Annotated in this window: 117 protein-coding genes and 1 pseudogene (1 of these 118 cut by a window edge); 56 read left to right on the top strand and 62 right to left on the bottom strand. The window is 74.5% G+C overall.

Features of this window, described 5'->3' with window-relative positions; genetic code table 11:
• The 7 genes in view from LN037_RS00580 to LN037_RS00550 are tightly spaced (at most 13 nt apart) and all read right to left on the bottom strand, a layout consistent with a single transcriptional unit that may run on beyond the window.
• Positions 1-1,438, bottom strand: partial view of a proton-conducting transporter transmembrane domain-containing protein gene (locus LN037_RS00580; protein ID WP_230748823.1) — the 5' portion only. 440 nt of this gene lie to the left of the window's left edge; the window shows 1,438 of its 1,878 coding nt (coding positions 1-1,438); its start codon is at positions 1,436-1,438; its stop codon lies beyond the left edge, outside the window.
• The gene (locus LN037_RS00575; RefSeq protein ID WP_230748821.1) at positions 1,435-1,752 is read right to left on the bottom strand and encodes an NADH-quinone oxidoreductase subunit NuoK; all 318 of its coding nucleotides are present in this window, start codon (positions 1,750-1,752) and stop codon (positions 1,435-1,437) included. The genes LN037_RS00580 and LN037_RS00575 overlap by 4 nt, the downstream gene beginning before the upstream one ends.
• Positions 1,749-2,243, bottom strand: a complete 495-nt coding sequence (locus tag LN037_RS00570) for an NADH-quinone oxidoreductase subunit J (protein ID WP_230748820.1) — start codon at positions 2,241-2,243, stop codon at positions 1,749-1,751. Before LN037_RS00570 ends, LN037_RS00575 begins: the two co-directional genes overlap by 4 nt.
• Positions 2,240-3,133, bottom strand: coding sequence for an NADH-quinone oxidoreductase subunit H (locus LN037_RS00565; RefSeq protein WP_230748818.1), 894 nt, complete (start codon positions 3,131-3,133; stop codon positions 2,240-2,242). The genes LN037_RS00570 and LN037_RS00565 overlap by 4 nt, the downstream gene beginning before the upstream one ends.
• Positions 3,134-3,146: 13 nt before the next feature.
• Positions 3,147-4,184: a hypothetical protein gene (locus tag LN037_RS00560; RefSeq protein WP_230748816.1), complete on the bottom strand. Its 1,038-nt coding sequence runs from the start codon at positions 4,182-4,184 to the stop codon at positions 3,147-3,149.
• Positions 4,175-4,534, bottom strand: a complete 360-nt coding sequence (locus LN037_RS00555; RefSeq protein WP_230748814.1) for an NADH-quinone oxidoreductase subunit A — start codon at positions 4,532-4,534, stop codon at positions 4,175-4,177. The genes LN037_RS00560 and LN037_RS00555 overlap by 10 nt, the downstream gene beginning before the upstream one ends.
• The gene (locus tag LN037_RS00550; RefSeq protein ID WP_230748813.1) at positions 4,531-6,750 is read right to left on the bottom strand and encodes a heavy metal translocating P-type ATPase; all 2,220 of its coding nucleotides are present in this window, start codon (positions 6,748-6,750) and stop codon (positions 4,531-4,533) included. The genes LN037_RS00555 and LN037_RS00550 overlap by 4 nt, the downstream gene beginning before the upstream one ends.
• A 73-nt stretch (positions 6,751-6,823) precedes the next feature.
• Here LN037_RS00550 and LN037_RS00545 point away from each other — a divergent pair, with 73 nt between their 5' ends.
• The 4 genes from LN037_RS00545 (at position 6,824) to LN037_RS00530 (ending at position 9,108) form a co-directional block, all read left to right on the top strand.
• Positions 6,824-7,117 (top strand): metal-sensitive transcriptional regulator, encoded by a 294-nt coding sequence (locus LN037_RS00545; RefSeq protein ID WP_230748811.1) that lies wholly within the window; start codon positions 6,824-6,826, stop codon positions 7,115-7,117.
• Positions 7,118-7,443: 326 nt separating this feature from the next.
• A complete protein-coding gene (locus LN037_RS00540; RefSeq protein WP_230748809.1) occupies positions 7,444-7,848 on the top strand; it encodes a DUF3099 domain-containing protein in 405 nt (134 codons plus the stop codon).
• A 67-nt stretch (positions 7,849-7,915) separates the two neighbouring features.
• Positions 7,916-8,377 (top strand): DUF4383 domain-containing protein, encoded by a 462-nt coding sequence (locus tag LN037_RS00535; protein ID WP_230748807.1) that lies wholly within the window; start codon positions 7,916-7,918, stop codon positions 8,375-8,377.
• On the top strand, positions 8,374-9,108 hold the full coding sequence (locus LN037_RS00530) for a GAF and ANTAR domain-containing protein (protein ID WP_230748805.1): 735 nt from the start codon (positions 8,374-8,376) through the stop codon (positions 9,106-9,108). Before LN037_RS00535 ends, LN037_RS00530 begins: the two co-directional genes overlap by 4 nt.
• A gap of 12 nt (positions 9,109-9,120) precedes the next feature.
• On the opposite strand, the gene LN037_RS00525 is transcribed toward LN037_RS00530, so the two are convergent.
• Positions 9,121-9,456 (bottom strand): hypothetical protein, encoded by a 336-nt coding sequence (locus tag LN037_RS00525; protein ID WP_230748803.1) that lies wholly within the window; start codon positions 9,454-9,456, stop codon positions 9,121-9,123.
• Positions 9,457-9,620: 164 nt separating this feature from the next.
• Between LN037_RS00525 and LN037_RS00520 the strand changes: the two genes are divergently transcribed.
• Positions 9,621-9,941, top strand: a complete 321-nt coding sequence (locus LN037_RS00520) for a hypothetical protein (protein ID WP_230748802.1) — start codon at positions 9,621-9,623, stop codon at positions 9,939-9,941.
• 1 nt (position 9,942) lies between these two features.
• On the opposite strand, the gene LN037_RS00515 is transcribed toward LN037_RS00520, so the two are convergent.
• A complete protein-coding gene (locus LN037_RS00515; protein WP_230748800.1) occupies positions 9,943-11,130 on the bottom strand; it encodes an acetyl-CoA hydrolase/transferase C-terminal domain-containing protein in 1,188 nt (395 codons plus the stop codon).
• 150 nt (positions 11,131-11,280) lie between these two features.
• Between LN037_RS00515 and LN037_RS00510 the strand changes: the two genes are divergently transcribed.
• The 3 genes from LN037_RS00510 (at position 11,281) to ypfJ (ending at position 14,033) form a co-directional block, all read left to right on the top strand.
• A complete protein-coding gene (locus LN037_RS00510) occupies positions 11,281-12,708 on the top strand; it encodes a glycoside hydrolase family 183 protein (RefSeq protein ID WP_230748799.1) in 1,428 nt (475 codons plus the stop codon).
• A gap of 120 nt (positions 12,709-12,828) precedes the next feature.
• Positions 12,829-12,951 (top strand): hypothetical protein, encoded by a 123-nt coding sequence (locus LN037_RS32110; RefSeq protein ID WP_255692638.1) that lies wholly within the window; start codon positions 12,829-12,831, stop codon positions 12,949-12,951.
• Between the two features lie 71 nt (positions 12,952-13,022).
• On the top strand, positions 13,023-14,033 hold the full coding sequence (gene ypfJ / locus LN037_RS00505; protein WP_230748797.1) for a KPN_02809 family neutral zinc metallopeptidase: 1,011 nt from the start codon (positions 13,023-13,025) through the stop codon (positions 14,031-14,033).
• Between the two features lie 54 nt (positions 14,034-14,087).
• On the opposite strand, the gene LN037_RS00500 is transcribed toward ypfJ, so the two are convergent.
• Positions 14,088-15,623: a peptide MFS transporter gene (locus LN037_RS00500; protein WP_308286084.1), complete on the bottom strand. Its 1,536-nt coding sequence runs from the start codon at positions 15,621-15,623 to the stop codon at positions 14,088-14,090.
• Positions 15,624-15,767: 144 nt separating this feature from the next.
• Between LN037_RS00500 and LN037_RS00495 the strand changes: the two genes are divergently transcribed.
• Positions 15,768-17,408 carry an L-lactate permease gene (locus LN037_RS00495; RefSeq protein ID WP_230748796.1) on the top strand — a complete coding sequence of 547 codons (1,641 nt, stop codon included), beginning with the start codon at positions 15,768-15,770 and terminating at the stop codon, positions 17,406-17,408.
• Between the two features lie 4 nt (positions 17,409-17,412).
• Here the strand turns inward: LN037_RS00495 and LN037_RS00490 are convergent, their stop codons facing one another.
• Positions 17,413-18,258: a hypothetical protein gene (locus LN037_RS00490; protein ID WP_230748794.1), complete on the bottom strand. Its 846-nt coding sequence runs from the start codon at positions 18,256-18,258 to the stop codon at positions 17,413-17,415.
• Positions 18,259-18,306: 48 nt separating this feature from the next.
• On the opposite strand from LN037_RS00490, the gene LN037_RS00485 reads away from it, so the two are divergent.
• The 6 genes from LN037_RS00485 to LN037_RS00460 all read left to right on the top strand — a co-directional run bounded on the left by LN037_RS00485 (position 18,307) and on the right by LN037_RS00460 (position 25,218).
• Complete coding sequence (locus LN037_RS00485; protein ID WP_230748792.1) at positions 18,307-19,098, top strand: TspO-related membrane protein; 792 nt, start codon at positions 18,307-18,309, stop codon at positions 19,096-19,098.
• Between the two features lie 349 nt (positions 19,099-19,447).
• Entirely contained in the window at positions 19,448-21,322 is a 1,875-nt protein-coding gene (locus tag LN037_RS00480; RefSeq protein ID WP_230748791.1) for an ArnT family glycosyltransferase, read from the top strand.
• A gap of 40 nt (positions 21,323-21,362) precedes the next feature.
• Entirely contained in the window at positions 21,363-22,511 is a 1,149-nt protein-coding gene (locus LN037_RS33230) for an alpha/beta hydrolase (RefSeq protein ID WP_230748789.1), read from the top strand.
• Positions 22,512-22,543: 32 nt separating this feature from the next.
• Entirely contained in the window at positions 22,544-23,338 is a 795-nt protein-coding gene (locus tag LN037_RS00470; RefSeq protein ID WP_230748787.1) for a methyltransferase domain-containing protein, read from the top strand.
• Positions 23,339-23,365: 27 nt separating this feature from the next.
• Positions 23,366-24,367: an endonuclease/exonuclease/phosphatase family protein gene (locus LN037_RS00465; RefSeq protein ID WP_230748785.1), complete on the top strand. Its 1,002-nt coding sequence runs from the start codon at positions 23,366-23,368 to the stop codon at positions 24,365-24,367.
• A gap of 26 nt (positions 24,368-24,393) precedes the next feature.
• A complete protein-coding gene (locus tag LN037_RS00460; protein WP_230748784.1) occupies positions 24,394-25,218 on the top strand; it encodes an NAD(P)H-binding protein in 825 nt (274 codons plus the stop codon).
• On the opposite strand, the gene LN037_RS00455 is transcribed toward LN037_RS00460, so the two are convergent.
• The 4 genes from LN037_RS00455 to LN037_RS00440 all read right to left on the bottom strand — a co-directional run bounded on the left by LN037_RS00455 (position 25,205) and on the right by LN037_RS00440 (position 30,104).
• Positions 25,205-26,254, bottom strand: coding sequence for a phenylacetaldoxime dehydratase family protein (locus LN037_RS00455; RefSeq protein ID WP_230748783.1), 1,050 nt, complete (start codon positions 26,252-26,254; stop codon positions 25,205-25,207). The genes LN037_RS00460 and LN037_RS00455 overlap by 14 nt on opposite strands.
• 561 nt (positions 26,255-26,815) lie before the next feature.
• The gene (locus LN037_RS00450) at positions 26,816-27,604 is read right to left on the bottom strand and encodes an SDR family NAD(P)-dependent oxidoreductase (RefSeq protein ID WP_230748781.1); all 789 of its coding nucleotides are present in this window, start codon (positions 27,602-27,604) and stop codon (positions 26,816-26,818) included.
• A 542-nt stretch (positions 27,605-28,146) separates the two neighbouring features.
• On the bottom strand, positions 28,147-29,430 hold the full coding sequence (locus LN037_RS00445; RefSeq protein WP_230748779.1) for a sensor histidine kinase: 1,284 nt from the start codon (positions 29,428-29,430) through the stop codon (positions 28,147-28,149).
• Positions 29,430-30,104 carry a response regulator transcription factor gene (locus LN037_RS00440; RefSeq protein ID WP_230748778.1) on the bottom strand — a complete coding sequence of 225 codons (675 nt, stop codon included), beginning with the start codon at positions 30,102-30,104 and terminating at the stop codon, positions 29,430-29,432. The genes LN037_RS00445 and LN037_RS00440 overlap by 1 nt, the downstream gene beginning before the upstream one ends.
• 89 nt (positions 30,105-30,193) lie before the next feature.
• Here LN037_RS00440 and LN037_RS00435 point away from each other — a divergent pair, with 89 nt between their 5' ends.
• Positions 30,194-31,429: a MurT ligase domain-containing protein gene (locus LN037_RS00435; protein ID WP_230748776.1), complete on the top strand. Its 1,236-nt coding sequence runs from the start codon at positions 30,194-30,196 to the stop codon at positions 31,427-31,429.
• Complete coding sequence (locus tag LN037_RS00430; protein ID WP_230748775.1) at positions 31,426-32,178, top strand: type 1 glutamine amidotransferase; 753 nt, start codon at positions 31,426-31,428, stop codon at positions 32,176-32,178. The genes LN037_RS00435 and LN037_RS00430 overlap by 4 nt, the downstream gene beginning before the upstream one ends.
• Here the strand turns inward: LN037_RS00430 and LN037_RS00425 are convergent.
• Positions 32,144-33,049: a LysR family transcriptional regulator gene (locus LN037_RS00425; protein WP_230748773.1), complete on the bottom strand. Its 906-nt coding sequence runs from the start codon at positions 33,047-33,049 to the stop codon at positions 32,144-32,146. The two genes, LN037_RS00430 and LN037_RS00425, sit on opposite strands and share 35 nt — an antisense overlap.
• A gap of 120 nt (positions 33,050-33,169) precedes the next feature.
• On the opposite strand from LN037_RS00425, the gene LN037_RS00420 reads away from it, so the two are divergent.
• Complete coding sequence (locus tag LN037_RS00420) at positions 33,170-34,381, top strand: MFS transporter (RefSeq protein WP_308286083.1); 1,212 nt, start codon at positions 33,170-33,172, stop codon at positions 34,379-34,381.
• 427 nt (positions 34,382-34,808) lie between these two features.
• Here the strand turns inward: LN037_RS00420 and LN037_RS00415 are convergent, their stop codons facing one another.
• Positions 34,809-35,222: a TIGR03668 family PPOX class F420-dependent oxidoreductase gene (locus tag LN037_RS00415; protein WP_230748772.1), complete on the bottom strand. Its 414-nt coding sequence runs from the start codon at positions 35,220-35,222 to the stop codon at positions 34,809-34,811.
• Positions 35,222-36,073, bottom strand: a complete 852-nt coding sequence (locus LN037_RS00410; RefSeq protein ID WP_230748770.1) for an LLM class F420-dependent oxidoreductase — start codon at positions 36,071-36,073, stop codon at positions 35,222-35,224. Before LN037_RS00410 ends, LN037_RS00415 begins: the two co-directional genes overlap by 1 nt.
• 40 nt (positions 36,074-36,113) lie before the next feature.
• Between LN037_RS00410 and glsA the strand changes: the two genes are divergently transcribed.
• From glsA to LN037_RS00395, 3 genes are read left to right on the top strand one after another with little or no spacing between them, the layout of a single operon-like run.
• Positions 36,114-37,223 (top strand): glutaminase A, encoded by a 1,110-nt coding sequence (gene glsA, locus LN037_RS00405; protein WP_230749480.1) that lies wholly within the window; start codon positions 36,114-36,116, stop codon positions 37,221-37,223.
• Between the two features lie 31 nt (positions 37,224-37,254).
• Positions 37,255-38,016 (top strand): SDR family NAD(P)-dependent oxidoreductase, encoded by a 762-nt coding sequence (locus tag LN037_RS00400; RefSeq protein WP_230748768.1) that lies wholly within the window; start codon positions 37,255-37,257, stop codon positions 38,014-38,016.
• A gap of 40 nt (positions 38,017-38,056) precedes the next feature.
• Entirely contained in the window at positions 38,057-38,974 is a 918-nt protein-coding gene (locus LN037_RS00395) for an alpha/beta hydrolase (protein ID WP_230748766.1), read from the top strand.
• A gap of 18 nt (positions 38,975-38,992) precedes the next feature.
• Here the strand turns inward: LN037_RS00395 and LN037_RS00390 are convergent, their stop codons facing one another.
• Positions 38,993-39,790 (bottom strand): helical backbone metal receptor, encoded by a 798-nt coding sequence (locus tag LN037_RS00390; RefSeq protein ID WP_230748764.1) that lies wholly within the window; start codon positions 39,788-39,790, stop codon positions 38,993-38,995.
• Between the two features lie 82 nt (positions 39,791-39,872).
• Here LN037_RS00390 and LN037_RS00385 point away from each other — a divergent pair, with 82 nt between their 5' ends.
• Positions 39,873-41,258, top strand: coding sequence for a WS/DGAT domain-containing protein (locus tag LN037_RS00385; RefSeq protein WP_230748762.1), 1,386 nt, complete (start codon positions 39,873-39,875; stop codon positions 41,256-41,258).
• Between the two features lie 91 nt (positions 41,259-41,349).
• Positions 41,350-42,879, top strand: a complete 1,530-nt coding sequence (locus LN037_RS00380; RefSeq protein ID WP_230748761.1) for an NHL repeat-containing protein — start codon at positions 41,350-41,352, stop codon at positions 42,877-42,879.
• Here the strand turns inward: LN037_RS00380 and LN037_RS00375 are convergent.
• Entirely contained in the window at positions 42,876-43,691 is an 816-nt protein-coding gene (locus tag LN037_RS00375; RefSeq protein WP_230749478.1) for a mycofactocin-coupled SDR family oxidoreductase, read from the bottom strand. The genes LN037_RS00380 and LN037_RS00375 overlap by 4 nt on opposite strands.
• 94 nt (positions 43,692-43,785) lie before the next feature.
• On the opposite strand from LN037_RS00375, the gene LN037_RS00370 reads away from it, so the two are divergent.
• Both LN037_RS00370 and LN037_RS00365 read left to right on the top strand, forming a co-directional pair.
• Entirely contained in the window at positions 43,786-45,555 is a 1,770-nt protein-coding gene (locus LN037_RS00370) for a flavin-containing monooxygenase (RefSeq protein ID WP_230748759.1), read from the top strand.
• A complete protein-coding gene (locus LN037_RS00365; protein ID WP_230748757.1) occupies positions 45,552-47,129 on the top strand; it encodes a hypothetical protein in 1,578 nt (525 codons plus the stop codon). The genes LN037_RS00370 and LN037_RS00365 overlap by 4 nt, the downstream gene beginning before the upstream one ends.
• Here LN037_RS00365 and LN037_RS00360 read toward each other — a convergent pair.
• From LN037_RS00360 to LN037_RS00350, 3 genes are all read right to left on the bottom strand, one after another.
• On the bottom strand, positions 47,126-47,590 hold the full coding sequence (locus LN037_RS00360) for a PPOX class F420-dependent oxidoreductase (RefSeq protein WP_230748755.1): 465 nt from the start codon (positions 47,588-47,590) through the stop codon (positions 47,126-47,128). The two genes, LN037_RS00365 and LN037_RS00360, sit on opposite strands and share 4 nt — an antisense overlap.
• A gap of 17 nt (positions 47,591-47,607) precedes the next feature.
• The gene (locus tag LN037_RS33225; RefSeq protein WP_230748753.1) at positions 47,608-48,537 is read right to left on the bottom strand and encodes a DUF389 domain-containing protein; all 930 of its coding nucleotides are present in this window, start codon (positions 48,535-48,537) and stop codon (positions 47,608-47,610) included.
• A 95-nt stretch (positions 48,538-48,632) separates the two neighbouring features.
• Positions 48,633-49,121, bottom strand: coding sequence for a MarR family winged helix-turn-helix transcriptional regulator (locus LN037_RS00350; RefSeq protein WP_230748751.1), 489 nt, complete (start codon positions 49,119-49,121; stop codon positions 48,633-48,635).
• Between the two features lie 89 nt (positions 49,122-49,210).
• Here LN037_RS00350 and LN037_RS00345 point away from each other — a divergent pair, with 89 nt between their 5' ends.
• Positions 49,211-49,849, top strand: coding sequence for an FMN-dependent NADH-azoreductase (locus LN037_RS00345; protein ID WP_230748750.1), 639 nt, complete (start codon positions 49,211-49,213; stop codon positions 49,847-49,849).
• Positions 49,850-49,896: 47 nt separating this feature from the next.
• Here LN037_RS00345 and icmF read toward each other — a convergent pair whose 3' ends face one another.
• Both icmF and LN037_RS00335 read right to left on the bottom strand, forming a co-directional pair.
• Positions 49,897-53,133, bottom strand: a complete 3,237-nt coding sequence (icmF, locus tag LN037_RS00340; RefSeq protein WP_230748748.1) for a fused isobutyryl-CoA mutase/GTPase IcmF — start codon at positions 53,131-53,133, stop codon at positions 49,897-49,899.
• 86 nt (positions 53,134-53,219) lie between these two features.
• On the bottom strand, positions 53,220-53,792 hold the full coding sequence (locus tag LN037_RS00335) for an NUDIX hydrolase (RefSeq protein ID WP_230748747.1): 573 nt from the start codon (positions 53,790-53,792) through the stop codon (positions 53,220-53,222).
• A 147-nt stretch (positions 53,793-53,939) separates the two neighbouring features.
• On the opposite strand from LN037_RS00335, the gene LN037_RS00330 reads away from it, so the two are divergent.
• Together LN037_RS00330 and LN037_RS00325 are read left to right on the top strand one after the other, a co-directional pair.
• Positions 53,940-54,095: a hypothetical protein gene (locus LN037_RS00330; RefSeq protein ID WP_230748745.1), complete on the top strand. Its 156-nt coding sequence runs from the start codon at positions 53,940-53,942 to the stop codon at positions 54,093-54,095.
• A 158-nt stretch (positions 54,096-54,253) separates the two neighbouring features.
• Positions 54,254-54,772, top strand: coding sequence for a hypothetical protein (locus LN037_RS00325; protein WP_230748743.1), 519 nt, complete (start codon positions 54,254-54,256; stop codon positions 54,770-54,772).
• Here LN037_RS00325 and LN037_RS00320 read toward each other — a convergent pair.
• The 8 genes from LN037_RS00320 to LN037_RS00285 all read right to left on the bottom strand — a co-directional run bounded on the left by LN037_RS00320 (position 54,735) and on the right by LN037_RS00285 (position 62,835).
• Positions 54,735-56,549: a glycoside hydrolase family 15 protein gene (locus LN037_RS00320; protein ID WP_230748741.1), complete on the bottom strand. Its 1,815-nt coding sequence runs from the start codon at positions 56,547-56,549 to the stop codon at positions 54,735-54,737. The genes LN037_RS00325 and LN037_RS00320 overlap by 38 nt on opposite strands.
• Before the next feature lie 55 nt (positions 56,550-56,604).
• Positions 56,605-57,225: a hypothetical protein gene (locus LN037_RS00315; RefSeq protein ID WP_230748739.1), complete on the bottom strand. Its 621-nt coding sequence runs from the start codon at positions 57,223-57,225 to the stop codon at positions 56,605-56,607.
• Complete coding sequence (locus LN037_RS00310) at positions 57,222-57,749, bottom strand: hypothetical protein (protein ID WP_230748737.1); 528 nt, start codon at positions 57,747-57,749, stop codon at positions 57,222-57,224. The genes LN037_RS00315 and LN037_RS00310 overlap by 4 nt, the downstream gene beginning before the upstream one ends.
• A gap of 60 nt (positions 57,750-57,809) precedes the next feature.
• Positions 57,810-58,823 (bottom strand): nitronate monooxygenase, encoded by a 1,014-nt coding sequence (locus LN037_RS00305; protein ID WP_230748735.1) that lies wholly within the window; start codon positions 58,821-58,823, stop codon positions 57,810-57,812.
• 22 nt (positions 58,824-58,845) lie between these two features.
• The gene (locus LN037_RS00300; protein WP_230748733.1) at positions 58,846-59,391 is read right to left on the bottom strand and encodes a 2'-5' RNA ligase family protein; all 546 of its coding nucleotides are present in this window, start codon (positions 59,389-59,391) and stop codon (positions 58,846-58,848) included.
• Positions 59,392-59,423: 32 nt separating this feature from the next.
• A complete protein-coding gene (locus LN037_RS00295) occupies positions 59,424-60,386 on the bottom strand; it encodes a pseudouridine synthase (protein WP_230748731.1) in 963 nt (320 codons plus the stop codon).
• A 117-nt stretch (positions 60,387-60,503) separates the two neighbouring features.
• Entirely contained in the window at positions 60,504-61,703 is a 1,200-nt protein-coding gene (locus LN037_RS00290; protein ID WP_230748729.1) for an acyl-CoA dehydrogenase family protein, read from the bottom strand.
• A 49-nt stretch (positions 61,704-61,752) separates the two neighbouring features.
• On the bottom strand, positions 61,753-62,835 hold the full coding sequence (locus LN037_RS00285) for an SDR family oxidoreductase (RefSeq protein ID WP_230748727.1): 1,083 nt from the start codon (positions 62,833-62,835) through the stop codon (positions 61,753-61,755).
• 59 nt (positions 62,836-62,894) lie between these two features.
• On the opposite strand from LN037_RS00285, the gene LN037_RS00280 reads away from it, so the two are divergent.
• A complete protein-coding gene (locus LN037_RS00280; protein WP_230748726.1) occupies positions 62,895-63,926 on the top strand; it encodes a maleylacetate reductase in 1,032 nt (343 codons plus the stop codon).
• Here the strand turns inward: LN037_RS00280 and LN037_RS00275 are convergent.
• The 5 genes from LN037_RS00275 to LN037_RS00255 form a co-directional block, all read right to left on the bottom strand.
• Complete coding sequence (locus LN037_RS00275; RefSeq protein ID WP_230748724.1) at positions 63,923-65,068, bottom strand: cobalamin-independent methionine synthase II family protein; 1,146 nt, start codon at positions 65,066-65,068, stop codon at positions 63,923-63,925. The genes LN037_RS00280 and LN037_RS00275 overlap by 4 nt on opposite strands.
• Before the next feature lie 10 nt (positions 65,069-65,078).
• Entirely contained in the window at positions 65,079-65,525 is a 447-nt protein-coding gene (locus LN037_RS00270; protein ID WP_230748722.1) for an NUDIX domain-containing protein, read from the bottom strand.
• 76 nt (positions 65,526-65,601) lie between these two features.
• Positions 65,602-66,507, bottom strand: a complete 906-nt coding sequence (locus tag LN037_RS00265; RefSeq protein WP_230748720.1) for a 3-hydroxyacyl-CoA dehydrogenase NAD-binding domain-containing protein — start codon at positions 66,505-66,507, stop codon at positions 65,602-65,604.
• The gene (locus LN037_RS00260) at positions 66,504-67,397 is read right to left on the bottom strand and encodes a beta-keto acid cleavage family enzyme (protein WP_230748718.1); all 894 of its coding nucleotides are present in this window, start codon (positions 67,395-67,397) and stop codon (positions 66,504-66,506) included. Before LN037_RS00260 ends, LN037_RS00265 begins: the two co-directional genes overlap by 4 nt.
• The gene (locus tag LN037_RS00255; protein ID WP_230748716.1) at positions 67,394-68,224 is read right to left on the bottom strand and encodes a TetR/AcrR family transcriptional regulator; all 831 of its coding nucleotides are present in this window, start codon (positions 68,222-68,224) and stop codon (positions 67,394-67,396) included. Before LN037_RS00255 ends, LN037_RS00260 begins: the two co-directional genes overlap by 4 nt.
• A gap of 132 nt (positions 68,225-68,356) precedes the next feature.
• Here LN037_RS00255 and LN037_RS32095 point away from each other — a divergent pair, with 132 nt between their 5' ends.
• From LN037_RS32095 to LN037_RS00245, 3 genes are read left to right on the top strand one after another with little or no spacing between them, the layout of a single operon-like run.
• Positions 68,357-68,596 (top strand): SH3-like domain-containing protein, encoded by a 240-nt coding sequence (locus LN037_RS32095; RefSeq protein ID WP_255692620.1) that lies wholly within the window; start codon positions 68,357-68,359, stop codon positions 68,594-68,596.
• Positions 68,593-68,898, top strand: coding sequence for an SH3-like domain-containing protein (locus tag LN037_RS00250; RefSeq protein ID WP_308286082.1), 306 nt, complete (start codon positions 68,593-68,595; stop codon positions 68,896-68,898). The genes LN037_RS32095 and LN037_RS00250 overlap by 4 nt, the downstream gene beginning before the upstream one ends.
• A complete protein-coding gene (locus LN037_RS00245) occupies positions 68,895-69,491 on the top strand; it encodes a nitrile hydratase subunit alpha (protein WP_230748714.1) in 597 nt (198 codons plus the stop codon). Before LN037_RS00250 ends, LN037_RS00245 begins: the two co-directional genes overlap by 4 nt.
• A gap of 123 nt (positions 69,492-69,614) precedes the next feature.
• On the opposite strand, the gene LN037_RS00240 is transcribed toward LN037_RS00245, so the two are convergent.
• From LN037_RS00240 to LN037_RS00225, 4 genes are read right to left on the bottom strand one after another with little or no spacing between them, the layout of a single operon-like run.
• Positions 69,615-70,421: an IclR family transcriptional regulator gene (locus tag LN037_RS00240; protein WP_230748712.1), complete on the bottom strand. Its 807-nt coding sequence runs from the start codon at positions 70,419-70,421 to the stop codon at positions 69,615-69,617.
• Positions 70,421-71,440 carry a histidine phosphatase family protein gene (locus tag LN037_RS00235; protein WP_230748710.1) on the bottom strand — a complete coding sequence of 340 codons (1,020 nt, stop codon included), beginning with the start codon at positions 71,438-71,440 and terminating at the stop codon, positions 70,421-70,423. Before LN037_RS00235 ends, LN037_RS00240 begins: the two co-directional genes overlap by 1 nt.
• Positions 71,440-72,384, bottom strand: coding sequence for a catechol 2,3-dioxygenase (locus tag LN037_RS00230; RefSeq protein WP_230748709.1), 945 nt, complete (start codon positions 72,382-72,384; stop codon positions 71,440-71,442). Before LN037_RS00230 ends, LN037_RS00235 begins: the two co-directional genes overlap by 1 nt.
• A gap of 8 nt (positions 72,385-72,392) precedes the next feature.
• Positions 72,393-73,307: a catechol 2,3-dioxygenase gene (locus tag LN037_RS00225; RefSeq protein ID WP_230748707.1), complete on the bottom strand. Its 915-nt coding sequence runs from the start codon at positions 73,305-73,307 to the stop codon at positions 72,393-72,395.
• A gap of 113 nt (positions 73,308-73,420) precedes the next feature.
• Here LN037_RS00225 and LN037_RS00220 point away from each other — a divergent pair, with 113 nt between their 5' ends.
• The 8 genes from LN037_RS00220 (at position 73,421) to LN037_RS00185 (ending at position 79,175) form a co-directional block, all read left to right on the top strand.
• The gene (locus tag LN037_RS00220) at positions 73,421-74,128 is read left to right on the top strand and encodes a hypothetical protein (RefSeq protein WP_230748705.1); all 708 of its coding nucleotides are present in this window, start codon (positions 73,421-73,423) and stop codon (positions 74,126-74,128) included.
• On the top strand, positions 74,129-74,932 hold the full coding sequence (locus LN037_RS00215; RefSeq protein WP_230748703.1) for an IclR family transcriptional regulator: 804 nt from the start codon (positions 74,129-74,131) through the stop codon (positions 74,930-74,932). It begins immediately after the preceding gene.
• Positions 74,919-75,743: a 2-keto-4-pentenoate hydratase gene (locus LN037_RS00210; protein ID WP_230748701.1), complete on the top strand. Its 825-nt coding sequence runs from the start codon at positions 74,919-74,921 to the stop codon at positions 75,741-75,743. The genes LN037_RS00215 and LN037_RS00210 overlap by 14 nt, the downstream gene beginning before the upstream one ends.
• On the top strand, positions 75,740-76,498 hold the full coding sequence (locus LN037_RS00205) for a 2-keto-4-pentenoate hydratase (protein ID WP_230748699.1): 759 nt from the start codon (positions 75,740-75,742) through the stop codon (positions 76,496-76,498). Before LN037_RS00210 ends, LN037_RS00205 begins: the two co-directional genes overlap by 4 nt.
• Positions 76,499-76,506: 8 nt before the next feature.
• Positions 76,507-76,710, top strand: coding sequence for a 2-hydroxymuconate tautomerase (gene thmT, locus LN037_RS00200; RefSeq protein WP_230748697.1), 204 nt, complete (start codon positions 76,507-76,509; stop codon positions 76,708-76,710).
• Positions 76,710-77,090, top strand: coding sequence for a Rieske (2Fe-2S) protein (locus LN037_RS00195; RefSeq protein ID WP_230748694.1), 381 nt, complete (start codon positions 76,710-76,712; stop codon positions 77,088-77,090). Before thmT ends, LN037_RS00195 begins: the two co-directional genes overlap by 1 nt.
• A gap of 76 nt (positions 77,091-77,166) precedes the next feature.
• Complete coding sequence (locus LN037_RS00190) at positions 77,167-78,354, top strand: cytochrome P450 (protein ID WP_230748692.1); 1,188 nt, start codon at positions 77,167-77,169, stop codon at positions 78,352-78,354.
• Between the two features lie 44 nt (positions 78,355-78,398).
• Positions 78,399-79,175: an endonuclease/exonuclease/phosphatase family protein gene (locus LN037_RS00185; RefSeq protein ID WP_230748690.1), complete on the top strand. Its 777-nt coding sequence runs from the start codon at positions 78,399-78,401 to the stop codon at positions 79,173-79,175.
• Here LN037_RS00185 and LN037_RS00180 read toward each other — a convergent pair.
• The 4 genes from LN037_RS00180 to LN037_RS00165 form a co-directional block, all read right to left on the bottom strand.
• A complete protein-coding gene (locus LN037_RS00180; RefSeq protein ID WP_230748688.1) occupies positions 79,159-79,602 on the bottom strand; it encodes a universal stress protein in 444 nt (147 codons plus the stop codon). The genes LN037_RS00185 and LN037_RS00180 overlap by 17 nt on opposite strands.
• Before the next feature lie 26 nt (positions 79,603-79,628).
• On the bottom strand, positions 79,629-79,844 hold the full coding sequence (locus tag LN037_RS00175) for a hypothetical protein (protein ID WP_230748686.1): 216 nt from the start codon (positions 79,842-79,844) through the stop codon (positions 79,629-79,631).
• On the bottom strand, positions 79,841-81,238 hold the full coding sequence (locus LN037_RS00170; RefSeq protein ID WP_230748684.1) for a Rieske 2Fe-2S domain-containing protein: 1,398 nt from the start codon (positions 81,236-81,238) through the stop codon (positions 79,841-79,843). The genes LN037_RS00175 and LN037_RS00170 overlap by 4 nt, the downstream gene beginning before the upstream one ends.
• A gap of 111 nt (positions 81,239-81,349) precedes the next feature.
• A complete protein-coding gene (locus LN037_RS00165) occupies positions 81,350-82,288 on the bottom strand; it encodes a cytochrome c oxidase assembly protein (protein WP_230749476.1) in 939 nt (312 codons plus the stop codon).
• A 52-nt stretch (positions 82,289-82,340) separates the two neighbouring features.
• Between LN037_RS00165 and LN037_RS00160 the strand changes: the two genes are divergently transcribed.
• On the top strand, positions 82,341-83,246 hold the full coding sequence (locus tag LN037_RS00160; RefSeq protein WP_230748682.1) for an NADP-dependent oxidoreductase: 906 nt from the start codon (positions 82,341-82,343) through the stop codon (positions 83,244-83,246).
• Positions 83,247-83,307: 61 nt separating this feature from the next.
• Here the strand turns inward: LN037_RS00160 and LN037_RS00155 are convergent, their stop codons facing one another.
• From LN037_RS00155 to LN037_RS00145, 3 genes are all read right to left on the bottom strand, one after another.
• Positions 83,308-84,501: a L,D-transpeptidase gene (locus LN037_RS00155; RefSeq protein ID WP_230748680.1), complete on the bottom strand. Its 1,194-nt coding sequence runs from the start codon at positions 84,499-84,501 to the stop codon at positions 83,308-83,310.
• A 153-nt stretch (positions 84,502-84,654) separates the two neighbouring features.
• A complete protein-coding gene (locus tag LN037_RS00150) occupies positions 84,655-85,794 on the bottom strand; it encodes a PEP/pyruvate-binding domain-containing protein (protein WP_230748678.1) in 1,140 nt (379 codons plus the stop codon).
• 32 nt (positions 85,795-85,826) lie between these two features.
• On the bottom strand, positions 85,827-87,611 hold the full coding sequence (locus LN037_RS00145; RefSeq protein ID WP_230748676.1) for a PEP-utilizing enzyme: 1,785 nt from the start codon (positions 87,609-87,611) through the stop codon (positions 85,827-85,829).
• A gap of 143 nt (positions 87,612-87,754) precedes the next feature.
• Between LN037_RS00145 and LN037_RS00140 the strand changes: the two genes are divergently transcribed.
• Complete coding sequence (locus LN037_RS00140) at positions 87,755-88,387, top strand: HAD family hydrolase (protein ID WP_230748674.1); 633 nt, start codon at positions 87,755-87,757, stop codon at positions 88,385-88,387.
• A complete protein-coding gene (locus LN037_RS00135; protein WP_230748672.1) occupies positions 88,384-89,142 on the top strand; it encodes an SDR family NAD(P)-dependent oxidoreductase in 759 nt (252 codons plus the stop codon). The genes LN037_RS00140 and LN037_RS00135 overlap by 4 nt, the downstream gene beginning before the upstream one ends.
• On the opposite strand, the gene LN037_RS00130 is transcribed toward LN037_RS00135, so the two are convergent.
• The 3 genes from LN037_RS00130 to LN037_RS00120 form a co-directional block, all read right to left on the bottom strand.
• Entirely contained in the window at positions 89,139-90,038 is a 900-nt protein-coding gene (locus LN037_RS00130) for a serine protein kinase RIO (RefSeq protein ID WP_255692745.1), read from the bottom strand. The two genes, LN037_RS00135 and LN037_RS00130, sit on opposite strands and share 4 nt — an antisense overlap.
• A 225-nt stretch (positions 90,039-90,263) precedes the next feature.
• A complete protein-coding gene (locus LN037_RS00125; RefSeq protein WP_230748669.1) occupies positions 90,264-90,779 on the bottom strand; it encodes an SRPBCC family protein in 516 nt (171 codons plus the stop codon).
• Positions 90,776-91,087 carry an ArsR/SmtB family transcription factor gene (locus LN037_RS00120; protein WP_230748667.1) on the bottom strand — a complete coding sequence of 104 codons (312 nt, stop codon included), beginning with the start codon at positions 91,085-91,087 and terminating at the stop codon, positions 90,776-90,778. Before LN037_RS00120 ends, LN037_RS00125 begins: the two co-directional genes overlap by 4 nt.
• Before the next feature lie 158 nt (positions 91,088-91,245).
• On the opposite strand from LN037_RS00120, the gene LN037_RS00115 reads away from it, so the two are divergent.
• Together LN037_RS00115 and LN037_RS00110 are read left to right on the top strand one after the other, a co-directional pair.
• Positions 91,246-92,103 carry a DUF1003 domain-containing protein gene (locus LN037_RS00115; RefSeq protein ID WP_230748666.1) on the top strand — a complete coding sequence of 286 codons (858 nt, stop codon included), beginning with the start codon at positions 91,246-91,248 and terminating at the stop codon, positions 92,101-92,103.
• A 10-nt stretch (positions 92,104-92,113) separates the two neighbouring features.
• Positions 92,114-92,815 (top strand): M24 family metallopeptidase, encoded by a 702-nt coding sequence (locus tag LN037_RS00110; RefSeq protein ID WP_230748664.1) that lies wholly within the window; start codon positions 92,114-92,116, stop codon positions 92,813-92,815.
• A 27-nt stretch (positions 92,816-92,842) separates the two neighbouring features.
• Here the strand turns inward: LN037_RS00110 and LN037_RS00105 are convergent, their stop codons facing one another.
• From LN037_RS00105 to LN037_RS00095, 3 genes are read right to left on the bottom strand one after another with little or no spacing between them, the layout of a single operon-like run.
• On the bottom strand, positions 92,843-93,259 hold the full coding sequence (locus LN037_RS00105; RefSeq protein ID WP_230748662.1) for a tautomerase family protein: 417 nt from the start codon (positions 93,257-93,259) through the stop codon (positions 92,843-92,845).
• Positions 93,259-94,293 (bottom strand): 4-hydroxy-2-oxovalerate aldolase, encoded by a 1,035-nt coding sequence (dmpG, locus tag LN037_RS00100; protein WP_230748660.1) that lies wholly within the window; start codon positions 94,291-94,293, stop codon positions 93,259-93,261. Before dmpG ends, LN037_RS00105 begins: the two co-directional genes overlap by 1 nt.
• Positions 94,290-95,207, bottom strand: a complete 918-nt coding sequence (locus LN037_RS00095; protein WP_230748658.1) for an acetaldehyde dehydrogenase (acetylating) — start codon at positions 95,205-95,207, stop codon at positions 94,290-94,292. Before LN037_RS00095 ends, dmpG begins: the two co-directional genes overlap by 4 nt.
• Positions 95,208-95,359: 152 nt before the next feature.
• Between LN037_RS00095 and LN037_RS00090 the strand changes: the two genes are divergently transcribed.
• The 3 genes from LN037_RS00090 to LN037_RS00080 all read left to right on the top strand — a co-directional run bounded on the left by LN037_RS00090 (position 95,360) and on the right by LN037_RS00080 (position 97,412).
• Positions 95,360-96,049 carry a DUF4383 domain-containing protein gene (locus LN037_RS00090; RefSeq protein WP_230748655.1) on the top strand — a complete coding sequence of 230 codons (690 nt, stop codon included), beginning with the start codon at positions 95,360-95,362 and terminating at the stop codon, positions 96,047-96,049.
• A gap of 123 nt (positions 96,050-96,172) precedes the next feature.
• Positions 96,173-96,967: an enoyl-CoA hydratase gene (locus LN037_RS00085; protein ID WP_230748654.1), complete on the top strand. Its 795-nt coding sequence runs from the start codon at positions 96,173-96,175 to the stop codon at positions 96,965-96,967.
• A 43-nt stretch (positions 96,968-97,010) separates the two neighbouring features.
• Positions 97,011-97,412 (top strand): VOC family protein, encoded by a 402-nt coding sequence (locus LN037_RS00080; RefSeq protein WP_230748653.1) that lies wholly within the window; start codon positions 97,011-97,013, stop codon positions 97,410-97,412.
• Positions 97,413-97,481: 69 nt separating this feature from the next.
• On the opposite strand, the gene LN037_RS00075 is transcribed toward LN037_RS00080, so the two are convergent.
• Complete coding sequence (locus LN037_RS00075; protein ID WP_230748651.1) at positions 97,482-98,168, bottom strand: hypothetical protein; 687 nt, start codon at positions 98,166-98,168, stop codon at positions 97,482-97,484.
• Between the two features lie 168 nt (positions 98,169-98,336).
• On the opposite strand from LN037_RS00075, the gene LN037_RS00070 reads away from it, so the two are divergent.
• Genes LN037_RS00070 through LN037_RS00060 form a run of 3 tightly spaced genes read left to right on the top strand, consistent with a single transcriptional unit; the run spans position 98,337 to position 100,896 of the window.
• On the top strand, positions 98,337-99,524 hold the full coding sequence (locus LN037_RS00070) for a sensor histidine kinase (RefSeq protein ID WP_230748650.1): 1,188 nt from the start codon (positions 98,337-98,339) through the stop codon (positions 99,522-99,524).
• Positions 99,521-100,171, top strand: coding sequence for a response regulator (locus LN037_RS00065; protein ID WP_230748648.1), 651 nt, complete (start codon positions 99,521-99,523; stop codon positions 100,169-100,171). The genes LN037_RS00070 and LN037_RS00065 overlap by 4 nt, the downstream gene beginning before the upstream one ends.
• Before the next feature lie 59 nt (positions 100,172-100,230).
• Positions 100,231-100,896 (top strand): winged helix-turn-helix transcriptional regulator, encoded by a 666-nt coding sequence (locus LN037_RS00060; protein WP_230748646.1) that lies wholly within the window; start codon positions 100,231-100,233, stop codon positions 100,894-100,896.
• Here LN037_RS00060 and LN037_RS00055 read toward each other — a convergent pair.
• Both LN037_RS00055 and LN037_RS00050 read right to left on the bottom strand, forming a co-directional pair.
• Positions 100,817-101,464, bottom strand: a complete 648-nt coding sequence (locus LN037_RS00055) for a hypothetical protein (protein WP_230748645.1) — start codon at positions 101,462-101,464, stop codon at positions 100,817-100,819. The genes LN037_RS00060 and LN037_RS00055 overlap by 80 nt on opposite strands.
• Positions 101,461-101,994: a peptidase associated/transthyretin-like domain-containing protein gene (locus LN037_RS00050; RefSeq protein WP_230748644.1), complete on the bottom strand. Its 534-nt coding sequence runs from the start codon at positions 101,992-101,994 to the stop codon at positions 101,461-101,463. Before LN037_RS00050 ends, LN037_RS00055 begins: the two co-directional genes overlap by 4 nt.
• A 33-nt stretch (positions 101,995-102,027) precedes the next feature.
• On the opposite strand from LN037_RS00050, the gene LN037_RS00045 reads away from it, so the two are divergent.
• Positions 102,028-102,852: an enoyl-CoA hydratase/isomerase family protein gene (locus tag LN037_RS00045; protein WP_230748642.1), complete on the top strand. Its 825-nt coding sequence runs from the start codon at positions 102,028-102,030 to the stop codon at positions 102,850-102,852.
• On the opposite strand, the gene LN037_RS00040 is transcribed toward LN037_RS00045, so the two are convergent.
• Positions 102,853-103,689, bottom strand: coding sequence for a helix-turn-helix transcriptional regulator (locus LN037_RS00040; protein WP_230748641.1), 837 nt, complete (start codon positions 103,687-103,689; stop codon positions 102,853-102,855).
• Positions 103,690-103,777: 88 nt separating this feature from the next.
• Here LN037_RS00040 and LN037_RS00035 point away from each other — a divergent pair, with 88 nt between their 5' ends.
• Entirely contained in the window at positions 103,778-104,458 is a 681-nt protein-coding gene (locus LN037_RS00035) for an SDR family NAD(P)-dependent oxidoreductase (RefSeq protein WP_230748639.1), read from the top strand.
• Here LN037_RS00035 and LN037_RS00030 read toward each other — a convergent pair.
• Positions 104,445-106,103 (bottom strand): class I adenylate-forming enzyme family protein, encoded by a 1,659-nt coding sequence (locus LN037_RS00030; protein ID WP_230748638.1) that lies wholly within the window; start codon positions 106,101-106,103, stop codon positions 104,445-104,447. The genes LN037_RS00035 and LN037_RS00030 overlap by 14 nt on opposite strands.
• A 229-nt stretch (positions 106,104-106,332) precedes the next feature.
• Between LN037_RS00030 and LN037_RS00025 the strand changes: the two genes are divergently transcribed.
• From LN037_RS00025 to LN037_RS00015, 3 genes are all read left to right on the top strand, one after another.
• Complete coding sequence (locus tag LN037_RS00025; protein WP_230748637.1) at positions 106,333-106,596, top strand: hypothetical protein; 264 nt, start codon at positions 106,333-106,335, stop codon at positions 106,594-106,596.
• Positions 106,597-106,884: 288 nt separating this feature from the next.
• Positions 106,885-107,412: a L,D-transpeptidase gene (locus LN037_RS00020; protein ID WP_230748636.1), complete on the top strand. Its 528-nt coding sequence runs from the start codon at positions 106,885-106,887 to the stop codon at positions 107,410-107,412.
• Positions 107,413-107,425: 13 nt separating this feature from the next.
• Positions 107,426-108,460, top strand: coding sequence for a PIN domain-containing protein (locus tag LN037_RS00015; RefSeq protein WP_230748635.1), 1,035 nt, complete (start codon positions 107,426-107,428; stop codon positions 108,458-108,460).
• 69 nt (positions 108,461-108,529) lie between these two features.
• Here the strand turns inward: LN037_RS00015 and LN037_RS00010 are convergent, their stop codons facing one another.
• Both LN037_RS00010 and LN037_RS00005 read right to left on the bottom strand, forming a co-directional pair.
• A complete protein-coding gene (locus LN037_RS00010; RefSeq protein WP_230748634.1) occupies positions 108,530-108,949 on the bottom strand; it encodes a GNAT family N-acetyltransferase in 420 nt (139 codons plus the stop codon).
• A 14-nt stretch (positions 108,950-108,963) separates the two neighbouring features.
• Positions 108,964-109,528: pseudogene (locus tag LN037_RS00005) on the bottom strand (hypothetical protein); the annotation flags it as partial.

Raw genomic sequence — 109,528 nt, 5'->3', positions numbered from 1 at the left:
TCAGGAGCTCGCCCGGGTCGGCGCCGGGCACGAGCCCGACGGCCACCCCGACGGCGCCGACCGCGGCGGCCGGCACGGCGAGCACCGCGAGCGCGGCGGTGATGGCCACCGGCACGTGCCGGCGGGCGCGGCCGGGCTGCTCCGCCCCGCGACGGATCGACGGCGAGCGCACCGGCCGCCACACGAACCAGGCGGCGCGGGTGGCCGAGACCGCGGAGAGCACCGTCGCGAGGAGCGCGGCGACGGCCAGCCCGCCCTCGCCGAACGGGATGCCGGTGAGCACGGCGTCCTTGGTCCACCAGAGCGACAGCGGCGGGACCCCGGCGAGCGCGACCGCGCCGACGGTGAAGGGCACCCCCACCGCCGGGTGGCGCCGGGCCGCGCCGCGCAGGGCGGGCAGGGCCCGGGTCCGCAGCACGGCGAGCCAGCCGCCGGCGGCGAGGAAGAGCAGCGCCTTGACGGCCGCGTGGGCCACGAGCAGCCCGGCCGCGCCGGCCGACGCGCCGACCCCGGCGCCCAGCACCATGAGCCCGACCTGCGAGCACGTCGACGCGGCGAGGAGCTGCTTGAGGTCCCGCTGGCAGCACGCGACCAGGCCCAGCACCACCGCGGTGAGCGCCCCGGCCCACGCGACGGTCGTGGCCGCCCAGCCCGTCGTGGCCAGCAGCGGCGCGGAGCGCAGGAGCAGCACGGCCCCGGCCGCGACCATGGTCGCCGAGTGCAGCAGGGCCGAGACCGGGCTCGGCCCGATCATGGCGCCGGAGAGCCAGCCGGAGAACGGGAGCTGCGCCGACTTGCCGAGGGCAGCGACGACGAGCCCGGCCGCGATCAGCGAGGTCCAGGCGGGGTCGGCCGCCGCGAGCTCGGCGAACGCCAGACCCGGCACGCCCGCGGCGAGCGCGGCGCCGGTGGCGACGTAGAGGCCGACGTCGGCCGACCTCGTCGTCAGGAAGGCCCGTCCGGCGGCGGGGCCGACCGCGGGGTCGCGGCGGTCGAAGGCGATCAGCGCCCAGCTCGCGGCCCCCATGACCTCCCACGGCGCGAGCAGGGCGGGCAGCGTTGCGGCGGTGACGGTGGCCAGCATGGCGCCGAGGAACACCAGTACGGCGCCGACGAAGCGGCCGCGCCGCAGGCGCTCCTCCCCGGCGGCCGCGAGCAGCACCAGCGCCCCGACGACGGCGACCGTCACCGCGAGCACGGCGCCGAGGCCGTCGACGGCGTAGGTGAAGGTGATCCCGGGGACGAGGGGGACGACGAACACCGGGACGCCGACGACCGGTCGGGCGGTCGCCAGCTCGACCGCCAGCACGGAGGTGACCACCGCGGCGACGCCCCCGGCCGCGACGACGGGTGCCCCGGTCGCGCGGGGGAACGCGGCGAGCAGCACGAGACCCGCGAGCACGGGGACGGCGAGGAGCAGCGCCAGCAGCAGCGTCATCCGGCGAGCTCCGCGGCGTCGTCGGTGAGGTCGACCTGGCGGGCCCGGTAGAGCGCGAGCGCCACCGCGAAGCCCATCGCCATCTCGACCGCCATGACGGTCACGAGCACGACGATCAGCACGCTTGCGACCACCGGGGCGCCGCCGGCCCACCAGAACGCCCCGGCGGCGAGGAGCAGGCCGTTCACCACGAGCTCCAGGCCCATCATGATCATCACGACCGACTGCTGGGAGAGCGCGCCGTACAGCCCGGTGGCGATCAGGGCGGCGGCCGCGGTGAGGGCGAGGCGCAGGACGAGCTCCGTCGTGCTCACCGTCGGCTCACCGCCACCGCGACCGTCCCGACGATCGTGGCCAGCAGCGCGAGCCCGAGCGTCATCATCGTCAGCATCTGCCCGCCCATGAGCGCGTCGCCGAGGGCGAGGGTCGGATCCCCGACCGCGGCAGGACCCGGCGTCGGGAACGGCACGAGCCAGACCCCCGTGGTGAGGAGGCCGAAGACGACGAGGGCGATCGCCCAGGAGCCCCGGCGGTTGTGGACCATCGTCATCGGCATCAGACCGGCCGGGTTCATCATCAGCATCACCATGAAGACGACCATGATCATCATCTCGATCGTCATCATCAGGATCACCACGGTCCCGAGGTAGCCCAGGCCGAACCCGATGAGCACCGCGCCGACGGCGACGAACGACGCGAGCAGCAGGAACGTCGCGCGGGCCATCGAGTTGACCGTGAAGACGAGCAGCCCGGTGACCACGGCGACGGCCCCGAGGGCGCCGACGACGGCGACCAGGGCGGTCACGCGAGCACCACGAGCGTGACGACGAGCGCCTGCGCGACCGCGAGGGGGACGAGGACGACCCACGCGAGGGTCGCGAACCGGGCCATCCGCAGCATCGGCACGGCGCGGCGCAGGGCCAGTAGGAGCCCGAGCACGACGGCGAGCTTCACCCCGAACCACAGCGCGGGCAGGCCGGGGAAGGGATCCGGACCGGTGATCGGCGGCGGGGCGCCCCCGCCCAGGAACAGCGGCACGGCCATCGCCGCGGCCGCCGTCAGGAGCATCCAGCGCCCGGCGAGCAGCAGCAGCCGGTCGAGCCCGGCGTGCTCGGCGGCGGCGCCCCCGGCGAGGTCGCGGCCCAGCGGCGCCGCGAACGGGCCCCAGAAGGCCATCGCGGCCACGGAGACGAGGTAGAGCACGAACGCGGCCGGCATCCACACGGCGTACCAGAGGTCCTGCTGGGCGGCGGCGATCGCCACGGGTGACAGCGAACCGGCCGCGATCGCCGGGGTGATGATCGCGAGCATGTGCGGGACCTCGTAGGCGAGGCCCAGCGGCAGGACGCGGTAGCCGCCGGCCAGGCTCGTCACCGCGTTCGGTCCCCAGCCCGCGACCCACACGGCGAACCAGGCCACCACCTCCATCGCGTTGAACCAGACGACCCCGACGTCGAGGTCGACCGGCGCCCGGTCGCCGAGCGGGACGACGGCGAGCGCGAGGACCGCGGCGACCGGCAGCAGGGCCAGCCCGACCCGCGCGAGCCCCGGGTCGTCGTCCGGGGTGCGTCGCCGTTGCTTGCCGAGCAGGCGGAGGGTCTCGACGGCGGGGGTGGCGGGCGACTCGCCCGCGGTCACGGCCTTCAGGCCCGCCGCGAGCCCGGCGACGAGGACGAGCCCGGGCGCGAGGACCACGAGGACGACCAGCTCAGTGGTGGTGATGGGTCACCTCCGGCGGCGCGAAGGCCGCGACCGGGCCAGCGCCCAGGGTGGTGTCGGGGTCGAGTGCGGCGAGGACGAGCCGGGCCGCCCCGAGCTCGAGGCCGACCATGGCCTGCACGGCCTTCTCCGCGGTCGGACGCACCGGGGGCGGGAGGCTGCCGCCGAGGGCACCGGCGAGGTGCGCGACGCGGTCGGCCAGCGTCCGTTCCTCCACCGCGCCGCCGACGAGCGGGACGTCCCGCACCGCCCACCGCACGGGGCGGTTCCGGTGCAGGCGGCGGCCGAAGGCGGTCAGTTCGCCGGGCTCGGGGTCGTGGTCGCGGAGGTGGCGGGCCCGGGCGGCGAGGTGGTCCGCGCCGAGGAGGCCGAGCACCCGGGTGAGGACGTCGAGGCGGGTGCGGTCGGGCCCGAGCGGCGACCGGCCGCGGCTGCCCGGGCCGACGCTCGCCGGCACGTCGAGCACCTCGGCGTGCGCGTCGGTCACGAGGTCGCCGGCCAGCGTCACGTGCGCCACGAGACCCGCCGGCCAGTGGGGGAGGACCGGCCCGAGCGCGACGTGCAGGGCGTCCAGGGCGAGGCCGTCGCGGTCGTAGAAGGCGAGGTCGGCCATCTGCGGCTCCGGAGGCACGTCCACCTCTCGGTGGTCGGCCCAATCCCCATCTGGCAGCAAAGCGTCGTTACTGGCGTCCAGTGACAGTGACGACGCTCTGCTGCCACGAGGCCGGGAAGACCGCAGCCCCGCCGCCGCGTCGTCGAGCGCCGACCGGAGCACGCCCGCCGTCGGGACCGCCACGAGCACCCGCGGCGCCGGCACCGTCGCCCACACCGACCGGACCACCGCCGCGAGGCGCGGGCCCGGCGTGCCGAGCACGAGCGCGACGTCGGCGTCGACGGGCGCCGACGCCTCCGGCCAGCGACGGCGGGCGAGCTCGGCCTCGACGGCGAGCCGGAGGCCGAGGTCCACGGTCGCAGGCGTGATCGTCAGGACGTGCGGGCGGCGGGCGAGCACGGACCTCAGGACCACCGGAAGGCGCCCTCCCGCCACGCGTAGCCGACGCCCACGAGCAGGATCCCGAGGAAGACGAACATCTCGACCGCGGCGCCCGTCCCGGACCGCGCCACGACGAGCGTCCACGGGTACATGAAGAGCATCTCCATGTCGAAGGCCAGGAAGACCAGCGCGAGGGTCGTCCACCGGACGTGCCACCGCGAGACCGCGTGCTCCACCACGGGCATCCCGCCGGCGTGCGGCGCGGCCACGAGCGGTCGGCGCGTCCCGGTCGCGGCCCGCGCCACCCACGACACGGCGACGACGAGGCCCACGCCCAGCAGGGCGACCCCGCCGACCACGGCGAGCGCCACGAACGGCGTCACCGGAACCGTCGCAGGCGCAGGCTGTTGCCCACCACGAACACGCTGGAGAAGGCCATCGCCGCGCCCGCGACCATCGGGTTGAGCAGGCCCAGCGCCGCCAGCGGGATCGCCGCCACGTTGTAGGCGAAGGCCCAGAACAGGTTGCCCCTGATGGTGGCGAGGGTGCGGCGGGCCAGACGCAGCGCCTCGGGCACCGCACGCAGGTCCTCGCGCACCAGGGTCACGTCGCCCGCCTCGATCGCGACGTCGGTGCCGGTGCCCATGGCGAGCCCGAGGTCGGCGCGGGCGAGGGCGGCGGCGTCGTTCACGCCGTCGCCGACCATCGCGACCGCGTGCCCCTGCGCCTGCAGCGCGGCCACCACGTCCGCCTTCTCCTCGGGCAGCACGCCGGCGTGGACCTCGTCGATGCCCACGCTCGCGGCGACCGCCCGCGCCGCGGCCTCGTGGTCCCCGGTCAGCAGCACGGGGCGCACCCCGAGGTCGCGCAGCGCGCGCACGGCGTCCGCGGAGGTCGCGCGCACGGTGTCGGCCACCGCGAGCACGGCGCGCGCCTCGCCGTCCCAGCCCACGACGACCGCGGTGGCCCCGTCGGCCTGCGCGGCCTCGAGGTCGGCGGTGAGCGCGGGGGAGAGCGGCATCCCGTGCTCGGCCAGCAGCGTGGGGCGGCCGACGAGCACCTCGACGCCGTCCACCGTCCCGCTCACCCCCAGCCCGTCGATCGTCCGTGCGTCGGTCGCGGCGGGCAGCGGACCGCGGGAGCGCCCCGCGTCCGCGATCGCCCGCGCGATCGGGTGGGTCGACCCGTCCTCGACCGCCGCGGCGTACCGCAGCGCGGTCGCCGGAGCGTCCCCCACCAGCCGCATCGCCCCGGTCGTCAGGGTGCCGGTCTTGTCGAGGACCACGGTGTCGACGCGCCGGGTGGACTCCAACACCTCCGGGCCACGCAGCAGGATCCCGAGCTGCGCGCCGCGGCCGGTGCCGACCATCAGCGCGGTCGGCGTGGCCAGTCCGAGGGCGCACGGGCAGGCGATGATGAGGACGGCGACGGCCGCGGTGAAGGCCCCGCCCAGGTCGCCCGCGAGCACGAGCCAGGCGACGAAGGTCGCGACGGCCACCAGCACGACCACGGGCACGAACACGCCCGAGACCCGGTCGGCCAGCCGCTGGACGTCGGCCTTGCCGTTCTGCGCCTCGGCGACCCGACGGGCGATCCGGGCGAGCTGGGTGTCCGCGCCCACCCTGGTCGCGCGCACCACCAGACGGGAGCCGACGGCGACGCAGCCGCCGACCACCTCGGCGCCCGGGGACACCTCGACCGGCACCGACTCCCCGGTCACCGTGCTCGCGTCGACCGCGCCGACGCCGGCGACGACGACGCCGTCGGTCGCGATCCGCTCGCCGGGCCGGACCACGAACTCGTCGCCGACGACGAGCCGCTCCACCGGGACGCGGGTCTCGGTCCCGTCCACGAGGAGGGCGACGTCCTTCGCGCCGAGGTCGAGCAGGGCCCGCAGGGCCGCGCCGGCCCGGCGCTTGGCGCGCGCCTCGAAGAACCGTCCGGCGAGCACGAACGTCGTCACCGCGGCCGCGGTCTCGAGGTAGATCGCGTCACCGGGGTCGGCGGTGAGGGAGAACGCGTGGGTCATGCCCGGCATGCCGGCGTCGCCGAACAGCAGGGCCCAGATCGACCACAGCAGCGCGGCGAGCGTCCCGAGCGAGATCAGCGTGTCCATGGTCGCCGTGCCGTGGCGCAGGTTGACCGCGGCGGCCCGGTGGAAGCGCCAGCCACCCCACACGACGACGGGGGCGGCGAGGACCAGGGAGATCCACTGCCAGTCGACGAACTGCCACGCGGGGACCATCGCGAGCGCGACGACGGGCACCGTGAGTGCCGCGCTGACGAGCACGCGGTGCCGCAGCTCGTCGACCTCGGGGTCCCCGCCGTCCCCGCCGCCGTCGTCGCCGCCCTCCGCGGATCCGTCGCGCGGGGCGGGCGGCGCCGCGCCGTAACCGAGCTTCTCGACCGTCTCGACCAGCGCGGCCGTCGACACCCCCGGGGGGTGTTCGACGTGCGCGTTCTCGGTCGCGTAGTTGACGCTGGCGGTGACGCCCTCGAGTCGGTTGAGCTTCTTCTCGATCCGCATCGCGCACGACGCGCAGGTCATGCCGGAGATGGCGAGCTCGGTGCTCGTGCGCGGGTCCGTCGTCGTCGCCATGGCCGTAGTGATACCCCCCAGGGGTATGAGCGTCAAACGGGGTGACATACCCCGCCCGGGTATCATCGCACCCGTGAGCGAGCACCAGCACGGCTACTCCCCGCACAAGGACGCACACCTGCGGCGCCTGAAGCGCGTCGAGGGCCAGGTCCGTGGCATCGCACGCATGGTCGAGGAGGACAAGTACTGCATCGACGTCCTCACCCAGGTCAGCGCGGTCACCGGGGCGCTGCAGAACCTGGCGCTCGCGCTGCTCGAGGAGCACATGGGCTCCTGCGTCGTCGACGCCGCGAAGGCGGGGGACGCAGAGGCCAGGGAGAAGGTGGCGGAGGCCTCGGCCGCGATCGCGCGGCTCGTGCGTTCCTGACGCCGGGCGGGGCCCTGGATGCGGTGACCCCGCCGCCCCGGGGGAGGGGCGACGGGGTCGGACCGGTCTCCTCGGGGGGCAAGGGGACCAGCGGGGAGACTGTCCCATCTTCATCTAGTTGTACGCAATGTGACCGAGCCCGCTCCGCTCCGTCCGATCCGTCCGACCGACCGCGGTGGACATGACCGGGGCCACGCCGCCGACGGGACCCGCCCCGGATGCTCCCCGGCTATCGCGACGTTGATCCTGATGCCGCTCCGACATCGTCCCGGGACCGGGACGCGAGGCGGCGGATCCGGGCAACGGCGCCCGGGGAGGAGGACGTCGTGGGACGTCGTCAGGCACCCGTACTCATCACCGACGCGGCGGTCTCGTTCGAGCAGCAGTTCGCCGCCCGCCGTCGTCGCTACTCGCTGATCATGGCCATGCGCATCCCGTGCCTCGTGCTCGCGGGCGTCTTCGGGATCGCGTTCGGCTGGACCTGGGTGGCCGTCGCGCTGATCGTGGCGTCGGTCCCGCTGCCGTGGATCGCGGTGCTCATCGCCAACGACGCCCCGCCGCGCCGGGCGGAGAAGCCCGCCCGCTTCCACACCGACCACCGGCAGCACCGGCTCGAGGCCGCGACCCACGAGGTCGTCGAGCCCGCCGAGGTCGTCGTGCCCGCCGAGGTGCTCGTGCCCACCGAGGTGCTCGGGGCACCCGAGGACGACGTGTACCACCGCGCGGCCTGACCGCGTCCCCGGTCCGGGGCCGCGTCGGACGTGGTTCGTCCGGCCCCGGACGGGTATCAGGCGGCCCATGAGTACCGCCACCGCCACCATCACCCGCAGTCCCGTCCAGTTCGCCGCGACCGTCGTCGGGGTGGTGTTCCTGCTGGTCGGGGTCCTGGGCTTCGTCCCCGGCGTCACCACGCAGCTCGACGCGCTCGCGGTCGCCGGGCACGGCTCGGGGGCGATGCTGCTCGGGCTGTTCCACGTCTCGGTGCTGCACAACCTCGTGCACCTGCTCTTCGGGGTCGCGGGTCTCGCGCTCGCCCGCACCTCCGGCGCCGCGTACGGCTACCTCGTCGGCGGCGGGGCGATCTACCTGCTGCTCGCGATCTACGGGGCGTTCCTGCCGGCGGACAGTGCGGCCAACGTCGTGCCCGTCAACACCGCCGACAACTGGCTGCACCTCGTCCTCGCGGCCGGCATGGTCGGCCTGGGGCTCGCCCTCGGTCGGAGCCGCACCGCGGACCGCCCGGCCGGTGAGCGGCGATGAGCGACGGGACGGACGACCGGCTCGTCATCGCCCTGCGCGGCGCCGCGACCGAGTTGCTCGGGCACCGGAGCATCCGGGACCTCGAGAACCTGCTCGGTCAGGTGGTCGCGTCCGCGGTGGAGACGATCCCCGCGGTGGACGCGGGCAGCATCTCGATGGTCGAGCAGGGCCGCGTCGAGACCCGCCACCCCACCAGCGAGCTGATCGGGCAGCTGGACGACACCCAGAGCGAGCTCGGTGAGGGCCCGTGCCTGAGTGCCATCCTCGACCCGCCCGAGAGCGGTGTCGTCGTGGCCCAGGACCTCGGGGGCGACGACGCGCCCCGCTGGCCGCGGTTCTCCGAGGCCGTCGTGCGCTCGGGCTTCCGCGGCCTGCTCTCGGTCCAGCTCACCACGCAGGGCGGCGTGCGCGGTGCCCTGAACCTCTACGCGGAGCGGCCGGACGCGTTCGACGAGCACTCCCGCACGCTCGCGGGCCTGTTCGGGGTGCAGGCGGCGGTCCTGCTCTACGGCGCGAACCAGGCCCACCACCTGCAGCGCGCGATCGACTCGCGCGACCTCATCGGCCGGGCGAAGGGCATCCTCGCCGAGCGCTTCTCGATCGACGACGAGACCGCGTTCCAGATGCTGGTGAAGTCCTCGCAGGACACCAACCTCAAGCTCACCGCGGTGGCGCAGTGGGTGGCCGAGAGCGCGTCCGCGCGCCGGGTGATGCCGAGCGGGCCCGCCTGACGCCGGGTCGGGTCAGCCGAGCGCGGTGACCCGCGCCCGGAGCTCGGCGGCGAGGTTCTCCACCCCGCCGAAGCGACGGTCGACGACGAGCTGGCCGAGGCACGACAGGAGCACGGCGGGCCACTCGACGAGCCCGAGGATCCCGGCGCCGAGGAAGAGCCCGTACATCAGCAGGCTCTCCGGCTCCGGGACGTGGGCCGCGATCCAGGCGCGGACGGCGGCGTCGTCGCCGCGGTCGAGCGCGGCCAACAGGTCGGGCGCGTGCAGCGGATCCCCGTGCTTCTCCGGCGGCAGCGCGGGCGCCGCCCCGGGACCCGTCGGGACGCTGGTCAGCACGCGGTCGGCCATGCGCCCCGACGCTACCCGCGGATCACCGCCCTGTCGCCGGATCACCGGAGGACGGTGCGGCCCGGCCGGTGACGGCGGGCGTCGGTCGGGTGACACCTCGTCGGGAACCCGCGTCGACGACCGGGGGTGGCGGACGGCGGAGCGTGATCAGTAAGACTGCCTATGTGAGCGGTGAAGCAACGGGTCCCGGCGAGGTGGGCGAGTCCGACGCGCTCCGGGCGGTCGCGTCGCAGGTCGTGGTCGAGGTGGAGACCTGGGCGGCCGACGGGCTGGGCCGCGACGTCGCGCTCGCCCTCGTGCAGAACGCCCTGCCCCTGCTCGAGGGCACCGTCGAGACCCTGCCGCGGCTCCAGCGCCGCGCGCACGCCCAGGTGCTCACGGCCCTGCTCCTGCTCCTCGACGACCCGGTGGCGGGAGCGCTCGCGACCGACCTGGTCGAGGTCCTCCGCGACGTGGCCCCGCGGCCCCGCGTGCTCGCCGGGTAGGTCACGGCCAGAGCGCGCGCAGCGCCGCGCGCCGCTCCCCGCGGTCGAGCCCGCGCAGGTCGGCGACGCCGTGCTCGGTGACGACCACGTCGACGTCGTGACTCGCGGTGGTCACGGGCCGGGCGAGGCGCTCGACCATCGTCGACCGCCCGCGGTGGGTGCTGGCGAGCGCGACGACCGACAGCCCGCGACGGGACCGCGTGGCCGCCGCCGCGTAGTCCGGGTGCCCGCCGATCCCACCGACGATCGCCGACGCCGGGCCCTCGACGTTCACCTGACCGTCCGGGTCGACCTCGACGGCGGTGTTCACCGCGACGAGCGGCGGGTCGGCGGCCAGGCGGTTCGGATCGTGCGTCACCTCGACGCCGTGCAGCACCGGCCGACCGGCCCGCCCGTGCGCGTCGGCCCAGGCGTAGAGGCGCGGCGTCCCGACGAGGTAGGTGGCCGTCGGGGTCGACGCGAGCAGCCCGGCCTCGTCGAGGTCGACGACCGGGTCGCCGAGCAGGCCGGAGTCGGCGTGCACCGGCCGCCCGCGCTCGAGGATCCCGCGCACCACCGCCTGGCCGAGCTGGCCCGGGGCCCACTGGACCCGGGCGTCGTCGGGAAGGAGCCCCGCGACGAGCTCGCCGATCCGCCGGTGCTCCGGGCTCGGCTCGGGGGCGACGGGCACGACCGCCGGCCCCGTCGAGACGTGCCCGACGACGAAGGTCCGGTCCTCGGGCAGGGGTGGACCCGCTGCGGCGCGGGGGAGCGCGTCGTCGAGGACCACCGCGATCGGCACCCCCGCGTCGATCACCGACCGGACCCACGACACCTCGCTGCCCAGCACCGGCCCGGTGGGCCCCGGTGCCGCCGCCACCACGAGCAGATCCGGACGCAGCGGCCCCGCGAGCAGCGCGGGCATCGCCGAGAGCCGGGCCGGGACCGCCCGCACGTGTCCGGCGGAGACTCCCGCGCGCAGGCCCCAGCCGGGCATCACGGTCCGCGCGTCGGCGAACGCGGCGAGGTCGAGCCCGTCCACCGGGGCGGGCATCCACCCGAGCACCAGGCGCACGTCACCGCGGTCGCGGGCGAGGTCGGAGAGCGCGGCGAAGGCCGCCCGCGGGGCGCCGCACCCGTCGGCGACGGCGATCCGCGCCCCCGGTCGGACGAGGGACGCGAGGGCTCGGGTGTCGATCTCCGCGCTCACGATCGGTACTCCTCGGACGGGTGGTCGGTGGACGGGTCGTGATCATGCCGGACGGTTCCGGCGACCCCCGGGTGGTGATCGGGACACCTGTGGGTGACCGGGTGTTTCGTGCCCCGGCCCGGCCGCGCCCGGTTCCTAGCGTGCGCCGCCATGGAGCACGTACGCCGGCGGCGGACCCTCGCCGCGCTGACCGCGGGACTGGTCGCCCTCGTCGGGTTCACCGTGGGGACCGCGGCGGTCGCCGCGCCGGCGGAGACCGGGGCCTGGGCGGTGCAGCGGGCGGCCACCGCGAAGGTCGCGGACCTGATCGGCGCCGGGTCGATGAACGACACGGGCGCACGCTACGGGGTCGAGGGCACCGACCTCGGCCACATGTTCATGGTCGGGCCGCGGATGGCCATGACCTTCGGCGACACCTTCGGCGCACCGGCGGCGAAGGACTTCTTCTCGGTCCCGCACACCGACTGGCGCTCCAACGTCATCGCCTCGATCGACCCGCCGGCGTCCCCGGCGCAGGGGCTCGCGTTCAAGGGGATGATCACCGACCGCGCCGGGCACGCCAAGGAGCTGATCCCCTCGCAGAAGAGGAAGGGGATCCAGGAGACGGTGATCCCGACCTACGGCATCGCGACCGGGGCGAGGAACACCACGATGAACCTGCAGTACATGTCGGTGCGCAGCTTCGACGAGCCCGGGCACTGGCGGCTGACCGGCTCGGGGATCGTCACCTCCACCGACGGCGGCACCACGTGGACCGACTCCGGGGCGCGCTGGCCCGCGGACTCGAAGTTCGGCCAGGTCGCCTACGTGCGCCCCGGAGGCCCGGACGACCCGACGTCCCCGGTCGCCGCGGGCGTCGCGCCCGGCTCCGAGATCTACGTCTACGGCATCCCCGGCGGCCGCTACGGCGACCTGTCGCTCGCGAAGGTCCCGGCGGACCGGCTGACCGACACGGCCGCCTACCGCTACTGGAACGGCACGACCTGGGTGGCGGGGGAGGCGAACGCGGTGCCCGTCGTCCGGGGACCGGTCGGCGAGCTCTCGGTGCGCTGGAACGCCTTCTACCAGCGCTGGATCATGATGTACCTGGTCGACGACACCGGCGAGATCGTGCTGCGGACCGCTCCCGCGCCGACCGGACCGTGGACGCCCGCGCAGGTCGTCACCACCACGAAGGACTTCCCCCGGGCCTACGCGCCCTACCTGACGCCGCGGTGGAACGACGGGCCCGACATCTGGTTCACGATGTCGCAGTTCACGACCTACCGCGTGGAGCTGATGAAGACCCGCCTCGCGACGCTCGCGGCGGGGGCCGCCCTGCCCGCCGCCGTGGTCCCGCAGTCCGCGTCCGCCCGGCAGGCGTCGCTCACCGCGCCGGCCTTCCGGACGCCGGGTCCTGCCGCGCCGGGGACCACCGCCCCGGCCCCCTCGAGCGCGCCTGCACCGACCACGACGAGTCCCACCACGACGACCGTCCCGTCCGCCGCTCCGGCGACGGCGCCGACCACGGCTCCCTCCACGATCGACACAGCGTCGCCGGAACCGGAGCCCGTGACCACCTCGTCGCCCTCCGGTTGAGCTGACCGGGCGAACCTCGACCACTGACCGTCGCAACTTCCTCCCGTCCGATCGAACACCCGTGCTAGTCCTCATAGGAGGGGTTACGGGGAACGGGGGGCAGCAGTGATCGAGTCGTGGATGCTGGTGTTGGGCGCCGGCGGTGTCGGAGGGTTCTTCGTCGGGCGCTGGAGCGCGGAGATCCGCCGCGCCCGGTACGACGGGCGGCGCCTGTGGGCGCAGCGCAAGAACTACCGGTTGTAGCCCCGACTTCCCGTCGGACCGGCGATCGCGACAGGATCGTCGGGTCCCGACACGGCCGGAGGAACCACGCGATGCGTTACGACGACGACGCCCAGCTCGACGCGTCCGAGGTCACCGACCAGCGGGGTTCCTCCCGGGGCTCCGGCGGGCTCGGCGGCTTCGGCGGGGGCGGCGGCGGAGGCGGGCTGATCGGCCTGGTCCTCGGCCTGCTGCTGCGCGGCCGGGGCGGGAAGGCGAGCCTCGGGGTGGTCGTCGTCGCGGTGATCGGCTTCCTCGCGGTGCAGTTCCTCGGCGGCGGGACCGGCACGACGACGGGGGTCGCCGGCGGGTTCGGCGAGCCCGGCGGCCCGGCGCAGGTCGGCACGAGCGACCTCGCGAGCGAGTGCCGCACCGGGGCCGACGCGAACGCCAAGCTGGACTGCGCGATCGTCGCCGACATCAACTCGATCCAGGGCTACTGGGCGGGCGGCGGCTACGCGCGGGCGGCCTCGGCCGTGCGCGGCGCGCAGCCGACCTACCAGCGCGTCGACACGGTCTTCTTCACCGGCGGGGTGCGCACGGCGTGCGGATCGGCCGACTCGAGCGCCGGGCCCTTCTACTGCCCGGGCGACAACCTCGTCTACATCGACCTGAGCTTCTACGACCAGCTGCAGCAGCAGTTCGGGGCGCAGGGCGGGCCGCTGGTCAACGCCTACGTGCTCGCCCACGAGTACGGCCACCACGTCCAGGCGCAGCTCGGTACCGAGGCGAAGGTCCGCTCCCGGCAGGGCGCCGCCTCGGACGCGGCGCGCCTCGAGCTGCAGGCCGACTGCTACGCGGGGGTGTGGATGAACCACGCGTCCCAGCCGGTGAACGGCCGGCCCGGGCTCATCCAGGACATCACCCCGGCCGACCTCGACTCCGCCGTCGACGCCGCGCAGCGCATCGGCGACGACTACATCCAGGGCGAGCTCGGCGGTGGGACGGTCGACCCGGACACCTTCACCCACGGCTCGTCCGACCAGCGCAAGCGCTGGCTGACCACCGGTTTCCGGACGGGCGACCCGACCCGGTGCGACACGTTCACGACGGGTGCGCTGTAGCGCAGGTGAGCACTGAGGGTCGCTAGAGCGACCCTCAGTGCTCACCTGACGCAGTCACCTCACCCCGCGCATGGCCCGCTTCACCCACGGGGCGAGGGCGAGCAGCACCCCGCCGAGCACGAGGGCCGCGATCCCGATGACGGAGAAGTACGTGCCCTCCGTCGCCGGGTCGTAGAAGCCCGCCATGGTGCCCGCGAGCGCCGAGCCGAGCGAGACCGACAGGTAGAACAGCGCCACGGACTGCGAGCGGAACGCCTCCGGGCCGATGCGGGTCGAGAGCGAGAGCCCGACCGGCGACAGGTTCATCTCGGCCAGCGCGAACACCAGCATGATCAGCACGATCGCCAGGACCGGCGTGGTGTTGCCCGTGCCGCCGGCCCAGGGCAGGAAGAGCAGGAACGCCACACCCATGCCGCCGGCACCGATCGCGAACTTGACCGGGGTCGACGGGGCGCGCTCGCCGAGCTTCGTCCACAGCACGGCGAACAGCGGCGCCAGGATGATCACGAAGAACGGCTCGAGGGAGTTGACCCACGCGATCGGCATCTCCCAGCCGCCGAGCATGCGGTCGAGGCGGACGTCCGTGTAGAGCGTGACCACCGTGAACTGCTGCTGGAACAGCGACCAGAACACGACGCTCGCGAGCCACATCGGGATGAACGACCGGACCCGCGACCGCTCGTCGGCGGTCACCTTCGGGCTCGAGAGCAGCAGCGCGAACAGCCCGATCGCGATGAGCGCGACCACGATCGCCACGGCCGTCGACAGGTTCTCGGCGGTCAGGACACCGGACACGAACAGCAGGACCACCACGACGGCGGCGGCCACCACGATCCCGGCCGGACGCTGCCACGCGCCGGCGGGCAGCGGGTTGGGCACCACGTTCGCGGTGGCCGGGAGGTTCTTCCGGCCGGTCACGTAGATGCCGAGGCCGAGGGCCATGCCGATCGCGGCCAGGCCGAAGGCCCAGTGGAAGCCGATCGTCGTCTGGGCGAGCCCCGTGAGCAGCGGCCCGACCAGCGCGCCGATGTTGACGCCCATGTAGAAGATCGAGAACCCGGCGTCGCAGCGCGGGTCGTCCCGGCGGTACAGCGAGCCGACCACGGTCGTCGCCGACGTCTTCACGCCGCCGGAGCCGAGCGCGACGAGGAGCAGGCCGACGACCACGCCGCCGAGCCCCGGGATCAGCGCGAGCGCGATGTGGCCGAGCATCACGGTGCAGGCGGAGAAGAAGAGCGTGCGCTCGGCGCCGAGCAGCCGGTCGGCGACCCAGGCGCCCCCGACGCACGCGAGGTACACCATGCCGCCGTAGGCGCCGATGATGCTGGTCGCGGCCTCCTCGGGCAGGCCCAGCCCGCCCTCGGCCAGCGAGTAGTAGAGGTAGTAGGCCATGACGGCCTGCATGCCGTAGAAGCTGAACCGCTCCCACAGCTCGACGGAGAACAGGTTCGCCAGCGCGAGGGGATGGCCGAAGAAGCGGCGGTCCGCCGAGAAGTCCTGGCCGGGGTCCGGGGTGTCGGCAGTGCGGACGCCCCCGTCGGCGGGGTCGACCGCCTTCGGGTCGTCGGGGTTACCGGGGGTGGTGGTCACGAACCGACACTGTGACAAAGCTGAGAGGTCCGCACCAGTAGGTGGCCCGGTTTCCGTCCCGTGAATTCTCGATGAGGTCTTCCGCCCCGAACGGGGTACTACGGACGGCAACTCGGAGACCGCGCTGACGAGGAGCAATCACCCATGTACGTGCAGCAGTACGCGCCGGTGCTCGGCTCCCTCGCCTGGAGCTCCCTGGTCGCCGCCCTCCCGCTCCTCGTCCTGTTCGTCCTGCTCGGCGGACTACGCGTCCGGGCGTGGCTCGCCTCGATCATCGCCCTGGTGGTCTCGCTGCTGGTCGCGGTGCTCGTCTACGCGATGCCGGTCGGCCAGGCCCTGCTCGCCGGGACCGAGGGGGCGGTGTTCGGGTTCTTCCCGATCCTCTGGATCGTCATCAACGCACTGTGGATCTACCGCATGACGGTGCGCACCGGGCACTTCGACGTGCTGCGGCGGTCGTTCTCGTCGGTGTCCGACGACCAGCGCGTCCAGGCGATCATCATCGCGTTCGCCTTCGGGGCGCTGCTCGAGGCGCTCGCCGGCTTCGGTGCCCCGGTCGCGATCTGCACCGTCATGCTCATGGCGGTCAACTTCCCGCCGCTCAAGGCCGCGGTCGTGGCCCTCGTCGCCAACACCGCCCCGGTCGCCTTCGGCGCGATCGCGGTGCCGATCACGACCCTCGCCCAGGTCACCGGCCTGCCCGAGGACGTCCTGGGCGCCGTCGTCGGCCGCCAGACCCCGGTGCTCGCGATCTTCGTGCCGTTCGTGCTGGTGGCCCTCGTCGACGGGATGCGCGGCCTGCGGGAGACGTGGGGCGTCGCGCTCGTGGGCGGTGTGGTCTTCGCCGTCGCGCAGTTCCTCACGTCGAACTACCTGTCGGTGCCGCTCACCGACATCGTCGCCTCGCTGCTCTGCGCCGGCGCCGTCGTCCTCGCCGTCCGCTCCCGCCGCGGCTCGGCGGACCGGGTGCCGGTCGCCGCCGGGGGAGGGGAGGGTCCCGACGCCGGGTCGGGTGCGGTCCCGGAGCGCGACACGACCCGCGACTCCACCCGCGACACCGTGCTCGCCTACCTGCCCTACGTGATCATCATCGCGCTCTTCTCGATCCAGCAGATCCCGCCGATCAAGGCCGCGCTGGACGCCACCACGGTGAAGTTCCGGTGGCCCGGACTGGACGTGCGCTCGCCGTCGGGCAGCCAGGTGTCCTCGACGAGCTTCACGCTCAACTGGCTGGCCTCGGCGGGGTCGATCCTGCTCATCGCGGGCCTGATCACCATGCTCGTGCTGCGGGTCGCGCCCCGGACGGCCGTGAGCTCCTACGGGCAGACGCTCACCGAGCTGCGCACCGCGATCGTCACGGTGATGGCGGTCCTCGCCCTCGCCTACGTCATGAACCTGTCCGGGCAGACCATCACGATCGGCCAGTGGCTCGCGGCCACCGGCGGGTTCTTCGCGGTCCTGTCGCCGGTGCTCGGCTGGCTCGGCGTCGCCGTGACCGGGTCGGACACGTCGTCGAACTCGCTGTTCGGCGCCCTCCAGGTGGCCGCGGCCGAACGCAGCGGCCTCGACCCCGTCCTGCTCGCCGCCGCCAACACCTCCGGCGGCGTCCTCGGCAAGATGATCTCCCCGCAGAACCTCGCCATCGCGGCGTCCGCGGTGGGCATGGCCGGACGGGAGGGCGAGATCTTCCGGCGCGTCCTGCCGTGGAGCCTGATCTTCCTCGTGGGCATGGCGGCGCTGGTCTACCTGCAGTCGACGCCGGTGCTGGGGTGGATGCTGCCGTAGGGGCTCAGGGCTCGCCGACGCGGTGCAGGGCGAGGACCCCGTCGGCGGCACCCGTCTGTTCCCAGGTGCCGGAGGCGGCCGTCCACGTCCGGCCGTCGTAGGTCACGCGGTCGACGGCGAGGCGCGTCGAGTGGCCCACCAGCCACGACGCGATCGCCCAGCCGTTCTCCGCGCTCTGCGGCCCCGACAGGCGCGCGTTGCCGAGCTCGGCGCGGGCGAGCCCGGCGACCGGATCCGCCGGGGGCTCGGACAGGTCGAGGTCGGTGCAGGTCAGGCCGCCCGGGTTCTGGCCGAGGAAGGAGACCGCGAGGGTGCGCGCCTCGGGCTCGTGGTCGGCGTAGGCCTCCGGGAACCCGCTGCGCTGCACCCGCTGGGCGGCCTCCGTGACGTCCATGCCCGCCCAGCCCGGGGTCGCGAGCAGCGCCTCGTAGAACTTGGTCGACGACGTCACGGTGTCGAGCAGTTCGGGCACGCTGCCCCAGCCCTGCGACGGTCGCTGCTGGAAGAGCCCCACCGAGTCCCGGTCGCCGCCCCGCAGGTTGGCGAGCGTCGACTCCTGGATCGCCGTCGCGAGCGCGATCGTGATCGCCCGGTCCGGGGCGCCGAGCTTGCGGCCGACCGCCGCGATCGTGGCGGCGTTGTCCATCTGCTCCGGGGACCCGCTCCAGCTCGACCGCAGCCCCGGGGAGTTCGGGGGCGCGGTGACGGTGCACGTCGGCCGCGCGGTGGGGCCGTTCTGCGCCACCACGATCACCAGCACCACGAGCGCGAGGAGCGCCGCGGTGCCGAAGGCCGCCGGCACGAGCCAGCGCGGCCGTTCCGTCGAGAACTGCGCCACATCGACCAGCATCCCATCCGCGTCGGTTTCGTCCGGGTGACGCCCGGGAAGAATGTCTTGGTGACCAAGACATCGGATGCCGTCCGCGCCGTCGCGGTGCTGGTGACGGCCATCGCCCAGTTCGTCCTCGGATCGATCGGCGGGTCGGGCGCCCTCGGGCGGCCGATAGGAGAAGTGTCCGCGCAGCTCTCGACCCCGATCGTCCCCGCGGGCGGGGCCTTCGCCATCTGGGGCCTCATCTACCTCGCCGTCCTCGTCCTGGCGATCCGCCAGGTGCTGCCCTCGCAGTGGGCCCGCCCCGTGCACCGCGCCACCGGCTGGTGGCTCGTCGGCGCCGCGATCGCCAACATGGCGTGGATCGTGCTCTTCTCCCAGCCGCTGCCCGGCTGGGCGGAGGTCGTGATCATCACGCTCCTCGTCTGCCTCGCCGTCGTCCTCGCCCGCCTCGCGACCTTCCCGACGACGGGTGCCGACCTCTGGCTCCTCGCGGTCCCGGTCGCCTTCTACGCGGGCTGGGTGAGCGTCGCGACCGTCGTCGGGACGGCCGCCACCGGCGTCTGGGCCGGGCTGCCCGGCACCGGCGGCGTCGCGATCACGCTGGGTGTGGTGATGCTGCTCGTCACCGGACTCATCGCGGCCGCGGTGGCGACGGCGGGTCCCGCCCCGGTCGCGTACGCGGCCTCGGTGCTGTGGGCGCTCGGCGGGATCGTCGTGGCGGGGCGCCCGGTCGCGGTGGTGATCGCCGCGCTCGTGGCGGCGGTGATCGTGGTCGCCGCCGTGGTGCGGCGCCTCGTGGCGGGCGGCACCTTCCGGGCCGGCGAGATCTTGCTGCGGGACCGGGGTCGCGGGTGACAATGGCGGTCTGCTCCCACCGGGTGCGTGCTACGGGACATCGTCGATCGGCGAGATCTCATCGGGCGGAGCGATGTGGTCGCTGAGCGATCACGTTGCTCCGCCGGTTCGGATCTTGGTGTGGGACCGGGGTCGGGAACGACGGTGGCGGTCTGCTCCCACTGGGTGCGTGCCACGGGACATCGTCGATCGGCGAGATCTCGTCGCGCGGAGCGATGTGGTCGCTGAGCGATCACCGTGCTCCGCCGGTCCGGATCTTGGTGCGGGACCGGGGCCCGAGGAGCGCGCACAGGCGGCCCACAGGGACCGCCCAGCCGACGGCGAGGAACCGGGGTGATCGTCAGCGCCCGTGACCGCCACCCTCGCGCGCCCGGCCGAGCCGATGAACCGTCGGGAACGGACCTGGTTCCGGCCCGCCTTCGCCGGCCTGCTCGTGCTCACCGCGCTGATCGACCTCTGGGACCTCGGTGCGCAGGGCGACGCCAACCCGTTCTACGCGGCGGCCGTGCAGGCCTCGACGCGCAACCCCGTCGCCTGGCTGTTCGCGGCGGTCGACGCCCCCGGGTTCATCACGGTCGACAAGCCGCCGGCCGACAACTGGTGGATGGGGCTCTGGGCGAACCTGTTCGGCTTCTCGCCCTGGTCGATGCTCATCCCGCAGGCGCTGCTCGGGATCGGGTCGGTGGCGCTGCTCGTGCTCGCCGTGCGCCGGTGGGGTGGGGACGTGGCGGCGATCGGAGCGGGGGCCGTGCTCGCGCTGACCCCGGTCGTGGTGATCATGTCGCGCTTCGACGACCCCGACCCGATGCTGACGTTCTTGCTGGTCGCCGCCGCGTACACCCTGGTGCGCGCGGTCGACGCCGCCGCCGTGCGGGCCGGCACGGCGTGGATGGTCGCGACGGGCCTGCTGGTGGGCCTCGGGTTCCTCGCGAAGATGGGTGTCGCGCTGCTGGTGCCGCCGGCCTTCACCACGGCGTTCCTCGTCGCGGCGTCCGGCTCGTGGGCGCGGCGCCTCGGGCAGCTCCTGCTCGGGGGCGTCGGGATCGTGGTGGGCGCCGGGTGGTTCCTCGCGGTGGTCGCGCTCTGGCCGGCCTCGGAGCGGCCCTGGATCGGCGGCTCGACCGACGACTCGCTGCTGCAGCTCGCGGTCGGCTACAACGGGCTGTCCCGGCTGCAGGGTCGTGGCGGCGGCCGTCCCGGCGGGTTCGCGGGCGGCGACGCCGCGGGACTCGGGCGGCTCTTCGGCGGCCAGTTCGCCGGGCAGATCGCGTGGCTGCTCCCGGCCGCGCTCGTCGCGCTCGTGGCCCTCGTCTGGGTGACCCGCCGCGCCCCGCGGACCGACCGGCTGCGCGCCGCGACCCTGCTCTGGGGCGGCTGGCTGATCGTCAGCGGCGCGGTGTTCTCGTTCATGGCCGGGACCGTGCACTCGTACTACACGATCGTCATGGCGCCGGCGGTCGCGGCGCTGGTCGCGATCGGGGCACGCGAGGGGTGGCGGCGCCGGGAGGCGACCGGCGCGCGGGTGCTGCTCGCGGTCGGGGTGGTGCTGACGGCGGCCTGGTCGTTCGTGCTGCTCGACCGGGCGCCGACCTTCGTGCCGTGGGTGCGCTGGCTCGTGCTCGCGGCGGGGCTGGTCACGGCGGTCGTGCTGCTCCTGCCGACCGGCCTCGCCCGCCGGGGTGGCGTGGTGGCCGCCGTGACGCTGGGCCTGGTGGGCGGCCTGGGCGGGACCACCGCGTGGGCCGTCGACACGGTCGTCACGCCCCACACCAGCGCCGACTCGCCCGGCCCGACCGTCCACGACGCGCGCAGCGACCGGTACGCCGCGATGCGGCACGGCGCGCCTAGCGGCTTCGGCGGCCGCACCGACCCGGCCGTGGCGGCCCTGCTGCGGACCGCGGGCACCGAGTGGTCCGCGGCGACCCCCACGACGATGGCCGCCTCCGCCCTGGAGCTCGCGAGCGGGACCTCGGTGATGGGCCTCGGCGGGTTCTCCGGGAACGACCCCACCCCGACTCCCGCGACGTTCGAGTCCGACGTCGACCAGGGCCGGCTCCGCTACTACGTCGTCCCGACGACGCTCGAGCACGGCGACGTGTCGCGGCAGGGCGGCTTCGGCCGGGGGAAGGCGATCGCACCGATCCAGCAGTGGGTGACCTCCCACTACGCCGGCCGGCAGGTGGGGTCGGAGACCGTCTACGACCTCGCGGGGCCGCGACGCTGATCACCCGCACCGGCCGGGGCCGACCGGCGAAGATCGGGGCGTGACGATCGCCCGTGTCGCCCTCGGCCTGGTCGGCGTCGCGGCCGCCGTGGCCCTCGCCGTCGTCGTGGTGGGCACGTTCCTGCCGCGGCTGCCGGTCATCGGGTTCCTCGGCTCCTTCGTCTCGGGCCAGTACCCGCTGCACGCGGCCCTGGGGGCGGCGACGACGACGGCGGCCGGGGTCGGGCTGCTCGCGCTCGGGGTGCCACGCCTGGGCGGGATCGTCACGACGGCGGGTGCGCTCGCGGTCGTCGGGACCCTCGTGGTCCTCGGGACCCAGGCGGCCACCGCCCGGGCGACGGGCGTGCGGATCGACTGGGGGCTGACGCTCACCGCGGTCGACCAGCGCGGCGCGCCGCCCGACCTCACCGTGGAGTACCGGCCCGGGCTGGAACTGGCCGTGCACCTGCCGTCGGGACCGGGCCCGCACCCGGTCCTGGTGTGGGTGCACGGCGGCAGCTGGGTGCGCGGCACCACGGCCGACCGCGCGCGGGCGAACCGCTGGTACGCCGACCACGGGCTCGCCGTCGTCGCCGTGCAGTACCGCCTGCCCGGCGACCCGCCGCTGCCCGGCGCGACCCTCGGCGAGGCGCAGCGCCAGGACGTCGCCGCCGCCCTGGACTGGGTCCGCGGACCCGGTGCGGCCCGCGGGCTCGACCCGGACGCGGTGGTCCTCGGCGGCCAGTCCGCCGGCGCCACGCTCGCCCTCTCGACGACGGCGGCGCTGGTCGGGGTGCCGCGCGCGTCGCTGCCCGGCGGCGCGGCGACCTCCCCGCCGCGCGCGACCGTCGCGTTCTACCCGGTGGTCGACATGACGCAGGTCGCCCCGGGCCTGCAGGACGCGGTGTTCGGCGGACCCGCCTCGGCCCGCCCTGCCCTGACCCGCGCCGCGTCGCCCGGCGACCTCGTCGACCCCCGCCTCCCGCCGACGCTGCTGGTGCTCGGGCGGGCCGACAACTTCATCCGCGCCGACCTCGTCCGCGCCTACGACGCCGAGCTGCGCGCCGCGGGCGTCCCCGGACGCCTGGTCCAGGTGCCCTACGCCGACCACGTCTTCGACCACCCGTTCGGCTCACCCGGCGCCCAGATCACCCGGCCGGCGGTCCTCGACTTCGTCCGGGACCGGATCTCCGACCCGTCCGGGCGGTGACGTCGGCGCCCGTGACGCGTTGCATGGGAGCCGTGACCGAGCGTGGACAGGACGTGCACCGGGTGTTCCACGACGTCGAGCGGGCCGCGTCGGCCCGCCCGGCGGTGGAGTTCCTCCGGTCGGTGGAGGCGGCGCCGTCGGTGCTCGCCTACCGGACGCAGCTGGCCGAGCACCTCGCGCCGGCCGCGGGGGAGACGGTGGTCGACGTCGGGTGCGGTGCGGGGCACCACGCCGCCGCCATCGCCGCCGCGCGGGCGGCGGCGGACGCGCCCGGACCCGTCGTCGGGATCGACCGTCCGCGCATGCTGGCCGAGGCGGCCGCCCGGCACGGCGACGCCGTCCGCTGGCTGCCCGGGGCGGGGGAGGCGCTGCCGCTGCCCGACGACAGCGTCGACGCGGTCTACGCCGAGCGCGTGCTGATGTACGTCGACGACGCCGCGGACGTGGTCGCCGAGATCGCCCGGGTGCGCCGGGCCGGCGGGCGGGTCGCGCTGTTCGAGCTGGACTACGCGTCGATGGTGCTCGGCGGGGACGCCAAGACGGCGGAGGCCGTGCTCGAGGTCGTGTGCGGCACGGTGCGCTGCGACCGCATGGGACGCACGCTGGGGCGGCTGCTCACCGAGGCGGGCGTACTCGTGGTGGACCAGACGCCGTACGCGCTGGCGATCCCGCCGCCGGTCTGGGCGTCGGCGGTGCGGGCCCCGGTCGAGGAGGCGGTCGCCGACGGGCGGCTCGACGGCGAGCGGGTCGCGGACTGGTTCGCCGAGCTCGAGGCGCCCGGCGCCTACCCGGGATCGGTCACCGGGGTGCTGGCCTGCGGGCGGTGACCCCCGGGCGACTGGGACGATGATCGGGTGCGCCGATCCCTGCCCGCCGTGCTCGGCGCCGTGGTGGGCCTCGCGCTCGCCCTCGCGGTGCTCCTCCCCGGCTACGTCGGGCTGGACCGCGTCACCCCGTTCGTGCAGCTCGCCGCCCTGACACCGCTGCTGCTCGTGGTGGTCATGGTCTCGGCCTTCGTCGGCCGGTTCGCCGGGGTGCTCGTCCGCCGGAAGGGACCGCCGCTCGACGAGCGCCGACCCCGCCTGTTCGCGGCCGGGTTCGCCGCGCTGGTCGCGGCCGCGCTGGTGGCGCTGACCACCGCGGGCATCGTCGGGAGCCGGCTGCTCGCCGACGACGCGCCCGTCGGGTCCCGCGGCCCCACCGTCCTCACCCTGAACACCGACCGGGGCCGCGCCGACGTCGACGCCCTGGCCGCGCTGGTGCGCGAGCGCGCCGCCGACGTCGTGGTCCTGCCCGAGGCCGGGAACCTGTACCGGGCGCGGCTCACCGCCCTGCTGCCCGACTACCGCGGGTGGAGCGCGGACGCCCCCTCGCCGGACGACGCCGCGTCGACGTCCCTGCTGCTCGGCCCCCGCGTGCCGGCCCCGCAGATCCGGTCGGTCCCGGGCCGGCTCTTCGGCACGCTGGACGCCACGGTCTCCGGGGTCCGGATCGTCGCCGTCCACGTGGCCGCCCCCGTCCCGCCGGGCCAGGTGGGGCTCTGGCGCGACGACCTGGCGCGGCTCGTCGCGCCCGCGTGCGGGTCCCGGCCCGCGAGCCCGACGATCGTCGCGGGGGACCTCAACGCCACCGCCGACCACAGCGTGCTGCGGGCCGCGACGGCCGGCTGCACCGACGCCCTGCCGTCCGTCGGGTCGGGCACGGTGGCGACCTACCCGACCGACCTGCCGCGGTGGTTCGGCCTCCAGATCGACCACGTGCTCGTCGGGGGAGGACTGGGGGTGGCCGACGCGGAGGTGCTCGACGTCCCCGGCAGCGACCACCGGGCGGTGCTGGCCCGGCTCGTGGTGGGCTGACCCGGGAGCAGGAGCAGAGTGGGCCCATGACCGTCCTCGTCACCGGCGCCCGCGGCGCCGTCGGGTCCCACGTCCGCGCCGGTCTGCTCGCCGCCGGCGTCGAGGTCCGCGCCGCCGGGCGCGATCCCCGGGTCCTTCCCGACGGCGGGGGGACGCGGGTCCGGCTCGACCTCGCCGACCCGTCGTCGTTCGGCCCCGCGCTCGAGGGCGTGGACCGCGTGTTCGTCTACGTCACCGGTGACCTGCACGCGTTCGCGGTCGCGGCGGTGGCCGCCGGGGTGCGGCACGCGGTCCTGCTGTCCTCCGAGGCGGTGTCGGTCGAGGCCGACCCCGAACCGGGCGGGATCGCCGCGCACCACGCCGAGGCCGAGGCCGCGCTGCGCGGGGCCGGGCTCCCGACGACGGCGCTGCGCCCGGGCGCGTTCGCCGGCAACACCGCGCAGTGGTCGCGCGGGATCGCGGCGGGGGTGGTGGAACTGCCCTTCCCGCAGGCCTCGACCACGCCGATCGACGAGCGCGACATCGCCGACGTCGCGGTGGCCGCGCTCCTCGGCGAGCCGGCCGACGACTCGCCGCGCCTGTCGGGGCCGGAGTCGCTGACGATGGCCGAGCAGGTCGGTCTCGTCGCCGAGCACCTCGGGCGGCCGATCGAGGTCCGTGCGGTCGACCCGGAGCAGGCGCGCGAGCAGATGGCGCGGTTCGCGCCGCCCGGGGTGGTCGACTCGCTGTTCCGCTACTGGCGCGAGGCCGACGGGGTGCGGGCGCCGACCACCGACGAGGTCGAGCGCCGGACCGGCCACCCGGCGCGGACGTACCGCACCTGGCTGCAGGAGTGCTTCACGGCACCGTGAGCAGCGTCGGGGCGAACGGGAGCAGACCCGTCGTCGGGACGCAGTTGACGTACTCGAAGCGGGCGCTGCGCGGCAGCACCACCACCTCGTGCCACGTGACCACCGAGCGTGCGTCGCCCCAGTGGCGCTTCGCCTCGATGGCGTGCTCGTAGATCGCGAGGTGCGTGTGGTGGCTCGCGGCCCACTCCTCGAGCTCGCCGAGGGAGTGGAAGTACCCGAGCACCGAGGTCTCGCGGCGCGGGGCGAGGGAGGCCTGGTCGAGCGAGGTGAGGATGCGCAGCGAGAGCGTGCCGGTGTCGGTGGGGTGCTCGCGCAGGTGGTCCATGCCGGTGAGCAGCTTCGACTGCAGGTTGTGCTCGTAGTCGACGAGCTGCTCGCCGTCCGCGGGCTCCCAGAACTGGCCGGAGCGGATCACCGTCGTGTGGTGCGAGGTCTCGACCCGCAGCCGCCGCCCGCGCGAGGGGACGTCGGTGCGCCGCACCTGCTTCCCGACCGCTTCCAACGGGTCGATCGCCGACACCGGGAACCGGTCGCGGGCGGCCCCGAAGTAGCCGTTCGTCGTCATGGGCTCCCGCGCGGTCCCGGCGCACGCCCCGAAGCCGAACGTCCAGCGCGGGTCGGAGTAGATCGTCTCGAAGCGGTCGGGGTGGACCTGGAGGACCTCGTGCCACGCGCCGACGGTGGCCGTGGCCGGGTCGAGCCGGTCGAACCACGCGGGCAGCGGGGCGTCGTGCAGCCAGCGCTCGTGGGCGGTCGGGTCGAGGAAGTAGGCGAGGTGGACCAGCTCGACCGTGCCCTCGGAACCGGTCGCCACGAGCAGCTCGGTCGAGGCCGGACCGTCCCCGCTCGCCCGGGCCAGCGCCAGGAACTCGTCCTCGGCGGGGCCGCCGCGGGCCGGCAGCTGGACGGCCAGGTAGTCCGCGGTGAGCAACGAGGTCGGGGCGTCCAGCACGAGGGTCCACCGCGGGGCGCGCGGCTCGTGGCCCGGCGGACGACGCTCGGGCAGGACACGGGGGTAGTCGACCGTCCAACTCACCCGACGACCTTCGCAATCTCCGGGTCCACCCGACAAGGTAGTCCTCGATCGGTCCCGACACCCGCGGTCGGCCTTCGGCGCCGCCCGCCACGTCCGCCGAGGCGCCGTCAAGCGCTCGGCCAGGGAGAACGTGCATGTGGGTGACCGACGGTGCGTGAACGACGCCCGAACGGCGGGCGAACGACGTCGTTGACAGGGCCCGGCGTCGGAGTACCTTCGGAGGGGTCGATGTGGTCCCGATCACAGGGTACAGAGCAACCGACGAGCGCCCCGTGGATCGACTCACAGCGGCACGACCGCAGTTCCGACGTGGAGGCAGGTGATCGTCTGATCGCAGGGACCATCCCGCACCGGACCGGCTCGTGCCGCTCAACGGACACCGGCCGCCCGTAGCCCGCGAGGCACGGCGCGGCGACGCCGAGAGAGCGCAGACCCACGAGCGGTGAGCCGCGAACCAGGACGTGAGTCCGAGGCGGGTCCCGATACCGAACGTTCCTCCGAAGCCCACGGCGGCGTCACTCCCGAACTCACGGGGGTGGCGCCGCCGCGGCACGTCCGGGCCTAGTAGTGCACGACCCCGGGCTGGCCGCCGCCGGCCCCGAGCGAGTCGCCGGTCACCGCCACCGCGCGCGGTGAGGCCAGGAACGTCACGACGTCCGCGACCTCCGCCGCCGTGATCACCCGCTTCAGGCTCGTCGTCGCCTCGAGGCCCTCCCGTGCCTGGTCCTCGGTGATCCCGCGCTTCTCCGCGATGTCCGCGAGCATCCCGGGCGTGCGTTCCGTGTCGGTGATCCCGGGGTGCACGCACGTGACGTTGACCCCGTGCGGCCCGAGCTCGTCGGCGAGGTTCGCGGTCAGGGCGGCGACGGCGACGTTGCGGATTGTCCCTGCGATCGAACCGGTCCGCCGGGCGTTCAGGCCGCTGATGTTGACGATGCGGCCCGAGCCCTGCGCGATCATCGACGGCGCCACGGCGCGGGCCGTGCGCAGGTAGCCCAGGACCTTGGTGTCGAACTCGGTTCGGACGGCGTCGTCGGTGAGGTCGGTGAGCCGCGGGATCGGAGCGCCGCCTGCGGGCCGGGCCGCGGCGTTGACGAGGACGTCCACCCCGCCCCAGGCGTCCACGACCTCCTGCACCGCCGACCGTACGGCGGCGTCGTCGGTCGTGTCGGCGGTCAGCCGGAGCGTCTCGCCGTCCACCTGGCGGGCGGCCGTCTCCAGGTCCGCCGTCGTCCGCGCCACGAGCGCCACCCGGGCGCCCTCCGCCGCCAGCGCCTGCGCGCACGCCAGCCCGATGCCGCGCGACGCCCCGGTGACGATCGCGCGTGCTCCACCCAGTCCGAGGTCCATGCGCGGTGCCTTCCCCGTGGGTCGCGCTCCCATCCCTTCCCGACGATCCGCGTGGCCGGGTCGCGCGCGTCGCGCACACGGTTCCGCGGTGGGCGTGCTGGGGTCGCGCGACTCCTGCGCGTCGCGCACACACTTCCGCGGCGGCAGCGCTCGGGTCGGGGGACTCCTGCGCGTCGCGCACACACTTCCGCGGCGGCAGCGCTCGGGTCGCGCGACTCCTGCGCGCCACACACACAACCGGCGGCCGACGTCGCGGCGCGGGCGGACCAGCGGGTGTCGCACCGACCATGATCACGAATTCGGTGGCGACACGCGCAAGATCTGATGCGACACGCCACCGAAGTGCTGATCATGGTCCGCGGCCACCGCGGTTGTGTGCGGGACGCGCAGGGATCGTCGGACCCGGTCGTCGCGGTCGCGGGAGTGTGTGCGGGACGCGCAGGGATCGTCGGACCCGGTCGCCGCGGGCGCGTCGGGCACCCCTCGTGAGGGGAGGATTCGAGCGCTCTTGTGGCACGAGGGTTCCCCTCACGCGGGGAGGCTCAGTCCGAGGCGGCCGGGAGCAGCAGCGTGATCGTCGTCGGGGACGCGGAGCGCAGCCGGAGCCGCCCACCCTGGTCCTCGGCGAGGCGCCGGGCGAGGCCGAGACCGATGCCGTGGCCCTCGGTGGGGGAGCGGGTCGCGAACAGGGCCGACTCGTCGACCGCCAACGAGCCCGCGTCCGCCACGTCCACGGCGACCGCCGGGCCGGCGTCGCGCACGGTCACCGTCACGGGCGGCTCCCCGTGCACGCGCGCGTTCTCCAGCAGCACGGCGAGCACCTGGCGGACCGCCGCCTCCGAGCCGGAGATGACCCCGCCGTCGTCGGGGAGCTCGAGCGCCACCGTCATCCCGTCGGCCCGCACCTCCTCGACGACGCTCCGGGTGAGGGCGGCCACGTCCACGCGCGAGCGTCGTGCCCCGGCCGGCTCGCGGGCGAGGGCGAGCAGTTCGGTCACCGTGCGGTCGAGCCGGTCGGCCGACTCCAGCGACCCCTCCACGGCCTCCGCGATCCCCGGTGCGCCCGGCGGCAGGGACGCCGCCTCCTCGAGGCGCAGCCGCAGCCCGGCGAGCGGGGTGCGCAGCTGGTGGGACGCCTCCGCGGAGAAGGCGCGCTCCCGGGCGAGCAGGTCGCCGAGGCGGGTCGCGGTGACCGCGAGCGAGCGGTGGACGGCGGCGACCTCGGGCACGGTGGCGTCGCCGGTGTCGGCCGAGACGGTGAAGTCGCCCTCGCCGAGGCGGCGGGCGTCGTCGGCGAGGACCTCGAGCGGCGCGGCGAGGCGGGTCGCGAGCCGCCCGGCCACCAGGCGCGTGCCCGCCACCGCGGCCACGCCGAGCACGAGCATCACCGCCCACGTGATCGCGGTGTGCTCCACCGCCTCGCCCTGCGGGCGCTCGGCGCGCAGGACACCGACCCGGCGGTCGCCGTCGAGGACCGGCACCGCCACGAGGAACGCCCCGTCGCGCGAGGCGCGCACGACCCGTCCGGAGAGCGCGCCGGTCAAGGGCGGCGAGAGCCGCTCGGGGCCGTCGCCGGTGATCCGTCGTCCGTCGAGCGCGTACACGGCGGCCGGGCTGTCGGCGGAGACGGGGGAGACGGCGGTCGGCACCGCGCCGGCGGCGAGGACGGGGCCGATCCCGTCCGCCGCGACCTCGGCGTCGCCCTCGAGGTCGGACTGCTCGTCGACGACGTAGTAGCGCGCCGCGCCCACGGCCAGCGGGAGCCCGAACACGGTGATCGCCACCATCGACACGATCACCGCGAAGCGCACGATGCGGGCGCGCATCAGGCCTTCTCGAGGCGGTACCCGTGGCCGCGGACGGTCGCGATCGCGGGCTCGGCGCCGAGCTTGCGGCGCAGCGCGGCGATGTGGACGTCCAGGGTCTTGGTGGAGCCCGACCAGTGCTCGTCCCACACGTCGCTCATCAGCGCCTCGCGGGTGACCACCACGCCGGGCTCGGCGGCGAGCCGCGCCAGCAGGTCGAACTCCTTGGCGCGCAGCGGGAGCTCCGCCCCGTCCCGGGTCACGCGCCGCGCCGCCAGGTCGATCGCGAGGGTCCCGACGACGAGCCGTGCCCCGCGGTCCTCGGGCAGCGCGGCGCCCGCGCGGCGCAGGTGGGCGCGCACCCGCGCGGCCAGCTCGGTGAAGCGCACCGGTTTGGTCAGGTAGTCGTCGGCGCCCGCCTCGAGGGCGACGACGACGTCCATCTCGTCGTCGCGCGCGGTGACCACGACGAGCACCGCGTCCGGGTACGTGACGCGCAGCCTGCGGCACACCTCGGTGCCCTCGAGGTCGGGCAGGCCGAGGTCGAGCAGCACGAGATCCGGCGCGGGCAGCGCCCGGACCAGCGCCGACCCGCCGTCGGGAAGGGCCCGGACCTGGTGTCCCTCCGCCTGCAGACGGGAGCCCAGCACCCCGCGAATCGTGTCGTCGTCCTCGACGACCCACAGCTGTGCCACAGCCGGTCACCGTACGGTCCGCGGCGTCGGGCCCCCGCCTGCGCGTCGTCTTGCCGACCGTTAACCCGACCGCGCGCACGATCATCTGCGTGACCGACAGGCTGCCGCCGCGTGCCCGACTGGCCGTCGTCGCCGCCCGGGGCGTGAGCGGGATGGCGCGCCGGACGGGGCGCCACGGCTCGGTGATCGGCGGCCGCGTGGCCACGGTGCTCGACCGCCGGGTGCTGGCGCGGCTCGCGGTGGGCCGGACGGTCGTCCTCGTCACCGGCACCAACGGCAAGACGACGACGACCTCGATGATCGCGCGGGCGCTGGGCGGGGACGGCGAGGTCGCGACGAACCACCTCGGCGCCAACATGCCCGACGGCATCACCACGGCCCTGCTCGACGCCCCGGACCGGCGCCTCGCGGTGATGGAGGTCGACGAGTCCTACCTCGGCGAGGTCGCCGCGGCCACCGACCCGGCCGCGATCGTGCTGCTCAACTTCAGCCGCGACCAGCTCGACCGGGTCGGCGAGGTCCGCACCGTCGCCCGCCGGGTCGGCGACGCCGTGGCCGCCCACCCGCGCGCCCGGGTGGTGGCCTTCGCCGACGACGTGCTGTGCGCGGGCGCGGGGCTGCGCTCCGCCGCGCCGCTGTGGGTGTCCTCGCCGTCGTCCTGGACCGGCGACGCCGGCGTCTGCCCGCGCTGCGACGGCCCGGTCACGCACGCGGGGCTGCGCTGGACCTGCGGGTCGTGCGGGTGCGAGCGGCCCCCGGGGAACTGGGCGCTCGTCCACGACGACGGGTGGTCGGCGCGGGGTCCCGACGGGGTCGAGGTGCCGCTCGAGATCGCGCTGCCGGGTCATGCGAACCGGCTGAACGCGACGTTCGCGATCGCGGTCGCCGCCGAGCTGGGGGTCGCGCCCGCCGTGGCCGCGGCGCGGTTGCGGGGTCTGGAACAGGTCGGGGGCCGCTACCGGACGGTGACCCGCCCCGGCGGCTCGACGCGCCTGCTGCTCGCGAAGAACCCGGCGGGCTGGGCGCAGGTGCTCGACCTGCTCGACGAGGGCCCGGGCCGGCCCGTCGTCGTCGCGGTGAACTCCCGCGAGGCGGACGGCCGCGACGTGTCGTGGCTCTGGGACGTGCCCTTCGAGCGGCTGGCCGGCCACCCCGTGGTCGTGGCGGGCGACCGGTCGGCCGAGCTCTCGGTGCGCCTCGCCTACGCCGGGCTCCCGCACCGCATCGCCGACGACGCCGTGGGCGCGACCCGCGACACCCTCGGCGCGGTCGACCTCGTCGGGAACTACACCGCCTTCCACGACGCGACGCGGGTGCTCGCGTGAGCGCGCGGATCGTCCTGCTGCTGCCCGAGGTGCTCGGGACCTACGGCGACGCCGGGAACGCGGCGGTCCTCGCGACCCGCCTGCGCTGGCGCGGGATCGACGCCGCCGTGCACACCGTGGGCTGGGACGACGCGGTGCCCGAGGGCGGCGACGTCTATGTCCTCGGCGGCGGGGAGGACGCCGCGCAGCTGCTCGCCGTCGACCGGCTGCGGGACTCGACGGGGCTGCGCCGCGCGCTGGACCGCGGGGCGCCGACCCTCGCCGTGTGCGCCGGGCTGCAGATCCTGGGCCGCTCGTTCACCGTCGCCGACGGCACCCGGGTCACGGGCCTGGAGGTTCTCGACGTCGAGACGGTGCCCGGCCGGGGCGCGCGGCGCATCGGCGACGTGACGGCGGACCCGCTGCTCCCGGGGCTCACCGATCCGCTCGTGGGCTTCGAGAACCACGGCGGCGTCACCACGCTCGGGGCCGACGCCGCGCCGCTGGCCCGCGTCCGCGGCAACGGCGCGGGGAACGGCACGGGCGACCGGCTCGAGGGCGCCGTGGGCGGGAGCGTCGTCGGGACCTACGTCCACGGTCCCGTGCTCGCGCGGAACCCGGCGCTGGCCGACCTCCTGCTCACCCGCGCGCTGGGGGCGCTGCCGCCGCTCGAGGTGCCGGAGGGCCTGCCGTCGTCGACCGCGCGGCGCCTCGGTGCCCGATTTCCCGGCGCGTTCACCGCAGCCGATCGGCGACGTGCGGGGGCATGAGGACCGCCCGCCGGGCGAGGACCGCGACGAAGCGTGAGGTCAGGGCGTCGGGTTCGGGACCCGTCGTCGCCGCCAGCTCCCGGGTGATCGCCGGGACGGGCCGGGCGATCCGTCCCGTGAACGACGCCGGGACGATGCCCGCCGGCACGAGGGCCGGCCCGAGTCCGGCCTCGACGAGCAGGGGCGCCATCGCCGTCTGCTCGGTGCGGACCGCGGCACGGGGCCGGAACCCGGCGTCGCGGGCGGCGCGGTCGAGCTCCTCGGCGAGTCCGTGGCTCGGCGCGTACTGCACCCACGCCGCGTCCGCGAGCCGTTCCAGCGCGATCTCGTGGTGCCGGAGATCCGGCGGACCCTCGGCCGGGAGCAGCACGACGAGCTCCTCGGCGCCCAGCACGCGGACCCGCCCCCGCCAGCCCGGTGGCGTCGGGCCGACCGCGACGTCGGCCTGCCCGGCCTGCATCGCCGTCGTCATCGCCTCGGTCGTGCGGTGCTCGAGGAGCCGGACCGTGACGTCGGGGTGCTCGGCGCGCCAACGCGTGAGCACGGCCGGGAGGACACCGAGCCCCGTCGAGTAGACCGTCGCGATCCGCAGCTCCCCGGCGCCCGTCCCGACGACCGCCCGCGCCGCGGTGGTGCCCCGCGCGGCGGCGTCGACCGCGGCGCGGGCGTGGGGGAGCAGGGCCCGCCCGGTGGGGGTCAGCGTGACCGTGCGCGGCAGCCGGCTGAACAGCGCGGAACCCAGTTCGCCCTCCAACGCGGCGATCTGCTGGGACAACCCGGGCTGCGAGACCCCCAGCAATCCGGCCGCGCGTGTGAACGAGCCCTCGTCGACGACCGTGAGGAAGGACTCCAGCTGGCGCAGCGTCGGCATGTGACCAGTATGGACAAGCTGAGCTTATCGATCGTCGCGTGTCGGTTCTTCGACTTATGACGCGCTGGTGCCAACCCTGGACCGCGTCGTTGCTGGATCGATCCCGTTGGAGAACCCGCCGTGATCCGTCGCCCCACCGCAGGGCTCGCGCTCCTCGCCCTCGCCGTCGGCACCTTCGGCATCGGCACCACCGAGTTCGTGATCATGGGCCTGCTGCCCGAGGTCGCGGCCGGGCTCGGGGTGTCCGTGTCGGAGGCCGGTCACCTGATCTCGGCCTACGCCCTCGGCGTGGTGGTCGGGGCCCCGCTGCTCGCCGGGGCAGGAGTGAGCTTCTGCCGACGGCAGGTGCTGATGGCGCTGATGGGCACCTTCGCCGTCGGCAACCTGCTCTCCGCGCTCGCCCCCGAGATGGGCTCGCTGCTGGTGATCCGGTTCCTCACCGGGCTGCCGCACGGTGCGTTCTTCGGGGCCGCCTCGGTGGCCGCGGCCTCCATGGTCGCCCGGGACCGCCGCGCCACCGCCGTCGCGCGGGTGTTCCTCGGCCTGACGATCGCCAACGTCGCCGGAGTCCCGCTGGGCACGCTGCTCGGGCAGGCACTCGGGTGGCGCGCGACCTTCGCCGCGGTCGGCGTGATCGGCGTGCTCGCGGTCGCCGCCGTGTGGGCGTTCGTGCCGGAGGCCGCGCCCACCGGTGGCGGCCGGGCGGCGTTGCGGACCGAGGTCTCGGCGCTGCGCCACCCGCAGGTGCTGCTCTCCCTCGGCGCCGTGGTGTTCGGCTTCGGCGCGATGTTCGCCTGCTACTCCTACGTGACCCCGATGCTGACCGACGTCGGCGGATTCGCCCCGACGACCGTGACCCTCCTGCTCGCCGTGGTGGGCCTCGGGATGACCGCGGGTTCGATCGTCGGCGGCCGGCTCGCCGACCGTGCCCCGCTGAAGACCCTCTGCGGCTGCCTCGTCGCCCTGGCCGTCGTGCTCGCGACCTTCCCGCTCACCGTCGGCACCCCGCTGCTGGCCGTCGTGTCGCTGTTCGGGGCCGGGATGTTCTCGCTCGCCCTGGGCCCGGCGATCCAGACCCGGATCATGGACATCGTCGGCGACGCCCCCACGATGGCCTCGGCCGCGATCCAGTCCGCCTCGAACGTGGCGAACTCCCTCGGCGCCTGGCTCGGCGGCATCGTCATCGCGGCCGGGTTCGGGCTGCTCGCCCCGGCCCTGGTCGGCGCGGCCCTGGCGGTGGCCGGCCTCGCCGTGCTGCTCGTGAGCGGTGGTCTGCAGGTGCAGGCGCGCCGGGAGGCCCGCCGGGACGAGGGGGCGTTGGTGCCGGCCTGAGGTCGGCTGTCTCCCCGCCCCCGTGTTGAGCGAAGGGCCCCTTCGGTCGGATAGGTCGACCGAGGGGGCCCTTCGCTCGCGCACTGGGCCTCCGGAGCGGCGACGCAGACTTGCTGGGCCGCCCCGTCTCGATCCCGCCGAGTCCTCTGTGGTCCGCCCGCACGTCGACCCGTGCGAATCCTGCGCGCCACGCACACATCGCGACGACCGACGTTCGTCGACGCGGGACGAGGACGAGCATGATCGGGACGTCGTGAGCGACACGCGCACGTGGTGCCGCGACGCGCTCACGACGTCGGCCCCGCACGAGGCCGCGGGCCGGCGGGTGTGCGCGACGCGGGCGTCGAGCCTGATCGACGATGGGGCGTTCCTGCCACTGGATGCAGGCAACGACGCTTTCCTGCCACCGAGAGGGGCCGCGGAACCCTCAGGAGGCGGACCACCCCGACCACCGCGACACCACGACCTCGATCACCGGTCCCTCCGGTGGGTCCGCCGCGTGCTGGGCATACCGCGCGGCCAGGGCGGAGCGCGCCTCGTCGAGCACGTCCCGGCGGACGGTGGCGATCCCGTCGGCGCGCGCCCACCAGAGGGTCGACCAGTCGTCGGAGTACTCGTCGGCGAGCAGGGACACCGCCGGGGTCGCCTCGATGTGGCGCAGACGAGCGAGGTCCCGGGTCCGCTTCGGTTTCTGGTCGATCGCGACGAGCACCCGGGTGTCGACCACCGCGAACACGACCGGCACCAGGTGCGGCGCGCCGGCGGGGGTCACCGTCCCGAGCCGGGCGACGCGCGCGGCGGCGAACCGGGCGCGCGCGTCGTCGGGCCCGAGCGTCGGCATCAGTGCTGCGCCACCAGCGGGGCGAGGTCGTCGAGCTCCTTGAGCACGGTGTCGCGGTCGGCGCTGGAGACGCCGTAGATCGCGCGGTCGAGCCCGGCGCGGTGGTAGCCGTCGAGGGCGGCCTGCGAGGTCTCGGCGCCGAACAGCGACATCGGGATCCGGCCGCGGCCCGCGTCGGCGGCGCGCTGCTGGAGCTTCTCGGCGCGCTCGACGAACTCCTCGAGGTTGTCGGGCCCGACGCGCTGCGGGAGCCACTCGTCGCCGAACTCCAGGATGCGGTCCTCGACGGTCGGGCCCATGCCGCCGACGATCACCGGCGGGTGCGGCGAGGTGACCGGCTTCGGCCAGGCCCAGGAGGTCTCGAAGCGGACGAACTCGCCGTCGTAGGAGGCCTCCTCCTGCGTCCACAGCGCCTTCATGGCGTTCACCTGCTCGCCGAGGCGGCGCATGCGGGTCTTCGGGTTCGTCCCGTGGTCGGCCATCTCCTCGCGGTTCCACCCGCCGCCGATGCCGAACAGGAAGCGTCCGCCGGAGAGCCGGTCGAGCGAGGCGACCTCCTTGGCGGTGTGGATGGGGTCGCGTTGGATGAGCAGGCAGATGCCGGTCGCGACCTTCAGCGTCGTCGTCGCGGCGGCGGCGAAGGACAGGGCGACGAACGGGTCGTACGTGTGGACGTACATCCGCGGCAGGTCCCCGCCGCCGGGGTAGGGCGACTGCCGGGAGACCGGGATGTGGGAGTGCTCCGGGAACCAGAGCGAGTCGAACCCGCGGTCCTCGACCTCCTTCGCCAGGGTCGCCGGGTCGATCGCGTAGTCCGTCGGGAACATCATGATGCCGTGCTGCACGTCCACGGGTTCCCCACCGTGCCGATCACCCATGCCGCACGTCATCATGCGCGTCGTGTCGTGGGAAGAGACGCTCACCGAGCAGGAGAAGCGGCGTGCCCGGGAGCAGCTCGAGCAGCTGTTGGAACGGCAGGCCCGGATGGGGCACGCCGACGTCGTCACGTACTACCCGCCCGAGGCGATCGCGCAGCGCGACCTCTTCGCCCTCGCGGGGACGCACGTCGACGGCACGCAGTGGGCGGTGGGGGACTGCGACCACCGCTTCCCGCTGCAGTCGATCTCGAAGGTGTTCACCTATGCGTTGGCGCTGGAGGACAACGGGCGGGAGACGACGCTGACCCGGGTCGGCGTCGAGCCCTCCGGTGACCCGTTCAACGCGCTCGAGTTCGACTGGAACAACCGCCGCCCGCACAACCCGATGGTCAACGCGGGTGCGTTGGTGGCCGCCGACATCCTGGGCGGGTCGGACGTCGACGAGAAGATCGGCCGGCTCCTCGAGCGGATGCGGATCTACGCCGGCAACCCGGACCTCGAGGTCGACGAGGACCTGCTCGAGTCGATGATGGCCGAGGCCGACCGCAACCTCGGCATCAGCTACTACATGCGCTCGCTGGGGATGCTCGTCGGCGAGGTCGAGGAGATCCTGCGGGTGTACCTCGCGGCGTGCTCGGTGCACGTCAGCACCGCGGAGCTCTCGGAGATGGGCTCGACCCTGGCCAACGGCGGCGTCAACCCGCGCACCGGCGAGCGGGCGATGCCGCGCACCTACGTGCGCGACGTCATCGGCGTGATGTTCACCTGCGGCATGTACGACGCCGCGGGCCAGTGGGCCAACGACGTCGGGATCCCGGCCAAGAGCGGGGTGTCCGGCGGGATCATGGCCGCGATCCCGAACCAGGTGGGCCTGTCGGTGTTCTCGCCCGGCCTGGACATGCACGGCAACTCGGTGCGCGGCATCAACGTGTTCCGCGAACTCTCCGACCGCTTCGGGCTGCACATCTTCGCCGATCCGGAGGAGACCCAGCTCGGGCGCCTCGGCGGCCGCGTCTGGCCCGAGCCCGCACCGGAGCCGGAGCCGGGGGCGCTCGACCCGGAGCCCCGGGAGGAACTCCCCGAGGACGGGGCGCCGGCGGCGATCGAGAACGCCCGGGTGTAGTCCGGTCCCGGAACTGGATACGGTGCCCGCCGTGGGCATCCTCGATCGTTTCCGTCTCGACGACCGCGTCGCCGTGGTCACCGGCGCCTCCTCCGGGCTCGGCGCCGTGTTCGCCCGGACCCTCGCCGAGGCGGGGGCCGACGTGGTGCTCGGCGCCCGCCGGGTCGACCGCCTCGACGAGACCCGGGCCGCCGTCGAGAAGGCCGGGCGGCGCGCCCTCGCGGTCCGCACCGACGTGGCGTCCCCGGAGGACTGCCAGGGCCTGATCGAGGCCGCGACGGGCGAGTTCGGGCGGGTCGACGTGCTCGTCAACAACGCCGGCATCGGCACCGCGGTGCCGGCGACGAAGGAGACCCCGGACCAGTTCCGGGAGGTCATCGACGTCAACCTCAACGGCTGCTACTGGATGGCCCAGGCCGCCGCGCGGGTGATGGGCGAGGGCAGCTCGATCGTCAACGTCTCGTCAGTCCTCGGCCTGACGACGGCGGGTCTGCCGCAGGCCGCGTACTCGGCCTCCAAGGCCGGTCTGATCGGCCTGACCCGGGACCTCGCCCAGCAGTGGACGCCCCGCAAGGGCATCCGCGTGAACGCCCTCGCCCCCGGGTTCTTCACCTCGGAGATGACCGACTCCTACCAGGACGGCTACCTCGAGTCGCAGCTGCCGCGGGTGCTCGCCCGCCGCATCGGCGACCCCGAGGAGCTCGCGGCGGCGCTGATCTTCCTGGTCTCCGACGCCGGGTCCTACTGCACCGGGATCACGCTGCCGGTCGAGGGCGGCCTGCTCACCAGCTGAGCCCTCGACGCGGGCCGGGCCGGGGGTGTGGGATCGGCGGGTGAGCTGGGACCCCGAGCTGGCCGCGGCCCTGCCCGCGCTGCCCGACCTGCACATCGCCGACCTCGACGTCGCCCGCGCCCGGGTGCGGGACCTGGCCGCCCGCGCCCCGGCCCCGCCGCCGGGGGCGGTCGTCGAGGACACGGTGCCGGGCCCCGGCGGCCCGGTCCGCGTGCTGGTCGCGCCGCCGCCCGGCCCGGTCACGACGACGGTCCCGGGACTGCTCGTGCTGCACGGCGGCGGCTTCGTCATGGGCTCCGCGGACATGTCCGCCGCGCTCGCCGCCGACCTCGCCGCGGCGCTCGGCGCCCTGGTCGTGGTGCCCGACTACCGGCTCGCGCCCGAGCACCCGTACCCGGCCGCGCTCGACGACTGCGCCGCCGCGCTCGACTGGCTCGCCGCCCGACCGGAGGTCGACCCCGCCCGCGTCGCCCTGCACGGCATGAGCGCGGGCGGCGGGCTGGCGGCCGCGCTGACCCTGCGCGTCCGCGACCACGGCGGTCCCGCCGTGTGCTTCCAGGTCCTCGACGCGCCGGAGGTCGACGACCGGCTGGACACCCCGTCGATGCGGGCGTTCACCGACACCCCGCTGTGGAGCCGGCCCGACGCCGAGCTGAGCTGGCGGCACTACCTGCGGGGACACGGCGGCGCGGTGCCGGTGTATGCCGCGCCCGCCCGGGCGACCGACCTCGCGGGCCTGCCCCCGGCCTACGTCGTGGTCTACGAGAACGACCCGCTGCGCGACGAGGGCCTCGCCTACGCGGGCGGGCTGCTGGCGGCCGGGGTGAGCGTGGAGCTGCACCTGTTCCCGGGCACCTTCCACCGCTCGGTGATCCTCGCCGGCGCGGCGGTGTCGCAGCGCCAGGCCGCCGAGACGGTGGCCGTGCTGCGAGGTGGCCTCCGGCCACGTGAGCAGTAGAGGTCGCTATGGCGACCGTTACTGCTCACCTGCGCGCAGCGCACCCGGCAGCGTCGTCGCCGCCTCGAGCAGGCTCGGCCCGTACCAGGTCAGCAGCCGGCCGCTGACCAGCGCGGCGGGCACCGCGAACGCCTCCGGCCCGTCGTCGGCGGTGAACCGGTAGGGCTCGTCGGGCAGGACGACGAGGTCGTGGGGCGGGAGGTCCGCCGGGTCGAAACGGGGGTAGCGCTCGGCGGACGGCCCGCCGTCGGCGAGGGCGTTGTCGACGCCGAGCCGGTCGAGCAGGGCGCCGGCGAAGGTGTCGCAGCCAACCGCCATCCAGGGCTTGCGCCAGATCGGGACGATCGCGGTGCGCCGCTCGTCGTCGGGGACCCGCTCGATCTCGCTCCACGCCTTCTCCGCGCCCTCGAGCCACGCCGGCCGCTCCAGGCCGCAGGCGGCGAGCATGCCGTCGAGGCTGGTGAACGCCCCGTCCACGGTGCGGATGTCGGTGACGTAGACCGCGAGGCCGCGGGCGCGCAGCTCCGCCACGTGCTCGGGCTTGTTCTCCTCGTCGTTCGCGACGACGAGGTCGGGCTCGAGGGCGACGATCGCGTCGAGGTCGGGGTTCTTGGTGCCGCGGATGCGGGCGGGCGGGGTGACGACGAGCTCGTCGAGGTCGGTCGGGTGGGTGCACCAGTCGGTGACGCCGACGAGCAGGTGCGGGTCGGAGACGCCGATCGCCTCGGTGAGCGAGGGGACCAGGCTGACCACGCGGCGGACCTTGTCGGGCACCGGGACGCTCGTCCCCTGGTCGTCGATCGGCGTGGCGTTCATGGTCACCAGTCTGCCGGGTGCCGCTGCACCGTGGTTCCGCTCACCCGGTACCGTCCGTACCTCACACTTCCGGAGGGGTGTCATGGACCGCTGGGCGTCCGGGATCGACACGGCGTGGCTGCAGCTCGAGCAGGAGACCAACCGGATGGTCGTGCACGGGGTGCTGTTCTGCGACGGGACGGTCGACCTCGAGGAACTGCGCACCCGGGTCCGCGAGCGCTGGGTCGACGTCTACCCCGGGTTCCGGCAGCGCCCGACCTGGCCGACCGGCCCGATCGGCCCCGCCCGCTGGGTGGACGCCCCGCCGGACCTCACCGTGCACGTCACGACGATGGCGCTCCCCGCCCCCGGGGACGCCGGGTCGGCGAGCGGAGCGACGGGAGCGGGGGACGAGGTGCTGGCCCGGCGGATCGGCGAGCTGATGTCGTCGCCGCTGCCCGCCGACCGCCCCTGGTGGCGGGTCGAGGCGATCACCGGCTACGACGGGACCGCGATCCACGTCGCGATCCACCACGGTCTGGCCGACGGCGTGGCGCTCAACCACCTGTTCCACGCCCTCGCCGACCCGGTGTCCGACCCCCGGACCCCGGCCGCGTACGTCGCGCCGCCGCGACGTGCCCGCCCGGTGCACGACGTCCGGCTCTTCCGCCGCGAGGTGCGGGACCGGGCCTCCGCGCTGTGGTCGACGGTGAAGCGGGCCCGCACGCCCGGGGGTGCGGCCGAGCTCGGCGCGACCGGGCGGGCGATCAAGAACTCGGCGTGGCTGCTGGCGAGCCCGCCGCGCGAGGCGCCCTCGCCGCTGCAGGGGCGGCCCGGCGTCGCGAAGGGGGCCCGCTGGACCCGGGACGTGGAGCTCGACGTCGTGAAGGCGGCGGGGAAGGCCGCGGGCGGCAGCGTCAACGACGTCCTGTGCGGGGCGATCGCCGGCGCCCTGCGCACCCACCTCGGGCCCGACGTGCCGCGGCTGCGCGCCGTGATGCCGACCAACCTCCGCCCGCTCGACCGGCCGATCTCCGACGACCTCGGCAACGAGTTCGGCCTCGTGCTGCCGCCGCTGCCCACCGACGAGCCCGACCGGTCCCGGCGCATCGAGCGGATGCACCGGTCGATGGCGACGATCAAGCGCACCAACCAGGCCCTGGCGAGCTTCACCGGGATCGCCGCGGCCGGGCTGGGGACGCCGGCGCACACGCAGGCGCTGGTCGCCCGCTACGCCCGCGCCGGATCGCTGATCATCTCGAACGTGCCGGGGCCGCTGGAGGAGCTGACGGTCGGTCCGGTGCGCGTCCGGGACGTCATGTTCTGGGTGCCGTGCTCGGCCCGGCTCGGCCTCGGGGTCTCGGTGCTGTCCTACGCGGGCCGCGTGCGCCTCGGCGTCGACGCGGACCTCGGACTGCTCGGCGGCCACGAGGGACTCGACCGGTTCACGGAGGCGCTGGACGACGAGCTGGCCGCACTCCGGACGTAGGCCACCCGATCGCGGACAACTCCCGCTATGCTGGCAGTCGCTGCCAGCAACAGGAGGCTGGTCGCTCTCGTCCGAGAGAGGAGCGATCTCCGTGTCCCGGGCCGCGTCGAGCCGCCCGTCCACCGTCATCGGCGGAGCCCCACGCCCGCTGCTGCCGGGAGTCGTCCCGACCGAGCTGGTCCCCGCGCGTCGCGCCTGGGCGACCGCCGGACTCGCCGTCGCCGCCGACGGCCGGCTGTGGGCCGCGCACCCCGTCGCCGGTGCCGTCTCGGCGCTGGACCCCGCGACCGGCGACGTCGAGGTCGTCCTCGGCCCGGACGGCCCGCTGACCGCGCCCGTCGCACTCACCCTCGCCGCCGACGGCGCCTGCCACGTCGTCGACGGTCCGCCCGGGCTGCTCTGGCGCCGCGGGCGCAGCGGCACGTCGTGCCTGGTCGCGGACGGGCTCGTCGGGCCCGGGGGGATCGTCGTGCGCGCCGGGCGGCTCGTCGTCGCCGAGACCGGGCCGGAGGGGCGGCTGCTCGAGCTCCTCGGGGACGGCGGGTGCCGGGAGATCGCGACCGGGCTCGACGTCGGCGGGACCCTGGGCGTCGCCCCCGACGGACGCCTGCTGGTCCCGGGCCCGGCCGGCGCGGTGTGGGCGGTCGACCCCGACGGCGCCGCGGAGCGTCTGCTCGACGGCCTCGGGCACCCGGTGGCGGTCCGCGTCGACCGCGCCGGCCGGGTGCTGGTGCTGACCGAGGACGGCACGGTGCTCGCCGACGACGAGGAGACCGCGACCGGGCTGCCCGCCGCAGACGACCTCGCCGTCGGCCCCGACGGCACCTGGTACGTGGCGGGCCGGGGGACCGGCGAGCTGGTCGCGCTCGCCCCCGACGGTGCCCGCCGACAGGTCCTCCCGCCCGGGCTCTCCGGCCCCGGCGGGCTCGCCGTGCTCGGCGGGCGCCTCCACGCCGCCGACCACCACACGCTCGTCGAGGTGGTCGACGGCGGGTTCCGGCTGCTCGGCGACGGCCCCTCGACGTGGCGGGGGCTCGCAGCCGCGGGGACCGAGCTGCTGGCCACGACCGTGGAGGGAGAGCTGCACGCGATGACCCCGGGCGTGGCGAGCCGGCGGCTCGTCGCCGGGCTGGACGGTCCGGCCGGGGTGGTGGTGGCGGCCGGGGAGGTGCTGGTCGCCGAGGCGGGGGCCGACCGGGTCGTGCGGGTCGGTCGGGCGGGCGAGGTCGACCCGGTCGCCTCGGGGTTCGGACGGCCGACGGATCTCGCCGTGGCCGACGGCGAGGTGTGGGTGTCCGACGCGGACCGCGGCCAGGTCGTCCGGCTCTCCGACGGGCTCGTGGTGGCCGCGGGCCTGGGTCGGCCCGAGGGGCTGGTCGCGCACGGGGCGGCGCTCTACGTGGTGGAGGCGGCGGTCGGCCGCCTCACGCGGGTGGACCCGCGCACCCGGACCGCCACACCCGTCGTCGGGAACCTGCCGCCGGCCGGGCTGCCGCCGCACGTCCCGCAGCGGGGGTACGAGGCCCGGCCCGCGCCCTACGCGGCGCTCGCCGTGCACGACGGCGGGCTGGTCGTCGGCCTCCCGGGGACGGGCGGCGTGCTGCGGGTGCGCACCTCCTAGAACTCGGTGACCCCCGCGTCCGGGGCGAGCTCGTGGGCGGTGACGTACCGGGACTCGTCGGAGGCCAGGAACAGCACGGTGTGCGCGACGTCCTCGGGCAGCGTCACGTCGACCGGCAGCAGGTTGGTGAACATCCCGCGCGGGCGCGGGTCCTCCGCCATCGCACGGCCGAGCGCGGACTGCATCGCCTCGCCGGTCATCCCGGTGGCGACGCCCGTCGGGTGCACGCTGTTGACGCGGATCGAGTGCTGCGCGAGCTCGGCGGCGAAGGCCTTCGCCATGCCGCGGACGGCCCACTTGCTCGTGGTGTACGGGACCATGTACGGCTGCACCTTCATGCCCGCGGCCGAGCTGATGACGATGATCGACCCGCCGCCCGCGGTGACCAGGTGCGGTGCCCCGACCATGATCGTGTTCCAGGTGCCGGTGACGTTGACGTCGAGGGTGTCGCGGAAGACCTCGGGCGTGACGCGGTGCCACGTCCGCGGGATGCAGATGCCCGCGTTGGCGACGACGACGTCGAGGCGCCCGAGCCGCGCGACCGCGTCGTCGACGACGGCGCGCAGGCCCTCGAGGTCGCGCACGTCGACTTGCCCGGCCACCGCCCGCCGACCGGTCCGCTCCACCAGGGCCACCGTCTCGTCCAGCTCCGCCGGGGTCGACGAGGCGTAGTCGACGCCCGGCAGCGGCCCGCAGACGTCGACGACGATCACGTCGGCGCCCTCCTCGGCCAGGCGGACCGCGTCGGCCCGCCCCTGCCCGCGTGCCGCGCCGGTGACGAGCGCGACCTTCCCCTCGACCCGTCCGGTCATGTGCGAACCCTCCACGGTGTGTGCGATCACGCAATTGATGGCGGTCAGTGCCATCAAAGTTATCCTGTCCGGGAGTCGACCGGAAGGAGCACCCGTGACGGTGCACCAGGAGCAGGCCGTCGACCTGCCGGCCCTGCGCGCCCGCTACCGCGCCGAGCGCGACCGCCGCCTGCGCCCCGACGGGGACGAGCAGTACACCCCGCTCGCCGCCGAGCGCGGCGCGGGCGACCCGTGGGTCGGTGGCGAGGACCCACGCGCCCCGGTGTGCGACGCCGTCGACGCGCTCGTCGTCGGCGGCGGGTTCGGCGGGCTCGTCGCGGCGGCCCGGCTGCGCGACGCCGGGCTCGAGCGCATCCGGATCGTCGACGCGGCCGGCGACCTCGGCGGCACCTGGTACTGGAACCGCTATCCGGGCGTGGCGTGCGACGTCGAGTCCTACATCTACCTGCCGCTGCTCGAGGAGGTCGGCATCATGCCGACCCGCAAGTACGCGCCCGGCGAGGAGATCCGCCGCCACGCGCAGGCGATCGGGCACCGTTTCGACCTCTACCGCGACGCCCTGTTCCGGACCGAGGTGACGGGCCTGTCCTGGGACGACGAGGCCCGGCGGTGGACCGTGCGCACCGACCGGGGCGACGTCGTCTCCGCCCGCTACGTCGTGATCTCGAGCGGCCCCTTCAACCGGCCGAAGCTGCCCGGCATCCCGGGCCTCGCCGACTTCCGCGGCCACACCTTCCACACCAGCCGCTGGGACTACGCGTACACGGGCGGGGGTCCCGACGGCGGGCTCGACCGGCTCGCCGACCGCCGCGTCGCGATCATCGGCACCGGTGCCACCGCGATCCAGGCCGTCCCGCACCTCGCCGAGGGGGCGCGCCACCTCTACGTCGTGCAGCGCACGCCGTCGTCGGTCGACGAGCGCGGCGACCGCCCGACCGACCCGGCGTGGTGGGACACCCTCGCCCCGGGCTGGCAGCGGACGCGCCGGGAGAACTTCCTCGCCCTCGTCGACGGCCGGCCCGCCGACGTCGACCTCGTCGGCGACCGCTGGACCGACACCGCCCCGGTGCGGGGGACCCGCCGTCGGGAGGCCGGGCGGGAGGACCCGGCGCTGGCGACGGAGCTGGCCGACGCCGAGAAGATGACGGAGATCCGGGCCCGCGTGGACGAGGTCGTCGCCGACCCGGCCGTCGCCGAGGCGCTGAAGCCCTGGTACCGGCAGATGTGCAAGCGCCCCACGTTCTCCGACCGCTACCTGCAGGCCTTCAACCGCCCCGACGTCACGCTGCTCGACACCCGTGGCGCGGGTGCGGAGCGGGTGACGGCCGACGGCATCGTCGTGGACGGCGTGGAGTACCCCGTCGACACGATCGTGCTGGCCACCGGCTTCGAGCTCGGCGTCGACCCCGCCACCCGCGCGGGCGCCGACATCCGCGGGCGCAACGGCCTGCCGCTCGCCGAGTACTGGGCCGACGGGCTGCGGACGCTGCACGGCTGGGTCAGCCGCGGCTTCCCCAACCTGTTCCACCTCGGCTCCACCCAGAACGCCGCCTCCCCGAACTTCGCGCACGTCCTCGAGGTGCAGGCCGAGCACGTCGCCGGCGTGGTCGGGGAGGCCGAGGCACGCGGCGGCGTGCTCGTGGAGCCGAGCGTCGAGGCCGAGGACCGGTGGGTCGCGACCATCCGGGAACGCGCCGTCGACCTGCAGGCCTTCCAGGCGGAGTGCACGCCGGGCTACTACAACGCCGAGGGACGGCCACGACGTCGCTCCGAGCAGTTCGGCGGCGGCCCCGTCGAGTTCCACGCGGTCCTCGCCGACTGGCGCGCCCACGGCGACCGCGCGGAGGTGTTCACGCCGCGATGACCGCCCGCCCCTTCGTCGGCGTCGGGGGGACGCCCGAGCCGCTCGCCCCCGGCGTCGTCCTGTCCGAGCTGGTGCCGCCGAACCCGCTGCACGCCTCCAACGGGCTCGCGTTCGGTCCCGACGGACGGCTGTGGATCGCGCAGTTCCTCGGCGGCACCGTGTCCGCGCTCGACCTCACGACCGGGGAGCTCGACCCCGTCCTGGGGCCCGGTGGTCCGCTGACCGCGCCCGACGACCTCGCGTTCGCCGACGACGGCTCCTGCTACGTGGTCGACCTCCCGCCCGGCCTGGTGTGGCGCCGGGCGCCCGACGGGGCGCTGTCGGTGGTCGCCGACGGCATCCTCGCGCCGGACGGGATCGCGACCTGGCGGGGGCGGTTGTTCGTCAACGAGCTCGCCCCGCGCGGCCGGCTGCTGGAGGTCCTCCCCGAGGGACGGTGGCGGGGGATGGCCGACGGGCTCGCCCTGGGCAACGCCATGGCCGTCGGGCCCGACGGACGGCTCGCGTACCCGCACCTCCTGGGCGGCGAGGTGTGGGCCGTCGACCTCGACGGCGGCGAGCCCGAGTGCCTGCTCGACGGGCTCGACCGGCCGGTCGCGGTCCGGTTCGACGACGCCGGCCGGATGCTGGTGCTCTCGAACGCGGACGGGTCGGTGCTGGTCGTGGGCGACGCGGCGGAGCGGACCTCGACCCGGCCGGACGGCCGGGAGCGCGTGGGCACCGGGGTGGTCGGTGCGGACAACCTCGCCGTGGGACCGGACGGCACCTGGTACGTGACGGGGGCCTTCACCGGCGGCCTGGTGGCGCTGTGCCCGGACGGTTCCCGACGGCAGGTCCTCCCGCCGGGGCTCTGCGGGCCGTTCGGCCTCGCCTCCTGCGGCGGCCGGGTGGTCGCCGCCGACCACCACACGCTGGCCGCGATCGACGACGGGGCGGTGGACGCGCACGAGGTCGGCGTCCACGGGCTGCGGGGAATCGCGGCCCTCGGGCCCGAGCTGGTGGCCACCACCGAGGGCGGCGAGGTGCGCTCCGGCCGGCTCGGCGCCCGGTGGGGACGGCGGGCGTCCGGACTGGACCGCCCGTGCGGGCCGGTGGCCGCCGGGGGAGAGGTGCTGGTCGCCGAGTCGGGATCGGGCCGCGTGGTGCGGGTGGGTCACGCGGGCGAGGTCGACCCCGTCGCGTCGGGCCTCGACCGGCCGGTGGACCTCGCGGTCGCGGACGGCGAGGTGTGGGTGTCCGACGCCGGGCGGGGGCAGGTGGTGCGGGTCTCCGACGGCCTCGTGGCGGCGGCCGGCCTGGCTCGTCCGGAGGGGCTGGTGGCCCACGGGGGCGACCTGTACGTCCTCGAGGCCGCGGCCGGGCGGCTCACGCGGGTGGACCCGCGCACCCGGAGCGCCCGACCCGTCGTCGGGAACCTGCCGCTCGCGACGCTCCCGGCGCACGTGCCCGCGCACGGGTCGGGGACGGGTTCGATCGCACAGCGCCCGGCCCCGTACGCGGCGCTGACCGTGCACGACGGCGCACTGGTCGTCGGCCTGACCGGGACCGGGGGCGTGCTGCGCGTCGGCTGCTAGCCCTTCCCGAGGCGCGCGGGGAAGCCGCCGGTGGCGATCGGGCCCCAGTGCTCGACCGTGAGTCGGATGAGGGTCTTGTCCTCGTCGGCCATGGCCTGCTTGTACTCGTCCCAGTCGGGGTGCTCGCCGGAGATGGAGCGGAAGTACTCGACGAGCGGGTCGAGGGCGTCGGGCATGTCGAGGATCTCCGCGGTGCCCTCGACGTGCACCCACGGGCCCTCGAAGTCGTCGGAGAGCATGCACATCACGACCCGCGGGTCGCGGCGGATGTTCGTCACCTTGGCGCGCTCGGGGTAGGTCGACACCAGCAGGCGCCCCTGCTCGTCGATCCCGACCGTCACCGGGCTGGTCTGGTCACCGCCGTCGGACCGCTTGGTCACGATCACGGCGTGGTGCCGGGTGCGGAGGAAGTCGACCAGCTGCTCGCGGTCGACGCTGTCGTTGGTCGCGATGTTCGCCACTTGTTGATCTTAGTGGCTCAGGCCAGCGGCCGCCGTCCGTGATGCTTCAGCCGGTCCTTGCCGAGCACGACGAGCCCGCCGAGCACGAGGACGAGGGCCACGTCCTCGGCGAGGCGCTGCAGCCCCTGCAGCGCGAGCCCGACGTCGAGGGCCGCGACCCCCATCCCGAGCACGCCGCCCGCCGGGACGAGCGCGAGGGCGATGAGGGCGCCGGCGAGGACGGCCTGGCGGAACGACGTGATGATCAGCAGCCCCGCGACCGCCCCGCCGGCGGCCACCAGCCAGTCGGCGGCGGTCGGGTCGATGACGAGGTGCAGGCCCTCGCTGCTCGCCAGGGTCTTCGGCGACGCGAGGCCGAGGGCCCGCAGCACGAGGAAGGCCAGCCCGCCGCCGACGGCGAGCAGCAGGTAGCCGACGAGCACCGAGACCAGGCCCCGGCGGATCGCGTAGCCGCTGCGACGCACGAGGGCCACGGCGAGCTCGCCGACCGGCTCGAACGCGGGGGTGAGCACCGCCGACGCCGCCAGCGCGAGGGCCTGGGGGACCGGCGGCGAGAGGAGGCCGGCGACGGCGATCGCGCCGCCGACCGTCATGAGGAGGACGTAGTTCAGCGAGAGCCGGCCGTGGTGGCGCAACCGCCGCTCGAACTCCTCCCAGGGCGACTCGTCGGCATCGTCGTCGATCGCGCCCTGGGCGCCGGTGGCGACGAGGCTCTCCACGCCGCCGGTCGCCACCGCGATCGGGCCGTGCCGCTCCGCCTCGGCGGCCGCGGCGAGGACGTCGTCGACCGAGCGGTTCAGCGTCTGCACGGTGATCACGTCGCCCTCGGGCCGGACGCCCGCGCCGCGCTCGACCTTGAGCGCGAGGACGCCGTCGATGGCGGCGAGCCGCGACAACGTCCCGTCGGTCGCCGCGCTCGGGACCGACATCTCGACGGAGTGGTGCACCGACGCCTCCTCACGGTGGACGCCGCCGACCGTCGGTCGGGGGCGGACCGCGATACCCGAGTCGGACGAAAGGCACACACCGACCTCACCGGACGTCAGGCGGTGCAGCCCCCGTCCTGCAGCTCCTGCGCGACCTGGCACGCCGAGGGCTGGTCGGGGTCGGCGGTGGCGAGGCGCGCGAGGAGCTCGCGCAGGGTGTCCTGCTCGCGGGGCTCCAGCGGGGCGAGCATGTGGTCCTCGGCGTCGCGGAGCTTGCGCTCGAGCTCGCACAGGCGGGCCCGGCCGGCGTCGGTGAGCTCCACGCGGCGCGCGCGACGATCGGCGGGATCGGGCCGCCGCTCGACCAGGCCGGCCGCCTGGATCTCGTCGAGCAGGTAGGTCATGACCGTCCGGTCGACCCCGAGCTTCCGCGCGAGGGCGAGCTGGGTGCTCGGCTCGCCCCGGGCGACCGCGGCCAGCACCTGGTAGCCGCGCGGCCCGCCGGGCAGGCCCTCGAGCACCGTCTGCGCGGTGCGCAGGTGGGCGCGCGCGACGCGGCCGAGGGCCCAGCCCAGATCGGACTCCACCTGCCGCGGCGTGCTCACCGTCTCAGGGTACGTGGTTGCGCAGGGAATCTGTGGAGCAGATAGTCTGTTCGACAGAACATCTCGGAAGACGCACACCGGAGGTCGTCATGAGCCTGCTCCGCATCGACAGCAGCATCCGCACGGAGGGCTCGGTGAGCCGTGAGGTGCTGGACAGCCTCGAGCGCTCGTACCTCGAGGCCGACCCGGGCGCCGCGGTCGTCCGCCGCGATCTCGGGCGCGACCCGATCTCGCCGGCGACCTGGGCGGCCGCCGTCGCCGCCGGGATGACGCCGGAGGACCGGCGCAGCGACGAGCAGCGGGCCGCGCTCGCCACGGCGGGCGAGCTCGCCGACGAGCTGGCGGCCGCGGACGCCGTCGTGATCGGCTCGCCGCTCTACAACTTCGGGATCGCCGCCCACCTCAAGAGCTGGGTGGATCTGCTCGTCACCGACCCGCGCTTCGCGCCCGGCACCTCGCCCCTGGCCGGCACGTCCGTGGTGCTCGTGGTCTCCCGCGGCGGCGGGTACGGCCCGGGCACCCCGCGGGAGGGCTGGGACCACGGCACCGGGTGGATCACGCGCATCCTCCGCGACGTGTGGGGCGCCGACGTCACGGTCGTCGAGGCCGAGCTGACCCTGGCCGAGGTCGTCCCGGCCATGGCCGAGCTCCGCCCGCTCGCCGCGCAGAAGCGGGCCGAGGCCCACGAGGCGGCGGCGAAGCTCGGTGTGGCGCTGCGCGCCTCGTGAGCACTCACGGTCGCCACAGCGACCGTGAGTGCTCACCTGAGCGCAGCTCACATGCTGCGCCGGTACTGCCCGCCCACCTCGAAGAACGCCTCGGTGAGCTGACCGAGCGAGCACACGCGGGCGGCCTTCATCAGCTCGTCGAACACGTTCTCCCCGGCGGTCGCCGCCGCCTGCAGTCGCGAGATCGCCTCGGCGGACTCGCTCTGGTGGCGGGCCTGGAAGTCGTCCAGGCGCTGGAGCTGCGAGCTCTTCTCCTCCTCGGTGGCGCGGGAGAGCTCGATCTCCTTCGGCTCCTCACCCTCGGCGTCCTCCGGGGGCAGGAACGTGTTGACGCCGATGATCGGCAGCGAGCCGTCGTGCTTGCGGCCCTCGTAGAGCATCGACTCGTCCTGGATCTTGCCGCGCTGGTAGCCGGTCTCCATGGCGCCCAGCACGCCTCCGCGCTCGGCGATCCGGTCGAACTCCGCGAGCACGGCCTCCTCGACGAGGTCGGTGAGCTCGTCGATGACGAACGAGCCCTGCAGCGGGTTCTCGTTGAGCGAGAGTCCCCACTCGCGGTTGATGATCATCTGGATCGCGAGGGCCCGGCGCACCGACTCCTGCGACGGGGTCGTCACGGCCTCGTCGTAGGCGTTGGTGTGCAGCGAGTTGGCGTTGTCGTAGAGCGCGCAGAGCGCCTGCAGCGTCGTCCGGATGTCGTTGAACTGCATCTCCTGCGCGTGCAGCGAACGACCCGACGTCTGGACGTGGTACTTGAGCTTCTGCGAGCGCTCGTTGGCGCCGTAGCGCTCGCGCATGGCCACCGCCCAGATGCGGCGGGCGACCCGGCCGATCACCGAGTACTCCGCGTCCATGCCGTTGGAGAAGAAGAACGACAGGTTGGGTGCGAAGTCGTCGATGTCCATCCCGCGGGCGAGGTAGGACTCGACGTAGGTGAAGCCGTTCGACAGCGTGAACGCCAGCTGCGAGATGGGGTTCGCCCCGGCCTCGGCGATGTGGTACCCGGAGATCGACACCGAGTAGAAGTTGCGCACCTTGTGCGCGATGAACCACTCCTGGATGTCGGCCATCATCCGCAGGGAGAACTCGGTCGAGAAGATGCAGGTGTTCTGGCCCTGGTCCTCCTTGAGGATGTCGGCCTGCACCGTGCCGCGGACGCTGGACACCGCGTGCGTGACGAGCTCGGCGCGCTTCTCCTCGGAGGGCTCCTCGCCGTGCTCCTCGCGGTACGCGTCCACCACCTGGTCGATCGCGGTGTTGAGGAAGAAGGCGAGTATCGTCGGGGCGGGGCCGTTGATCGTCATCGACACCGAGGTGCTCGGCGAGGTCAGGTCGAACCCGCCGTAGAGCACCTTCATGTCGTCGAGCGTCGCGATCGACACCCCGGACGTGCCGACCTTGCCGTAGACGTCCGGCGGCGTGGCCGGGTCGCGGCCGTAGAGGGTCACCGAGTCGAACGCCGTGGACAGGCGCTTGGCCGGCGAGTCCTCGGAGAGGTAGTGGAAGCGCCGGTTGGTGCGGAACGGGTCGCCCTCCCCGGCGAACATGCGCGCGGGGTCCTCGCCGTCGCGCTTGAACGCGAACACGCCGGCGGTGAAGGGGAAGGACCCGGGGAGGTTCTCCTTGCGCAGGAAGCGCACGACCTCCTCGTCCGCGGTGAACGGCGGCAGCGAGACGCGGTTGACCTTCGACCCGGACAGCGTCTCCTTCGTGAGCTGGACCCGGTTCTCCTTCTCGCGGACGGTGTAGACGAACTCGTCACCCGCGTAGTCCTCCTTGGTCTGCTCCCACCCGCTGAGCAGCGCGTCCGCCTCGCTCGGCAGGTCGCGCTCGGCCTCCTCCAGCACGGCCGGCAGCTCGCCCGCGTCGCGGTCGCCGAGCAGGTCGACCGCCTGCTTCAGCGCCGAGCGCCGCCGCGTCGCGGCGACCATGGTCTCGGTGTCCTCGTGGTAACGGCGCACGGTGGCGGCGATGTCGGCGAGGTAGCGCTCGCGCTCGGCGGGGATGGCCGAGCCGGCGAAGGTGGACACCGCGGTGTCGGGAATCTCGAGGTGCCCGGTGCCCTCGACGAGGCCCTTCTCGCCGAGCAGCGAGACGAGCTCGCCGTAGAGCGCGGTGACGCCCTCGTCGTGGAAGGTGGCGGCGCTGGTGCCGAAGACCGGCATGTCCTCCCAGCTCGCGCCCCACTCGTCGCGGTTGCGCAGCAGCTGGCGCGCGACGTCGCGTCGGGCGTCGTCGCCGCCGCGCCGCTCGAACTTGTTGATCGCGACGACGTCGGCGAAGTCCAGCATGTCGATCTTCTCGAGCTGGGAGGCCGCGCCGAACTCCGGCGTCATGACGTAGAGCGAGACGTCGGCGAACTCGACGATGCCGGCGTCGCCCTGTCCGATGCCCGGGGTCTCGACGATGACCAGGTCGGCCCCGGAGGCGCGCAGCACGGCGATGACGTCGGCGAGGCGCTCCGGCAGGGCGGTGCCCGAACCGCGGTTGGCCATGGAACGGAAGGCCACCGGCCCGCCGAGGGAGTTCATGCGGATGCGGTCGCCGAGCAGGGCGCCGCCGCCCCGACGGCGGGTCGGGTCGACCGCGAGCACGGCCACCTTGAGCTTGTCCTCGCGGTCCATCCGGGTGCGCCGCACCAGCTCGTCGGTGAGCGAGGACTTGCCGGATCCGCCCGTGCCGGTGATGCCGAGGACCGGGACGTGCCGCTCGGCGGTCACGCCGTCGACCCGCTCGCGGACGTCGTCGGGCAGCACCCCGGACTCGGCCATCGTCACCGCGCGGGCCACCACGGCCCGCTCGCCGGTGAACAGCCCGTCCCACGACGACGGGGCCTGCGCCGCGAGGTCCTCGTCGCACTCGCGGATGATCGTGTTGATCATGCCGGGGAGGCCGAGCTGCTGGCCGTCCTGCGGGGAGAAGATGCGGGCGACGCCGTGCGCGTGCAGCTGGTCGATCTCGCGCTGGACGATGACGCCGCCCCCGCCGCCGTAGACGCGGACGTGGCCCGCGCCGCGCTCGCGCAGCAGGTCGACGAGGTAGGTGAAGTACTCGACGTGGCCGCCCTGGTACGAGCTGATCGCGACGGCGTGCGCGTCCTCCTCGACCGCGGCCGAGACGACGTCGTCGACCGAGCGGTCGTGCCCGAGGTGGATCACCTCGGCGCCCTGGCGCTGCAGGATGCGCCGCATGATGTTGATCGCGGCGTCGTGTCCGTCGAACAGGCTGGCGGCGGTCACCACCCGGATCGGGTTGCTCGGCACGTACAGCTCTGATTCGGCCATGTCGCGTCGTCCTCGGTCGCCGGGTGTGGAGGGGAGTACCCCGGCGACGATAGTAGGACGTCCTAGTATTCGCGAGGACCGGTCTGTCACACCTGCCGTTCCGCGACGTACTGCAGGAGGCCGACGAGGGTCCCGGACCCGAGCAGCTCGCCGGCGGCGGCGAGGCGCACGACGTCGGCCACCGGGATCCACTGCGCCTGCCCGGGCTCGTGCCGGTCGAGGGGCGCGTCGCTGCGCTCGACCTCGGTCCAGAGGTGCACGTGGACGGTGGAGACGACGCCGCCGGGCAACGGCTGGAAGGTGATGAGCGGACGCCCGGGGCCGACGGGGGACCAGCCGGTCTCCTCCGCGGTCTCGCGGGCGGCCGCGACCGCCGGTTCCTCGCCGGGGTCGACGCCGCCGCCGGGCAGCTCGTAGCCGTAGCGGCCGACCGGGTAGCGGTAGGTGCGCAGGACGAGGACCTGCTCGTCGCGGACCACCACGGCGACCGCGACCGACGGCAGGTGCACCACCGGGTAGTCGAACCGGTCGCCCTCCGGCGCGGTGACGTCGTGCAGCTCGACGCGGACCGAGGCGTCGTCGTCGTCCGTGGTGACGGTGAGCGGTGCTCCCCACACGGTGGTCACCTCGTGGGTGGCCCAGGCGTCAGCCGGAGTCACACGCGTCCCTTCTGTCTCGACATGCGACGAACGGTCAGAAGAACGGTCACTCGGAGGAGTGATGTGTGGACCTTGTGTGTGTTCGCCGTGACGCTCGGGTACTTCGCTGACCCCGGCCGCCCGGCCGGTCCTACACGAGGGAGCGTCATGATCATCCTCGGCATCATCCTGCTGATCGTCGGGTACATCGTCCCGATCGCCGTGCTGACCTACATCGGGTGGATCCTGGTGGTCGTCGGCCTGATCCTCACCATCCTCGGCGCCGTCGGCCGGGGCGTGGGCGGGCGCAAGACGTTCTTCTAGAACCCCACGTGCCGGGAAGCGGGGGCTACCCGGCGCCGCGGTCGCGAACGCCCGTTCCCGGCGAGGGGAGCGGGCGAGCGCGTCACCGAACGTGATGATCCATGGCGATTTTCGCCAGCTGTCTTCTGTTCTGCTCTACGGAGCGTCACGATCGCTCCATGACTCTCCCCGCGTACTCCGGCCGCCACGCGACGTTCGACGCGACCACGGTCCTCCCCGCCCTACCCGCCGTCCCGCCCTCCGGTGCGCCGCCGGGCCCGCCGGCCCCGGTGACGGCCGCCGCGGTCGTGCTCGGGGTGCAGGGAGCGTTCGGCGTGCTCGGCGTCGGCTTCTTCGGCCTGCTGGCGGTCGCGTTCGGACTCGGCACCGGCGACTACCCGGGCCTGGCCGCCTGCCTGCTCGCCGTGCTGCTGGGGCTGGCCCTGGTGTCCCTGTGGTTCCTGCTCGCCCGACGCGTCCGGACCGGCAGCCGGGCCGCCCGCATCGTGGTGGCGCTGGTGAGCGCGGTCGGTCTCGCGGGCTCCGGGGCGAGCGCCGCCCTCGTCGGGCCGTCCCTGATCACCATCGGCGCGGCCGCGCTGCAGGTGTCGGTCCTCGTGCTGCTCTTCGTGCCGTCGTCGAACGCCTGGTTCCGCGCCGTCAGCCCAGCGCCCGGTCCAGGTTCACCGCCGCACTGATCAGCCCCAGGTGGGTCAGGGCCTGGGGGAAGTTGCCCAGCTGCTCGCCCGAGGCGGAGAGCTCCTCGGCGAACAGCCCGACGTGGTTGGCGTAGGTGAACGCCTTCTCCAGCACGTTGCGGGCCCGGTCGGCCCGGCCCGCCCGGGTGAGCGCCTCGACGTACCAGAACGAGCACAGGTTGAACGTGCCCTCCTCGCCGTCGAGCCCGTCGGACCCGTCCGGCGGGTAGCGCTGCACCAGCGAGTCGACGACCAGGTCGTCCTCGATGCGCGTGAGGGTCGAGAGGAAGCGCGGGTCGGTCGGCCCGGAGAACTTCACCAGCGGCAGGATCAGCAGCCCGGCCTCGACCTGGTCGGTGCCGGGGAACTGCGTGTACGAGCCCAGGTCGTCGTCCCAGCAGTCGCGCTGGACCTCCTCGTAGGCCTCGGCCGCGGCCTTCTCCCACGCCTCCACGGGGGCCGGCAGGCCGCGCTGGCGCGCCAGGCGCAGCGCGCGCTCGAACGCCACCCACACCATCACCCGCGAGTAGGTGTGGAACTGCGGCTCGCCCCGGGACTCCCAGAGCCCCTGGTCGGGCAGGTGCCGGTTGCGGTCCAACCAGTCGAGCGAGCCGCGGACCCGGGTCCACAGGTCGTAGGAGATCGGGGTCTCCTTGTTGGCGATGTAGACCGAGTCCATCACCTCGCCGTAGGTGTCGAGCTGGCGCTGCGCCCCCGCGGCGTTCCCGATCCGCACCGGCCGCGAGCCCCGGTACCCCGACAGGTGCGTCAGCTCGACCTCCTCCGGCGGCGGCGCCCCGTGCACGGTGTAGACCGGCAGCAGACCCGACGTGTCGTCCGCCTCGGCCATCCGCTGCTCGAGCCAGGACAGGAACGCCCGGCCCTCCTCGACGAAGCCCAGCCGCATCAGGGCGTAGGAGGTGAACGCGGCGTCGCGCAGCCAGGCGTACCGGTAGTCCCAGTTGCGCTCCCCGCCGATCTCCTCCGGCAGCCCGGCCGTCGGTGACGCGATCAGCGCTCCGGTCGGCCGGTGCACCATGAGCTTGAGCAGCAGCGCGGAGCGGTGGACCATCTCGCGCCAGCGCCCCGCGTAGGTCGAGCGGGCGAGCCACCGCTGCCAGTAGGCGAGCACCGCGTCCCGCCGCCGGTCCGCCTCGTGCTCGCCGAGCACCTCGACGTCGTTGCGGTGCGGCGCCTCGTCGTGCCAGCTCAGCAGGAAGTCCGCCGCCTCCCCGGCCCCGAGGTCGATCTCCGCGACGACGGCGGGTCCGGTCGCGTCGGGGTCGTCGGCCACCCGGAGAGCCGCCCCGGTGCGCAGCACCAACGCACCGGACCCGTCGTCCGGGAGGAAGACCGCGCCGACGCCGTCCAGGAGCTCCACGGTGTGCCGGGCCCGGGCCCAGTCGAACGCGGGCGCGCAGCGCACGGTGAACCGCTGCCGGCCCCGGACGACGCGCACCGTCCGCACCAGCGGGCGGGTGCCGTCGTCCTCGGGGTCCATGAGGTCGACGACCTCCGACACCGAGTCCGCGTCGAGGAAGCGGGTCATCAGGACGTTGGAGTCGGGCAGGTAGAGCTGCTTGGTGCGGGTGCAGGAGCCCGGGCGGACGGTGAACGCGCTGCGCTCGGCCTCGGCCCCGTCCTCGGTGAGCAGGGCGGAGAACACGGCCGGCGAGTCGAAGTCGGGCAGACACGCGAAGTCGATGCTCCCGTCGGTGCCCACCAGGGCGACCGTCCGCAGGTCGCCGATCACGCCGTGGTCCTCGATGGCCAGCATGATCGGGTGGTACCCCGTGGGGACGGTCCCGACCGGTCCGCCCCCACGGCGTGGGTCACCGCTTGCGGGCGTTCTTCGCCGACCGCTTCGCCTCGGCGACGTCGAGCGCCTCGGCCTTCGCGGCCGCGGCCTCCCGCTCGGCCTCGACGGCCTGCGACTCCGCCTCGACCCGGGTGCGACGGGCCTCCTGGGCGTGGTCGTCGGCGATCTCCTGCGCACGCTGCTCGTCGCGGCGGGCGGCCTGCTTGCGCTGCTGCTCGCGCTCGCGTTCCTGCTGCGCGCGCTGCTCCTTCTCCTGCTCGAGGCGACGATGCTGCTGCTGCTCGGCCTCGCGGGCCCTGCGGCGGGCCTCCTGGTCGCGCTCGCGGCGCTGCTCGAGCCGGTCGTCGGCCACCTCGCGCCGGGCCTGCGCCGCCTGGTCGCGTTCCGCGGCCTCGGTGCGCTGCTGCACCCGGGCGTCGGTGACGTCTCCCTGGCGCGCCAGGTCCGGGTCGCGCAGCAGCGACCCCAGCACCTGCCGCACGCCGCCCTCGACGGCGTCGACGGCCAGCGACGGGCCCCACTCCTTGTTGCCGCCGTTGCCGGTGACCTGGGCCAGGAGCCCCACCGGCAGGCGCACCACGCCGAACCCCAGCGAGATCACGGGTCCCGCCACCGCCGACACCGGGTTGCTCATCGGTCCTCCTCGACCTGTTCGACCGCCTCGAGCGTGCGCGCGGAGCGGCGGGCCTGCTCGGCCCGCTGCTCCTCGTCGCGCACGCGTGTCTCCGCCTCGCCGCGCTCGCGCACGGCCGCCGCCTCGTCGCGCTGCGCCGCCCGCTCCTGGGCCTGCGCGGTCTGCGAGACCACCTGCTCGCGCTGTGCGGTCTCGGCCTCGATGCGCTCCTCGCGGGCGCGGCGCTCGGCCTCGGCCCGCTCCTCGCGCTCGCCGCGGGCGTCCTCGGCGGCCAGGCGCTCGCGCTCCACGCGCAGTTCCTCCGCGCGGGCCTCGGCCTCGGCCTCCTCGCGCTTCTGCCGGGCCTGGGCCTCGGCGCGCTCGGCCTCCTTCTCGGCGTCGGCGCGCTCGGTCTGCAGCTCGCCCTCGGCGCGCAGCGTGTCGTTGCCCGTGACCGCTCCGGCCGCCTTCTTCACGGCGCCCGCGAGCCGGTGGCCCGCGCGGCCGGTCGTACTGGTGTCGGTGGGTTCGGCACCGTCGGACATGGGTCCTCCTCCCGTTCGGCGGGCCGTGGTACCCGAACGACCGAGGAGGGACGCGTCCGATCAGAGCAGGCCGCGCACCACCTCGGCGGCAGGTCCTGCGGTCGCGCGGCGGAAGTGCACGCCGGCCCACAGGTGCAGCCGCTCGGCGTCGCCCGCCTTCGCGGCGGCGACGCGGATCGGCCGCGTCAGGTGGTGCAGCTCCGGGTAGGCGGCCGGCGCGACCGGACCGTGCTCGACGGCGAAGCGGTTCGTCAGTGCCCGCGCGGCGCGGCCCGTGAAGGCCCGCGTGACCGTGGTGCCGGAGAAGGCGGGGTCCGCGAGGGCCTCGCGGTGGGTCGCGGAGGTCCCGGCCTCCTCGGTGCGCAGGAACGCGGTGCCGAGCTGGACCTGCTCCGCGCCGGCGTCGAGCGCCCGCCGGACCCCGGCGGCGTCCGCGATCCCGCCCGCGGCGACCAGCGGCAGGGCGGTCCGCGGCCGGATGGCGCGGACCAGGTCGAGGGTGTCGACGTCGTTCGGCTCGGCCGCGACCGCGTGCGTCCCGCGGTGCCCGCCCGCGTCGGTGCCCTGGACGACGAGGCCGTCGAACCCCGCGTCCGCGGCCGCCCGGGCCTCCTCGGGGCTCGTCACGGTGGCCAGCAGCCGCGCGCCGGTCGCCCGCAGCGCGGCGAGGCGGTCGGGGTCGGGGAGCGCGAAGGTGACGCTGATCGTGTCGGGCGGGTCCGCCGCGAGCACCCGAATCTTCGCGTCCAGGCCCGACCCGTCGTCGGGATCGGCCGCGGGGTGCGGGTCGCCGAGCTCGACGAGCACCGCGCGGGCCTCGGCGGCGATGCGCCGACCGTAGGACGCCACGGCCCGGTCCCGACGACGGGCGCGCGGGCTCGGGTCGGGCAGGAACAGGTTGACCCCGAACGGCCGGTCCGAGCGCTGGCGCAGCTCCGCGAGCTGGGCGGCGAGGGCGTCGGCGGTCAGGTAGCCCCCGGCGAGGTAGCCGAAGCCGCCGGCCCGCGCGACGGCCGCCACCAGCGCCGGCGTGGACGGCCCGCCGGCCATCGGGGCCGCGACGATCGGGTTCACCGGACCGGCCCGCCCCGCCTCGTCAGCCGGACCGGTCGAATGCGTAGTCCCCCGCCGCCTCCCACGGGCCGCCACGGTAGTGCCACAGGGCGAGGGCCTCGACCTCGGTGTCGTACGGGACGTGCGTTTCCCGGACGGTCTCGAGGGTGCGGCGGGCCTCCTCGGGCGTCACCTTGTTCTGGATCGTCACGTGCGGGCGCCAGCGGCGGGCGTCCTGGTCGGACAGGTCGTCCTCGAAGCGCTTCGCGATCGCCCCGCGGATGCCCTCGAGCTCCGAGGACTGCAGCCGCAGACCGACCCCGCGGCCCAGCTTGAACGGCTCGCCCACGTGGATCGCCGGCCGATCGCCGCGCGTGAGCCGGGCGAGCTGGGTCCGGACCTCGTCGAGACGCTCCCCGGGCAGGGCGTGGAACAGCGTGATGTGCGCGCCGACGTGCAGGCGGTCCGCCGGGAACCAGCGTCGGCGCTGGGCGTCCAGGTCGGCCTGGGCGTCGGGGACGAGGACGGCGGAGACGATCAGGGGGTCGGGCACCGGGGCGAGGTACCCGCTGCGGCTCCCGAGGTGCACATCGGGCACGTCCGGCCGCCGCGAACGCGGCGTCAGGGGGTGCCTGCGGGGCCGGCGAGCCAGCCGGCCGGGTCGTCCCACGCCTGCAGGGTCCGCCGCGAGTGCACCGTGACGGGCTCGCCCGACGTGGGGTCCGGCCAGCTCAGCGTCCGCGCCAGCAGCTGCAGGGGCGTGCGGAGGTCGTCCAGCGGGACGTCCCGGAGGTCGGGGTAGAACGGGTCGCCCAGGATCGGGATCCCGAGCGAGCAGAGGTGCAGGCGCAGCTGGTGGGTCCGCCCCGTGCGCGGGGTCAGCCGGTACCGCGCGACCGGCCCGAGCACCGGGTCGTCGCGGTGCCCGACCAGCTCCACGAGCGTCTCGGCGTTCGGTTCGCCGTCCACCTCGCGGGCCGTGACGGTCCCGCGCTCCTTGACGATCCGCGAGCGCACCACCTGCGTCGTCGGGAGCGCCGGGTCGTACCGCGTGACCGCCTCGTAGGTCTTGGCCACCCGCCGGTCGCGGAACAGGTTCTGGAACGTCCCGCGGTCCGCGCGCCGGATCACGAACAGCACGAGCCCCGCGGTGACCCGGTCGAGCCGGTGGGCGGGGGAGAGGTCGGGCAGGCCGAGCTCGTCGCGCAGCCGGACCAGCGCCGTCTCCCGCACGTGCTTCCCGCGGGGGATCGTCGCGAGGAAGTGCGGCTTGTCGGCGACGAGGACGCGGTCGTCGGAGAACGCGACGTCGATGCCGAACGGCACCGGGGCCTCGTCGGGAAGGTCCCGGTGGAACCAGATCGACCCGCCGCTGACGTACGGCGCGTCGGCCGGCAGCGGGCCCTCGGCGTCGTGGAAGCGCCCGGCGTCGAACATGGCGTCGACCTGCGCGGCCGGCAGCGGCACCCGCGTCACCACGTGGTCGCGGATCGTCGCCCACTCGTCCGACACCGGCAGCCGCATGCGCGCCGGGTCGAGCCCGAAGCGGGGCGGCAGAGACTCCGGCGGGCGCACGCTCCCCATTCTGAGCGAAGGGCACCTTCGGTCGATCTACCCGCCCGTGGGCGCCCACGGCCATGTGTGCCCGCGGCCGGCCAGGGGCGCCCATGGCCCGCCTATTCGCGCGAAGGTGCCCTTCGGTCAGTCGGCGAGCAGCGCGTCCGACACGATCTTGCGCTGGATCTCCGACGTGCCCTCGAAGATCGTCGTGAGGCGGGCGTCGCGCCAGTACCGCTCGGCGGAGTACTCGGTGGTGTAGCCGTTGCCGCCGAAGATCTGCAGGGCCCGCGAGGTCACGCGCTCCGCGGTCTCGGACGCGACGAGCTTGGCCTGCGAGGTCTCGACGTCCGCCGGCGCACCCGAGTCCACGAGCCACGCTGCGTGCAGGTAGAGCTGCCGGGCGGCCTCGACGTCGGCGGAGAGGTCCGCCAGCGCGTGCCGGATGACCTGCTGGTCGCCGATCGGGTGCCCGAACTGCACGCGCTGCTTCACGTAGGCGATCGCGTCCTCGACGGCGCCGCGCGCGAGCCCGACCGCCCGCGCGGCCGTCTGCACCCGGGCCGGCCCGAGCCAGCGCAGCGACTCCTTGAACCCCTGGCCCTCGTCCTGCCCGGTGTCCTGCAGCGCGTCGGCGGGGAGGCGGAGCCCGTCGAGCTGCAGCTCCCACGTCGTCAGGCCGTAGTAGCCGATCTTGTCGATCGGGGTGCCGGTGACGCCCTCCGGGAACTCCCCGCGCGCCTTCTCCACGAGGAACAGCTCCAGTCCGTCGGAGCGTCCACGGCCTTCGCGCGGCTCGCGGGTGCGCGCGAGCAGGTGCAGGAAGTCGGCCCGCTTCGCGTGCCCGACCCAACGCTTCGTCCCGCTGATCACCCACTCCTCGCCGTCGCGCTCGGCGTGGCACCCGACGTTCGCGAGGTCGGAGCCGGCCGACGGCTCGGAGAACGCGATCCCCCCGATCCACTCACCGCGGGCGGAACGCTCGAGCAGGTCCGGCCGTCCGGCGCAGCCGGTGCCGTTGCCGCGGGCGATGATGCTCGCGACGCTCATCCACGCCCGCGCGAGCTCCTCGCAGATCAGCGCGTACTCGAGCACGCCCAGCCCGAGCCCGCCGTGCTCGCGGTCGATCATCACGCCGAAGTAGCCGAGCTCGGCGAGCCGCGCCATCAGCTCGTCGGGGATCTCGGCGCGCTGCGGGTCGAGCTCGTCGGCGACCGGCAGCACCTCCTCCATCGCGAACGTGCGCGCGACCCGCTGCAGCTCCAGCCGCTCCGGGGTCAGGTACACGCTCGCCGCGGGTGCGAGCGTCTCGACACCCTCGAGGTTCTTCCGGCTCCAGCTCATGCCGCTCTGTTCCCGACGCCGGGTCCTCCCGCACCTGCGCGGGCGGAGGTCACGTCCGGACGTGCGGGACGATGCGGTCGGCGGCGAGCCGGTCGAACACGGCGGCGAAGGCGTCGAGGGTGCGGACGTAGCCGGGGAACCCGGCGAGGCGCGACCGGGACATGTCGGTGAGGCACTCGATGTCACGGCCCAGGTCGCCGTCGGTGTGCCAGAACGAGGCGACCCGGTCGAGGTCGGTCTCCACCAGGTGCTCGCGCTCGGCGATCCGCGCCCACACGTCCGCCGCGCCGGCCGTCTGCTCCTCGAGCGGGCGCACGGTGCCGTCGAACCCCTGCGCCTCCACCCCGAGCAGCTCGGCGAGCCGCGGCCACATCCAGCGCCAGCGGAAGACGTCGCCGTTCACCACGTTCAGTGCCTGGTCGTGCGCCGACGGCGACCCGGTCGCCCAGATCATGTGCTCGGCGGCCTGCCCGGCGTCGGTCATGTCGGTGAGCCCGTCCCACTGCTGCTGCGAGCCGGGGAAGGTGAACGGCCGCCCGGTCTCCCGGCACAGCGCGGCGTAGGCGGCGAGCGTGGACGCGATGTTCATGGCGTTGCCCACCGCGTAGCCGACCACCGTGTGCGCCCGGTGCACGCTCCACGAGAAGCGGTGCTCGCGCGCGGCGGCGAACAGCTCGTCCTCCTGGGCGTAGTAGAAGTTCGGCGCGTCGAGACGCGGCTCGGTCTCCACGAACGGCGTCTCCGGCAGCGTCCCCTGGCCGTACGCCTCGAACGGCCCGAGGTAGTGCTTGAGGCCCGTCATCAGCGCGACGTGCTGGACCGTGCCCTCGGCGCCCGCGGCCGCGAGCACGTCGCGCACCATCCCGCCGTTGACCCGGATGTTCTCCTCCTCGCTGTCCTGGCGCGCCCACGCGGTGAGGAACACCGAGGTCGGCCGGGTGCCGGCGATCACCTCCCGCAGGGCGGTGGGGTCGGTGAGGTCGGCGTGGAGGCCCTCGACCTCGGCGACCGTCGACGACGACCGCCGCGACAGCCCGAGCACGTGCCCCCCGCGGACGGTGAGGCGCTCGGCGAGGGCGTGGCCGACGATCCCGGTGACGCCGACGATCAGGGGGCGGGAGAGCGGATGCATGCGCGGCGGGTGCCCGTCCCGCCTCGGTTGAACCCTTGACCATTGCGGTAGAAGGAGACGTGTTCGTCTACACCGCCCAGCCCGCGCGCGTCGTGTTCGGCGCCGGCACGCTCGACCGGCTCGCCGACGAGGTCGACCGGCTCGGTCGGTCGCGGGTCCTGGTCCTGTCCGGCCGCCGGCACGCGGAGCGCGTGGAAGCGGTGCTCGGCCCGCGCGCCGTGGCGCGCTTCGAGGGCGCCGCGATGCACACGCCGGTGGAGGTGACCGAGCGCGCGCTCGCCGTGCTCCGCGACGCGGACGCCGACTGCGTCGTCGCCGTCGGCGGCGGCTCGGCGACGGGCCTGGCCAAGGCGCTGGCGTCCCGCACCGGGGCCGACCAGGTCATCGTGCCGACGACGTACTCCGGGTCCGAGGTCACGCCCGTCCTCGGGGAGACCGCCGACGGCCGCAAGACCACCCGCACGTCGCCGGACATCCTCCCGGAGACCGTGATCTACGACGTCGAGCTCTCCCGGTCGCTGCCCCACGACGTCACGGTCACCAGTGCCGTCAACGCCCTCGCCCACGCCGTCGAGGCGGTGTACTCGCCGCAGGCGAACCCCGTCGTCGACCTGCTGGCCCTCGACGCGACCCGGCGCCTGGCCGCCGGTCTGCGGGGTCTCGACGGCGGGGACTCCGCCCGCGACGACCTGCTGATGGGCGCCTGGCTGGCCGGTACGTGCCTCGGCTCGGTGGGCATGGCGCTGCACCACAAGCTCTGCCACACGCTCGGCGGCTCGTTCGACCTCCCGCACGCCCCGACGCACACCGTCGTCCTCCCGCACGCCATGGCCTACAACGCCGCGGCCGCGCCGGAGGCGATGCGCCGGCTCGCCGACGCCCTCGGGGTGGACGACGCGCCCCGCGGCGTGTTCGACCTCGTCACGACGGCGGGTGGCCCCACCTCCCTGCGCGAGCTCGGGATGGACGGGGCCGACCTCGACCGGGCGGCCGGGATCGCCGTCGGGACCCCGTACCCGAACCCCGCCGAGCTCACCTACGACGGGCTGCGGGCGCTGCTGGGCCGGGCGTGGGCGGGCGAGCGGCCCTAGACGAGGTCCGCGCCCGCCCGCAGCGCGCGGAACTTCTCCCACACGACGGTCGGGTGCACCTCGGGCTGGTAGCTCGCGCGCGAGGAGAACCCGCAGTCGGCGCCGGCGATGACCTGCTCGCGCCCGACGGCGTCGACGTAGTGGCGCAGCATCTCGGCGACGAGGTCGGGGTGCTCGACGTAGTTCTGCGCGTGTCCGAGGAGCCCCGGGACGAGGACCGCGTCCCCGAGCCGACGTTGCAGCCCGGCGTCCTGCCAGATCGTCCACTCGTGCATGTGCCGCGGGTTCGCGACCTCGAACGAGTACGCCCCGGCCCGGATCGCCAGCATCGGCCCGGCGACCTCGGCCATCGTGATGTCGTGGATCCGCGGCCCGTGGTTGAGGCCGTAGCAGGTGTGGAGGCGGATCCGCTCGGTCGGGATGTCGCGCAGGGCGTGGTTGACGATCTCGGCGTGCTCGGCCGCGGTGCGCTGCCGCTCCTCGGGCGTGAGCTGCGGGTCGGAGAGGATCTCGATCAGCCAGGGGTCGTCGATCTGGAGCAGGAACCCGGCGTCGACGATGGCCAGGTACTCCTCGCGCAGCGCCTCGGCGACGGCGGTGTAGTACTCGGTGTCGGTCGCGTAGTACTCGTTGCGCCCGAAGCCCCGCGGCGACGTCGACGGCATGAACGCCTCGGTGGCGTCGACCCCGACGAGCGCGGCCTTCAGGTTGTCGATGTCGGTCCGCAGCTGGTCGTGCCCGGAGTAGGAGACCGGCCCGACACAGGCGACCGTGACCATCGGCGCCACGGTCTTCGTGTACTTCCCCATGTACTGCTCGTAGTACTCGGGGAAGGCGTCGAGCTCGAGGCGCCACGACGGCGGGAGCAGCTTCTCCCCGGACGACGGGGAGAAGCCCTCGAGGCGGTCCTGGATGTAGGTCGCGAAGCTGACCTTGCCCATCTCGCCGTCGGTGACGACGTCGAGGCCCACCTCGGCCTGCTTCGCGACGACGTCGCGCACGGCCTCGGTGACCTGCTTGGCGAACCCGGCCTCGTCGTACGGGCGGCCGTGCTCCTTCTCCCGCATCGTGTCGAGCAGCGCCTCCGGGCGCGCGAGGCTGCCGACGTGGGTGGTGAGGATCCGCTCTCCGCTGCGCTGCATGGCCCCGACGCTAGGAACGGGACCGCCCGCGAGACACCGCGTCGTTCGCGTGTGCGGCACGGGGGACGTGGTGGAAGCCCACCTGGGCGGGCAGCGCGAGGAACCGGCACAGGTACACCAGGCCGCGGTCGTCGCCCTCGCCCTCGACGGTGTACGTCCAGTGGTCCCGGGGTTCGGTCGTCGTCGCGCGCACCAGGACGGTGTGCTGCGGGGTGCCCGCGGCGGTCGGACGGTGGTGCACGGAGATCGGAGCGCCGACCGTGACGGCGGTCAGCCCGGTCTCCTCGCGGACCTCCCGCCGCGCCGCCGCCTCGATCGTCTCGCCCGGATCGACCCCACCGCCCGGGAGCTGCACGCCGGCGTCCGGGTGGTCACGGTGGTCGAAGACGAGCACCTCGGGGCCCTGTCCGGTCTCGCGGACGAGGGCGACGGCGACACGGAGGCGGGTGGTGGACACCTCGTCGAGTCTGCCCGGTGCGCGCTGCTGCGCGTGGCGCACACATGCCGGCGTGGGCGGCGCCGGAGTCCGCGCGTCAGGACCGTGCGTCCTCCACGGCCCGGCGGATCGCGATGACCGCCCGGTCGCGCTCGGCGACCAACGATGCGAACGACCGGTCGGTCGCCGTCCCCGCCACCATCGCGTCGCGCAGCTCCGGTGTCAGCTCCGGGGCGTCCAACCGCGTCCAGGGGGCCTGCAGCGACGGCCCGAAGTGGTCGAGCATGTGCGCCATCCCGCCCTCGCCCCCGGCCAGGTGGAACGTCCGGCACGGCCCGTGCACCGGCCAGCGCAGGCCCGGGCCCTCGGTGATGGACGCGTCGATCTGCTCCACGGTGGCCTCCCCGTTCGCCACCATGTGCAGCGCCTCCCGCCAGAGCGCCTCCTGCAGCCGGTTCGCGACGAAGCCCGGCACCTCCCGGTCCATCTCGATCACCGACTTGCCGAGCCCGCGGTAGAACTCCGCGGCCCGCTGCACGACGGCCGGAGCGGTCGCCTCGCCGCCGACCACCTCGACCAGCGGGATCAGGTACGGCGGGTTGAACGGGTGCCCGACGACGAGCCGCGACGGGTCCGCGGCGCGAACCGCCATGTCGGTCATCGGGAACCCGGAGGTCGACGACGCGACGATCGTCTCCGGCCCGGTCGCCGCGGCGAGGTCGGCCAGCAGCGACCGCTTCAGCTCGAGGTCCTCGGGCGCCGACTCCTGCACGAACTCCGCGTCCCGCACGGCCTCGGCGAGCGAGCCCGCGACCGTCAACGTGCCCCACGCGTCGTCGGGAAGACCCACCGCGTTCAGCGCGGGGCGGGCCGCCTCGACGACCGTGCGCAGCCGCGCGTCGGCGTCGGGCGCCGGGTCCCAGGCGACGACGTCGTGGCCACGGGCGAGGAAGTAGGCCGCCCAGCCGCCGCCGATGACCCCGGCGCCGATGCAGGCGATCACCGCTGCAGCCCGAAGATCTCGCGGGCCTCGTCGGGCGTCGCGACGGCCGATCCGAGCGACTCGATGATGGTGACCGCTTGCTCCACGAGCTGGGCGTTCGTCGCCTTGACCCCGCGGGAGAGGTAGAGGTTGTCCTCCAGCCCGACGCGGGCGTGCCCGCCGAGCAGCACCGACTGCGCGACCCACGGCAGCTGGTCGCGTCCGAGGGCGAACGAGGTGAACTCGGCGTCGGCGGGCAGCTGGTTGACCATCGCCATCAGCAGGCCGGGGTCGGCCGGGGCGCCGTAGGGCACGCCCATGCAGAGCTGGAACAGCCCGGGCGCGTCGATCAGGCCCTCCTCGCGCAGGACCGTGGCGAACCAGAGCTGGCCCGAGTCGAACACCTCCAGCTCGGGCTTCACGCCGAGCTCCTGGAACCGCTTCGCGCCCTCGCGCAGCATGGCGGTCGTCGAGACGTAGAGGGCCTGGCCGTCGCCGAAGTTGTACGAGCCGCAGTCGAGGGTCGCGATGTCGGGGAGGAGCTCCTCGACGTGGGGCATCCGGTCGCGCTGGCTGACGAGGTCGGTGCCGTCGACGGGCTTGAGCGGGTCCTCGGCGTCGACGACGAGGTCGCCGCCCATGCCGGCGGTGAGGTTGAGGACGACGTCGACGTCGCTCGCCCGGATCAGCCCGGCGGCCTCGCGGTAGAGCGCGACGTCGCGGGAGCGGATGCCGGTCTCGGGGTGCCGGACGTGCACGTGGACGACCGCTGCACCCGCGCGGGCAGCGGCGATCGCGTCGTCGGCGATCTGCTGCGGGGTGACCGGGACGTGCGGGCTCTTGGCGGGCGAGTCGGCGGCGCCGGTGAGGGCGGCCGTGATCACCACGCGGCGGTTGACGGGGCGGCTCATGCGGGGTCCTTCCGGACGACGGACGTGGTGAAGTCGTGCAGCGCGGCCCGCATCTGCGCGGGGGTCGAGGCGCCGGTCATGACGCCGACGCCCAACCCGTCGACGAGCGCGGTGAGCTGGCGGGCCCGCAGCTCCTGGTCGCCGGGTGTGAACACGCCGGTCTCGGCGCCGGCCTCGAGGGTCAGGCGGACGGTGCGGAACCAGCGGTCCTGGGCGCGGGCGTACAGGTCGCGGTGGCGGGACGCCGTGACGGCCTCCACCCACACCTGCATCCAGATCGACCACTCCGGCTCGAGGACCGGGCCGTCGGGCATCTGGAGGTCGAGCAGCCTCTCCAGCCGCTCGACGGGGTCGTCGATCGCGGCGAGGGCGGCGGCCTGCCGGTCGTGGGCGAGCTCGACGTTGTGCCGCAGGGCCTCGTCGAGCAGGGCGTCCTTGTCCGCGTAGTGGTAGTGCACCGCGGCGCTGCTGGTGCCGGCCGCCCCGGCGACGTCGGCGATGCGCACGCGGTGGTACCCGCGGGTGGCGATGAGGGTCCAGGCGGCGTCGAGGATGCGCTTGCGCGCGTCGTCGGGCTCGCTGCGGACGGCGATGAGGTCGGACGCGGCGGTGACGGGGGAGGAGCCCGCACCGCGGAGCAGCCAGGTGAGGTCGACGCCGGTGTGCGCGGCGATCCGGTCGAGCTCGTCGGGGGTGAACCGGCGCCGGCCGGCGAGGGCCTTCGACAGCTTGGTCTCGTCGAGCCCGACCGCCGCTGCGACCCGTCGTCGGGAACCCGCGGCGTCGACGGCCGCGCGGACCCGGTGCCGGACCTCGTCGTCGCTCATCGGTCGGCACGCTACGGGTGTCCTTGCCGCTATCGCAAGTCCTGATTGGTGGATCAGCCCGCGGCTTGCGATCGTGAGGGGAGGATGCGAGCGCTCTTGTGGTGCGAGGGTTCCCCTCACGAGACTCGAGGGATGGCGTACGCGAACGACGTCGGTGGCATGCACGGGTTCGGGGACCTGCCCGAGGAAGGGCACGGCTTCGAGTCGGTGTGGGAGGCGCAGGTGTTCGCCCTGAACCAGGCGTGCGTGGCGGCGGGCGTCTACACGCTCGACGAGTTCCGGCACACCATGGAGCGGATCCCGCCCGCCGAGTACTACGCGATGCCCTACTACGAGCGCTGGCTGTACGCGGTGGAACGGCTGCTGCCGTGAGGGAGACGGAGCGCAGCGGAGCTCGACCCGCCGTCGGGGTCGGCGACCGCGTCCGGGTGCGCGTGCTGAACCCGCCGGGGCACAACCGGGCGCCGTCGTACGTGCGCGGGCGCACCGGGGTCGTGGTGCGGGCGGTGGGGGACGGGCGCTTCCCCGACGAGGCCGCGGCCGTCGGCGCGGACGCGCGGCGCGAGGAGAGCTGGACGGTGGCGTTCGCCGGGACCGAGCTGTGGGGCCCCGACGCCGGGCCGAACGACCGCGTGCACGTCGACCTGTTCGAGACCTACCTGGAGCGTGCATGAGCGGGTCCGGCCACCATCGCAACGGTGAGCTGCAGGCGCGGGTGAACGTGCTGCTGGCGCTCGCCGAGGAGCGCGGCATCGTCGACCGCGAGGAGATCGACCGGCGGATCGAGCTGCTCGGGTCGTCGGTGTCGCCGCTCAACGGGGCGCTCATGGTCGTCCGGGCCTGGAACGACGACGCCTACCGCGAGCGGCTGCTCGACGACGCCGGTGCGGCGGCCGCCGAGCTCGGGGTCTCCGGCGGCGGCTACTCCTCGGACATCCGGCTGCACGCGGTGGCGAACACCCCCGAGGTGCACAACGTCGTCGTCTGCACCCTGTGCTCCTGCTACCCGCTGGCGTGGCTGGGCCCGCCGCCCGCCTGGTACAAGTCCGAGGCCTACCGCTCCCGGGTGGTGCGCGACCCCCGGGGGGTGCTCGCGGAGTTCGGGACGACGCTGCCCGACGCGACCGAGGTGCGGGTGTGGGACGCCAGTGCCGAGGCCCGGTACATGGTCGTCCCGATGGCCCCGGCCGGGGCCGCGGACCTCTCGGAGGACCAGCAGCTGGACCTCGTCACCCGGGACTGCCTGATCGGTGTGGCGGTGCCCTGAGTGCCAGCAATGCGTCACTGCTTGCACCCGGTGACGGGAAAAGCCACATCGTCGGCCGCGACCTGACGATGTGGCTTCTCTGGCGTCCAGTGCAAGCGGTGACGCATTGCTTGCACTCGGGCCCTAGGACGTCGCCCGCTCCAGCGCGACCGTGATCCGCTCGGCCGCGCGGCGCACGCCCTGCACCAGGGCGGGCTTGCGCGGACCGAGCACCCGCGACGTCGAGCCCACGACCGACACCGCCGCGACGGCCCGGCGCCGGCCGGAGGCCCCGGTGAGGATCGGCGCCGCGATGGACGACCAGCCCTGGTCGTACTCGTCCCGACACGTCGCGTAGCCCTGCTCGCGGGTCTGGACGAGCGTCTGCCGCCAGCGGCGCGGGTCGACGACCGTGAACGGGGTCCGGCGCTCCAGGCCCCGCTCGAGGATCGCCATCGTCAGCGACGGGTCGGACGCCGCGAGGACCCGCCCGATCGACGACGAGTGCGCCGGGTTGCGGTGGTAGTCGGTGCGGAACCGCAGGCCGGCGCCCTCGGTCTCCAGCCGCTCGAGGTAGAGCACGTCGGTGCCCACCGCGACGCCGAGCTGCACGGTCTCGCGGACCGTCTCCCGCAGCTCACCGAGCACCGGCATCGCCACCTCGCGCAGCAGCAGCCGGTCGACCGCGAGCTGGCCGTACTCGAAGAGCCGCAGGCCGAGCCGGTAGCGCCCCGACCCGGCCTTCTCCAGCAGGCCGCCCGCCGCGAGCGCGGCGAGCATCCGGCAGGCGGTCGACTTCGCGATCCCGAGGCGGGCCGCGACCTTCGTGGCGCCGAGCTCGGGGGAGTCGGTGAAGCAGTCGAGGACCGCGACGGCGGTGGACACCGACCGCAGGGGCGAGTCCTCGGCCTCGTCGGGCAGCACGGGCGGCGTGAAGGGCAGGACGGTCATCACGCCTCCCAGTCCGGGAACTCGTCGGGCGGCGGCACGTTCACCTCGGTGACCCGGTTGCGGTAGGAGACGAACGCGGTGCGCCCGCCCTCCCGCATCTTGATCCGGATCTCCTCGGTGTTGAGGGGCTCGCCGGGGTCGTAGCCGTGCGCCCAGGTGGCGAAGGCCCGCATCGGGCCGGAGTGCGTGGCCGCGAGGATCCGCTGGTGGTCGGGCTGTTCGTGCATGAGGCGGTGGAAGCCCCGCCAGAACCGCCGCACGCACATGGCGGGCGGCTCGAAGTACATCATCGGGATCGTGAGCCACTCCTGGATCGGGTCGGCCCCGCCCAGCTGGGTCCGGTAGAACCGGTCGATCTCGACGAGCCAGCGCGGCCGGTCGCCGACCGCGAGCCGCTCCAGCGTCTCGTTCGTCGCCTGGTACTGCCGGAACGCCGAGGTCACGTCGCGGAGCCCGTCCGGGGTCCACACCCCGAAGTTGCGCAGCTCCGGGATCGGCTCCTTGTCGGTGATCTCCGCGTCGATGCCCCACATCGACAGGCCGTCCTTGGCGCCGCGGAAGAGCTGGTCGGCGGTCTGCCGGGCGCGGTTGGTGTCGGCGCAGACGAGGAGCACCCGGTCCCCGTCGGACCAGCGCCGCGCGAGCTCGTGGCCGCGGCGGTGCGCCTGCCACGCGCCCATCGGCGTGAGGCCGGCGTCGGTCGAGTACCCCTGGGTGATGCCGTGCCGGATGATCGAGATCTCGCAGACGATCTTCTCCGACGCCCGGCGCTCGACCGGCGCGGCGATCTCCTTGCCGCGACTGGCCTCGGCGAGGGCCGGGGTGAAGCGCTCGCCGTCGTGGGAGACGCTGGTCTCGGTGCCCGACGAGGCCGTGGTCCGTTCCCGGAAGCGGCGCAGGTAGAGCGGGACGCCCTCCTCCGCGGGTGCCTCGGTGTCCGGCGTCCGCCGCCGGGACCGGTACCGCGACAGGTAGTCCGGGGTCTCGTAACGGTCCACCGACCGCGGGTCGCGGGCCATCAGGAGTGCACCGTGAAGAAGCGCTCGTTGACCTGGCGGTGGTAGTAGAAGATCGCCCGCCCCATCTCCTCCTCGGTCCAGGTGATCGGCTCGAAGTCCGGGTCCACCCAGTAGCCGCCGGTGAACAGCTCGTTGCGGTTGCCGGCGGGGTCGAAGAAGTAGGTGGTGTAGCCGCGGGTCACGCCGTGGCGCGTGGGGGCCACGTCGATCGGGACCCCGTGGTAGGCGAGCGTGTCGGCGGCCTCGCGGATGCCGTTCCAGTCGTCCATCCAGAACGCGAAGTGGTGCAGCGCGCCGTTCGGGCCGGTGATCACCGCGATGTCGTGCGGGGTGTGCGAGTGCTCGAGGAACGTGGCGAGCTGGTGCCCGTCGTTGGCGAGGATCTGCTCGGTGAGGCGGAACTCGAGCAGCTCGGTGAAGAACGCGGTGAACGCCTCGACGTCCTCGGCCATGACGAAGACGTGGTCCAGCCGCGGCGGGGCGATGCCGACCAGGTCCTGCGGTCGGGGCGGCGGGTTCTGCATCGGGAGCATGTTCCCGATGCGCTCGGTGCCGTGGGTCAGCTCGACGAGGTGCCCGGACGGCGCCTCGAAGCGGATCGCCTCGCCCCAGCCGGGGCCGAGCTCCCGCGCGGCGAACCGCTTCACGGCCACGCCGGCCGCCTCGAGCCTCGTCGTGAAGTGGTCGAGGTCCTCCGGGGCGTGCAGCTTGAACGACATGTGGTCCAGGCCGTGCGTGGGTGCGGAGCGCAGGATCACCGAGTGGTGCTCGCGCTCGTCCCAGCACTTCAGGAAGACGCGCTCGGCGCCGTCGCGTTCGTCGCGCGCGGTCTCGATCAGCCCGAGCACCTCGGTGTAGTACGCCGCGGCGAGCTCGAGGTCCGGGACGCGGATCTCGACGTGCTGCAGCCGCAGGATGCGGTCGGACGTGGAGTTGTTCGGCATCGGACCCCTCACGTGTGCATGCGCAGGAAGCGCTGGCTGACGACGTTCTCGTAGTAGAAGAGGCCCTTGCCGAAGTTGTCCTCGGTCCACGTGAGGATCTCGGTGTCGGGGTCGACCCAGTAGCCGCCGGTGAAGACCTCGTTCCGGATCCCCAACGGGTCGAAGAAGTAGATGGTGTTGCCGCGGGTCACGCCGTGCCGCGTCGGGCCCTGGTCGATCTGCACGCCGTTGTAGGCGAGCGTGTCGGCGGCCTTGCGGATGTGGTCCCAGTCGTCGAGCCAGTAGGCCCAGTGGTGCAGGGCGCCGTTGGGACCGTTGACGATCGCGATGTCGTGCGGGGAGTTGGTGCGCCCGGCGAGCCAGACGCCGAGCTGGTGGCCGTTGCCGTCGAGCACCTGCTCGGTCATCCGCAGGCCGAGCACGTCGATGAAGAAGGTGGCGGCCTCGGCGACCTCCTCGGCGTTGACCAGCATGTGGTCCATGCGCGGGGGCGCGATGCCGGGCAGGTCGGGCGGCGGCGTCGGGGCCGGGTTGTGCTTCCCGAGCAGGTTGCCGGTCTTCTCGATGTCCCAGACCAGTTCCATGATCTGGCCGCTCGGGACCTCGAAGCGCAGCGACTCGCCCTGGCCGACCGCCTCGCCGCGGCTGACCCGCGAGGTCGGGCAGCCGTAGGCCTCGACCTTGTTCTCGAAGTCGGCGAGGTCGTCCTCGGCCTCCACGCGGAAGGTGAAGGAGTCGAGGCCGGTGCGCGGGTTGTAGCGCATCCGCAGGGAGTGGTGGTCCTCCTCGTCCCAGCACTTGAGGTACACCGCGTCCTCGGTGCGCATGACCTGCTGCAGGCCCATGACCTCGGTGTAGTAGGCCGTCGAGAGGTCGAGGTCGGGGGTCCGGACGTCGACGTGGGCGAGGCGAAGGATGCCCATGTACACCTCCTGGGTGTGCTTGACGTCACGACGCTAACCGCCCTAGCGTTCCGGGGAGAAGACCTGCCGTTCCGGAAGCCGGAACGATGCCCGGGACCCGACGAGGAGGCGACGTGGCCGACCCGATGGCGATGCGACGGGCCGTCGCGGGCTACGTCGAGGGCATCCACGCCGCGTACGCCCAGCAGGCGGCGACGTTCCCGCCCGCCGTGCGGGGACGGATGCCGCTGCTCGCCGCCGGACGCTTCACCGTCGTCGCCGCCGGCGCCCGGCACCTGCACGTCCTCGCGACCACCGAGCCGCTCGGCCCGCTGCGCGGCGAGGAGGTCGAGCTGCCCGGCTCGCTCGAGGGCCTCGACTGGGTCGTCCGGTTCTACGACCCGGTGGTGCTGCCCGCGCTCGGGCTCGTCGACGAGGGCGCCGGTCCCCGTCCCGCCGACGTCCGGGGCACGTTGGGCATCTCCACGGTGCTCTACCACCTCGTGACGCAGCCGGGCTCCGGGCTCTCCCCGCACCACGCCGGCCACGTCGGATCCGGACTCGCCGCCGGGCACTCCGCGGCGGCCCGCGACTTCGACGCCCTGCGCTCGCGCGCCCGGGGCCGGGAGATCCTCGTGGACGAGATGCAGGGCGCGGCGACGGCCGGGCTTGCCCGGGCGCAGGTGCTGCTGGCCCGGGCGATCGCGCCGTACGACGCCTCCGTCGGGGAGGCGGTGGACGCCGCCCTGCGCCCCGGCGCGGCGGTCGACCCGGACGCCGTGCGCCGCGTCCTCGTCACCGCCCTCGGCGGCACCCCGGCCGGCACCGCGGGGGCGGTGTGAATGGACGCGACGCTGCAGTCGGTCACCAACGCCGCGCGCCTGCTCAAGGCGTTCCTGTCCCGCGAGGAGACGCTCGGGGTCTCCGAGCTGTCGCGGCGGCTCGGCCTCGGCAAGTCCGCCGTGCACCGGCTGCTCGCCACCCTGGCCGCGGAGGGTCTCGTCACCCGCGTGGAGGGCGGCGGCTACCGCCTCGGCATCGTGATGTTCGAGCTCGGCGAGGTCGTGCGCTCGCACATGGACCTGCACGCCGCCGCGGGGCCGGTACTCGTCGAGCTGCGGGAGCAGACCGGGGAGTCCTCGCAGGTGGGCGTGCTCGACGGGGACGAGGTGGTCTACGTCGACCGCCTGGAGAGCACGCACTCGCTGCGGCTGTTCCACGAGACCGGGCGCCGCGTCCCGCTGCACTGCACGAGCTCGGGGAAGGTGCTGCTCGCGGCGATGTCCGCCGAGCGCCAGGAGGCGATCATCGCCCGCGGCTTCCCCGCCCTGACCCCGCACACGATCGTCGCCCCCGACGCCGTCCGCGCCGAGCTCGCCGCCGTCCGCCGGCGCGGTTGGGCCGACGCGATCGACGAGCGCGAGATCGGCGTCGCCTCGCTCGCCGCCCCCGTGCACGGGCCGGGCGGGGACGTCGTCGCCGCGATCAGCGTGGGGGCGCCGGCGCTGCGGTTCCGGGCCCTCCCGCGGGAGCACCTGGTCCGGTGCGTGGTCGAGGCCGGGGAGGCCGTCTCCCGCCGGCTCGGCTGGAGCCCGGAGAACCTGTCGTCGGGAAGGATCGAGGAGACCCTGCATGCCCGTGTCTGACCCGGAGGCCAAGGCCCGCGCGCTCTACGACGCGCGGCGCACGCGGACCCCGATCCCGCCCTTCACCGACGACGACCCGACGCTGGGGATGGCCGACGGCTACGCGATCCAGCGCGAGCTCGTGCCGCTGCTGCTCGCCGACGGCGACCGGGTCGTCGGGTACAAGGTCGGGCTGACCTCCACGGCGATGCAGCGGATGGTCGGGGTGGACACGCCCGACCACGGCCCCGTGCTGGCCTCGACGGTCTACCGCGACGGTGACGTGCTCTCGCTCGCCGACTTCATCGCGCCCAAGGTCGAGGCCGAGATCGTCTTCGTGATGGGGGAGCGGCTGGCGGGGCCCGGCGTCGGCCCGACGGACGCGGCCCGGGCGGTCGCCGGCGCGGCGGCGGCGATGGAGATCGTCGACTCCCGCATCGCCGACTGGCGCATCAAGCTCGCCGACACCGTGGCCGACCTCGCCTCCAACGGCGCGGTCGCCGTGTCCTCCCGGCTGGTGCCGCTCGAGGGGCTCGACACCCGGCTCGTCGGCATGACGTTGACGCGCAACGGCGAGCTGCTCGACACCGGCGCCGGGGCCGCGGCGCTGGGCGACCCGCTCGCGGTGGTGGCGTGGCTCGCGAACGTGCTCGGCGAGCACGGCGTGGCGCTGGAGCCCGGGCACCTGATCATGACCGGTGCGCTGCACGCGGCGGTCCCCCTGGCCGCGGGCGAGGTGTACCGGGCGGAGTTCGACCGGCTGGGTCCGATCAGCATCAGGGTGGCGGGAGACGCAGCGGAGCGGGGCTCGACCCAGGGAGGACCGGCGTGAACCACGAGGAACTCGCGGCGCGGCTGTCGAAGGCCGTCGCGGACCGCACGGCGATCGAGCCGCTGACCGACGAGCACCCCGACCTCGACCTGGAGACGGGGTACGCCGTGCAGCGTGTGCTGCGCGAGCAGGCCGGTCCGCTGGCCGGGTGGAAGCTCGGCGTGACCTCGCGGGCGAAGCAGGCGCAGGTCGGGGTGTCGGCCCCGGTCTGCGGCTTCCTCCCGGCCGCCGCGGCGCTCGACCTCGGCGAGCCGCTGGCGGCGGGCGAGCTGATCCAGCCGCGGGCCGAACCGGAGATCGTGTTCGTCCTGGGCCGCGACCTGCACGGCGCGCACTGCACCGCCGTGGACGTGCTCTCGGCGACCTCCGGGCTCGCGGTCGGCATCGAGGTGCTCGACTCCCGGTTCCGCGACTACCGCTTCACCATGGCCGACGTCGTCGCCGACAACACGTCCGCCGCCCGCTACGTGGTGGGCACGCCGGTGCCGCCCGCCGGGATCGACGTGCGCCTGGTGGGCGTGGTGCTGGAGCGCAACGGCGAGCTGGTCGCGACGGCGTCGGGTGCCGCGTCGCTCGGGCACCCGGCCGCGGCCGTCGCGTGGCTGGTGCGCCGGCTCGCACTGTCGGGGGAGGGGCTGCGCGCCGGGGAGGTCGTCCTCTCCGGGGGGCTCACCGCGGCGACCCCGGTCGCCCCCGGCGACGTGGTGACCGTGTCGATCGACCGGCTCGGCACCGTCGAGATGGCCGTCGTCTAGGAGGAACCGTGCCCCTCGTCCAGATCACCCTCGCCCGCGGGCGGACCCCCGAGCAGCTCGCCGCGCTGGGGGAGAAGGTCACCGCGGCGGTGTCGGAGGCCGTCGGCGCGCCCGCGGGCAACGTCCGCGTCGTGGTCACCGAGTGCGAGCCCGAGCACTGGTTCGTCGGCGGCGAGTCGCTGGCCGAGCTCCGGGCGTCCGGGAAGCGGTAGTGCTCCTCGCGCTGGGCGACCCGGCCGGGCGCACCGCCTGGACGGTCGCGAGCCCGGACGGCCGGGAGTTCGCGGTCTTCCTGGCTCCCGACGATGCGGCGGAGCACGCCGACCGGGGGTCGGTGCGGGTGACCGACGCCGGCTGCCCGCACCGGGGCGGGCCGATGGTCGAGGGCCGGGTCCGCGACGGCGAGGTCCGCTGCCCGTGGCACTGGTACCGGTTCGACCTCGACACCGGGCAGTGCCGCACCACCGACCAGCACCGGCTCGGGGTGTACCCCGTGGTCGAGCGGGACGGGGCGTGGTTCGCCGAGGTGGGCGAACCGCCGCCGGTGCTGTCCTGGGCGGAGCGCCTGCGGGCGCACGCGCAGGGGGAGTGAGGGCGGCGTAAGCGGGAGCGTGCTTCCGTTTGTGGTGTTACGGTCGGTGGTGCCGCCGTCGTGAGGAGTCACCACCGTGTCCGTCGAGGCCAGCGAACTGCCCCTGCACGTCCAGCGCGACCGGTTCGACCCGCCCGCCGCGATCAGCGCCCTGCGCGACCGGCCCGGCCTGGAGCGGGTGCACGACTCGCTCGGCCGCGAGGCGTGGCTCGTCACCCGCTACGACGAGGCCCGCGAGGTGCTGGGGGACGCGACCCGGTTCTCCAACGAGCGGGTGCCCGTGGTGCCGATGCCCGGGATCGACCCCGAGCAGATGCGCGCCGGTCAGCTGCTCGCCCTCGACCCGCCGGAGCACACCCGCCTGCGGCGGCTGCTGACCGGCGAGTTCACCGTCAAGCGGATCCGCCGGCTGCAGCCGCGCCTGCAGGAGATCGTCGACGAGCACCTGGACGCGATGGCCGCCGCCGGACCGCCCACCGACCTCGTCACCGACTTCGCGCTGCCGATCCCGAGCCTCGTCATCTGCGAGCTGCTCGGGGTGCCCTACGACGACCGGGACGACTTCCAGCGACGTGCGTCCCAGCAGATCGACCTGACGCTGCCGATGGCCGAGCGCGGGAAGGTCGCCCTCGAGTCGCGGGAGTACATGGGCGGGCTGGTCGACCGGGCGGTGGCGGACCCCGGCGACGACCTCCTGGGCATGCTGGTCCGCGAACACCGCGACGACGTGACCCGCGACGAGCTGATCGGCATCGCCTCCCTGCTGCTCATCGCCGGCCACGAGACCACGGCGAACATGCTGGCGCTGGGCACGCTCGCGCTGCTGCGCCACCCGGACCAGGCCGCGCTGCTGCGGGACGACCCGGAGGCCGCGGCCCCGGCCGTCGAGGAGCTGATGCGGTTCCTGACGATCGTGCACGCGGCGGTGCCCCGCGTCGCGATCACGGACACCGAGGTGGGCGGCCAGCGGATCGCCGCGGGCGACATGGTGCTCGTGCAGCTCGCCGCGGCCGACCGGGACCGGGCGCTCGCCGAGGACCCCGACCACCTCGACATCGGCCGTGCGGCCGCCCCGCACGTCGCCTTCGGGCACGGCGTGCACCACTGCCTGGGCGCGCCGCTGGCCCGGATGGAGATGGCGACGGCGTTCCCCGCGCTCCTGCGCCGCTTCCCGACGCTGGCCCCGGTGACCGACGTCGAGCGGGCCGACTTCCGCGAGGGCACGTTCATCTACGGCATGCGGAGCCTGCCGCTGACCTGGTGACCCCCGCACGGCGCGCGGCGTTGTGATCGGGGAGGGTGCGTGCCGTGCGCCTGGCGACGTTCAACCTGTTGCACGGCCGTTCCCCGGCCGACGGCGTCGTCGACCCGGACCGGCTGGTCGCCGCGGTCGCCTCGCTCGACGTCGACGTGCTGGCGATCCAGGAGGTCGACCGCGGGCAGGACCGGAGCGGCCGCGCGGACCAGACGTCGCTCGTGGCGGGCGCGCTCGGGGCCGGTGACGCCCGCTTCGTGCCGGCGCTCGTGGGCACGCCCGGGGAGTCGTGGCGTCCCGCGGAGGTGGGCGACGTCGACGCCGAGCCGACCTACGGGGTGGGCCTGGTCAGCCGGCTGCCGGTGGCCCGGTGGCGGCGCATCCCCCTCGGGTCGTCCCCGGCACGGCTGCCGCTGCTGATCGACGCCCGGCGTCCGGCCCTCGTGCGCGACGAGCCCCGGGTCGCGGTGGCGGCGGAGCTCGCCGGGCCCGGCCCGGTCGGCACGGTGGTCGCGACGCACCTGTCGTTCGCCCCGGGGGTGAACGTGGTGCAGCTCCTGCGCCTGGCGCGCGCGCTGCGGGACGCCCGACCGCCGATCGTCCTGCTCGGGGACCTCAACCTGCCGGGCCCGGTCCCGCCCGCGGTCCTGCCGGACTGGCGGTCGCTGGCGCGGGCCGCGACGTTCCCCACCGAGGACCCGCGGGTGCAGCTCGACCACGTGCTGGCGCGGGACGCGGACACCCTCGAGGTGACCCGCTCCGCCGCGCTGCCGCTGGCGGTCTCCGACCACCGGGCCCTCGCGGTCGAGGTGGTCACGGCACGACCGTGACCGGCCACTTCCCGGCCTTGATCAGCCGCCCGGCGAGCGAGCCGACGAACCGGTGCCCGGCCTTCATCGAGGCCCCGACCACGACGGCGTCGGCCCGCAGGTCGTCGGCCGCCCGGACGATCTCGAGGTAGGGGTCGCCGTGCACGGTGAGCAGGCGCGCCTCCATCTCCAGCAGCTCCAGGTACTCGCGGGCCTGCGCGTGCAGGTCGCTGGCGAGCTCGTGGGCGGACTGCGCGAGCACGGTGACGGCGTCCGCGGACATGCCCGACAGCGCCGGTGTCGTCGTCACCGTGATGACGGCGAGGTCGCTGTGCTGGCGTCGGGCGAGCCCGACGGCGTACGCACCCGCCCGCAGCGAGGTCACCGACCCGTCGACGGCGGCGAGGATGACCGACGGGCCGTCGGTGCCGAGCTCGAACTCACTCACGACCCCATCCTGCTCCCGGGACGGGCTCAGTGCTCGGGTTCGTGCCCCCGCGCGGTCGCACCCGTCGTCGTGACCTCCCCCGTCCAGCCGCAGCCCGCGCACCAGCAGTAGAAGCGGCGCTCGTCGCCCTCCCAGAACTCGCTGGCGAGGTCGAGGGCCGCCGCGCACGCGGGGCAGTACCGGGGCTGGTCGCGGCGGTGGGCCTCGGCGTCGGCGGTGAACCGGCGGTCGGGGACGGTCATCGCGGGACGAGGCCGGAGTCGACCTGCGCGTCGGTGCCCGGCTCGAGCGTCGCGGTGCCGATGCCGCCCACGGGCGTGAACGACTCGCGCCCGGCGGCCTTGTCCTTGCCCACCTGCTCGGCGGCCGAGAGGTGGACCTTGCGGATGGTGTCGAGCACCGGGGAGAAGCGGGTGGAGCCCATGTCGCAGAAGTCGAGCGCGAACTGCGCCCCGCCGGCGTGGAACTTGTCCTTCTCGCACGGCAGGTCGATGCGCTCGTGCGGCTCGCGGACCGTGCCGAGCGGGTCCTCGCCGTTCTCCACGGCCGCCATCTGCTGCTTGAACATCTTGCGCAGCATCGACACCCCGATGTCCGAGCGGCCCAGGTGCTCGGTGGTGCGATCGGCGATCGGGCCCTGCGTCGCCCAGGCCATGATGTCCTGGCCCTCGACGTAGTTGACGACGTGGCGGCCCTGGTCGTCGAACACCGGGATCTCGTAGTCCGGGATCGTCGGCTGCTCGAGGGGCTCGTAGCCCTCGGGCGCGTGGACGGTGTAGAGCATGAACCGCGTCGTGGTGCGGTTGATCGGCACCCGGATCTGCATCTGGTGGATGCCGCCGCCGCCGACGCGCATGTTGTACGGGAAGACGAGCGGGTGGCCGACCTTCCAGTCGTCGTTGTCCTCGCTCGCGCCGGACAGGATGCGGCGCTTGATGATCCCGTACTCGAAGGCGTCGAACCCGATCCGCTGGTGCTTCTTGCCGAACGACGCCGGGGCGGTGAACCCCTCGTGCGCCCCGATGAACTCGAAGTACCGGCCGTGCAGGTGCTCGACGTGGTGCGGGTCGACCGCGTTCTCCATGATCTGCACGTAGTTGCACGGGACGTCCGCCCAGCCGATGTCGCGGAACCCGTCCATCACGTAGACGTCGAAGCGGGGGAGCAGCGGCGCCGGGCCGGGCCCGACGTAGGCCCACACCAGCCCGCCCAGCTCCTCGACCCGGCCCGCGGTCGCGCGGACCCGACCCTGGAAGTTCGTGTTGTCCTTCTCGGCCGGCTGGTCGACGCACGCGCCCTCGGTGTCGAACTTCCACCCGTGGTACGGGCAGCGCAGGCCCTCGCCCTCGACGACACCGTAGGCCATCGACGCCTTCCGGTGCGGGCAGGGCTCGGGGATGATCCCGTACCGGCCCGACGGCGAGCGCCACAGCGCGAAGAACTCGCCCAGCAGCTCCACGCGCTTGACCGGGAACTCCGCCATCTCCCGCGCGAACGCCACCGGGTACCAGTAGCGGCGCAGGACCTCGCCCATGCGGGTCCCCGGTTCGACGGCGGTGAGTTCGTCGTTCTGCTCGGCGGTCAGCACGGCGGCCTCCAGGCGGTGTCGTGGCGGTGTCGTGGTGGTGCCCGTCACGGTAGGGAGCGCCCGGTGGCCGACGGAAGCGCGCTGTGCCGCGCTGCGGGACACGGCCCCGGTCCGCTCGCGCGAGGCACGCCGGGCAGGGAGCGGGTGGGAGCAGGTGCCTCAGTGCTCGCCGCGGTCGAGCCGGGCCAGCATCCGGTTGTAGGCGGCGAGGGCCTCGTCGTCGTCGTCGAGATCCGCGGCGCGGTCCGTGCGACCCGCCCCGGTCTGCTCCCGGAAGGCGTCCTGGCGGGCCGACTCCAGCCACGGCCCGAAGTCGACCTTCGCCGACGCGTCGGTGACCCACAGCCGCCCGAGCAGCACCATGATCACCATCATCAGGCCGTCCCCGACGACCCACATGAGCGCGCCGCCGAGGTGCACGCCCTCCAGGTCGTACGAGGGGAACATCGTCGCCGGCGCCTGCATGAGCACCACCCCGACGAGGGTGTCGACGCCCATCGCGAGCGCCATGAGCACGTAGCGCACGAAGTAGGCCGGGCGGTTCGGCAGCAGGTCCACACCGATCGCGACGTGGAAGAACAGGACGCCGGCGACCAGGTAGAGCCCCTGCTCCGCGTGGTGCAGGGCCATCGAGCCCGCCATCGCCTCCATGAACGACGTCAGGTGCGTCAGCACCACCACGAGCGCGTAGAACACGAGGACGGTGCCGGGGAAGAACAGGGCCCGCGACGCCCGCGAGTCGAGGGCCGCGTCGAACCGGGCGCCCGCCCGCTCCGGCAGCGCCGACCGCAGCAGCTCCAGCGGGTGGGCCGCGACCCAGAACGCCGGCAGCACCATGATCAGCATCAGGTGCATGACCATGTGCACCGCGAACGCCTGGTGCCCGAAGACGGCGATCCCCGAGTTCCAGGTCACCACGGCGGAGGCGATCGCGGCGAGGAAGGACAAGGTCCGCCGCACCGGCCACGCCCCGTGTCCCCGGGCGGCCGCCAGGTAGAGCGCCGTCAGCACGAGGAGCACCGCGTTCACGCCCCAGGCGGGCGACCCCGTCGTGAGCACGTCGGCCCACGCCGGACCCGGGGTCGGCCCCATTGGCATCTGCACGCAACCATTTTGCGCCCCTCCGGGGACCGGAGCAGGATGCGGCTCCGTGCGCGGGTACGGATTCGTCGCGGTCGGTGGTCCGGAGCAGCAGGCGTGGATCGAGGTCGACGAACCGACCCCGGGGCCGGGCGAGCTCCTCGTCGCAGTGCGGGCGGCCGGGGTGAACCCGGGGGACTGGAAGGTCCGCGACGGGTCCTACGGCATCAGCGGCCCGGCCGTGCTGGGGCGCGAGGTCGCGGGCCCCGTGCTGGCGGTCGGCCCGGACGTCGACGGCTTCGCGGTGGGCGACGAGGTCTTCGGCGGCTGCCCGGACATGCAGGGCGGCTGGGCGCCGCGGGCCCGCGTGACGGCGGGCTTCGCCGCGCAGCGCCCCACGGCCGTCAGCCCGGAGGACGCGGCCGCCCTGCCCGTGGCCGCGGGCACCGCCTGGGACGCGCTCGAGCAGCTCGACCTCGCGGCCGGGAGCACGCTGCTGGTCAACGGCGGCGGCGGGGGCGTCGGCATCCCCATGATCCAGCTCGCCGCCGCCCGCGGCCTGCGGGTGGTGACGACGGCCAGCCCCGGCAAGCACGCGATGCTGAGCGGCTTCGGCGCCACGCCCGTGGCGTACGGCGACGGCGTGGTCGACCGCCTCCGCGAGGTCGCCCCGGACGGCGTGGACGGCGTGTTCGACCTCGTCGGCGGGGACGCCCTGCGCACCGTCGCGCCCCTGCTGACCGCCCCGTCGGAGCTGATCTCGGTGGCCGACTACGGCCTGTCGACCGAGCTCGGCGGCCAGCAGATCGTGCGCGACCGCAGCACCGCCGTGCTCGAGCGGCTCGTCGGCCTCGTCGCCGACGGCACGCTCGACCCCCACGTCACCGACGTCCGCCCGCTCGAGGAGGTCGAAGCCGCCCTCGCCCTCGTCGAGAGCGGCCACGCGACCGGCAAGGTGATCGTGACCGTCGCGTGACGAGCCGGCGTTCCTGCCACGGGACGCCGGCCACGACGCCGTGCTGCCGCGAGGGGGACCCCTACACCGGCAGCGCCGACATCGACTGCCACTCCTGCCACGTGAGCGACCAGTCGTAGATGTCGGTACGCGGCATCGGCACGGGGCTGCCCGTCACCTCGACCGGGTCCCCGAACATCGCCGTGTCGAAGTACGCCTCCGCGTCCTTCGTCGACAGGTTCACGCAGCCGTGGGTGACGTTCTCGTTGCCCTGGGCGCTCGTCGAGAGCGGGTTCGCGTGGATGAACTCGCCGTTGTTCGAGATCCGGACCGCCCACTTCTCCGGCACGTTGAAGTAGCCGTACTCGGGGTTGGTCATGAGCTTGGTGGCCTCCTTGCTCATCACCACGTGGACCCCGTTGGTGGTGTTGCGGTTCGGGTCCGACCCGAGCCCGTAGCTCGCCGGCACCGTCATCACCGTCTGCCCGTCGCGCACCACGACCATCTGGAACGAGTTCACGTCGGCCTTGACGATCTGCGAGCGGCCGATCGTGAAGTGCGACGTCACGACCGGGCCGCCCCAGGCGCCGCCGCCCAGGTCGACCCCGGTGAGGTTCGCGGCGACGTCCACCACCGTGCCCGGCTTCCAGTACTCCTTCGGCCGCCAGTGCGCACGCGAGCCCTGCTCGGCGTCGGGCAGCCAGGCCCAGGAGCCCTCGGTGGGCACCGACGTCCGCACCTGCAGCGCCCGCTGGGCGGCGGCCTTGTCGGCGACCTCGCCGTTGAACTGCACGATGATCGGCGCACCCACGCCGACGGTCGCGTCGTCCGCGATGTTGATGTTCGCCGCGATCCTCCGCTGCGGCGTGACCGTGCTGAACGACCCCGAGACCGGAGTCGGGGTGCCCGCCGCGTCGACGGCGAGCCCCTTCCACGTGTAGGTGGTGCCGTAGGCGAGCGTCCCGGTCGAGGTCCACCCGTCGGGCGTCGGCCGCCCGGGCACCGCCTTGCCGTCCGCGCCCATCAGGGCCACGTCGGTCAGCCGCCCCTCGGCCACCGTCACCACGGCGGGCGAGGCCGGTGCCACGTCCGTCGCCCCGTTCGCCGGGCTCAGCGTGACCCGGGCCTCCGGCGCCGCCGGTGCCTCCGATCCCGCCTGCGCCGAGGCCCCGGGCGTCGAGCCCGAGGCCCGGTCCACCGTGCCCCACACCGTGATCGCGGCGAGTGCCACCGCGAACGTCACCATCAGCCCGAGCACCGCGCGCCCGAGTGCCATGCCACAACCCCCAGCCGTTCCGCGCGTACCCCCGCCGGCACGCCGTAGAGACGGACGCCCACGGGGGCGTCCGGTTCCACCATCGTGCACCGGGGGTCCGACGGTCACCGGGTGCCACCCCGGTGAGCGCGGCGACACGACGCGCCGGACGGGCTACCGCCCCGGGATCGGCTTCCCGGAGAACAGGTACTTCTGGGCGAGGGCCACCGGGTCGTAGGCCGGGGCCGCGGTGGCCTCGGGCTCGACGGTGGTCACCGGCCGGGTCTGCACGATGCAGACCGGGTCGCCGGCGCGGCGGTGGCGGCCGATCACCCACTCCACGTCGACCGGATGGCCGTAGTGGTCCTCGATCGACGTCACCGCCGCGGCGATGGCGGCGACCTGCTCGTCGTCGAGCACCCGGCGGTCCGCGAGCTTCGCGGGCATGTCGATCTCGGTGACCGCGCCGCAGGCGAAGTCGAACGCCGACACCACCTTCTTGTGCGCGACGTCGTAGCGCAGCAACCGGCCGTCGGCCTTGCCCACCTCGACGTGGTCGGGGTCGACCAGGCCCTGCACGATCGCCTCGCCCCAGCCCCAGCTGGTCTCGATCACGATCCGGTCCCGCTTGCCGGTCACCGGGTGCACCGAGAAGGCGACCCCGGAGGCGCGGGCGTGGATGAGCTCGATCACCCCGACCGCGATCGGCATCTCGTGGTGGCTGATGCCACGCCGCAGCCGGTAGGCGAGGGCCCGGGCCGTGAACAGCGAGCCCCAGCAGCGGCGCACCGAGTCGACGACCCGCTCGATCCCGGAGACCCCGAGGTAGGTGTCGAAGATCCCGGCGAAGGAGGCGTCCGCGGCGTCCTCCCCGGTGGCCGACGACCGGACGGCCACCGGCACGTTCACGTCGACGCAGCGCAGGCACAGCTCCTCGTAGGCCTCGGTGAGCCGCGCGGTGAGCGCCTCCGACACCGGGGTCGTCACGAAGAGCTCACGGATCGCCGCGGACGCGGCCTCCACCGCCCCGTCGTCCGGATCGGGCCCGAGGCCCGTCAGGACGGCGTCGATCCGGCCGTCGAGGCCCGAGTCGGCGCAGTGCCTGCGGTAGGCCTCGACGGTCACCGCGAACCCCTGGGGCACCTGCACGCCCGAGGCCAGCAGCTCCGCGAGCCGACCCATCTTCGCGCCGCCGCAGGCGATCGCCTCCGCCGGCGCGACCTCGTCGAGCCAGGCGATCGCCGCGCAGCTGTGCCGCTCGGTCCCCTGACCGTCCGGGCCGTCCGGGCCGTCCGTGCCGTCCGCGTCGCTCATGGCCACCACCTCCGCCGTCCCCGACACCACCGTCATGCGTTGGCCCCCTCCACCGCCGGCGTCGCGGGTGCCGCGACGTCGGCGGCCCGCGTCAGGACCGTGACGGTGCCCGTGGTCCCGTCCACCTCGACCTCGTCGCCGTCGTTGATCGACAGCGTCGCCACGCCGGTGGCGGTGACCGTGGGGACGCCGTACTCCCGGCCGACGATCGCGGCGTGCGAGAGCATCCCGCCGCCGTCGCACACCGCGGCCGCGATCTTGCCGAACGCCGGCGTCCAGTTCGGCGAGGTCGACTCGCACACCAGGACCGACCCCGGCTCGAGGCGGTGCAGCTCGTCGGAGGACTGCAGCACGCGGGCGATGCCGCGGGCGGTGCCCTTGGCCGCGGCGACGCCGGAGATCGTCGTCTGCTGGGCGGCGTCGGGGTTCTGCACGGCCCGGATCGAGTTCGGGTTCAGCCCGAAGATCTCGATGAGGATCGGGTCCTCGACCGCCTCGGGGATCGTCCCGAGCACCTTCGGCATCTCGCCGCGGCGGCCGTGCCAGTGGTCGAAGTACTGACGCCGGTCCTCGACCAGCGAGCGCAGCCCGGCGTCGTAGGGCCGTTCGCCGGTGGCGACGTCCATGAGCTCGGGCCAGAAGAGGTAGAGCATGTCGTCGTTCCGCTCGGCCTTGACGCGGTTCGCGAGCTCCTGGCAGCCCCAGCGCAGGGGCAGCATGACCTTGAGGTCGATGTAGTAGTTGTGGTCGTCCTGCCACCAGGGGAAGTTGGCCTCCTGGTTGGAGGCGAGCCCGGCGTCGAAGACGGCCTGCTCCTCACGGGTGAGCCCGGCCCGCGCGTTGTCGATGGCCTCGTCGCGCTCGGCGAGGGCGTTGCGGGCGGCCGCCTCGAAGTCGTGGGCGTCGCCGCGCTGCAGGAACGTCTTGACCAGGTCCAGCGGGATCGTGTTGTCCTCGATCCAGGCCGGGACCCCGACGTCGCAGGTCGCCTCGGCGCGCCAGCCGTAGACCTGCAGGAAGTCGTCGAACTCGGTGAGCCACTGCGACGCGGCCCCGCCGTGGCGGCCCAGCGCGTCACGCAGCTGCGAGCCGGCGTGCGCCTGGAAGACGCCCTCGAGCCCGGCCGCCCGGGCCTTCATGGCCAGCGCGTAGAGCGCGCGGTCGGTCTCCATGATCTTGGTGTCCTCGCCCTGGAGGAACTTGCCGATCTCGTTGGGGTCGATCCCCATGTCGGCGCACGCCCCGTAGAAGCCGAGGAAGTTGGCGAGCATCGGGTACATGACGCCGAAGTGGATCTCCATCGACCGCTTGTGGTAACGGCGGCCCTTGACCAGCAGCTCGGGGAGCTCGTCCCCGCGGGCCTGCGTGAAGTCCACCCCGCGGAAGTAGGACCAGGTGTTCTCGAGCTCGTCGCGGCCGCCCTCCCAGATGTGGCGGTAGTTCTGCAGGAAGTGGGGGAGGTTGGTGGCGATGCGTCCGGCCCGGGCCTCGATCTCGCGGGGATCGGTCTCGGGGAGGGCGCTGCCGTAGAGGTGGGTGCCGGCGAAGCGGGCGCTGACCCCCCGACCCGGCGGCAGGGGGAGGCTCTCGGCGGCGTGCTGGGTGCCCCAGCAGTAGCCGTCGCCGCTCCAGAGCGTGGCGCCGAGCGGCGTGAGGCCGCGCGACCAGTGGAAGTCGAGGAACCAGAACTGGTTCTCGTCGCCGGGCTTGAAGGGGCCGGCCGGGTCGACGATCCACGGCATGTCGAAGTACTCCGGCTTGTACCCGGGGTACCACTCGCCCGTGCTGTAGGCGTCCACCGGAACGATGTTGGACATCGGACCCTCCTCCGCGATGAGATCGAGCCGACCGTGATCCAACCGCAAGGGTGACGCAAGCAACACGTTCGCGGGACAGGAACGTTGCCGGGGCGCGAACGACGACCGGCACGGAGGGCGAGCGACCCCCTACCGTGCGGCGGATGAGAGCACTGCTGCTCGACATCGGGGGCGTCCTGCTCACCTCGGGCCACGAGCGCATGGCGTCCCTGGCGGCGCCGCCGGAGTTCACCGAGGTGCGCGGCGTGCTCGGTCCGCGCCCCGACCCGGCCTGGGACGACGTCCTCGCCGGCCGGGGCCGCGAACGGGCCTACTGGGCCGCCCGCGCCGCCGAGTACGGCGCGCTGTGCGGCGGCACGGGGACCGTCCCGGAGCTGATGGACGCCCTCTATGACGACGACGGGCCCTTCCGACCCGAGGTGATCGCCCTGATGGACGACGCCCACCGGGCCGGGCTCGCGGTCGCCGCGCTGACCAACGACCTCGCCGCCTTCCACGGCGACGCCGACCTCACCCGCCACCCGGTCCTCGGCCGGTTCGACACGATCGTCGACGGCTCGGTGACGGGGGTGCTCAAGCCCGACCCGCGGGCCTACGCGGGGGCGCTGCACGCCCTCGGGCTGCCCGCGGGGGAGGTCGTGTTCCTCGACGACATCCCGGGCAACTGTGCGGGGGCGCGGGACGCGGGGCTCGTCACCGTCGAGGTCGACCTGCGCGACCCCTCCGCGGCCGTCGGGCGCGCCCGCGACCTCCTCGCCCTGCGGGCCGCGGCATGACCCCCGACGACGCCGGCACCGCCGGCACCGCCGTCGTCGTCGGCGCCTCGGGTGCCCTCGGCTCGGCGATCGCGGAGCGGCTCCGGCGGGCCGGGCTCACGGTCGTGGCCGTCGCGCGGACGCCGCCCGACCCGGCGTCGGGCCTGGTCCCGTGCGGCGCGGACATCGGCGACGACGCGGCCGTCCCGGCGATCCGCGACGCGGTCGACGGGCTGGACCGCCCCGTGCGGATGGTGGTGCAGGCCGCCGGGCTCCCGGCGGCGGGACCGTTGCCGACGATCGAGCCGGCAGCCCTGGGTGCGGCCGTCGCGCTCAAGGTCGGCGGCATGCTGCGGCTGGTGCGCGCCGTGTCCCACCGGGTCCGGCCGGGTTCGCGGCTGGTCGCGCTCGGCGGGCACTACGGGAGCGAGCCGTCCCCGCACACCTGCGCGGCCGGGGTGACGAATGCGGCGCTCGCGAACCTGGTGCGCCAGCTCGCCGACCACCACGGACCGGACGGGGTCACCGCCCACCTGGTGGCCCCGGGACCCGCCGACACCGACCGGCTTCGGCGGCTCTCGCAGGCCCGGGCCGACGACCGCGGGGTCGACGTCTCGGTGATCCTCGACGAGCGCCGCGCGGAGTCCCCGCTCGGTGCGCTCGTGACGCCCGCCCAGGTCGCCTGGGCGGTCGCCACGCTGCTCGACCCCGAGGCCGACGCCCTCACCGGTTCCACGCTGGCTCTGGACGTCGGCGCCCGACGCGGTGTCTTCTAGGCGTCCCGGCCGGCCAGGCCCGCCTCCGCCACCAGGCGGTGGAACAGCGCCTCGGGGTCGATGCCGTCGTCCCGCGCGGTGGACCACCCGCCGATGCGGCGGACGTCGCGGACGAGGACGTCGGCCCCGTGCGGGTTCCCGACCAGGTCGACGACCTGGGGCAGGTCGATCAGCACGATCCGCCCCTCGTCGACGAGGACGTTGTAGGCGGACAGGTCGCCGTGCGTCCAGCCCAGCCGGGCGAGCCCGAGGAGGGCCTCGGTCAGCTGGTGCCACCAGTCCCGCAGCTCGGCGCCCGTTGGGCGGGTCGCCGCCAGCCGTGGCGCCGCCCTGCCCGCCGCGTCGCCGAGGAACTCCAGGATGAGCTCGGTGCCGTCCAGTGACACCGGGTAGGGCACGGCCACCCCCGCCGCGTGGAGCGTGCCGAGGGCGGCGAACTCCGCGCCGGCCCACTGCCCGGCCAGGAGCTCCCGGCCGAAGGCGGTGCGGTGGGCCATCGCCCGCGTCTCGCGGGACCGGCGGACCCGGCGGCCCTCCAGGTACGTGGCGTCGCGGTGGAAGGCCCGGTGCTCCGCGGAGCGGTAGCGCTTGGCCGCCAGCAGGCAGGCGGGCCCGTCCGGGACGGCGCGTTCGAGGAGGTGGACGTCGGCCTCCTTGCCCGTCTTGAGGACGCCGAGCTCGGTGTCGACCGCGCCCGCGGCGGTCACGAGCCAGCCGGGGGTGGGGCGGGGACCGTGGGTCGCGTCGGCCCAGGTGGACCAGCGGTCGCCGGTGGGCGGACCGCCGGTCCCGGTCCCGGGGTCGACCTCGGCCCGACGGCGGGTGGGGCGGTCGTCGTGGTCGTCGTCGTGGTCGTCATCGTGGTCGTCGTCGAACCGGCGACGACGGCGGGGCATGCGTTCGTGCACTCGAGGGCTCCTGGCGTGGGGTGGTCACCCCACGCGAGGGCGCCTCAGCGCGGGGTGCGGACGCGGCGGTATCGGGGCGCGCCGGAGCACGCCCGCGCACGGGCGACGGTCGACACGGGGCACTCCTCTCCTCGGTGCTCGGCGGCGTCCCCGGTCACGGGGCGCCTCGTCGGGCATTCACGCACGCGGCCGCGGCGCGCGCGAGCGATTTCCTCACTCCGGGACCGGCGCGCCCGCCGGCACGCCCGCCGCGACGTAGTCGTCGAAGTGCCGCCGCCAGGCGGGGGTCGCGCCGCCCGGTGCCTCCTGCGGGCGTCCCGTGAGCGCGGCGTCCAGCGCCTCGAGGCACACCTCCCAGCCGGCGGCGTTGCGCGCGGCGGTGTCCCGGCCGGCGAGGACCGTCGTGAAGGTCAGGCGGCTGCCGGTGCGCAGCGGGGTCACCTCGAAGCGCAGTTCGTCGCCGTCCCACGTGAACACCAGGAGCGACGGTGGGTCGTACGCCTGCACGGTCCCGGTCCCGCCGTCGCCGTCCTCGGCGAACGTGAAGGTGACCGTCCCGCCCGGCGTCGGCGACCCGCCGTCGGGGAAGGCGACGCGGGCCGGGAACCAGGCGGTGAGCTCGGCGGGGTCGCTGACCGCGGCCCAGATCCGCTCGACGGGGTCGGGGTACTCGCGCACGAACCGCAGGGCGGGCCGGGCGTCGATCTCGAGGTAGGTGCCGGTGGTCATCGGTCCTCCTGGTGGTCGTGGAGGTGGGCGTCGAGGCGGTCGAGGGCGTCCGACCAGAGCGCCCGGTAGGGCGCGAGCCAGGCCTCGAGCTCGACGAACGGGCGGGGGTCGAGCGCGTAGACGCGACGCTGCGCGTCCACGGTGGCGTGCACCAGCCCGGCGCGGCGCAGGGTGGCGAGGTGCTTCGATGCCGCGGGCTGGGCGAGGTCGAGGCGGTCGACGAGCTCGCCGACCGCGTGCGGCCGCTCCCGCAGCACGTCGAGGATGGCGCGCCGGGTCGGGTCGGCGAGCGCGGTCCAGGTGCTCACGACGGCGAATGTGCCAGTCTCGGCATATACCTGTCGAGGCATGCGCGATCGCCGCGCAACCCCGGCCCCGGACCCGCGTCTCTGGATCGAAACAGCACCGTGCGGGCGGGCCGGGCCCGGGCGGTGGGCGGGCGGGCCGGCGCGACGGGGGAGCTCGGGTGGCGGTGACGGACCCGGAGCGGGGCACGGTGGGCGACCGGGCGGCGACGTGGATGACGCGGCGGCTCAGCTCGATGGCCACGGTGTACGCGACCGTGGGGCTCTCGGCGCTGTGGATGGTGCTCGGCGCCCGCGGGGTCCTGGGCTTCGACCCCTACCCGTACCCGGTGCTGCTCTTCGTCGGGAACGTGGTGCAGCTGCTGCTGATCTTCGTGATCCTCGTCGGGCAGCGGACGCTGTCGGCGGCGGGGGAGCGGCGCTCGCAGCAGACCTACGACGACGCCCAGGCCATCCTGCGCGAGTGCCACCGGCTCCAGGAGCACATCGACGAGCAGGCCCGCGTGCTGAACCGGGCGGCCGCGCCCCCCGACCGGCTCGACCCCTGCGACACCGCGCCGATCCTCATCTCCCCGCCCGAGACCGTGGAGCCGGCCGCCGCCGGCCCGAACCGTCGTCTCGCCGCGTGGCTGATGCAGTGGCTCGGGTCGACCGCCGCCGTGGTGTGGACCGCGGTGATCGTCCTCGGCTGGATGGCCCTCGCGCTCGCCGGCGTGGTCCCGGACCCCTATCCGTTCCCGTTCCTGCTGTTCTGCTCGTCGCTGGCGCAGCTGGTGTTCATGTTCCTGATCATGGTGGGGCAGGACGTGCTCGGGGAGGCGTCCGACCGGCGGGTGATCCAGACGGCGAACCACACGGCGGTCGTGCTCCGGCAGTGCCGCCACCTGCGCCAGCACCTCGTGGCCCAGGACCGGCTGATCCTCTCGCTGGTGGGCGGTCCCGACGACGGGCCGCGGGCGCCGGCGCCGCGGTCGGCCGAGGGCCCCGTACAGGTGCGCCCGGGGCCGGAGGCCACCTAGGGTCGGGTGCGTGACGTCGCTCGACGAGGACACGAGGGCCGGGGAGCTCCTGCGGGCCGAGGAGCGGGCGGACGAGCTGTTCGCCGAGATCACCCGCCGGGGACTGGTCGCGCCCGGGGCGTGGGAGTCGGAGGTCAGCCGCGCCATCCGCGATCTCGGCGCGGACCTGTTCGGGACGTCCCGGTACTGGCACAAGCGGGTCGTCCGCTCCGGCGAGAACACCCTGCAGCCCTACAAGGAGAACCCGCCCGACCGCCGGATCGAGGCCGACGACATCGTCTTCGTCGACCTCGGCCCGGTGTTCGCGGAGTGGGAGGCCGACGTCGGGCGGACGTTCGTGCTGGGCGACGACCCGCACAAGCACCGGCTCACGGCCGACCTCGACGCCGTGTGGGAGGCGGGCCGGGCGTTCTACGAGGCCACGCCCGACGTCACGGCGGCCGGGCTCTACGAGCACGTGTGCGGGCTCGCCGCCGAGCGCGGCTGGACCTTCGGCGGCGTGCACAGCGGACACCTGGTCGGCGAGTTCCCGCACGACCACATCGACCCCGACCGCGTGCACAGCTACATCACCAGCGGCAACGACGTCGCCCTGCACGACGCGACCGACTCCGCCGGCCGCCGCTGCCACTGGATCCTCGAGGTGCACCTCGTCGACGCGGAGCGCCGGATCGGCGGGTTCACCGAGCAGCTGCTGTCGCTGCGCCGCTGACCCCGACAGCCGCGCCGACAGCCGCACCTACAGCCGCGAGGAGCGCGCCACGATCTCGTCCCGACGACGGGTCGCGGCGGGGACGCCGCCGATCGCCCAGTCGTCGGGCGGCACCTGGACGACCCGGCCGCGCACCCGGGACCGGGTGACGCCGAGGACGTCGCACAGCACGTCGGTCAGCTCGGCGAGCAGCCGGTGCCGCTGCTCGACCGGGCGCCCCTCGAGCACCGCCGCCGCGAAGTACGGCGCGGGGTCGCCGTCGACCGCCGCGGTCACGCCGCCGGTCATCCAGTGGTGCGGCGCGTGCATCGTCACGAAGGCCCGCACGCGGTCGACCGGGGACTCCAGCACGGCCGCGTAGCGCTCGCTGACGCGCCGGAGCAGGTCCTCGAGGCGGGCGTCGTCGTGGGCGCCCTCGACCAGGTGGATCTCGACGACGGGCATCAGCCCTCCTCGCGGGCCCGGGCCAGCTCGAGCGCCACGTCGATGATCATGTCCTCCTGGCCGCCGACGAGGCCGAGCTCGCCGCAGCGGCGGAGGATCTCGTGCGTGGGCACCTTGTAGCGCTCGGCCGCGTGCTCGGCGTGGAGCAGGAAGCTGGAGTACACGCCGGCCCAGCCCTGGACGATCGCGTTGCGGTCCATCTTGGGCCAGCGGTGCAGGTACGGGCGGACGACGTCCTCGGCGGCGTCGAGCAGGGCCATGACGTCGAGCCCGGTGCTGATCCCCAGCCGGTCGAACACCGCCGCGAGGACCTCGGTGGGGGAGTTGCCCGACCCGGCGCCCAGCGCGCAGAGCGACCCGTCGATCTCCTTCACGCCGACCTCGGCGGCGATCACGGAGTTCGCGACGCCGAAGGAGAGGTTCTGGTGCCCGTGGTACCCGACCCAGGCCTCGTCGCCGACCTCGGCCACGAGCGCCTCGAACCGGGCGCGGGCCTCGTGCATGAGCAGGGCGCCTGCGGAGTCGGTGACGTACGGGCACTGGCACCCGGCGTCGACCATGATCCGGGCCTGCTTCGCGAGGTCCTCCGGCGAGGTGCGGTGGGCCATCATGAGGAACCCGACGGTCTCCATGCCCAGGTCCCGGGCCACGCCGAAGTGCTGGGGGCTGACGTCGGCCTCGGTGCAGTGGGTGGCCACCCGCACCACCTCGGCGCCCGCGTCGTGGGCACGGCGCAGGTCGTCGACGGTGCCGATCCCGGGCACGAGCAGCACGGCGATCCGGGCGTTCCGCGCCTCCTCGCGGGCGGCGGCGATCAGGCGCAGCTCGTCGGTGTGGGAGAACCCGTAGTTGAAGCTCGAGCCGCCGAGGCCGTCGCCGTGGGTCACCTCGATGACCTCGACGCCCGCCCGGTCGAGCGCCCGCACGGTGTCGCGGACCTGCTGCTCGGTGAACTGGTGGGCCTGGGCGTGGGAGCCGTCGCGCAGCGTGGTGTCAGTGATCCGCACGTCGTGGCGGATCCCGGGCCGGCTCATGCCGCCACCCCCGCGCCCAGCTCGGCCGCGAGCAGCTCACCGACGCGCGTCGCGGCCGCCGTCATGATGTCGAGGTTGCCGGCGTACTCGGGGAGGAAGTCGCCCGCGCCGCGGACCTCGAGGAAGCTCGCGACGCGGCCCCGCCCGCCCCATTCGGGTCGTGGCGGGTCGAACTGCGGGTCGGCGCGCAGCGTGTAGCCGGGCACGTACTCCTGGACCCGCGCCACCATGGCCTGGATCGAGCCGGCGATCGCGGTGGTCGTCGCGTCGTCGTAGACCTCGCCGGGGATCGCGCAGTAGACGGTGTCGCGCATGATCATCGGCGGCTCGACGGGGTTGAGGATGATGATCGCCTTGCCCCGGGCGGCGCCCCCGACCTCCTCGACGGCGCGGGCGGTGGTCTGGGTGAACTCGTCGATGTTGGCCCGCGTGCCGGGTCCGGCCGAGCGGGACGCCGCCGACGCGACGATCTCGGCGTAGGGGACGTCGACCACCTGCGACACCGCGGCCACCACCGGGATCGTCGCCTGGCCGCCGCAGGTGATCATGTTGACGTTCGCCGCGTCGAGGTGGTCCGGCATGTTCACCGCCGGGCACACCATCGGCCCGAGGTGCGCGGGCGTCAGGTCCACCGCGCGGATGCCCGCCGCCTCGTAGCGCGGGGCGTTCGCCGCGTGCGCCCGCGCCGAGGTGGCCTCGAAGACGATGCGGGGGAGCGGGTCCTGCGCGAGCAGCCAGTCGACCCCCTCGGCCGACGCCGGGATGCCCGCCGCCCGGGCGCGGTCGAGCCCCGGGGACTCGACGACGCCGACCATCGCGGTCACCTCGATCGACGACGTGCGGGCCAGCTTCGCCAGCAGGTCGGTGCCGATGTTGCCCGGGCCGACGATGGCCGCGGGGACCTTGTCGCTCATGCGCCGACCGTGGCACGCGGCGGGCCCGCCGGGAACGGCTGCGTTCGCGAGACGGCAAAGCCCGGATCGTCCGGTCCGGGCGTGGTTGACATCACGCGGGGCGGTAACCCCCGGGTACTGGCCCGCCACGATCTCGGCTTCCGGGAGCCCCCATGAACACCCCCAGCCTCACCGCCGACCACAAGGTCGTCGTCGTCCACCGGGTCGGCGCCGTGATCGTCGCGCTCGTCATCGCCACCTTCGGGGTCCTCGGCTTCGTCGGCGGCCTCGGGTTCTTCGACACCAGCGGCACTCCGGTCCTCGGGCTGTCCTCCAACGGTCTGCTCTCGACGATCTCCATCGTCACGGCGCTCGTGCTGGTGGCGGCCGCGTTCCGCGGGGGACGGCTGTCCTCGACCGTGATGATCGTGGTGGGCACGCTGTTCCTCGTCTCCGCGTTCGCCAACCTCGCGGTGATGGCCACGCCGTACAACCTGCTGGCCTTCCGGCTGCCGAACGTCTTCTTCTCGATCGGCGCCGGTCTGGTCCTGCTCATCCTCGGCAGCTACGGCCGCGTCAGCGCGAAGCTCCCTGCCGACAACCCCTACCGTGCCTCCGGCGACGAGGACGGTGAGCGCTCGGCCGACCCCGAGGCCACGCTGCCCTCGCGCCCGCACACCCGGGCCGAGATGCGGGCCGACCGGGAGATGGCCGAGGCCTCGCGGGCCGCGGTGAGCGGGACCGCCAGCGCCGACCAGCGCCGGCGCCTCGCCGAGATCGACGCCCTGCGCACCCACGAGGACCGCCGCGAGCGCTGGATGGCCACCGAGGAGGGCCACGAGCGCGGGTCCGCCATGGCCTGAGACGCACCGCCCCGCCCGGACGGAGGGGGGCGCCCTCTCGGAACGGGCCGCGTCCGGGCCGCGGCCGGGCCCCGGCCCGCGCCGACCTGTCGTCGGGAACGCATGGCTGATAGACCATGAGCCATGGCCGCCCCGGTGACGCAGGAGCAGGACACCGTGCGCGTGGAGGTGGACGGGGCGACCGCGCGGGTCGTCCTCACCGCCGCCCGCCGCCGCAACCCCCTCTCGGTCGCGACGATGCGCGCCGTGACCGCGGGTCTGCGGGAGGTGTCGGCCACCGAGGGCGTGCGGGTCATCGTGATCGCCGCCGAGGGCCCCGCCTTCTCCGCCGGCCACGACCTCTCCGAGATGGTCGACCGCACGCTCGCCGAGGAGCGCGAGGTGTTCGCGGTGTGCACCGAGATGATGACGGCGGTGCACGACGTCCCCCAGCCGGTCATCGCCGCCGTCCAGGGCATGGCGGTCGCGGCCGGGTGCCAGCTCGTGGCCACCGCCGACCTCGCCGTGGCCGCCGACCACGCCGTGTTCGGGACGCCGGGCGTGAAGATCGGGTTGTTCTGCTCGACCCCGATGGTCGCGGTCAGCCGCGCGATCGGTCGCAAGCGCGCGATGCAGCTGCTGCTGACCGGGCAGACGATCGACGCCGCGACCGCCGTCGAGTGGGGCCTGGTCAACGAGGCCGTCCCGGCCGACGCGCTCGAGGCCCGGGTGGCCGAGCTCGCGGGGCAGGTCGCCGACGCCAGCGGCGTGACGCTGCGGATCGGCAAGGAGGCGTTCTACCGGCAGATCGACCTCTCCGAGGAGGAGGCGTACGCCGAGATGAGCGAGGTCATGGCCACCAACGCCATGACCTGTGATGCGCAGGAGGGCATGTCGGCCTTCCTGCAGAAGCGCCGGCCCGTCTGGCAGCACCGCTAGTCGGGTCCGTCGACGCACGATCGAGGCAAAGGAGCCTGCCCTCATGTCGTTCCCCGGTCTGCAGCACGTCGCCATCACGGTGTCGGACCTGCAGCGCTCGACCGACTGGTACTCGAAGCTCTTGGGCGCCGACCCCGTCCTGGACGAGGACGAGGAGGGCGGCGAGTTCCACCACACGGTCTTCGCCCTCGATGGCGGGATGCTGCTCGGTCTGCACACCCACCACGGCCGGGAGTCCAAGGACGCGTTCGACGAGCGCCGCACGGGCCTCGACCACATCGGCTTCGCACTGCCGGACTCGGCGTCACTGGAGCAGTGGGGGAAGAAGCTCGACGAGCTGGGCATCGCCCACGGCGGGATCAAGAAGGCCGGGTACGGCTCGGGCATCTCGTTCCGTGACCCCGACGGCATCGCGCTCGAGTTCTTCATCGCGCCGGGCACCTGAGACGCCGCGACCGGGCCGTCCGTCACGGGAGATCGTGACGAACGGCCCGTCCGTGCCTGCCGGGGGCGGTCAGCGCCGCCGCACCAGCCGCGCGCCGATCACCAGCAGCGGGACGAACGAGATCAGGGTCCCGAGCGCGACGCCGGGCGTCCCGAGCAGGCCGGGCAGCACCACCATCGCGGCGGTCCCGAGCACCGGCAGGGCGAGCAGCCACCAGCTCGTGGCGCGGGCGTGGGCGAGGGCGCCGGCCAGGAGCGCGACCCCGAGGAAGCCGACGAGCTTCCCCGACCACAGCCACGTCGTCATCCAGAGGTCGGACCCGGCCGCCTCGAAGATCGTGGCCGCCTGGTCCCGGGGCACCGAGCGCCCGATCGCCATCGCGTACCAGTCGCCCGCCAGCAGGCCCGAGAGTTGGATCGCGCAGAACGACGACAGGACGGCGACCGCGCCGACCACGCTCCGTCCCCGCCCGCCCCGCACCAGGGCCGGCACGGCGAGCACGCCGAGCGCGAAGAGCACCCAGGAGTAGTGCAGCAGTCCGGCGGACAGCGCCGTCAGCCACGGCGTGGCGGCCAGCGAGGCGACGTAGCCGGCGGTGGTGCCGTCCTCGCCGGGCGGGATGGTGAGCATGCCGCCCGTGAGCAGCAGCGGGGACGCGAGGAGCGCGATGCCCCCGGCACTGGTCAGGAGATTCCGGCGGATGGGGTCGGCCGGGGTGGCGGCGAGCGAGGTGGTGGGGGCGTCCAGCGTGGTCATGGCTTCTCCTCGTGACGATCGCTGCGCTGTTCGAGCGATGGGAGAACCGTAGGTCGCGGCGTAATGTCACGGATCGTGTTCGCGGACCGAACGTGTCGCCTCGAAGGCCACCCCGGGTCCTCCCGGAGGAGGACCCCGGCGGGCCCGGCACGGCCTAGCCTGCGCCGCATGCACCCGGTGTGGCTCCGGCTCGGTGCCGGCGTCCTCGCCGGGGCCGCGGTCGCGCTCGGGTCGGCGGCGGAGGCCACCGTCTACCGGGACACCGACGCGGCCCTGTACCTCGTCCCGACCCTGGCCCTCGCCCTCGGCGCCCTGCTCGCGCCGCTGCTGCCCTGGGCGGGCCTGGTGGCCGCGGCCGCGACGTTCCCGCTCCAGGCGCTCGCCGCGCCGGCGAGCCCGGGCGTGGGCGGGATCGCGCTGATCACGATGCTGGTCCTCGTCGCCTCCGGCGCCCGCCGGCTACCCCTGCGCGCGAGTGCCCCCGGGGCCGCGCTGGTCGCGGTCGGTGGGGCGGCCGGGTCGATGCTGCACGGCGCACCCTGGTTCGAGCTCGTCTTCTTCGGCGCCACGATGGGCGGCGCATGGACGCTGGGCTGGCTGCTGCGCCGCGAGCGCACCCGCAGCAGCGAGCTCGCCCGCCTCGCCGACGAGCTCGCCGACGAGCGCGAGCGGACCACCCGGCTGGCTCTCGTCGAGGAGCGGGCCCGGATCTCGCGCGAGCTGCACGACGCGGTGGCGCACTCGGTGTCGGTGATGACGCTGCAGGCCGGCGTCGTCCGGCGGCGCCTCGAGCGCCGCGACGACGCGGACGCGGAGGTCGCGGCGCTGCGCTCGGTCGAGGACCTCGGGCGGCGCTCCGTCGACGAGCTGCGCCGCGTGGTGGGGGTGCTGCGCTCGGCCGACGACGCCGGCGCCGACGATCCCGACGACGGGCCGCTGACGCCCGCCCCGTCGCTGCACCAGCTCGACGACCTGGTCGGACGGCTCGCGGGTGCCGGGCTCGCGGTCACCGTCGCGGTGCACGGCGAGCCGGGCCGGCTGGCCCCCGCCACCGACACCTCCGCCCACCGGATCGTCGCCGAGGCGCTCACCAACGTGCTCCGCCACGCGGGCACCGACCGCGCCGAGGTGGTCGTGCGCTGGGAGGGCCCGCGGGTGAGCGTCGAGGTCCTCGACGAGGGCGCCGGGCCGCCGGGGCCGGGCGGCGGCGACCCCGGACACGGGCTGCTCAACCTGCGCGAACGGGCCCTGCTCGCCGGCGGCACGCTGGAGGCCGGTCCCCGTCCCGACGGCGGGTTCCGGGTCCGGGTGGTCCTCCCGGTCCTGGCGGCGCCGGAACCGGCGGTGGTGCGGTGACGACCGGGGTGGTGGTCGCCGACGACGAGGCGCTCGTGCGGATGGGCCTGCGGATGCTGCTCGACGGCGAGGACGACCTCGCCGTGCTCGCGGAGGCCGCCGACGGCCGGGCGGCGGTGGAGGCCGCGCGCCGGACCGGGGCCGACGTCGTCGTGATGGACGTCCGGATGCCGGGGCTCGACGGGATCGCGGCCACCCGGGCCCTCGCCGCGGCCGGCAGCCGGGCGCGGGTCCTCGTGCTCACGACCTTCGACGACCACGCCACCGTCGACGCCGCGCTGCGGGCCGGGGTGGCCGGGTTCCTGCTCAAGACGGCCCCGCCCGAGGAGCTGCTCGAGGCGGTGCGCCGGGTCGCGGCGGGACGGGGTGCGCTCGACCCCGACGTGGTCCCGGGCGTCGTCGCGGCCTACGGTCGCACCGCCGCCGCGCCGACCCGCCCGGCGGTGCTCGACGCGCTGACGCCGCGGGAGTCCGAGGTGCTCGCCCTCGTGGCCCGCGGGCTCGCCAACGCCGAGGTCGCGGCGCGGCTGCACCTGGGGGAGACGACGGTGAAGACGCACCTCGGGCGGATCCTCGACAAGCTCGGGATGCCCGACCGGCCGCGGCTGATCGCCTGGGCGTGGGAGCACGGCGTCGTCACGTCCTGATGTGGCGACTCACAGTCCTAGAAAGTGACTGTCGGATGGTTGCGCGGTACGGTCCGGTCATGGCTCCACGGCGCGACTACTTCGACGGCTGCGCGGCCGCCCACGCCCTCGACCTCGTCGGGGAACGCTGGGCCCTGCTCGTCGTCCGGGAACTGATGCTCGGACCCAAGCGCTTCACCGACCTGCGCACCGGCCTGCCGCACGCGAGCCCGAACGTCCTGTCGCAGCGCCTGCGGGAGCTGGAGGACGCCGGGGTGCTGCGTCGGCGGCGGCTGCCCCCGCCCGCGGCGTCGGCCGTCTACGAGCTCACCGACTGGGGCTACGAGCTCGAGCCGGTGCTGCAGACCCTCGGACGGTGGGCGGCCCGCTCGCTGCCGCAGGCCGAGTCCATCGGGGTCGACTCGCTCGTCATGTCGATGCGCACGATGTTCGCTCCGGAGCGGGCCGCGGGCGTCGAGGAGACCGTGCAGTTCGTCTTCGCCGACCAGCCCTTCGTGGCGACCCTGCACGACGGGGACTTCACGATCGTCCGCGGGGACGCCCCGGCGCCGGCCGCCACCGTCTCGGGTGCGCCGGAGGCCTGGGCGGCGGTGCTCTACATGGGGCACCCGCTCGCGTCCGCGGTGTCCGACGGGATGCTCACGGTCAGCGGCGACCGGGCGGCGGTGGAGCGGCTGCTGGACCTGTTCCCGATGCCCGAGCCGCTGGTGCCGGCCGCCGGCTGAGGCGTCGGCCGGGTCGCCGCCCGAGCACCGCGACCACACCGCCCGCCACCGACAGCACGCCGGAGGCCAGGAGGACGACCGTTCCCCACGCCTCCAGCGCGCCGTCGGTGAGCACGGCGTGCCCCACGCCGAGCACCGTCGCGAGCAGGGCGAACCCGCCGTGCAGGAGCCGGAAGGTCGGCCCCGACCAGCCCAGTCGGCGACGCAGCACACCGAGGCACGCGACCACCACGAGCAGCACCAGCGAGATCAGCGCCATCCGGGCCCGCGTCGGGCCGTCCGGCGACATCGCGAACAGGGCGTCGTCGGGCGAGAGCACGAGCAGCGCCGCGACGTGCACCACGACGAGGACCAGCACGGCCGATCCCACCGCGACGTGCGCCCCGACCCGCCCGCGCGCCAGCCACGGCTGGGCCGCGAGGCCCGCGACCGCGAGGGTCGCGGTCAGCGTCGAGACCACCAGCACCGGCTCGGCCCCGGCCAGGTGCGGCGAGGTCGACGCGACCACGAGGCCCGCCAGGCCGAGCACACCCGCCGTCAGGACGGCCGCGCCCCGGACGCCGTTCACGGCGACAGCACCAGGTCGACCTGCGCGCCCGTGTCGCCGTCGCGGGTGACGTTGCGCAGGAACACCCGGCGCCACGGGCCGGGGTCGTCGTAGCCGACGTGCACGTTGGGTTCGCCGAACTGTGCGACGAGCGGGTCGGTGTCGACCCGGTAGCGCCCCTGGTCGTCGGTGCGTACGGAGGTGCGGTTGCGCTGCTCGCTCGCCGTCGCCGTCTGCGCCCAGACCTGCACGCGGACGCCGGGCAGCGGGCGGCAGGCCTCGTCGCGCACGGTCCCCGCGACGGTGAACCCGGCGCCGAGCGGGTTCGTGTACGGGGCCCTCGGGACGTAGTTGTTCGTGCCGCCCGGGTTGGTGATCGTCGGGGCGCAGCGGCCCGACGCGAGCTCGGCGACCGACGGGCCCTCCGGGCCGGACCCGCGGACCCCGACGTCGCGCGCGCCGGTGCCGTGCAGCGAGCTGGTCGCGAGGAGGACGCCGACCGTCCAGAGCACGGCGACGAAGACCGTGATCGCGACGGGATGGGGCCTCACGGAACCACTGAATCACGTGCCACGATCATCGACATGAGCAGCGTCGAGAACCCGCCCGTGCTCGTCGAGACCGACGACCGGGAGGCGGTGACCACCGTCCGCCTCAACCGGCCGGACAACCGCAACGCGCTGACGGTCGAGCTGAAGGTCGCGCTGCGGGACGCGCTGGAGGCGGTGGCCGACGACCCGTCGGTACGCGCGGTCGTGCTCGCCTCCACCGGCAAGGCGTTCTGCGTCGGGCAGGACCTGCGCGAGCACGCCGAGGCCCTGCGGGCGGGGGAGGACGGCGGGATCGGCGCGGACGCGCTCTCGACCGTCCCGGAGCACTACAACCGGATCGCGATGGCCCTGGGCAGCATGCGCAAGCCGGTCGTCTGCGCGATCAACGGCACCGCCGTCGGTGCAGGGCTCGGGTTCGCCCTCGCCTGCGACCTGCGGGTGGCGACGGCGGGCACGAAGTTCGCGACCGCGTTCGCGGGGATCGGCTTCGGTGGGGACTCCGGGCTCTCCGGCACCCTCGCGCACTGCGTCGGCTCCTCGCGGGCGACCGAACTGCTCATGCTCGGCGACACCTTCACCGCCGAGCAGGCGCGGGACTGGGGGATCGTCCGGGAGGTCGCGGACACGCCCGAGGCCACCGACGAGGCCGCCCTCGCCCTCGCGCGGCGGCTCGCCGCGGGGCCCACGCTGGCGTTCGCCGAGATCAAGGCGGCCGTCGCGATGGGCACGGTGTCGTCGCTGCGCGACGTCCTGGAGCACGAGGCCGCGGCCCAGGCCCGGCTGGGGGCCACCGAGGACCACCGCAACGCGGTCGACGCCTTCGTCGCGAAGGAGAAGCCGGTCTTCCGGGGCGCCTGATCAGACGCTCTGCAGGCCGACCACCCGCAGCAGGTCGAGCTTCTCGGCGTCCTCGGTCCCCGGGGCCGCCGAGTAGACGATCAGGCGCTGGTCGTCCTGGGGGACCTCGAGCACGTCGCAGTCCAGGACGATCGGCCCGATCCCCGGGACGTCGTAGCGCTTGCGGTCGACGCGGGCGTGCTCGACGGGCCGCGCGTCCCAGAGCTCGGCGAACCGCGGGTGGGTGCGGTACAGCTCGTCGACGAGCCCGCGCAGCCGGTGGTCGTGCGGGTAGCGGGCGAGGGCGGCCCGGGCCCGCGCCACGGTCGAGCGCTCCAGCCGGGAGGCGTCGCCCTGCTCGTCGGTGGCGAGCCGGATGTGTCCCGCGAACTGCAGCCACAACAGGTTGCGCCGCTCCCGCGGCACCGCGGACACGTCGCCCCACAGGGCCGCGAGCAGCGCGTTCCACGCCAGGACGTCCTCGCCGGCGCCGATGAGCATGGCCGGCAGGTCGTGCATCCGGTCGAGCAGACGCAGGACCGAGGGCCGGACGGTGTCGCGCACGCGGTCCGGCCCGGGCACCGCGACGCCGGCCAGCGTGAACAGGTGGGTGGTCTCGGCCGGCGCGAGCCGCAGGGCACGGGCGAGCGCCCCGAGCACGGACTCCGACGGGTGCGGCCCGCGCGCCTGCTCGAGCCGGACCACGTAGTCCACCGACACCCCGGCGAGCTGCGCCACCTCCTCGCGGCGCAGGCCCGGGGTGCGGCGTCGGGGCCCAGCGGGCACGCCGACCTCGGCGGGGGAGAGGCGCTCACGCCACTGGCGCAGCGCCGCGGCGAGTTCTCCGGCGTCGTTCACGGGCCCCAGCCTGCCGTCCCGGGGCCGCCGGTGCCTGGGACCGGCGATCCCTGGCTGCGCACCGACCACCCGGCGCACGGTGATCGACATGACCACAGCATTCATCACCGGCGCCTCCCGCGGGATCGGTGCCCACGCCGCCCGCCGTCTCGCCGCGCAGGGCGTCACCGTCCTCGCCGGCTGCCGCACCCCTGCGGCCGCGGACGTCTCCGAGGAGAACGTCCACCCGATCGCCCTCGACGTCACCGACGACGCATCCGTCGCCGCCGCGGTGAAGGAGGTCGAGGCGTCGTTCGGCGCGCTCGACGTCCTCGTGAACAACGCCGGGGTCGCCGGCACCCGGGCGAGGCCCGCCGACACCGGGCCGGACGAGGTGCGCGAGGTCCTCGAGACCAACGTCGTCGGCCCGGTCCGCGTCACCCACGCCTTCCTCCCGCTGCTGCGCGCCTCGGCCACACCGCGCCTGGTGCTCGTGTCCTCGCAGCTCGGCTCGCTGCAGCTCATGGACGCGGGCCGGTGGGAGAACTGGCCCCACCTCGCCTACCCGTCGTCGAAGGCGGCCCTGAACATGGCCGGGCTGATGTACGCGCGGACGCTGCCGGACGTGCTCGTCACGATCGTCAACCCGGGCTTCACCGCGACCGAGTTCAACGACTACCGCGGCCACCAGACCCTGGACGAGGGCACCGACGCCCTCGTCGCCGCGGTGCTCGACACCGAGGGCCCGTCCGGTCGCTCGCTCTCCCGCGAGGGCCTCACGCCCTGGTGACCGTCTCCCGCAGCTCACGCTTGAGGACCTTCCCGACGGCGTTGCGCGGCAGCGGGTCCGTCGTCGTCCGGATGGCCGTCGGGGCGGCGAAGGCCGCGATCCGTGTCGCCACCCGCTCGCGCAGCGCGGCCTCGTCGGGCACGTGGCCCGGGGCATGCACGACGACCGCGGCCACCTCCTCGCCGTACGTCGGGTGCGGGATCCCGACGACCGCGGCGTCCAGCACGCCGTCGACCTCGAGCAGCTCGGCCTCGACCGCGGCGCAGTAGACGTTCTCCCCGCCGCGGATCACCACGTCCTTGAGCCGGTCGACCACGCGGATCACGCCGTCGTCGACCCGCCCCAGGTCGCCGGTGCGGAACCAGCCGTCGACGAACGCGGCCGCCGTGGCCTCGGGGGCGTTCCAGTAGCCGCGGACCACGTTCGGCCCGCGGAACCACAGCTCGCCGATCTCGCCCTCGCCGAGGTCCGTTCCCGACGACGGGTCCACCACCCGGACGTCCGCGCTCGGCACCGGGCGGCCGACCGCGTCGGGCGCGGCGACGTACTCGTCGCCGGAGTTGAACGCGATCCCGGCGGTCGTCTCGGTCAGCCCGTACCCGTTGCCGGGTGTGGCCACGGGGGCCGCGCGACGCACGAGCTCGGGCGGGATCGGGGCGCCGCCCATGCCGATGTTCGCGAGGGTGGCGAGGTCGCCACGCCGGCCCGTGGTCTCCGCGACGCGGAGCAGGTCGCCGGCGATTGTCGGGACCCCGGCGATGCCGGTGAGGCCCTCCGCCGCGATGAGGTCCAGGGCCTCGGCGGCGTCCCAGCGGTACTGGGTGGCGAGGACCGATCCGGCGAGGGTCATGTTCACCATCGCGCAGAGTCCGGCGACGTGGAACATCGGGAAGGCGAGGAGCATCCCCGGCCGCTCGGGCGGAGCCGCGCCGGTCACCCGTGCGCCGGCGGCGGCGAGCAGCCCGCGGTTGGCCACGTCGGTGAGCAGGTTCCGGTGGGTGCCCACCGCGCCCTTCGGGCGGCCCGTCGTGCCGGAGGTGTAGAGGATGAAGGCGTCGTCGTCGGGCGCCGGGCGGTGCTCGGGCAGGGGCACGAGGGCGGGCTCGCCGAGGAACGCGTCGAAGGTCGTGTCCCCGGTGCCGCGGACGGTGACCACCGGGACGTCGTCGGGAGTGACCTCCCGGAGCACGGCACTGCGCTCGCCGTCGGCGACGACGAGCCGCGGCGTCGCGTCGGCGACCGCGTGCGCCAGCTCGGCGGCCTGCCACCAGGCGTTGAGCGGGACCACCACCAGCCCCGACACCCACGCGGCCCAGCACACGGTGGGCCACTCCGGGTAGTTGCGCAGGCAGACGGCCACCCGGTCGCCCGGCTGCAGACCCGCGTCAGTGAGACGGCGCGCCAGGGTGGCGACGCGGGCGCGGTGCTCGCCGAAGGTCACCCGCTCCCCGGCGTAGAGGGTGAAGAGCCGGTCGTCGGCGACGGCGAGGGCCTCGTGCGCCTCGCGCAGCGTCTGCGGGCCGGTCACGTGCACCCGGAGCGGGACCCCGCGGACCTCCGTCGCGGCGAGCTCGAACGGCCCGCCCGGACCGGTGAGCTCGGCGATCACGTCGACCCGCGACGGTGCGGCCTCGTCGATGGACACGCCCGGCAGTCTGCTCCCGATCGGGCGACGCCGCGGCCCGGTGGGCGCAGCGTCCCGCGCTGTCGTGTTCGCGTGGATGTCCGGCTCCGCGTGGATCGACGGCTTCGCGTGGATGTGCCCGCGGAGGAGTGACAGGGACCACGAACGGGTACCGGGTGTGTCTACGCCCGGGGACACCGTTCCGGGGCCCCGCCCGGCGTCCCCGCCGCCGGACGGCGAGGAGGCTGCCATGACCCTCGAGGCGACCCCCACGGTCGACCCGGTCCGCGTCGGCCGCCGCCCCGGGCTCCCGGTGGACGCGCGCGGGACGCTCCCCGACGCCGCGACGCTGAGCTGCCGCCTGCACGGCGCGCTCGACCGGGCCGCGGCCGCCGGGCTGGACCTCGAGCTGCACGTGGACGCCGAGCCGCTGCCGGCGCCGCAGGCCCGCGTGGTCGACTGCGCCCGCGAGAGCGCGGCCAGCCGGAGTGTGGAACTCCGTCTCGTGAGCTGAGGGCTCGATCACACCCACACGGCGGTAACCGGCCGAGGATTCATCGAGGGCTCTCAGGAAACGTCGGCGTGTCGTTCCGCCGTGGCCTCCCCGTCCGGTTCGGGTGCTCGGCCCGGCTCGTCCGGTTCGTGTCGGGCTGCCCGCGAATGCCCAGCTCAGGACCATGATCCCCGCCGCGCGGTGTGGATCTCGGGGTGCAGACTCCTCGTCGCTCGCCCGCACCGGACCCGCCCGGCGGGCGTTGGACGGGGCGAGCACTCCGCATCACCGACCGCGAAGGAACACACCATGGGTCGTCACCACCGGGACGCGTCCTCACCCTCGGGTGGCGCCGGATCGCGACTGCGGGTGGGCGTCGGGTCGATCGGCGCGGTCGGCGCGAGCCTGCTGGCGATGGGTGCCCCGGCGATCGCGGCGCCCGCCGCCACGCCGGCCCCGGCGCCCGCGACGGCGCACGGCAGCCAGACGCCGTGCAAGCCCGAGGCGAAGGCGTGCGTCGACATCTCGGCGAAGAAGGCGTGGCTCACCGACGGGCACGGCAAGGTCGTCTACGGGCCGGTGCCGATCACCACGGGCGCCAAGGGCTACGAGACGCCGACCGGCACCTTCTCGGTGATGTGGAAGGACAAGGACCACAAGTCCGACGAGTACGACCACGCGCCGATGAACAACTCGGTGTTCTTCGCGCCGGGCGACGCCTTCCACGAGGGCAGCCTGCAGCGCGACTCGGCGGGTTGCGTGCACCTCTCGCACGACGCGTCGGAGAAGTTCTTCGACTACCTGAACGTCTACGACCAGGTGCAGATCGTTCCCTGACAGGGTGTGCGGCATGGCCGCCACCCCGGACGAGCGCGACGAGCGCATCGCCCTGCTCCTGGACTACGAGAACCTCGCGATCGGGGCCCGGGAGGGGCTGGGGGTCTCGCCGTTCGACCTCGGTCCGGTCGCCGATGCCCTCGCCGTGCGTGGCCGTGTGGTCGCGCGGCGGGCGTACGCGGACTGGTCCTCCTTCGACGACGACCGCCGCCTGCTGGCCCGGGCGCAGGTCGAGCTCATCGACATCCCGCAGCGGCTCGGCGGATCCCGCAAGAACTCCGCCGACATCAAGATGGCCGTCGACGCGATCGAGATCGCCTACGAGCGCTCGTGGGTGACCACCTTCGCCATCGGCACCGGCGACTCCGACTTCACTCCGCTCGTGCACAAGCTGCGCGAGCTCGACAAGCGGGTGATCGGCATCGGCGTCGCGTCCTCCACCTCCCGGCTGCTCCCGCCCGCCTGCGACGAGTTCCTCTACTACGACCGCCTCGTCGACACCACCCCGCCGCCCGAGCCGGCCACACCTGCCGTCGGGACGGAGGAGCCGGAGGAGCCCGCGGGCGACGAGGCGGTGGAGCGGTTGGTGACGCGCACGCTCTCCGGGCTCGCGCGCCGCGGCGACGGGCCGGTCCTCGCGTCGCGGCTCAAGCGGGCGATGCTGCGCCAGGACCCGACGTTCGACGAGGCCGAGCACGGGTTCCGCGGGTTCGGCGAGCTGCTTCGCCACCTGCAGGAGCGGCGGATCGTGGCGCTGGGGGAGGGGTCGGCGCACGGCGACCCCGAGGTGAGCTTCCCGGTCGACGAGCCCGCCGAGGACGACGCGTTCCGTCTGCTGGCCCAGGTGGTCGGGGACCTGGCCGGTCGGGACGGCACGGTGCCGCTGTCCGGGCTGAAGGACCAGGTGCGCAAGCGCCGCGCGGACTTCAGCGAGAAGACCTACGGCTTCACCTCGTTCCTGTCGTTCGCGAAGGCCGCCCGGGCGCGGGGCGTGGTGGGCATGGACTGGGACGAGCGGGCCGGGGACTGGCGGCTGCGTCCGGCCTGATCGTCGCTCCGTGACGTTGGGTGCAGCGCCCTACGGGTGCAGGTCCTGGTGATCAGGCGCTCGTCGGCCTCACCCGGTGGGCCGCACCCAGCGGCGCCACCGTTCCTGCGGGCCGAAGCCGGCCCGCGCCCAGAGCGCCTGCCCGTCGACGTTGCCTTCGAGGACCATGGCGTCGAGTCGCCGGGCGCCCAACCCGACCAGGCGTTCCTCGGCAGCCCGCAGGAGTGCGGAGGCGATCCCGCGGCGACGGTGCCCGGGGTGGACGGCGAGCCGGTAGAGGTGGGCCCGCCATCCGCCCCACCCGGCGACGACCGTGCCGACCAGCTCGCCGTCCTCCTCCGCGAGCAGGAGGGCCTGCGGGTCGCGGGTGAGCAGGGCGAGCACGACGTCGCGGTCGTCGGCTGGGCGGTCGTCGTTCTCGCCGGCGACGGACCACAGTTCCAGGACCTGCTCGACGTCGTCCGTCCCGGCCGCGCGGACGTGGATCATGGCGGCGATCCTGCCTAGAACGGCGGGTCGTCGTCGAAGGGGTCGGGGGGCTGTTTCTGTCTTTCGCGTCGGCGCCGGTCGATGTCGTGCAGGGTCTGTCGTTGGGCGTCGGTGGTGTGGCCGTGCTTGTTCGTTCTCGGTTTCCACGGCCTCGGAGGTCGGGGTTCGCCGCGGGTGTCGGTGATGCCGTGGTCGAACCGCTCTCGCGGTACTGGTCGTAGTGGTCGGTAGGGGTCGGGTTCGACGATGTGGTGGGTGCCGGTGGGGGCGGTCCACAGGAAGGTGCCGGGGCGGGTCTGGCGGACGGTCCAGCCCGAGGTGGGCTCGTGTTTGCGCAGGTGGTCGCCGATCGAGAGGGCGCCGAGGTTGTCGGCCTGGGTCGGCCCGGCCTCGAGCAGCCGTTCGCCGTAGCGGATCGCGGTGTACTGCGACCCGGCATCAGAGTGGTGGATGGGCGTGTCACGGCAACCGTGTAAGCAGCGGACGGACCAAGATCGACTTCCGTGCCGGGCATGGTGGTCGGGAAGGACGTCCCAGTGAACGACGAAGATCTTCAGTCGGTCGCCAACGACGCCGCGG

The organism is Actinomycetospora soli, from assembly GCF_021026295.1.
Taxonomy (GTDB): Bacteria; Actinomycetota; Actinomycetes; order Mycobacteriales; family Pseudonocardiaceae; genus Actinomycetospora; species Actinomycetospora soli.
Note: the sequence above shows the minus strand (reverse complement) of the source record. Positions and strands in the feature narration are given on the sequence as shown.

Excerpts from the sequence above, each read along its gene's own strand:
- LN037_RS00025 (WP_230748637.1), top strand. The coding sequence starts at position 106,333 with ATGACCCTCGAGGCGACCCCCACGGTCGACCCGGTCCGCGTCGGCCGC.
- LN037_RS00535 (WP_230748807.1), top strand. The coding sequence starts at position 7,916 with ATGAGTACCGCCACCGCCACCATCACCCGCAGTCCCGTCCAGTTCGCC.
- LN037_RS00530 (WP_230748805.1), top strand. The coding sequence starts at position 8,374 with ATGAGCGACGGGACGGACGACCGGCTCGTCATCGCCCTGCGCGGCGCC.
- LN037_RS00015 (WP_230748635.1), top strand. The coding sequence starts at position 107,426 with ATGGCCGCCACCCCGGACGAGCGCGACGAGCGCATCGCCCTGCTCCTG.
- LN037_RS32095 (WP_255692620.1), top strand. The coding sequence starts at position 68,357 with ATGGCGTACGCGAACGACGTCGGTGGCATGCACGGGTTCGGGGACCTG.
- LN037_RS00255 (WP_230748716.1), bottom strand. The coding sequence starts at position 68,224 with ATGAGCGACGACGAGGTCCGGCACCGGGTCCGCGCGGCCGTCGACGCC.
- LN037_RS00385 (WP_230748762.1), top strand. The coding sequence starts at position 39,873 with ATGGACCGCTGGGCGTCCGGGATCGACACGGCGTGGCTGCAGCTCGAG.
- LN037_RS00075 (WP_230748651.1), bottom strand. The coding sequence starts at position 98,168 with ATGACCACGCTGGACGCCCCCACCACCTCGCTCGCCGCCACCCCGGCC.
- LN037_RS00090 (WP_230748655.1), top strand. The coding sequence starts at position 95,360 with ATGAACACCCCCAGCCTCACCGCCGACCACAAGGTCGTCGTCGTCCAC.
- LN037_RS00225 (WP_230748707.1), bottom strand. The coding sequence starts at position 73,307 with ATGGGCATCCTTCGCCTCGCCCACGTCGACGTCCGGACCCCCGACCTC.
- LN037_RS00365 (WP_230748757.1), top strand. The coding sequence starts at position 45,552 with ATGACCGCCCGCCCCTTCGTCGGCGTCGGGGGGACGCCCGAGCCGCTC.
- LN037_RS00445 (WP_230748779.1), bottom strand. The coding sequence starts at position 29,430 with ATGCGCGCCCGCATCGTGCGCTTCGCGGTGATCGTGTCGATGGTGGCG.
- LN037_RS00150 (WP_230748678.1), bottom strand. The coding sequence starts at position 85,794 with ATGAGCGACGCGGACGGCACGGACGGCCCGGACGGCCCGGACGGTCAG.
- LN037_RS00550 (WP_230748813.1), bottom strand. The coding sequence starts at position 6,750 with ATGGCGACGACGACGGACCCGCGCACGAGCACCGAGCTCGCCATCTCC.
- icmF (WP_230748748.1), bottom strand. The coding sequence starts at position 53,133 with ATGGCCGAATCAGAGCTGTACGTGCCGAGCAACCCGATCCGGGTGGTG.
- LN037_RS00460 (WP_230748784.1), top strand. The coding sequence starts at position 24,394 with ATGACCGTCCTCGTCACCGGCGCCCGCGGCGCCGTCGGGTCCCACGTC.
- LN037_RS00210 (WP_230748701.1), top strand. The coding sequence starts at position 74,919 with ATGCCCGTGTCTGACCCGGAGGCCAAGGCCCGCGCGCTCTACGACGCG.
- LN037_RS00285 (WP_230748727.1), bottom strand. The coding sequence starts at position 62,835 with ATGCATCCGCTCTCCCGCCCCCTGATCGTCGGCGTCACCGGGATCGTC.
- glsA (WP_230749480.1), top strand. The coding sequence starts at position 36,114 with ATGCGCGTCGTGTCGTGGGAAGAGACGCTCACCGAGCAGGAGAAGCGG.
- LN037_RS00125 (WP_230748669.1), bottom strand. The coding sequence starts at position 90,779 with ATGACCACCGGCACCTACCTCGAGATCGACGCCCGGCCCGCCCTGCGG.
- LN037_RS00495 (WP_230748796.1), top strand. The coding sequence starts at position 15,768 with ATGTACGTGCAGCAGTACGCGCCGGTGCTCGGCTCCCTCGCCTGGAGC.
- LN037_RS00390 (WP_230748764.1), bottom strand. The coding sequence starts at position 39,790 with ATGAACGCCACGCCGATCGACGACCAGGGGACGAGCGTCCCGGTGCCC.
- LN037_RS00320 (WP_230748741.1), bottom strand. The coding sequence starts at position 56,549 with ATGCTGGCCATCGAGGACCACGGCGTGATCGGCGACCTGCGGACGGTC.
- LN037_RS00260 (WP_230748718.1), bottom strand. The coding sequence starts at position 67,397 with ATGAGCCGCCCCGTCAACCGCCGCGTGGTGATCACGGCCGCCCTCACC.
- LN037_RS00450 (WP_230748781.1), bottom strand. The coding sequence starts at position 27,604 with ATGGACCTCGGACTGGGTGGAGCACGCGCGATCGTCACCGGGGCGTCG.
- LN037_RS00085 (WP_230748654.1), top strand. The coding sequence starts at position 96,173 with ATGGCCGCCCCGGTGACGCAGGAGCAGGACACCGTGCGCGTGGAGGTG.
- LN037_RS00375 (WP_230749478.1), bottom strand. The coding sequence starts at position 43,691 with ATGACCGGACGGGTCGAGGGGAAGGTCGCGCTCGTCACCGGCGCGGCA.
- ypfJ (WP_230748797.1), top strand. The coding sequence starts at position 13,023 with ATGCGTTACGACGACGACGCCCAGCTCGACGCGTCCGAGGTCACCGAC.
- LN037_RS00345 (WP_230748750.1), top strand. The coding sequence starts at position 49,211 with ATGAGCCTGCTCCGCATCGACAGCAGCATCCGCACGGAGGGCTCGGTG.
- LN037_RS00330 (WP_230748745.1), top strand. The coding sequence starts at position 53,940 with ATGATCATCCTCGGCATCATCCTGCTGATCGTCGGGTACATCGTCCCG.
- LN037_RS00275 (WP_230748724.1), bottom strand. The coding sequence starts at position 65,068 with ATGCAGCGCAGCGGAGAGCGGATCCTCACCACCCACGTCGGCAGCCTC.
- LN037_RS00325 (WP_230748743.1), top strand. The coding sequence starts at position 54,254 with ATGACTCTCCCCGCGTACTCCGGCCGCCACGCGACGTTCGACGCGACC.
- LN037_RS00215 (WP_230748703.1), top strand. The coding sequence starts at position 74,129 with ATGGACGCGACGCTGCAGTCGGTCACCAACGCCGCGCGCCTGCTCAAG.
- LN037_RS00415 (WP_230748772.1), bottom strand. The coding sequence starts at position 35,222 with ATGCCGACGCTCGGGCCCGACGACGCGCGCGCCCGGTTCGCCGCCGCG.
- LN037_RS00525 (WP_230748803.1), bottom strand. The coding sequence starts at position 9,456 with ATGGCCGACCGCGTGCTGACCAGCGTCCCGACGGGTCCCGGGGCGGCG.
- LN037_RS00295 (WP_230748731.1), bottom strand. The coding sequence starts at position 60,386 with ATGGGGAGCGTGCGCCCGCCGGAGTCTCTGCCGCCCCGCTTCGGGCTC.
- LN037_RS00020 (WP_230748636.1), top strand. The coding sequence starts at position 106,885 with ATGGGTCGTCACCACCGGGACGCGTCCTCACCCTCGGGTGGCGCCGGA.
- LN037_RS00230 (WP_230748709.1), bottom strand. The coding sequence starts at position 72,384 with ATGCCGAACAACTCCACGTCCGACCGCATCCTGCGGCTGCAGCACGTC.
- LN037_RS00080 (WP_230748653.1), top strand. The coding sequence starts at position 97,011 with ATGTCGTTCCCCGGTCTGCAGCACGTCGCCATCACGGTGTCGGACCTG.
- LN037_RS00035 (WP_230748639.1), top strand. The coding sequence starts at position 103,778 with ATGACCACAGCATTCATCACCGGCGCCTCCCGCGGGATCGGTGCCCAC.
- LN037_RS00135 (WP_230748672.1), top strand. The coding sequence starts at position 88,384 with ATGACCCCCGACGACGCCGGCACCGCCGGCACCGCCGTCGTCGTCGGC.
- LN037_RS00425 (WP_230748773.1), bottom strand. The coding sequence starts at position 33,049 with ATGCCGACGCTGCGCCAGCTGGAGTCCTTCCTCACGGTCGTCGACGAG.
- LN037_RS00290 (WP_230748729.1), bottom strand. The coding sequence starts at position 61,703 with ATGAGCTGGAGCCGGAAGAACCTCGAGGGTGTCGAGACGCTCGCACCC.
- LN037_RS00315 (WP_230748739.1), bottom strand. The coding sequence starts at position 57,225 with ATGAGCAACCCGGTGTCGGCGGTGGCGGGACCCGTGATCTCGCTGGGG.
- LN037_RS00145 (WP_230748676.1), bottom strand. The coding sequence starts at position 87,611 with ATGTCCAACATCGTTCCGGTGGACGCCTACAGCACGGGCGAGTGGTAC.
- LN037_RS32110 (WP_255692638.1), top strand. The coding sequence starts at position 12,829 with ATGCTGGTGTTGGGCGCCGGCGGTGTCGGAGGGTTCTTCGTCGGGCGC.
- LN037_RS00245 (WP_230748714.1), top strand. The coding sequence starts at position 68,895 with ATGAGCGGGTCCGGCCACCATCGCAACGGTGAGCTGCAGGCGCGGGTG.
- LN037_RS00175 (WP_230748686.1), bottom strand. The coding sequence starts at position 79,844 with ATGACCGTCCCCGACCGCCGGTTCACCGCCGACGCCGAGGCCCACCGC.
- LN037_RS00310 (WP_230748737.1), bottom strand. The coding sequence starts at position 57,749 with ATGTCCGACGGTGCCGAACCCACCGACACCAGTACGACCGGCCGCGCG.
- LN037_RS00510 (WP_230748799.1), top strand. The coding sequence starts at position 11,281 with ATGGAGCACGTACGCCGGCGGCGGACCCTCGCCGCGCTGACCGCGGGA.
- LN037_RS00235 (WP_230748710.1), bottom strand. The coding sequence starts at position 71,440 with ATGGCCCGCGACCCGCGGTCGGTGGACCGTTACGAGACCCCGGACTAC.
- LN037_RS00165 (WP_230749476.1), bottom strand. The coding sequence starts at position 82,288 with ATGCCAATGGGGCCGACCCCGGGTCCGGCGTGGGCCGACGTGCTCACG.
- LN037_RS00105 (WP_230748662.1), bottom strand. The coding sequence starts at position 93,259 with ATGCCCGTCGTCGAGATCCACCTGGTCGAGGGCGCCCACGACGACGCC.
- LN037_RS00010 (WP_230748634.1), bottom strand. The coding sequence starts at position 108,949 with ATGATCCACGTCCGCGCGGCCGGGACGGACGACGTCGAGCAGGTCCTG.
- LN037_RS00490 (WP_230748794.1), bottom strand. The coding sequence starts at position 18,258 with ATGCTGGTCGATGTGGCGCAGTTCTCGACGGAACGGCCGCGCTGGCTC.
- dmpG (WP_230748660.1), bottom strand. The coding sequence starts at position 94,293 with ATGAGCCGGCCCGGGATCCGCCACGACGTGCGGATCACTGACACCACG.
- LN037_RS00095 (WP_230748658.1), bottom strand. The coding sequence starts at position 95,207 with ATGAGCGACAAGGTCCCCGCGGCCATCGTCGGCCCGGGCAACATCGGC.
- LN037_RS00060 (WP_230748646.1), top strand. The coding sequence starts at position 100,231 with ATGGCTCCACGGCGCGACTACTTCGACGGCTGCGCGGCCGCCCACGCC.
- LN037_RS00130 (WP_255692745.1), bottom strand. The coding sequence starts at position 90,038 with ATGCCCCGCCGTCGTCGCCGGTTCGACGACGACCACGATGACGACCAC.
- LN037_RS00140 (WP_230748674.1), top strand. The coding sequence starts at position 87,755 with ATGAGAGCACTGCTGCTCGACATCGGGGGCGTCCTGCTCACCTCGGGC.
- LN037_RS00045 (WP_230748642.1), top strand. The coding sequence starts at position 102,028 with ATGAGCAGCGTCGAGAACCCGCCCGTGCTCGTCGAGACCGACGACCGG.
- LN037_RS00070 (WP_230748650.1), top strand. The coding sequence starts at position 98,337 with ATGCACCCGGTGTGGCTCCGGCTCGGTGCCGGCGTCCTCGCCGGGGCC.
- LN037_RS00240 (WP_230748712.1), bottom strand. The coding sequence starts at position 70,421 with ATGACCGTCCTGCCCTTCACGCCGCCCGTGCTGCCCGACGAGGCCGAG.
- LN037_RS00155 (WP_230748680.1), bottom strand. The coding sequence starts at position 84,501 with ATGGCACTCGGGCGCGCGGTGCTCGGGCTGATGGTGACGTTCGCGGTG.